Raw genomic sequence first — 111961 nt, forward strand, 5'->3', positions numbered from 1 at the left:
CGGAATCGCATTCGCCGCATCCCCCGACTCCACGTGCCCAAATACCAGCACCGTGCCCGTCCGCGGGTCGACCCGGCGCGACAACAGGGCGGGCAGCTGTGTGATCAACGCCCCGAGCGCATAGACAACGTCCGCTGAAAGCTGCGGGCGCGAGGTGTGCCCTCCAGGCCCGTTGACAGTAATGCGTAGCACATCCGACGCCGACGTGATGGCGCCCGTGCGCACACCGATTTGGCCCACGCGCAGTTTCGGCTCGGCGTGGAGGGCAAAAATGCTCGCGACGTCCTGCAGCGCACCCCACTCGATGACATCGAGTGCGCCGCCGTTCATGACTTCTTCCGCCGGCTGGAAGATGATGCGTACGCCGAGCGGCAGCTGGATCGTCGATAAGGCACACGCGAGTGCGAGCACCACCGTCGTGTGCACATCATGCCCGCACGCGTGGGACACCCCCGGGTGCTGCGATGCGAACGGCAGGCCGGTCTGTTCCGGCACTTTCAGGGCATCGATGTCGCCACGGAACGCGAGCCGCTTGCCGTCCTTCGGCCCCAAGTCAACGTAGAGCCCCGTGCCAGGAAAGAGAACTGGCTCCAGGCCGTACTCACGCAGTACGTTCGCGATGAACTCGGTGGTGGCAAACTCCTGGTTGGAAAGCTCAGGGAAAGAGTGGAAATGACGGCGCCACTCCACCATCGTCGAGTGGTGGTCCTGCACCCATTGGTCTACCGCGCGCGCAATTCCTCCGGCCGTCATTGTGTTGCTCACCCTTCACCCAGCATTTGTGCGCGTGGCTCCCACAGCGCCTTATTGTGGCACTGATTCTACGCCCACCTCCACCGATTCTTGCGACTGGTCGTGTTGCGCCTCCTGCTCCTCTCCCGCCGACAGTAGCTGCAGCGGCGAAACATCGAGCGCGGCGGCGATCCTGCAGATCGTCGAAAGCGTGGGATCAGCAGCCCTATTCCTGTTGTAGCTGTTGCGCTCCAAGTTGGAGAGCAGGGACCGCGAGATCCCCGCCCGCTCGGCCAGGTACGCCTGCGATAGCCCCTGCATGGTGCGCAGGGCGCGAATTCTCTCCCCTAATGCAAACGCGTAGCTGGCCCAGTATTGGTCCGAATCCATATCCGAGAACCGTGCGCCAAGACTTCCCTGAAAGAACACGTATACCCCCTCGTGTACGTAGCAAACTTCCAGCGATTATATCCGACGCACGGCGTTTTGACTAGAGGTCAATATTGCGTGGCCCGTAGAGCCTGTCCCCAGCGTCGCCGAGGCCCGGCACGATGTACGCATCCTCATTAAGACCTGGGTCAATAACGGCAGTGATCAGCCGCACCGACCCACCATGCTGCTTCAGCTTATCGACGCCCGGCTGCGCACTGACCATGCACACACAAGTAATGTCGTCTGCCCCGCGGCCCTCCAACAGTTCGATCGCGTGGATGAGGGAGCCCCCGGTGGCCAGCATTGGGTCGACCAGGAACACGGGCTGACCGGACAGGTCATCGGGTAACGCCTCGAGGTACGGAACCGGCTCGTGGGTTTTCTCGTCGCGCGCCATGCCAATGAAGCCGACCTGTGCGTCCGGGATCATGGACAGTGCGGGGTCAATCATGCCAAGGCCGGCGCGAATAATAGGAACGATGATTGGGGGCTTTTCCAAACGAACGCCGGTGGCGGTTGCTACCGGCGTCTTGGTTTCAAACGTTTCGGTTTTCAGGTCACGCGACGCTTCATAAATCAGCATCGCCCCCAGGTCAGCGAGTGCGGCACGAAATGCGGTGTTATCGCTTCGCTCGTCACGCATCAGTGTCAGACGGGAGGCTGCCAGGGGGTGGTCAACAACGGTAATTTCCATGATTCACATCGTAATTGAAATTCGTAGGGAACCGATGACTGACTCCGTGCGTCCAACTCATATGACTACTTTCGCTTTTGACCAATCAACTATCCATTCGCACGCTGATGCATTACGTGACGACGCGGCTGCGCTTCAGCCGCTGCCCAACGTTCCAGTGCCAAATGTGTGGCCACTCGCGGAGTTCAGCCAGGCGCTCTCACAAGCAGTAGAGCAGGAAAACGCGCGAAGTGAAGCACTCAGTGAGGAAGCAAGCCGCGTTGCGTTCGCGATGCTCAAGGCGGTGCAAGCAGCCATCAGTGTCGATGAGCGCTTCAGCCAGCGACTTCAGGCGGTGCTGTGATGGCTGCACTGGCTGCGGGTATTGACCCGATCGCGGCAGCGCAGCTCATTCTGCGACACGTTCCTGCCCCACTTCCCCAACTCCCGTTCCTTTCCACTCCCGATTTTTCTGCCATCGAGCCCCTGGCGGCATTCGTAGGGGCACACCCTGCGGGCCAAGTATTGCGCAACGCCGCCAACTTGCTGAGCAAAGATCGCGACACCATTGTCAAGGTGTTTGGCCAGGCGAGCAGCCTCGTGTTCTTTGCTGCTAAGGAACTGAGCAACATCGTGGTTGGCCTCATCAGAGACACCCAGCCGCTGATACCGTTACTGAGCAACCCCGCAACTGCGATCGGAGCGGGAATCAAGATCGCTGTCCAGGTCGGATGGGCGGTCACCCAGGCCGGGTTCACACTCAACGGACTGGCGAACGATCTCGCCCCGCTGGCCAAGCAGTTGGCGGGAATTGTCACCCACGCCGCGAACCAGCCTGCCATCGCCGCGTCTTCTCAGGCAAAAGCCGCCATGCATGAACTCGAGCGCCACATCACCGCACGCGATGTCACCCACCCGAAGCAGGAAGTCACGCAGCTTGCAGCGGTGCAGCAAGCAGGACCTCCGCCCGCTCGGGGAGGCTCGGCAGCAGGTGAAGCCGCGGTTGCGGCGGCGAAGCAGCAGCTCGGGACCAGGTACGCGTGGGGCGGTTCGGCACCGGGTGGGTTCGACTGCTCCGGGCTTACCAGCTGGGCGTATCGGCAAGCCGGTGTGGAGCTTCCACGCCTTGCCCAGGAGCAAAACATTGGGCAGCAGGTTCGCTACGAAGATCTGCAGCCGGGTGACCTCGCGGTGTGGGACGGGCACGTTGCGATGTACGCCGGTGACGGCATGCTCATCGAAGCCGGCGACCCGGTTCAGATGAATCCCGTGCGGACAGAAAACATGGGAATGGCGTTCAAAGGTTTCTGGCGCCCAACAGCGTGATAGATTTGCTGCATGATTACCCGTGCTATTTTGCCCGTCAAGCTTTCACTGACCGACGGCGATTTCTACACCCTGTGGGCGCCAACCTGGAAAGAGCACGGCTCCGAGTGGCAGGCCTTTTTCGGCGATGAAAACTCGGTGCTCGTGTTCGAATCTCCCGAGGCACTGCTCGCATACGTGAACAACACGCCGAAGCATGACCTGGCGGACCACCCGAAGTGGGAGCAGTTCTCCAGCCAGGGCGACGACCGCGTTGTACCGAATGACAAGCAGTACTTCGACATCATCGGCGCGCCTGAGTTGCTCGCTGGCCGCCCCAGCCACGAGAACGTGTCGCACCTGTCCCGCGTGCTGCAGATTTCGCGTTCCCTCGCAGAGGTCGCGGCAGCAGAGCCGGCGCTGATCTTCTTCGCCTCCCACTCGATTCTGAGCAACGTCAACCGCGGCTCGGACCACTACCAGGGCGAAAACGGCCTGGACGAGTGGTCAGGTGTCGGCCGCGTTGTGCTGGCGAACTGGGAAGACGTGGTCAAGTCCCTCGATGAGTCTGTTCGCGTCGTAAAAACGGATTCCATCGACGCCGCTGCTGTCAGCGCCGCTGCCGCCGCTATTGAGGCTGCGCAGAAGGCCCGCGAAGAAGCACAACAGCAGGCTGCAGAGAGCGAACGCGCGGATCAGGAAGCGCAAGACCCATACGATAACTCCGCGTGGGCACGCGCTGGCATCGACCCGGTGAAGGTCTCCATCCAGGGCAAGAGTGTGTACACGCTGCGCACCTACTTGGGTTCCAACCCGGTATTTTTGGGCAAGTATGGCGAGATCTTTACCTTCCCGTCCGCCAAGCACCTCGGCCGTTGGATCATCGAGAATGATGATCACGACCTGGCTGGCGTCGCGACCTGGTCGGACATCGTCACTCTTGCGAATGCCGGCGAGCTCGAGGTCACGGTCCACCCGGACAACTCCTACTCTTTCAACGGCATCGCGCAGGACATCAAGCGGGGCGTCGACAACGTCGATACCAAGCAGATGGCGAAGGCCTATGAACTGCTTGCCGATGCCGCCGACTGGGCCAAGGACGATTCGCTCAACTCCTTCCTCCTGGCAAACCCACGCATGCAGGACTACCTGGCGTACATGCTTGGCTCCACCGAGGCAGCCGGCTACGTCCCTTCAGCGCCGTTCACGGACAAGGCTGAGGCGTGGAACGAGATGGAGCTGCAGCTCATTAAGCGCTTCTCCAAGTTCTAGGCATTCCGTGGCCCACCGCAGGCACTGAAACAGGGGCACGTAAAATGTGCCAGCATGGACCAGGTCGATCCGTTAATCTCCGCTATCTATCGTTGGTTCGATGTCTCCGGCGTCTTACTGATGGGCATCATCGGTGGCACGATCGCACGCCACCGCGGCTACGACATCATCGGGTTTTTCTTCATCGCAATGCTCTCCGCCCTCGGCGGGGGCATGCTTCGCGACGTCCTCATCAACGAAGGCACCGTCGCAGCAATGAGCCAACCGGAATACCTCATCCTGGCGTTTACAGGCGCGGTCATCGCGCGGTTTACGTACTTCAAAGGACGCGCGTGGAGCGTGCTTGAAAGCCACGGCGACGCGTTCGTCTCCGCGCTGTGGGCAGCAACAGGGGCATCGAAAGCCCTGGCCTACGGCCTTCCGGTGCTTCCAGCAATCATGATGGGCGTGTTCACCGCGACGGGTGGCGGTATGATCCGCGACGTCGTCACTGGGCGGGAGCCAAGCGTTTTCGGTAACAACCAGCCGACCGTCATCCCCGCGGTGGCCTGCTCCGTGATCGTGCTGCTTGGCCACGCGACAGGTCACATGGCGATCGGGATGGTGCTTGGCCCGGTAGCCAGCTTCGCGCTGTTCCTGCTCGGCTACTACGGCAACTGGCGGGTCTCTACAAACTCGGAGTTCGCCCCAGTAAACCAGACCGCAGCGCACCTCGCTGATCTGGCGCGGAAGGCGGAGCGTCACTCACGCAACATTGCGCGGGAACTCGAGCCGACTCGGGTGCGCTCATGGCGCCACCGCCAGATGGAGAAAGCGCTCCAGCGCAGGATCGAAACCGAAGTCAAGCGTGGCAAAGGCCGTTCGGAGGCCGTCCACGATGCCGACGCATTCCTCCAGGAATTCACGTCCCAGTTCGAAGCGATCAACGTGGAGGAAGGCCAGGATGTGGCGGAGGAGGCGTCGACAAGCGAGTCGCTGCTCGATGGCATCGGGGTGGACCTCTCCGGCGACTCCTACGACGAAGAACAGCACCTGGACCAATCCGCGAGCAAGATGCTGGACATGATCCTGCAAGACGACAAACTCACCGACGAGCTCATCGAGCGGCTGGTGAAGCAATACGAGGCACGGAACCCTTAGAGAGCTGTGGTGCCGAAGGCCCACCCAGCGCCGAAAGTGATGGCAAGACCGAGTGCGCCACCGATGACCAGGCGCAGCACGGCGCGCGTCACGTTCGCGCCGCCGATGCGCGCGGAAACCGCGCCCGTCGCCGCCAGCGCCACGAGCGTCACGATGAACGTCGAGGCCACGCGCCACGAGTCCGGCGGGAGCAGTACCGCCGCGAGTGGCAGCAGCGCACCGAGGAAGAAGGAAAGGAACGACGCGATGGCGGCCGACCACGGGTTCGCGAGATCGTCCTCGTCGATGCCGTAGTGCATCTCTAAGTGGGCCTTGATGGGGTCATCGGCGGTGCGTTCCCGCGCCACCTTCAACGCAGTCTTCGCGCTCAGACCCGATGCGACGTAGCCGGCCACGAGGTGCTCGAATTCCTCGTGCGGGTCTTCCTTGTGCAGCTCGAGTTCGCGGCGATGAAGGCGTTTTCCATGTCCCGCTGGGAGGACACCGACACGTATTCGCCGAGCGCCATGGACACCGCGCCACCAATCAGCGCGGCGATGCCCGCCGTAGCGATCGCGGGAACGTTCGGCGTCGCGCCCGCCACACCGACGACCACCGCGGCCGTCGAGACGATGCCGTCATTCGCGCCGAGCACCGCTGCGCGCAGCTTATTCAGCCGCTCATTCATGCCTTCTACTGCAACCATGCGCTACATAGTGGCCTAAATTACATACCTGCGCAACGAAGCGCAGCCTCACCAATATCGCGGGTGACCTGGCGTACGATAGCCTGCGATGAACACTGCAAAACGGATCGCAAGCGCCGTGTGCGCACCCCTGTGCTTGGCCCTCGCCGCCCCTGTCGCACCGGCAGTCGCGGAGGACACGACGGCCACCACCACCGTTACGCCCCACCCCGGGTTCTACGACGACTACGGAAACTGGGTGCCACCGGTCCGGCTCCACGCCCCTGACACGGACAATTGCGAGCGATCCCTGTGGCCACCCGAGCCCGTGTCCACGTCCGAGACCAGAGAAACCGAAACCCTCCAGCCCCTCCCCGTGAGCTACCAGGGACCGTGCGGCGTCGAAGCGCCCGAGGGGTTCCACGTCGACGAGGGGGTGCTCGCGTCCGCGTGGCTCGTCGCTAACCTCGATACCGGGGACGTGATCGCGATGAAGGATCCGCACGGCAGGTACAGGCCGGCGTCGATTATTAAGGTGCTGCTCGCACTCGTGGCGATCGACGAGCTGCCCCGCGAGCAACGCGTTGTGGTCAGCGAGGAATCCGCCGGTCAGGAAGGCTCGGCCGTCGGCATCGGCGCAGGCGGCGAGTACAGCGTCGACGACCTCCTCCACGGCCTCCTCATGGCATCGGGTAACGACGCCGCCCACGCGCTCGCGCAAGCGCTCGGCGGTGACGACGCCACCCTAACGAAAATCAACGCCAAGGCCCGCGAGCTCGGCATGGACGACACCCGCGCAACCTCCTACTCCGGCCTGGACCGCGCCGGAATGTCTACCTCGGCGTGGGATATGGCGCTCGCCTACCGGGCCGCGTTTTCCAACCCGACGTTCGCCGAAATCGCAGACACCGCCTCCTACCCGTTCCCGGGCTACGGCGACATCCCCGGCTACGAGCTGTGGAACGACAACCAGCTCTACCTCAACGACCCCGACGGCATCGGTGGCAAAACCGGCTACACCGATGACGCGAACCACACCTTTGTCGGCGCCGTCAACCACGACGGCGTGCGGCTGGTCGCGGTGGTCCTGGACACGACGGTGGACAAGATGCGCGCGTGGCAGCAAGCGCAGGCACTCCTCCACGAGTCCTACGCCTACGCCTCCGGACACACCACCCACGTGGCGTCGCTGAACCCTGTCGCGGAAACGCCAACGACTATGCCGCAGCCAGCTGATGCTGGTGATCACAAACCTGGAAAAGCAAAAAGCCAGGGAGGAATCCCCTGGCTTTCCATCGCGCTCGTCGGCGGGGTGCTCGTGCTTGCCGCACTCGCCGTCGCGCTTAGTCTCGCGTCAGCAAAGAAACGATCCCGACGCCGATAGCGCCAATCGCCGCCCCAACGCCCAGCGCCTTGCCTGATGCAGAGGCGCTGTTCGCCGGGTCCTGGTACGCGCCCGCGCGCACGTTGATGATCGCGGACTCCGGGACCTCAACCGGCTCGAGCTCCAGCGACTCCTCTGTGGTTGCGGTCCAGGCAGAAACGTAGAGCACCACGCGCCAGATGAGGTAGAGCACCACCATCAGCGCAATCACCGGGCCAAAGATCGCGCCGGCCGGGTTGCCCGTCGCTGAACTCACGATCACCGTTGCGAACTGTTTCACCAGCTCGAACGCGACCGCGCCGAGCAGCGCGCCCTTCAAGCCGGACTTCACCGGCACCTTGGTGCGCGGCATGTAGGTGACCAGCCACCACATCACGAGGAAGTTCGCCAGCACACCGACCGCCAGGCCGACCGCCCACACCACGAGGCGGGCCCCCGGGAAGTCGCCGAGCCCGAAGTGCTCCATCGCCTGCGAAGTCCACGAGGAGGCACCGATGGCGGTCACACCGAACGCCACGATGAAGAGCAGAATCAAACCGATCAAGCCCAGCAGGTCCGCCATCTTCTTCACGACGAAGTTTCCACCATCATTTGCGTCAAGGTTCCACATCGCCGAAATGCCGACTCGCAGGTTGTTCATCCATCCCAAGCCGGACCAAAGTGTTGTGAGCAAACCGACGCCTGCGACGGCTCCGCGCTGGTCGATCGCTGCCTGCAGCAACTCGTTGACGGTATCGCCGAGTCCCCCTTCGAGGTTCTCAGTGATTTGGTCCTGCACCTGCTGCATAATGTCCGGGCGCCCGTTCAAAAACATACCGAGCGCCGCGAACAGCAACATCGCCAGCGGGAAGAGCGACAGTACCGAAAAGTACGTGATACCTGCCGAAAGCTGGTTGCCGCCCTGCGAGGAGAAACGCTCGTTCATCCGCATCAGGTGGCCAACCGCCGGAGCCTTCTTCGCAATCTCATCCGCGGCGCCTTCCGATTGCTGTTTCGTGGCGCGCTCAATGCCCTGCCGGTCGGTGTACTCCGTCTGTGGCGACGTCGAAGTGGCCATCACAGTCCCTTCCCTACTTCTGGTTTGTTACGTTAAGCACACCATCGTAGAGCAAAGGTCCACCATCTAGCCACCGAGTTCCACTGGGCAGCTATGCCCCGGCGAGGAAACCAACCTTCTCGTAGACGTCCTTGACCAACGGTGCCGCGATCTCTCGTGCGCGCTGCGCGCCGTCCGCGAGGATGCGTTCCAGCTGTGCGCGGTCGTTCATGAGTTCGTCGTAGCGGGCGCGAAGTGGCGTCGTAAAGGCCTCAAGCGCATCGGCCGTGTCCACCTTCAGTGCGCCGTAGCCCTTGCCCTCGTAGCTGGCCACCAGAGAGTCGATCGGGGTGCTGGTCAGCGCAGACTGGATCACCAGGAGGTTGGAGACACCTGGCTTGTTCTCCTTGTCGTAGGCGACGACGCCATCATCGTCCGTCACCGCCGAACGGATCCGCTTCGCGGACACCTTCGGATCATCCAGCAAGTTGATCAGACCCTTCGGGTTCTGCCCAGACTTGCTCATCTTCGACGTCGGATCCTGCAAGTCATAAATCTTTGCCGAGCCTTCCGGAATCAGCCCCTCCGGCACCACAAACGTGGAGCCGTAGCGGGAGTTGAAACGCTCAGCGAGCGTGCGGGTGAGCTCAAGGTGCTGACGCTGGTCCTCGCCAACGGGCACGAGTTGTGGCGAGTACAGCAAAATGTCGGCAGCCATCAGCACCGGGTAGGTGAACAGGCCGACCGAAGTGCGGTCCTGGCCCTGCTTCTGGCTCTTGTCCTTAAACTGCGTCATGCGGCTGGCCTCGCCGAAGCCGGTGAGGCACTGCAGCACCCAGGTCAGCTCCGTGTGCTCAGGCACATGCGACTGCACGAACAGAGTGGACTTCTCTGGGTCGATGCCGAGCGCGATCAGCTGCGCGCAGCCCGCGATGGTGCGCTCGCGCAGCTCCTTCGGGTCCTGGTCGACCGTAATGGCGTGCAGGTCCGGGATGAAATAAAACGCGTCGTACCCGTCTTGCAGGTCAATCCACTGCTTCAGCGCCCCAAGGTAGTTGCCGAGGTGGTAGGAATCTGCCGTGGGTTGAATGCCGGAAAGTACGCGCTGTTTTTCAGTCATGCCTACCTACTGTAGACCGGAACGTGCGCGTGCGGTACCTGCCCTATTCCGTGTCCGCTTCCTCGTCGGGCTTGGGGTCAGTTCGAGGGTCGGGGCGCCGGATACGTTTGATGCCGCGGTAGACCTGGCGCGCCCCCGGCACCATGCGCGCGCGGCGGTAGAAGTAAGAGGTCAGTGCATATTTCGGGTCGATTTCAGCAACACGTTCGTCGTCGTATTCGTACACCGGCAGCGACCACCCGCGCTTCAGCGAAACCAGGCGAATGCCCAGCACCAGCAGCACGGTGACAATGACGTTGATCCACTCCGGGACCCCCGCCATCATCATTAGCCACCACGCCACGGTGCCGATAACCGCCGCCGACGCGTAAAGCTCTTTGCGGAACACGAGCGGCACCCGGTCGGAGAGGACGTCGCGAATGATGCCACCCGACACACCTGTGCTGAGGGCCGCGACGCAGGCAATGATGAAGCCGTGGCCGTGCTCGATTGCGGTTTGGATGCCAACAACCACGAACGCGGCGAGCCCGATGGCGTCGGCAACTAAGAAGCCTCGACGCAGCTGGTACATCAGCCAACTAATGCGGACAGTCAGCACAGAGGCGACCACCACCAACAGCAGATACTCGGGCTTTTCCACCCACACCATCGGGTAAATCCCCAGCAGCAGGTTTCGCACCGTGCCACCGCCGAGCGCGGTCAACGCGCCAAGGGTAATGACCCCGAAGAGGTCCATGCGCATGCGCCCTGCGGACACAGCGGCGGTCATTGCCTCTGCGACGATGCCGATGATGAACAGCGCTGTGATGAGTTGATCAGTACTGACTGCATCCATATTAGATGTCGTACTCCACGATGAGCGGTGAGTGGTCCGACCAACGTTGCTCGACCGTCGGGGCCTTTTCCACCCAGCTGCGCTGCGCGCGCTCCAGCATGGACTTTGTTGCCGCCTGGTAGTCGATGCGCCAGCCTGCGTTGTTGTTAAAGGCCTGCCCGCGGTACGTCCACCAGGTGTACGGCGCGTCCTCCGGCTGCAGGTGCCGCGCGACGTCAAACCACTGCGGGTTGTCATTCGCTTGTCGACGCCCCTCCGACTGGTACTCCACCGCCCCAACCCACTGGCTTGTCTCCTTGTCTGCGAGGTCCTGGGCGGCGTCGTCCGGGAATGCGCCGAAGACGGAGTCCATGAACGCGCGCTCGTCGGGCAGGAAGCCGGACTTCTTCCGGTTCGTCTTCCAGTTCTTAAGGTCTTCGCGGCGGTGGCAGATGTTCCAGTCCCCGGCGATCACCATGTCGGGGTACTGCGCCGGTAGTTCTTCGAGCACCGGGCTGAATTGGTCGAAGAAGCGGTACTTCTCGTCCTGCTTGGCGGTCTCCGCGGCGCCCGACGGCAAATAGAGCGACGCTACCCGCACGCCACTTTCGAGCGTTGCCGCGATGAAACGGCCCGCGTCCTCGAAGCCCGGAATACCAACGCTTACCTCAGATAGGGGGGTTCGTGAGAGAATTCCCACACCCGCACGGCCTTTCGCGCCCGGAGTTTCCGCCGGGGCGACGGCAAGGTGCCACCCTTGCTCAAGCGCAGGGGCCAGCGCTTGCTCTGTTTGTTCCTGCGTTGCCCGCACTTCTTGCATCAACACGACGTCGACAGACGAGGCGTCGAGCCATGGGAGCATCCCGTGGTTGAGCTCATTGCGGACTTTGGTTGCCGCGCGGATTCCGTTGACGTTGACCGAAGCAATGCTTAAAACCATGCCCATGACCCTACCTTTCCCCGCTAATACAAGACACGCGGTATGTAAAAGCTGTACGCTGTGGGTTTAAGCAAAACATTTTGACGCGATACTTAAGGAGAACCATGGCTCAAATCATTTGGACACGCACCGATGAAGCGCCACTGCTGGCCACCTATTCCCTCAAGCCAATCGTTGAGGCATTCGCCGCTCAGGCGGGGCTCGATGTCACCACCGCTGACATCTCGCTTGCAGGCCGCATCATTGCGCAGTTCCCGGAGCGTCTCACCGACGAGCAGAAGATGGACGACGCGCTCGCGCAGCTCGGCCAGCTCGCCACTACCCCCGAAGCGAACATCATCAAGCTGCCGAACATTTCGGCTTCCCTGGTCCAGCTGAAGAAGGCCATCGCGGAGCTGCAGGCCGCAGGCTTCGACCTGCCGGAGTACCCAGACAATCCTTCGACGGACGAAGAGCGCGAAGTACAGAAGCGTTACGACGCCGTGAAGGGCTCCGCCGTCAACCCTGTCCTTCGCGAGGGCAACTCTGATCGCCGCGCACCGGAGGCCGTCAAGAACTTCACCAAGAAGCACCCACACTCGATGGGCGTGTGGTCGAAGGACTCCAAGACCAACGTCGCAACCATGGATGCTGGCGACTTCCGCCACAACGAGAAGTCCGTCATCATGCCGGCGGCTGACTCCCTGACCATCAAGCTGGTCGCCAACGATGGCACCGAAACCGTTTTGAAGGACTCCCTGGCCGTTGAAGCCGGCGAGGTCGTGGACGGCACCTACATGTCCGCCAAGGCACTCGACGCGTTCCTGCTCGACGCAGTCAAGCGCGCCAAGGAAGAGGGCGTGCTCTTCTCCGCTCACCTGAAGGCAACGATGATGAAGGTCTCCGACCCGATCATCTTCGGCCACGTCGTGCGCGCATACTTCAAGGACGTCTACGACAAGTACGGCGAGACCCTGCTGGCTGCTGGTCTGAACGGCGAGAACGGCCTGGGCGCGATCCTTGATGGCCTTGCTGGCGTCGATAATGGTGAGGAGATCCGCGCAGCGTTCGAGCAGGCGCTGAAGGACGGCCCGGCATTGGCGATGGTCAACTCCCACAAGGGCATCACCAACCTGCACGTGCCATCCGACGTCATTATCGACGCCTCGATGCCTGCGATGATCCGTACCTCGGGCCACATGTGGAACGCTGCCGACCAGGAGCAGGACACGCTGGCGACCATTCCGGATTCCTCCTACGCAGGTGTCTACCAGGCGGTTATCGACGACTGCCGTGAGAACGGCGCCTACGACCCAACCACCATGGGCACGGTGCCAAACGTTGGCCTGATGGCGAAGAAGGCTGAGGAGTACGGCTCCCACGACAAAACCTTCAAGATCCCTGCCGACGGCAAGGTCCAGGTTGTAAACAAGGCCGGCGACGTGCTCATCGAGCACGACGTCGAAGCCGGCGACATCTGGCGCGCATGCCAGACCAAGGACGCCCCGATCCAGGACTGGGTCAAGCTCGCGGTCAACCGCGCTCGCCTGTCGGGCATGAAGGCGATCTTCTGGTTGGACGAGGAGCGCGCACACGACCGCAACCTCATCTCCCTTGTTGAGAAATACTTGCAGGATCACGACACGGACGGCCTGGACATCTCGATCATGAACCCGGTTGAGGCCACGAAGGTCTCCGTTGAGCGTATCCGCCGCGGCGAGGACACCATCTCGGTGACCGGTAACGTCCTGCGTGACTACAACACCGACCTGTTCCCGATCCTGGAGCTGGGCACCTCCGCGAAGATGCTCTCCGTCGTTCCACTGATGGCTGGCGGCGGCCTCTTCGAGACCGGTGCTGGCGGCTCCGCACCGAAGCACGTGCAGCAGGTCCAGGAGGAGAACCACCTGCGTTGGGACTCCCTCGGCGAGTACCTCGCACTTGCTGAGTCCTTCCGCCACGAGAAGAACACTAAGGGCAACGAGAAGGCTGGCGTCCTCGGTGACGCACTGGACCGCGCAACGGAGACGCTGCTCAACGAGGGCAAGTCGCCGTCGCGCAAGGTGAACGAAATCGACGACCGCGGTTCCCACTTCTGGCTGGCACGCTACTGGGCTGAGGAGCTCGCCGCACAGTCGGAGGATGCGGACCTGGCGGCTACGTTCGCTCCGGTTGCTGCAGCGCTGGCAGAGAACGCAGCAACCATCGACGCAGAGCTGCTCGCGGTGCAAGGCTCCCCTGCCGATCTGGGCGGCTACTACTGGCCCGAGGAGGCCAAGGTCACTGCTGTCATGCGCCCGTCCGAAACCTTCAACAAGGTGATTGACGGCCTGAAGTAGTAAGCGCTCCGCTTTCCGACCCCGGTTGCTGCGTTTTCGCGGCGGCCGGGGTTTTGGTTTGCGGTTCTTGACCTGGCGCCCAGGATGGTAACCCCCACGTGGTAACCCAAGGACGGTAATCAGCCGAGTAACTGGGCCGACGGCGATCACCTCTACTCGGCTGATTACCATCCTCCGGTTACCATCCTTCGCGGTGCGTTGGGGCAGGCGTCGGGGAGCAAGGGTTCATGCGAGCGCAGCCCGGCGGCCAGCGATGGTGTCGCGGACCTCGCGGATGAACCCGTCGGGGTGCCGACGTAGGTACGAAGGCGAGTAGCGGAGGAAAACATAACCCCTGTTGGCAATCCGCTTCTGGCGCTCGAATTCTTCCTGTCGCGCACGTTCGGCGTCTGGCCCCTGGTATTTCACATCACCGTCGATCTCGATGAGCAGCCAGCCGTCGACGCACAGGTCCGCGTAGCGCCCCGCCACTTCGTACTGCGTAAACAACGGGCCGATCCCCGCCTGGATCAGCAGGGCGCGCGCGAAGGATTCGTAGGGCGAGTCCGAGTCGTCGACGCAGTGCCGGATGCACTCCCGAACCACCGCGATGCCCTTCAGTCTGCCCAGCTGCCGTGTTTCTTGCTCCAGAAGCGCACGCGTGAAACCCCTGCGCCGGAGGTAATCCGCAGCGACGAGCCCCTCGACGAAGCCGTGGTGGCGGGCGATGTCGGCAAGCGTTCGGAAACCAGTGGTGACGCGGTGTCCGTCGCGCAATGAGGTTTCGTCCTCGCGGAGCACCATGCGCCGAAACAGAATTCCTTTTCTGCCGCTGCGGGATGGCGAGCTGCCTCGGGAAAGCAGACACAGCTCGACTGGCTCTTCGGTTGTGCTGATCACCCACATGCCGTGCATGCGGGCAGCCGATCGACCGACGAGCACCGCTTCCCTACTCATCAGCGCAGCAGCTTCGACGCGCAGCCATTGCCGCTCGTGGTACTTCAGCTCTCTCCAGCAAGTTTCCGGAAAGATGATGCTCGTGTCGAGGATCCGGTGTGTCCCTCGGAGCCGACCAACGTCCTTATGCGAAAGCTTCCGCTTATCGACGATCCTCCGTCGCAACTCCCCCTTCCGCTCCTCCCACCGTTGCAGCACGATCGGATTTTCTCTGTCAATCCTCATACCTATTTTGACGTCGAAATCCCCGCTCGGGTTCCCTCTCAGACCGAAAGCTTACCCGACGTTACGCAACGCGAAGACTCACGAACGTACATCACCGTCACCATTGTCAACGTGGCTGAACCAGCAAGGTGACATGACCACCGCCCGGGTGATCCTAACGCTGGACGCTCATCACTTTTCTATTTTTATTCACGCATAATGGCTGGTAAACAGGCGTAGCTAGACAGCTTGGTTCACAGAAAACCTACCAAGCGTTACATTGTTGCTCATGACACAATACGACAACAGCAATACGAAAGACTGGTCCTTCAACACACGCTCTATCCACGCCGGACAGGCCGTGGACAGCGACTACGGGGCCCGTAACCAGCCTATTTACATGACCACCTCCTACGTGTTCGACAACGCTCAGCACGCAGCAGACCGCTTCAACCTCTCTAACCCAGGCCCGATCTACACTCGCCTGACCAACCCAACCCAGCAGGCGCTCGAAGACCGCATCGCGGACCTCGAGGGTGGCGTCGCAGCTACCGCATTCGCCTCCGGCATGGCTGCAGAGACCGCCGCCATCACGAACTTGGCGTCGGCAGGTGACCACATCGTTACTTCCCCACGTATCTACGGCGGCACCGAGACCCTCTTCCAGGTGACGCTGCCACGCCTCGGCATTGACGTCACGTTCGTGGACAACCCTGACGACCCAGCAAGCTGGCAGGCAGCAGTCCAGCCGAACACGAAGGCGTTCTACGGCGAAACCTTCGGCAACCCGATCGCCGACGTCCTCGACATCCCGGCCGTCGCGGAGGTCGCACACCGCAACCAGGTGCCACTGATTATTGACAACACGATGGCCACAGCCGCTCTGGTCCGCCCGCTTGAGCTTGGCGCAGACATCGTCGTCGCTTCGACCACGAAGTTCTACACCGGCAACGGCGCCGCCATCGGAGGCGTCCTCGTCGACGGCGGCAAGTTCGACTGGACCGTCGAGCGCGACGGCAAGCCGGTCTTCCCTTACTTCGTCACACCGGACCCGGCCTACCACGGCCTGAAGTACGCGGATCTCGGCGCACCGGCCTTCGCCCTCAAGGCCCGCGCGGGCATCCTGCGCGATACCGGTGCTGCACTCTCCCCGTTCAACGCGTGGGTCGCGCTGCAGGGCCTGGACACGCTGAGCCTGCGCGTGGAGCGCCACAACGAGAACGCTCTGAAGGTGGCGAAGTTCCTCAGCGAGCATGACAAGGTGGCGAAGGTGAACTTCGCTGGCCTCGAGTCCTCCCCGTACTACGCGGTCAAGGAGAAGCTCGGCCTGCGCTACACCGGCTCTGTCCTCTCCTTCGAGGTCGCAGGCGACAAGGACGACCACACGAATGCATGGAAGTTTATCGACGCCCTCAAGCTGCACTCCAACCTGGCAAACATCGGCGACGTGCGCTCCCTGGTGGTCCACCCGGCCACGACGACGCACTCCCAGTCGGATGCCGAAGGCTTGGCTCGCGCCGGTATCTCCCAGGCAACGATCCGCCTGAGCGTCGGCATCGAAGACGCCGACGACATTATCGCGGACCTCGAGCGCGGATTCGCAGCGATCTAACATGCCCAACCTGGCGCCTGAAGGCGAGCTGCAGATAGTCCCGATCGGCGACTACACCACAGAGGCGGGAGCCACCATCCGGGACGCCCACATCGCGTACCAGCGGTGGGGGCAGTTCCGGGGTGACCCGGAGGGCGAGAACAACATCCTTGTTGTTGAGCACGCCTTAACCGGGGACTCCAACGCCGCCGAGTGGTGGGGTGGGGCGATCGGCCCCGGCAAAGCACTCGACACCGACACGTGGTGCGTGATTTGCACCAACGTGCTCGGCTCGTGCTACGGATCGACCGGACCCGCAAGCACCCATCCTGACGGTGCCGCGTGGGGGTCTCGCTTCCCCGCGGTTTCCGTCCGCGACCAGGTGCACGCCGAGCGCGCCCTCCTTACCGAGCTTGGCGTCGGCCGCGTGCATGCCATCATGGGTGGATCCATGGGCGGGGCGCGCACCCTGGAGTGGACACTGCTCTACCCCGACGCTGTCGGCTACGCCTGCGTCATGGCGGTCTCCGCCCGGGCGAGCGCCTGGCAGATTGGTATCCAGGAAGCCCAGATCTACTCCATCGTGCGCGACCCGAACTGGCACGGCGGGGACTACTACTCCACCGGCGCCTCTCCCGACGAGGGGCTGGCTGCTGCCCGCCGCATCGCACACCTCACCTACCGCGGTGAGCTAGAAATCGACGAACGCTTCGGCACCACCGCCCAGGATGGCGAGAACCCGCTCGGTCCCTACCGCGAGCACGACCAGCGCTTCGCTGTGCAAAGCTACCTCGACTACCAGGGGAAAAAGCTCGTCGAACGTTTCGACGCCGGCGCCTACGTCACGCTTACCGAAGCCATGAACCGCCACGACATTGGTCGCGGCCGCGGTGGACTGAACAAGGCGCTGCACTCATCGACGGTGCCGACGATGATTGTGGGCGTCGATACGGATATTTTGTACCCTTACCACCAGCAGGAGCACATGTCCCGCAACCTCGGGAACCTGCTGGGGATGCACAAGCTTTCGTCTCCTGTCGGCCACGACGCGTTTTTGGTCGAGGCACGCCAGATGGACAACATCTTGCGCAACTTCATCGCGCTGACCAGCGCCTAAGACCTCTTAGGACCCCAGCGCATCCACCGACCAGGCCAGCCACACCATCGCGACGCCCAGGCCGGTGGAAAACGCGATATCGAACCGCTTCGAGCGCACCGCCAACAAGCCGATGACCTGCGAGTCGCAGGTCAGGCGCAGCAGTGCGCACCACAGCATGGTCGCCCCCAGTGCGAACGTGGCTCTCCGCCAGTGATCCGTGAGCGACCACACCCCAGCGGCGACAAACCCCAGGATGAACACGCACACCATCCCCAGCTGCACTTTCCGCGGCAGCGGCGAAGGCGGGTTCCCAATGTCATGAGGGTTGTCCAGCGACAACCCCTCTGCCGCATTAGGCAAGCTGCTCAGCCCGCTCCACGATGTTTCGGACCAGGAACGTGCGAGTCATCGGGCCGACGCCACCTGGGTTCGGTGAGACCCAGCCGGCCTTCTCCCACACATCAGGGTGCAGGTCGCCGACGGTTTTGCCGTCGACACGCGAGACGCCCACATCCAGCAGCGCGGCGCCTTCCTTAATCATGTCCGCGGTAATCATGTGCGGCTTGCCTGCCGCTGCGATGACCACGTCCGCCCGGCGCGTCTCCGCAGCCAGGTCCTTCGTGCCGGTGTGGCACAGCACGGTCGTGGCGTTGACGTTGCGCGAGGTCAGCATCAGCGAAATTGGGCGACCCACGGTCACTCCGCGGCCGATGACGCACACGATCGCACCGTTCAGATCCACGCCGAAGCGCTCCAGCAGCTTGATGGAGCCGTTCGGGGTACACGGCAGCGGCGCGGGCTCGTTGAGCACCAGTTTGCCCAGGTTGACCGGGTGCAGGCCGTCGGCGTCCTTGTCCGGGTCGATGAGTTCGAGAATGCGGTTCTCATCCAAGTGCTTCGGCAGCGGCAGCTGCACGATGTAGCCGGTGACGGCGTCGTCGTTGTTGAGTTCCTCGATGACTTCCTCAAGCGCCTCCTGCGTAATATCCCCCGGCAGCTCCTTCATGATGGAGGCGATGCCGAGCTCCTCGCAGTCGCGGTGCTTCATGCGCACGTAGTTCTGGCTCGCCGGATCGTCACCGACCAGCACGGTGGCCAGCCCTGGCGTGATGCCACGCTCCCGCAGGGAGGCGACTCGTGTTTTGAGATCTGCAAAGATCTCTTCGCGGTACAGTTTTCCGTCTAATTTAATCGCAGTCACGGTGACCATCCTAGACTGTAACCATGTGCGCTTTTCACGTTATCTTTGACAATCCCGTCATCCCAGGCAACACCGGCAACGCAATCCGGCTGTGCGCAAACACCGGCGCCGTGCTGCACCTGGTGGAGCCGCTCGGGTTCAACTTCGAAGACAAACACCTCAAGCGCGCAGGGCTGGACTACCACGACTTAGCGGACATCCAGATTCATCCAACTATCGACGCCTGCTTCGCCGCGATCCCGGATGCCCGTATCTTCGCGTTCACCACCCAGGCGACCGACTACTACCAGGACGTGGAGTACCGCGACGGCGACGCCCTCCTCTTCGGTACCGAGCCCACCGGGCTACCCGAAGCACACCGCAACCACCCACGCGTGACCAAGCAGCTCCGCATCCCGATGCTGCCGAGCCGCAGGTCAATGAACCTTTCCAACTCCGCTTCCGTCGCTGTCTTCGAGTCCTGGCGGCAGTTGGGATTCCCCGGCGGAGTCTAACTCTGACTCTGTAGTCATTGGGGGCAGCGTGCGGGTGCGCAGCGTGTCGACGAGCCAACGCCCCTCCCCCGCGCGCAAGTCCCGCGCCACCATTTTGACAGCGCCCGGGACCAGGTCAAAGCGCACATGCGCCAGGCCGAGCATGTGCTGCAGGGGACCTTGTTTGAAGGAAAGCTCCTGGATGTGTGTGTTTTCCACCATCTGGTACCGCTTGGACAGGCGACCGAACGTGACCACGGTGACCTCTGGGTACAGCGTGACTGTCTGCCTCCGCCAGTCAACCGGTGATACCCACCGCGCCACGCCCGGGGAACGCAGCTGCGCACGCGACATGTCGCGCATGGCTTCGCCGGACAGTGGCGCAATCGCGTCGATGACCCGCATGGCCTGCTCCAAAGTACCGACCGGCAGCAGCTTGGACGTACCGGTTGCCTTGTTACGCTCAGATCCGTACCCGGCCACAGTTACCGATACGGTCCACCACCCAAACGCGCGCCACAGGAGCGGTTGGCGAAGCTGTATCGCGTGAATGCGGTGCAGCGGGACCGCTTGGCGCCTGCGGTTCGCAAGCCCGTACGTCATGTTGATGACGGCCCCGTTGCTGCCGGAGGTGGCGTCGTCAAGCACGGAATTGAAGCGCCACGAGTGGTCGATGGTGCGCCAGATCTGTGGCACGAACCCGACGAGGATCGGTAGCGCCGCGGTGATCGAGAGGTCGGTGAAGAGCGGGACGGCGCTCGAAACGACAGTAATGATGGTGGAGAGCTGGAACGCCGCCGCCAGCAGCGAGCGGCCGATTGGGATGGGCGGCACCAGCGTATTTGCAGGGTCGGAGTCTTGTTCGGCGCGTGTCAACGCAGGTGCAGCTGCGCCGGGACGAGCCGCGATTGCCCGCAGAATCTCGGCGCGCAACTCGTCCGCTTCCGCCCGGGGCAGGTAGGCGATCTCGATGGCCGAATTGTTGCCGCCGGCCGCCTCAACGCGCACCGCCGCGAGCCCAAACAGACGCGGCGCGAACGGCTCAATGACGTCGACGGCCTGGATCCGGTCGTACCGCGCGGTGCGCACCGTGGTCGTGAGTACGCCTCGCTTCAGCTCAATGTCTTCGTCACCAACACGGAATCCGATCTTGGCCCACCACAGCTGCGAAATCACGAACACCACAAGCAGGCCAACGATGAACACGCCGACGGCCACGCCCACATCCATGATGCCGACGCCTTCGTCCTGCAACCAGTTCATCAGTGGCACGGTGAAGTTGAATACAGCGATCGTGAGCAGCGCAAGCAGCGTCGCCCACACGCGCAGCAACGGGGTCAGTCGGTGGACCCGCCGGTACTCAGGGGCCGCCGTCATAGGCCACTCATCTGTTCACGTGCTTTGACCACGAGCCGGTCACGCAGCGCATCGGCGTCCGCAGCGAGAAGGCCTGGCAACGTGGTCGCCGAACTGACCGATGCGGTACTCACCACCAGTTTCTTCAACCCAAGCACCCGCATCACTGGCCCCGTATTCACATCCACGAACTGGATTCGCCCGTAGGGGATGACTGTGAGCGTGTGCCACATTTTGCCCTGGCTTAAGATCAGCTCATTGTCCGTTTCCAGCCACGCCAGATTGCGCACCTGAAACGGGATGAGGAAATACTTCCAGATGAAGAACACTCCGCAGACAGCTGCACCCCACACCCACCAGCCACCGTACTTCCACTGTGCCCACAGCAGGCCACCGATCACGATCAGTGCCCACACCGTGTTGGTCACCAGCATGGGCACCATGTACTTCGGCGAGACGCGGTGCATCTGCTCGACCGATGCCGGCAGCGGTGGCCTCGCCAGTGTGTCAGTCTGCTGTTCCATAGGCACCACCCTAGCTACCTCACCGAAAATCACGTGAACCACGCGAGAGCCACTGGCCAACATCGATTTGCTCCAGGCGGTCCGCCACGACGCTGATCGCGCCTGACGCGTTTTGGACAATCCCGCGCACCACCAGCGCGTGCGCTGTGCGCGCCACTACGCGTTGCCGCTTCCACAGTCCCGGCGACACCATAATGTTCAGCAGCCCGGTTTCGTCCTCCATCCCAAGAAACGTCAGGCCAGATGCAGTTTGCGGCCGCTGCCTGTGTGTGACCACGCCTGCAACGCGCACACGTGTTCCGTCCTCTACGTTGCGCAGGTCCACCGCGCGCAGGATGCCCTCTCGCTGCAGGTGTTCGCGCAGCAGCTGCATCGGCTGCGTGTCGTGGGTGACGCCGGTCGCGGCAACATCGGCGGCAAGCAACTCGAATGCGGTCATCCCGGGCAACGCGGGGGCGTCGATACCCGAAAGCCCCGGCAACATGCCTTCGCGCTCCGTCGCTGCGATGCCTGCGGCCCACACCGCTTGTCGACGCTCCACTCCGAAACAGTCCAACGCACCCGCCTTCGCGAGCGCCTCGACGTGCTCCACGCTCAGCTCCGCCCGGCGCGCCAGGTCCGCGATGTCCGTAAACGGTGCGGCTTCCTCAATTCGAGCTGCGGCCTTCTCCCCGACCCCCTTCACCAGATTCAACCCGATCCGGATTGTGTCATTATCTATGCAGCGCGCCTGCACACCGGATCCATTCACGCTCACCGGCAGGACCGTAATGCCGTGACGGCGGGCGTCTTGAATCAGGGACTGGGGCGAGTAGAAGCCCATCGGCTGCGCCCGCAGCAGACCAACGCAGAACTGGGCCGGATAGTAGTACTTCATCCATGCGGAGAAGTACACAAGCGACGCAAACGATTGCGAGTGCGATTCCGGGAAACCGTAGGCAGCGAACGCAACAATCTTGTTCCAGAGCTTTTCCGCGACATCCGCCCCGATCCCGTTCGTCGTGTTGCAGCCCTCGAAGAACCGGGCTTTGAGCGCCGCCATTTTCGCCGGGGACCGCTTCGAGCCCATCGCGCGACGCAGTGCATCGGCCTCCCGGCCGCTAAAGCCCGCAGCGTCGACGGCGATCTGCATGAGCTGCTCCTGAAACAGCGGAATCCCCAACGTCTTCCCGAGGGACTTTTCCAGCACCGGGTGGTCATAGGCGACAGGTTCAAGGCCATCGCGGCGTCGTAAATAAGGGTGGACTGACCCGCCTTGAATTGGCCCAGGACGGATGAGAGCAACCTCAACCACGAGGTCGAAGAAGCACTGCGGTTTCAGCCGCGGCAGCGTCGAAAGCTGCGCACGCGACTCCACCTGGAACACCCCGACGGCGTCAGCACGGCACAGCATGTCGTAGACACCCTGGTCCGCAAGGTCGAGTTCCCACAGGCGTACCTCGGTGCCCGTCGTATCGCGTACGAGATCCACCATGTGGTGCAGGGCCTCCAACATGCCGAGCCCAAGCAGGTCGAACTTCACCAGCCCCGCAGAGGCGCAGTCGTCCTTGTCCCACTGCACCACCGAGCGCTGTTCCTTGCGCGCCCATTCAATGGGGACGACGTCCGCGATTGGCCGATCACAGATCACCATCCCGCCTGAGTGGATTCCGAGGTGGCGTGGCTGCCCAACGAACTCCTCCGCTAACTCGCTCACCTGCCCCGGTGGGTCACTGAGTCCTTTTGACCAGGCATCAGCAGCACCTTGCGGGTACCCGAGCGCGCGGGCAGCGTCGCGCACCGCGCCTTTCCTCCGGTACGTAATCACGTTTGCCACCTGGGCCGCGCGCTCACGGCCGTAGCGCTGGTAGGCGTACTGGATGACCTCTTCGCGCCTGCCGGACTCTATATCAATATCGATATCCGGCGGTCCGTCACGATCTGGCGACAAGAACCGCTCAAAGAGAAGTCCTGCGCTGATCGGCTCAGCATTCGTGATCCCGAGGGCGAAGCAGACCGCTGAGTTCGCCGCGGACCCTCGCCCCTGGCACAGGATGTTGTTGTGCCGACAAAAATCGACGAGATCGTACACGATCAGGAAGTAGCCGGGGAATTGTAGTTCCTCAATCACGCTCAGCTCGTACTCGATCTGCCGCAATGCCTGCTCACGGATAGTTTCCGGGCGCGTCGCGTACCGCACCTGCGCGCTGGCGTAGGTCAGCTCCCGCAAGTAGCTCATCTCATTGTGGCCCGCCGGAGTGGTGTAGTCCGGTAAGTTTGGCGCAACAAGGTCGAGCGTAAACGCGCACTGTTCAGCGAGCTCCACTGTGGTGGCCAGCATCGGCTCGCACCCTGGCAGCAACCGGGCCATCTGCCTCCCGCTGCGCAGCCAGTGCGCCCCCATCGGGTGCAGGTCAGCGGCGTTTTGTGGCAGAGCGCGACGCTGAGCAAGCGCATGTTTGGCCGCGGCGAGGCGTGCGTGGTTGCGCGTCGCGGCGGCAGGCCGGGTAGTGACGATAGCCGGAAGATGAACGAAGCTGTCTAATAAACGGTGATGATCGGCATCATCAGGCGCGAGGGAGACCACATATTCCCTCACCACATTTTCCGGCCCGAAACTCTCGCTCAAAGTATCGAACTTTGAGGCCCACTCCCACCCGCCGAGCGCCAAACAAGAGCTACCAAGCCACTCCCCGACCTGCCGCAGTGGCGGGTATGCGAGCTCACCCTTCTGCCCACCCTCCATATGCGCGTGCGACATCAGGCGAGACAGCCTCCGATACCCCTCCGCCCCGCGGGCCAAGACGGACAGCACCCCCTCCTTGAGCGTCAGCTCTGCACCAAACACGGTAGCTACTCCCGCCTCAGCTGCAGCTTCCGCAAACTTCACCGCACCATAGAATCCATCACGATCACACAGGCCAAGCGCCGACAACCCGAGAGCGCTGGCGCGCGCAACAAGCTGCTCAGGCTCACTCGCGCCGCCAAGGAAACTATAGGACGACACTGCATGCAACTCCGCAAACGGCACCCCACTATCCAGCGCGCGGACACCATTCGCCCCCGCCCCGCCTGCAGGCGCGAGCCGGTCCACGGGAACCACAGGCCCGACGTCCTCCCCGGACAATATCCGCTCCAACTTCGACCATGTCAGCGGAGCACCCCCATTGAATCGCATGTTCGACATTGTAAACATGTTCGAATCAGCGCGCAAGGAGAATTATATTCATCGTTTTTTGCCAGAGATAGACTAAGCGGTCCAATAGGTGCTAAGTTTTCAAACCATCACTGATACCCCAATGAAAAACATAAAGGAGACATCATGCGCCTCAACCGTGTGATTGCAACCATCGCAGCTTCGGCACTCGCAGCTACCGGCCTGGTAGCTTGCTCTGACAACTCCGCCGAAAAGTCCACCGACGCAGCCGGTGGCAGCGAGGACACCGTCGTTAAGATCGGCACCACCGACGCCGACCAGAAGGCATGGTCCGTCTTCGAAGACCTCGCAGCGGACAACGGCATCACCCTCGACATCGTGCAGTTCTCCGACTACGCACCGGTCAACGAGGCGCTTGCACAGGGCGAGATTGACCTGAACAAGTTCCAGCACATCCTCTACCTCGCAACCTACAACGAGGCTTCCGGCAACGACCTGAAGGTCCTGTCCACCACGGAGATTTACCCACTGGCACTGTTCTGGAAGGATCACGACTCCCTCGACGGCATCGAAGGCACCGAGGTCGCCATCCCGAACGATGACTCGAACCAGGGCCGCGCAATCAACGTCCTCGTCCAGGCTAACCTGGTCACCCTGAAGGACAGCGCCGACGCCCTGGCGCCGGCGCCAGCGGACATCGACGAAGCCGCGTCGAAGGTGAAGGTTGTTCCGGTCGACGCTTCCCAGACGACTTCCGCGTACAAGGAAGGCCGCCCAGCCATCATCAACAACTCCTGGCTGGAGCGCGCTGGCATCGAGCCGAAGCAGGCTATCTTCCAGGATGACCCAGCCTCCGAGCAGGGCGAGCCGTACATCAACGTCTTCGCAGCACGCGCTGAGGACCTGGACAACCCGACCTACAACCGCCTTGCAGAGCTGTGGAACTCCCCAGAGGTCGCAGCTGCTGTCCAGGAAGATTCCCGTGGCACCGCGGTCGCTGTTGAGCGCTCCCGCGATGACGCCAACGCCATCCTCGCACGTCTTCAGGAGAAGTAGTCCGTGACGAAAACCGGCACCCGGGTCGAGTTCCGGGACGTATCGAAAGTCTTTACAACAGGTGGGCGTGAGGTTGTGGCCGTCGACAATGTGTCGCTGACGGTCGAACCTGGCGAGATCCTCGGTGTGATCGGCTACTCCGGCGCTGGCAAGTCCACGCTGGTACGCCTGATCAACGGGCTCGACATGCCAACCAGCGGCGAGCTCCTTCTCGACGACACCAATATCGTCGGCAAGAGCGAGAAACGCCTGCGGCAAGTGCGCCGAAACGTTGGGATGATTTTCCAGCAGTTCAACCTCTTCTCGTCCCGCACTGCGGCGGGCAACATCGAGTACCCGCTGCAGCTTGCCGGTTTGGGCAAACAGGAGCGACAGGCACGCGTCAAGGAGCTCCTTGAGTTTGTTGGACTGTCAGATCGCGGCAAGAACTACCCTGAGCAGCTTTCAGGTGGTCAGAAGCAGCGCGTGGGCATCGCTCGTGCGCTCGCCACGAATCCATCGCTCTTGCTTGCCGACGAAGCCACCTCCGCCCTCGACCCCGAGACCACCCACGAGGTGCTCGAGTTGCTGCGTCGCGTCAACGCGGAGCTCGGCATCACGATCGTGGTGATCACCCACGAGATGGACGTCATCCGCGCGATCGCAGACAAGGTCGCCGTGATGGAGGCCGGCAAGGTCGTCGAGTATGGCTCCCTCTACGAGGTGTTCTCAGACCCGAAGACGAAGGTTGCACAGCGCTTCGTATCGACGTCACTTCGCAATACGCCAGACAAGCACGAGGAGATCGAGCTCCTCAACGCGGCACCCGGTCGCCTCTTCACCGTCGATCTGACGGAGCACTCGGGATTCTTCGGCGCAGCGGAGCAGGCACGCCAGCGCGGTGTGTCGATTCAGCCGGTACACGCAGGGATTACAACCCTGCAGGAGCACTCCTTCGGCAAGATGACGGTTCGCCTCAACGGTGATGACGCAGCGATTAACGAGTTCCTGCACACGCTGCAGGACACCACAGATATTCAGGAGATACGTCGATGAACAGTGCTGTCAACGAATTCATTCTGGCGCAGCCAAACTGGGAACGGCTCGGACCCACGTTTGTGGACGCCATCGGCGACACGCTCTGGATGGTGGGCATCACCCTGTTAGTCGGCGGCATCTGCGGCCTGATCCTCGGCGTGTTCTTGTACACCACCCGCCCGGGTGGCATCCTGAAGAACAGCGTCGTGTACTGGGTGATCAACTTCGCCGTGAACTTCTTCCGGCCGATCCCGTTCATCATCATGATCGCCATGCTCTACCCCATCACGTTATCGGTGGTGGGCACGACGATTGGCCGTGGCGCGGCCACGTTCGTGATGTGCTTCTCCGCGACCTTTACCGTGGCTCGTATCGTCGAGCAGAACCTGGTGTCCATTGACCCCGGCATGATTGAGGCGGCGCGTTCGATGGGCGCTGGCCCGTGGACGATCATCCGCACCGTCATCCTCCCGGAGGCGCTCGGCCCGCTGATTCTCGGCTACACGTTCATCTTCATCGCGGTGATCGATATGTCCGCGATGGCCGGCTACATCGGCGGTGGCGGCCTTGGTGACTTCGCCATCGTGTACGGCTACCGCCAGTTCGAGCCGCAGGTGACATGGGCGGCCGTGATCGTCATCGTCGTCATCGTGCAGCTCGCACAGTTCTTGGGCAACTGGCTGTCCAAGAAGGTGATGCGCCGCTAAGGTGTGACCAGTTGGTTAGGATGGGTGCCATGAAAATCGCAGCGTTTGATTTTGATGGCACCCTTCATCATCCTGAGGACACCGGCGAGCACGGCTTCGATCCGGCCGACATGGATGCGATCCAGGCCTGGTGCGACGCTGGCCACATCGCTATTTCCGCCACTGGTCGCTCGCGCACCGCGCTTGAGTTCGGGATGCGCCACTGCCCCATCCGCTTCGATTACCAGGTACTCTCCAACGGCGGCTCCGCAACCACCGGCGACAATGAGCGTCTGCTGTACTCACACCTCGTAGACCCAGCAATCGTTGAAAAGGTGGTCACGCACTTTGCTGATACAGAAGGCGTGGCGGTGTTCGGCACCACGATCGGCCACGTTGACGGTGAGTTCAGCAATAACACGCAGGCGCGCAGCAGCTTCACCGTCAATTTCGACGCAATGACGACCGCCGATATCCCCCACCACGAGTTCGCCGTCGTCCCCCTGTGGATCCCAGACAACGAAGCGCTGCGCGCCGAAGTCTACGAGTGGACGCGCGCGCTGCCGCATGTGTCGGTGGCTCAGAACCAGGATTTCATCGACATCATGGCGCCGGGCCGCACGAAGGGCGCTGGTATCCAGGACCTGCTGGAACTACTCGACGTCCCACGCGAAGACATCGAGCTGTACACCTTCGGCGATTCGTGGAACGACTTGTCCATGCACGAGATCGCGGATCACTCGCACAGCTTCCACCACTCACCCGCCGAAGTGCAGCAGCGCACCGACCACGTGATCAGACGGGTCGCTGACGTGCTGCCCAGCTACATGTAGGAGCGGCTGGCGACGACCCAGCCCTTGCCCGGCTTCGGGTCCTTCCCGCACGACGCCATCACGGCGTCAATATTGCGCTGCTCGAGTACCACTTCGTAGGCGGTATCGGTAGCGGTGTCGGTGATGGTGACGTGGGCGGAGGGGCCGTCGATACGCTCGGCGGTGACCTCAAGCTGTCCGTAGTGCACCTTCTGACCACGGGTGGCGAGCTGCGTTGCGATGTCGACCTCCGCCACCTGCCCGACCGAGCTGAATGTGCCGCGCCCTCGGTTGCCCGGCACGAAGTACTCGCCCTGCATCGCGGCGTCGAGCATGGCCTCTGTTGCCTCGATGTTCATCCGGCCGAAGCTGTACGCCCACGGCATGAGCATCATCGTCGCAGCGAAACGGTGCCCCTTGATGTGGGAGGTTTCCCACACCACGTCATTGCCGTGCCCAAACGGGTACTTCTCTACCAGCTCGTTGACGATGGGCCGCCCCTTGATAGCGCAGCACATGTCGCGCTTTCCGTGGGTGCAGACCAGGACGAGCGGCTTCGTGCGCGTCCGCGCATTGTTGCGACCCGGGCCAGATAGGTCGAGGTCGAGGATCTCCTCAGGGCGATCGATGTGCAGCACCTCGGTAGCTGCTTGATCGGCGAAGACCAAGTACACGTGGTGGTCTTCGATCTGGCGTCCTTCCCTCGTTGGGTGGCGAATCAGCAACAGCGTGGCGTTGTAGCGCTGCATGTGCGCCTTCAACTTTTGGGTCAGCTCATCCCCGAAGGTGTCGCCGTCGAGAACATCGTGGCTCCACTTATGCGGCCACTCAAACAAAACGTAGGTAGAGCCGGGTTTCGCGGTACCTGGCAGCGGCTCATTGTCCGTATCAGAACAGAGTTCGCGTGCATGGGCTGTAGTCATGGCAACCACTGTAGCGAAAATTTCCTGATTGATTAGGCATACCTAAACCGGAACGACTCGGGCAGTTAACATTTTGATAACCTTTTTGGTTTTTCACCGTTCTGCTTTGCTCTTCGAGAATCGTTCTGGCTACGGTAATTCTCGTGTTTCCTTTACCGAAGTTCGCCGTTGCAGCACTGACCCCGTGTGTTGCTGGCGCCGTGCTCGCCGGCTGCGTGGGCTCTCCTGCCCAGGAGCAGGGCGCGACCCGCGTCGGCTCGGTGCACGCCGCGCCTGCGTCGACGCAGCTTCGGCCACTCGGTACCGCGAACGCGAGCCCGAAAACCCAGCGGCCATCCGCACCTGCTCAGCTTGCCGTGGCCGGCGTGCGAGTGGGCACCCACGAAGGATTCGACCGCGTGGTTGTAGACCTCGTCGGCGATGGCGAGCCTGGCTGGTTCGTGGATTACACCTCAACCCCGATGCAGGAGATCACCGGCAAGCCGCTGAAGGTGACTGGCAACGCGTTCCTCAACATCAATATCGACGGCACTGTCTACCCCTACGAGCTGGGCCTGGACGCGGACCAGATCAAGGTGGAGACCCCGGCAGAGACCGGCAACATCATCGACGTCGTCAACGCCGGCACATACGAGGGCCGCAGCCGCGTAGTTGTCGGGCTGCGTTCTGACCTGCCGTATTCGGTGCAGGTGCTGGAGCATCCGCTGCGCCTGGTTGTTGACATCGTGCAGTCCTAAAACACCTAGTGGTAGAGCGCCTCGACGCTCCAGCGCTGCCGATACCACACCAACAGCCACCCGCGCTGCCCCGCCGTCGACGCCTGCTCCACCCCAAGCACCTGGAGACGCGCAAGCTTCATAGGGTGCGCACCCCACCACCCTTCATCGACGGGCCACGGGCCTGCCCACGCGGTGACGTCGTAGCAGCGCTTGCCCCACACCAACGTGGCGGGCTGGCCACTGAGCAGGACCTCTGCGTTGAGAAGCACCGGCCGACCGGCGCTATCCAGCAACTTTACCCGTGATGACGGGTGCTCGATCCCACCACCAAGCCTGGCTGGAAGTGGCGACGGGACAGCGCCGACGAACTTCCCACGGTCCTGTGGTGGCACCTCCCCGTAGGGCACAAGCCGGATACGCTCGGCCACGCCGCGCCCTCCGACCGCGACCGGCTGCAGCACCGCCTCCATCCCGAGCTGGGATTGCACTCGCTCGATCACGCGGCGCGCACCATCGTCTGATGCCCCGTCGGACCACAACTCCCCCACCACGTCAGGCTGCGCAAGCTCCAGCGGTTCGAGCAGCAACGAGGCGATCGGTCCGCTGCCTCCGTTGGTGAGCCATCCATCAAGTTGCCAGCGCACCCGGTCGGCGGTGCCGGCTTCCGTCAGTGCTTCCCGCGTGCGCCACACGCGTTCGACCCGGGCGCCGTCGCTCAGCTCGGCGGAGATCTTCAGCCTCAGGCAGTGCACCCCGGCCTCCTTGAGCCGCTGGTGCAGCCTGGCCGCGAGTACGCGGGCGGCGAACGCGGCGGCGTCGACGCGCTCGATTGGTTCTTCCGGAGTCATCTCCACCGCGAAGTCTTCCACGGGCAGTTCCGGGGCGACGCGCCGGTCCGGGGCTGCGCTGGCGATCCGGTGCAGGTGAATGCCCGCAACCCCGAAGCGCGTCATCACGGCTGAGGCAGGCAGCTGCGCAAGCTGCCCCAATGTCTGGATACCAAGTTGGCCCAGGGTACGGACAGTTTCCGGATCCGCTCCAAGCGCCGCCTCTGCCGTGAGCACCCGAAGTGGCTGCGCCGAGAGAAACTGCGCCGATCCCCCTTCGGCCACCACGTGCGAGCTCCGGGTGGCGATCACCGCGGTAGCGATCTCATCCGCCGCCCCTGCCATGACGTCGATGCCGTGGCGGGCGGCGGCGTCGATCAGCATCTCAAGCGCCGTGTCCTCGTTGCCGTGGAACTTCCCCGCCGTGGCGAGGTCCGCGACCACCAGGCCGGGGCGCAGCACCTCCACGGAGGCAGCTACGTCGTCCAGGGAGCCTGCGAGCGCGCTGAACGTGCGGCCGTCGCGCTCCGGGTTGTCCTCTACTACCGTCAGCTCCGGCGCGACGGCCTGCGCGTTACGTACCCGCATCCCACGGCGGACCCCGACGCGCCGCGCCTCCTGCGAACAGACCTTGATGCGATGCTGCACCGCGATCGCAATCGGTTCTTCCAGCGTGTCCTCGGCTTCGAGCTTGGCTGCCTGTACGGGCCAGTCCGGGAACCAAAGTGCAGCAACCCTCATGAGGGCACCGCCTTCAGGTGCGTGACACCGCCTGTCGCCACCCCAAGCGTCAGTAGTGCCGGTGGCCGCTTCCAGCCTTTCGCGTGCGCGGACACTTCAAGGTCAATACCCGCGATACGCCCACGGCCACGCCCGATACCGTGAAAGCGAGCAATGTCCGCGCTCATGCGCAGTGCGGGCGAAGGCACCGTCACGTTCACGCAGAGCATCGCTGCTTCCCCGGCGCGCACACGGGCAAGCAGCGGGCGGGCCTGTGCGGGCGTGAATTGGATTTCACCTCGGGTGTGCAGCACCACCACATCCAGCCCTTCGGCGAGTACACCGGCGGCATGCACTGCGTCCAGCCCTGGCTCCGGGACTGCGACTGTTCTGCGCAGCGCTTGTCCTGAAAGCTCCGCGTAGGACAGCTCCGGCCACCCCACCACGGCCGCGTAGCCGCCGGCTTCCGTGACCTGTCGTAGGATCTCCACAATGAGTGAGGGCGTGTCGCTCACTTGCGTGACCTGCCGCCTTGGCAAACCTCCGTTCGGAAGTACATTCGCCAACTCACCACCCAACGGAACAACACCTTCGCCCCCGATCTGCTCCTGCGCGGCACCACCATCAAGCTCGGCTAATTGCGCACGGAGCCGCGCAATCTGCTCAGCCTTGCTGGGCTGCTCACCACCGTCCGTAGCGAACTCGCGCGAGCGAATAGGTGTTCCATTCATGCCTGTTAGTATGCAACGCGTCCCCGACACGAGCAACAGCAAAGGTCGAACACTATTTCGAACCACGGTGGCGCGAAGCGAGTCTCAATGCGCTACGCTCTGCCCTATGTACTACGCAGACTTCCGCAACCGCGTCACCCCAATTCCCACGCCACCCGCTGTGCGGGCGGTGACCGCGGGGTGCGTAGCGGCGTCGATAAGCGTGATGGCTGCACCGCTGCCCGCAGCCGTGAAAGTCGGTGTTGCTCTCGCCGCGGTGTTCATCGCCCGCGCCACCACCCGGGCACACCCGTACCGCAAGGCCATGGCCGAGTTCGCTCGCAGCCGCAACGTCTCGCAGGTGCCGTCGCTGAGCATGGTGGTACCCCTGATGCTGTGGTGGTTGGCGATCATGCTGTGCCCGCTGATCGCGCCACTGCCCGGCTGGGGGCTGGCACTGCTTGCGGGCGGACTCTTTGTCGTGGCGTGGGTGCTCATGCCGCACGTCGACGGCACGCGACGCCTCGCATACGCACCCCCAGCACCCGCAGCGCCTACAACGAAGCGCTAGCGGTAGCGCTTCGGCACGTCAGCCGCCCCCAGGCTGAGCATAAGGCGGTTTGCCCAGTTAAAGAACGCCGCCGAATTAATCAGGTCGAGGATCTCAAGCTCCCCGCAGTCGGCCGCGCGAAGTGCCTCGACGTGCTGCTGCGAGAACGCAATCGGGGTGTGCGTGAGCGCCACGGCGGCGTCGCGCAGCGCGTTCCACAGCTCGGTGCCAAGGTCGGCGGTCACACCTTCGTCGAGGAGCCGGGAGACCGCCTCGGCGTCCCCGCCTTCCTGCTTCGCGCGCCCCTGGTGTACGGAGGCGCAGTACTCGCACCCGTTGAGCCGGGAGACCACGGTCGCGGCTAGTTCCCGCTCGGCACGACCCAGGCCGCCGTCGGTGTTGTAGAAAATATCCAGGTCAGTCAGGGTGCGCGCCTTGAGCACTGCCGGGTCGCGCGCGAGTAGCCGGAAGTACTCCATGTCGATTCGCTCGGGCTTGAGCAGCGCGTCGCGGTGTTCCTCGGTGAACTCCGATTTGTCCAGGCTGGGCACCCACGCGCGCCAGCCTAGGGAGTGCTCCATGAACTTTGTCGGCGCGACAACGTCGGGCAGCAGGGTGCGTGGCCCGGGTTCCCAACCGGGGTCAACCACGCCGTGTGCTCGCCCGCTTGTCGACGCTCGCTGGGCCCGCTGGGCCAGCTCGGCCCTCTGCGCCCCACCAGCGTCAACCCCGCCGAGCACCCGCACGCCGTGCACAACGCGCAGCTGGAAGGTCACGAACGCGATGAGCTGCGCTAACGTCACGATGCCGTTGTCGCTCCACCCGGCGGCCTGCAGGTGCCCGATCGCTGCGGCGGTGGAATCTTTCGGGTGGAAAACCAGCAGGTGTGCGAAGTCCAAAGCTGCGGCGAACTGCTCCGACGCCGCCCCGGCCACGTCACCGAACAGGACGAAGTCGCCGTGCCAGTACGGCCCCTCGGATGTGCCACGCGCGAGAGCGGCGTCGACGGCCTCGGCCAGGCCGGGATCTTCATCCTCGAGCAACTCCCGGTAGAACGCGCTCGCAGTTGGCAGTCCGGTGAGCCCGGCCACGAACGTGGCGACACCATAGCGCCAGGCCAGCGGCACGTCGCCCTCGTCGGCGGGTTCAAAGAGGGCCGTAAACGTGAGCTCTGCGTTCTCGACTGCCTCCGGGCGGCGCTGGCGAAGGCGCGCGAGTTCCGGGGAGGCGTCGGCAAGCATATTGATGATGTTAGACACTGAATTCTCCTAACTGTCGGGCACGGAAGCGCGCGCCCGGGATCGCATGGATCAGGTTCTTTGTCACTTCGTGGCGCGGCCACTGGAAGACGTCGTCGGTCGGGCCGTACTCCACCTGGGTACCGCGGCTGAGCACGCTGACCGTATCCGAGATCTGTCGCACCACCGCTAAATCGTGGGAAATAAATATATAGGTCAGGCCCAGCTCTTGCTGCAGGTCCTCCAACAGCCGGAGGATCTGCGCCTGCACCGTCACGTCGAGCGCGGAAACTGCCTCATCGAACACGACGAGCTCCGGCTCCACCACGAGCGCACGCGCAATGGCCACACGCTGTCGCTGTCCGCCGGACAGCTGCGCCGGGGTACGCCGCGCGAACTGCTGCGGGTCCAGTGCCACGCGCGCCAGCATCTCGTGCGCCTTCGCGCGCGCGTCGCGTTTCGACGCCCCCGTCAGGTTCCGAACCGGCTCGGCCACGATGGCCTCCACTGTCATTTTGGGGTTCAGGGAGGAAAACGGGTTCTGGTGCACCAACTGCACCGTGGAGCGGAGCTTCCTGCGAGTGGCGTCGTCGACGCCGGTCACGACGTTGCCGCCAATGGTGACGGTGCCACTCGTCGGGTCACGGAACAGTGAGATCGCCCGCCCGGTCGTGGTCTTCCCGGAGCCGGATTCGCCCACAATCGCGTGCGTGGCCCCTCGCGTCACCTCGAAGGTGACGTCGTTGACGGCCACGAAGTCCCCGTACTCTTGGCGCAGGTGATCCACACGCACCAGCACGTCACCGTCCGGCGCTGGCCGGTGGTAGGCGTTCGCAACGGCGAGCGAAGGGGCGTCGGCAAGCAGGCGCTGTGAGTACTCCTCTTGCGGGTCGGCGAGCACCTCCGCAGCGGGGCCTTTCTCCACGACGACGCCGCGCTGCATAATCACCACGTCATCGGCGCGGTCACCCGCCACCGCCAAGTCGTGCGTGATCAACACGATGCCGAGGTTGAGGCGCTCACGCATTTCGTCGAGCACGTCCAGCACTTTTTCCTGCACGGTCACGTCCAGCGCGGACGTCGGCTCGTCGGCAATCAGTACCTCCGGCTCGGGCGCGATGGCCGCCGCGATGAGCACGCGCTGCTTCATCCCGCCGGAGAGCTCGTGCGGGTACTGGTCGTGTCGGCGCTGCGGGTCGTCGATACCGACGGCTTCCATCAGCTCCAGCGCACGTGCGCGACGGGAGGCGGCGCTGCCGATGCCGTGGACCGCCATGGCTTCCTCGATCGAGGCCCCGACCGGCTTCAGCGGATTGAGCGAATTGTTCGGGTCTTGCGGCACCAAACCGATCTTTGTGCCGCGCAGCTGACGCCACTGCCGCGGAGACAGCTGCGTAATGTCCTTTCCCTGGAAATAGACCGCGCCGTCCAACATCCGAGCGGGCCCTCCCAGCAGGCCGAGCGTCGCCATCACCGAGGTGGTTTTGCCGGAGCCGGACTCCCCCACGATCGCGGTGAGCTTGCCTGGCGCAACGGAAAAGGACACGTCCTGCGCCGATGGCGATTGGTTGCCGTACGCGACGGTCAGTCCACGTACTTCAAGTAAAGGTTGCATGGGTTAGGCCTCCGTACGAATGAGTTGGGACAGGTGGTTCGCGCTCATCACGGTGGCGATGATCGCCACGCCGGGCAGGACGATGATCCACCAGGCGATGGCCATGAAGTCTCGGCCTTCGGCGATGATGAGGCCCCACTCCGGGGTCGGAGGCGGGGCGCCGTAGCCGAGGAATCCGAGGATGGAGAGCTGCAGGATTGCCGTGCCGAATTGCAGGGCCGCCAGCGCAATGACCGGGGTCAGTGAGTTCGGCAGGATGTGACGCACCAACGCCTGCGTCTTCGTCGCCCCAGAACCGTAGGCGGCCTCCACGAAGTCGGCGCGTGCAACCTGCATCACCTGCGAGCGGGCAAGGCGGGCGAACGTCGCCACCGTGGTCATACCGACGGCGAACGCGGCCTGCAGTGAGCCAAAGCCCAGCACAATGATGATGGACAAGGACAGTAGGATCCCGGGGATAGCGAGTAGGACGTCCACGAGCCGCATGAGCACGGTATCGACCTTGCCACGAAGCGCGCCCGCGAGCAGGCCGATCAGCGTACCGAGCACCAGCCCGACCGCCACCGCGATCACCGCGCCGAGCAGCGACTGCCGCGCACCGTAGACCACGCGAGAGAACACGTCGCGCCCTACGGCGTCGGTGCCGAAGAAGTGTTCCGCGCTCGGCGCGGCCAGGGCCACGTCGACGCCTTTATACGGGTCGTGCGTGGCGAATACGCCCGGCAGCAGGGCCCACGCGCACGCGATGAGCAGCACCAGCAGTGCGAGTACCGTGCCTGGGTGTTTCCAATTCGTTGTTCGCATGGTTGCTACTCCCGTCCCGTTTCGATTGCCCGCACGTCAATGGCGTCGGCGGACTGGCTGGCGTACTGCTTCGGTGTTGCGGCAAATGGCCCATCGGCGGTCCGCAGCCGCACGTCAAGCACCGGGTAGAGCAGGTCAATGATGAGGTTGATGGTCACGTACGCCACCGCCGCGATGAGCACGACGCCCAGCAGCACCGGGGTGTCACGGTTCGATACCGATGTGACCACCATGGAGCCCAACCCCGTGCGCCCGAAGACGGTTTCCGTCACCACGGCGCCGCCTACGAGCTCGCCGAAGAGTAGACCAGCCATGGTCAGCGCTGGGAGTAGCGCGTTTCGCAGCACGTCAGACCAGAAGATGCGGGTCTCGCTCGCGCCGCGCGCCCGCGCCACCTGCACGAATGGGCTGCGCTGTACCTCGTCAATGGAGCGGATCAGCACCTGCGCGAGCGGGGCCGCCATCGGGACGGACAATGTGAGCGTCGGCAGCACGAGCCCTTCGATTGGTCCGGGGGCGACCACGTTGATCCAGCCGAGCTCAAAGGACACTAGCTGCAGCAGCACAATCGCGATCCAGAATCCTGGCAACGACACCATCAGCGAGGGCACTGCGCGAAACAGCTCGCCGATGCGTCCGGCGCCCGGTAGTGTTGCGACGAATGCGGTGGCCAGCGCCACAATGATCGCGAGCCCGACCGAGGTTGCAGCCAGCGCCAGCGTGTGCGGTAGGGCGTCGGCGATGATCTGCCCCACCGGCGTACCTGTGCGCACCGAGTAGCCGAGGTTTCCGGTAAGCAGTCCCGTCAGCGTCGCCACGTATTGCGAGAGCAGCGGCTTATCGACGCCCATCTCCGAGCGGATCTCCTCTATCTCCGCTTGGCTGAGCCCCAGGGCAGGATCGGCGTAGCGTGCCATCACGCCGTCGGATGGCAGGGCTGAAAGCAGAAAGAATGCGACGGTGTAGGTCAGTAGCAGTACGATGAGCGCTTGGCCTACCCGTTTGACGATGTACGGCATGGCGTATCCTCTTCCTGGAGGTAGGCGCTGTACAGCGCAGGTCGTGCGACAGATTCCACGCTGAACCCGCACAGGCGCGGGCTCAGGGCGTAGACCTGTGGTTCTTCAAACAGTGGCAGCGTATAGGCCTGTTCGGTGACGTAGTCCTGGACGGCTTCGACCGCGCGGGCCCGGCCGGCGTCGTCGGGTGTGGAGACCACGGTCTGCAGTAGGTCTTCCAGGTGCTGGTCGATCACGTTGTCGTTTTCGTCCTGGTTGATGAAGGAGTCTCGGCGCTCGACCGCGTAGTGCGACTCGATGGCGTCGTAGTCCGCCCGGCCGACCATTGTGTGGTAGAGCTGCACCTTGTTTGGGTCCTTAGACGCTACGTTTTGCGTCGAGCGGTCACCGGAAAGTATGGACAGCTCAATGCCGATGTCGCGTAGGTCGGACTGCACCATCGTCATCGCCTCGCGGGCGCGCGGCTGGGTTTGGGCGTAGTTGACGGTCAGGTGCAGACGCTCCCCGTCTTTGATGCGGATGCCGTCGCCACCAACAACCCACCCGGCCTCATCAAGGAGCTGTCGGGCAAGCTCTGGGTCGTATGCGTAGGCGTCGCCCTGGTTTTTGTAGCCCAGGCCGGTGGCGGCCACGCTCAAGGTCGCCAGCGGGTAGGAATCAGAGAACAGGATGCGCAGCAACTCTTCGCGGTTTACGCTGTGCGTAATCGCACGGCGTACCCGGATGTCCTGCAGGTACGGGTGCTGCGGGCGCATCGCGAGCTGGTTGTTCATTGCGTTGGTGCCGCGGGAAACGATCTGCACGCCACGGTCTTGAAGGTGGCGCTCGGCGGACGCAGTCACGTCGCGTACGATGTCCGCCTGCCCAGATATGACCGCGCCCGTGCGCATCGCTTCTTCGGCAGCAAGCCGGTACGTCACGCTGTCCAGCCGAGCGCGGCCCTGATGTTCGAGGATGGGTGGCGCCCAGTCGTAGTCCTCGCGCGCCCGCAGTTCGATGGAGGTGCCCAGCTCCTCGCCTGCGACGACAAACGGGCCGGATCCGATGACGTTGTGGGCGCTTCCCGGCCCGAAGTACTCGTTGTCGAGCGCCAAGGTGGCGTCGGAAAGCAGCCCGGCGTTGTACACGGATACCGCCTGCGCGAACCCCGGTGAGGGTGCGGTGAAGTGGAAGCGCACCGTGTCCTCGTCGATGACCTCGCCGTAGTCGTAGTTCGAGATCTGCTCGGAGGCGTTCAGCAGCCGCTCCTTGTCGCCTTTGCCGTAAAGGTCGAAGTTGGCGACGACGTTTTCCGCGGTCAGCGGCGAGCCGTCGGAGTAGGTGACGTCGGTGCGGATGTCGAAGGTGTACACCGTCGCGTCCTCGTTGATTTCCGGCAGCTTCGTGGCGATCCACGGGTGCAGCTCGAGTGTCTCTGGGTCCTGATAGAGCAGTCTGTCTGTTATTTGATTCACGACGCCACCGTTCGGGTAGAACCCTGCCGCTGGCGGATACAGCGAGGTAAACCAGTTCGGCTCAAGGTACGTGATTGCCTGCATGTCCTCGCCCTGCTCTGTTTGCCCTGCACATGCGGTGCATAACCCGAGTAGCGTGGTAGCCGCAAGCAGCGCTCCGGCCTGCGTTCGACGTTTGTGGTTCACTGTTCTCCCTTCGATGAGCGATAAGGCTAACACAGATTAGACGGAGCGGTCTCGAGCGTCTAGACTAAGCAGTCTAAACGGTCGCTGTCGCAACAGGAAGGAACACACAGTGCAGCCAGCAATCGCCATCGTCGGCGCAGGTCCACGCGGCATTTCCATCATTGAACGCATCGCCGCCGCGCTCAACGAATCTAATTCCACCCAACCACTGACAATCCACCTCATCGACGACGCCCAGCACGGCGCCGGACGCGTCTGGGACACCGCACAAACCCACACCCTGTGCATGAACACGCTCGCCGGCGCGGTCACTCTCTTCACAGAACCCGGCTCGACCGTCACCGCCCCCGTACTCGAGGGGCCCACCATGTACGAGTGGATCCAACTCCTGCGCGGCGAGCGCGACGCCGTGTCCGCCATCAAGCAATCACTGTTCGACGCCCACCCAACCCCCGACCACGTCACCGCCGACTTCGGCGCGGAGCTGGCTGCCACCCGCCCGGAATCCAACCCCTCACGCGCGCTGTACGGCGAATACCTCCACTGGGTCCTCACAGTCGCGTTGGCGCAGCTCCCTCAGCACGTGACCGTCACCAACCACCACTCCCGCGCGCAGCAGATCACCGCCGACGACCAGCGCGACACCATCACGCTTGAGGACGGCACAACCGTCCACGCCGACGCCACCGTGCTCGCCACCGGCTGGGTCGTCCCCGAGCACCCAGTGGCCTTCCGCGGGCACTGGATCCAACCCGGCAACCCGGTGGAACAGGACGTCGATACGCTTGTTGCTGGCGAAACCGCAATCGTGCGCGGGCTCGGCATGGGCTTCTTCGACCTCATGGCGCTGAGCACCATCAACCGTGACGGCCGCTTCGTGCCCGCCGACACCCGCTCCGAGCTGCGCTACGAACCCAGCGGCGCCGAACCACACCTCGTGGTCACCTCTGGGCGCGGCTACCCCTACCTGCCAAAATCCGAGTACCACTCGCTGCCACCGAAGGCGGACCTCTCTCGGCTGCGCGCCGCGATCGAAAAGCACAGCGACGCCACCACGCTCAGCTTCGGCGAACAGCTCTGGCCTGCCCTCATCCGCGACTGCTACGCCGCCTACTACACCACCCTCGCGCGCGTACGCCCCGACGCCCTGTGCATCCCACTAGCGGACATCATCTCGCGCATCGACGCTGCACCACTCGCCGACGCCGCCACCCGCACCAGCCTCCTGCCCTGCGCCCGCGTACTCAACGACACCCTTGCCGACGCCACCACCGCCCCCTTCGACATCTCCTACTGGATTGACCCCCTCGCCGGGTACGAAGGCCTCGACGCCGAGAGCCTGAACTGCGTCATCGCCGACGCGCTGGCCCGCGACATCGCCGAGGCCATCGCCGCCCTCGACTCCCCCATCAAATCCGCCCTGTGGGTGATCTCCGCAGGCCGCAAACCAACCGCCATCGCCGTCGAGAACGGCCGCGGCACCCCGGAGGACCAGCACGGCGCGCTCTCCGACTACATGGCATTCGGCCAGATGGTCGGCTCCGGCCCGCCGCTCTTCCGCTCCCGCGAACTCCTCGCACTTATCGACGCCGGCCTCGTCACCCTGCTCGGCCCAACCCCAACCGTCACGCAATCGGGCACAACCTTCACGGCCACCAGCGCCGAGCGCACCATCACCGCGAACACCCTCGCAGACGCTTTCCTGCCGTCCCCCAACATCACCCGCGCAGCCGACCCGCTCACCGCATCGCTGCTGGAAAGCGATCGCATCCGCCCATTCGCACCCTTCGGCACGCCCACCGGCTCCCCCGAAACCGACGCGGATACCCGCCGCACCATCCACCCCGACGGCACCCTGGACCCGCGCCTGCACATCGCAGGCATCCCCACCGGCACACAGTGGGCAGACACCACCATCTCCCCAATGCCCGGCACCGACCCGCGCATGCTGCAGGAAACAGACAAGACCGCACGGTCGCTACTGCGGCAGGTACGTGTACGCTAGCCCAGGTCGCGCGCAACCGCCCACCGGGTCAACTGGTGGCGGTTCGAGGTCTGCGTCTTCCGCAAAATACTCGACGCATGCGTCTCCACCGTCTTCACGGAAATGAATAGGCGCTGCGCGATCTCCTTGTACGTGTAGCCCCGCGCCAGCAGACGCAGCACCTCGAGTTCGCGCCTGGTCAGCGAGTCCACCGCCGGGTCGTCCTCCTCGACGACAGGCCTGCTCGCAAACGCATCAAGCACGAACCCCGCCAACCGCGGCGAGAAGTACGCATCCCCGCCGCGTACCCGCTCGATCGCCTCCGCGAGCTCCGCGCCCGCGATGTTCTTGGTCACGTACCCGCGGGCGCCCGCGCGGATCAGGGCAATGACGTCCTCGGCGGCGTCAGACACGCTGAGCACCAAGTACGCCGGGCCGGGTGCGCGCTTCAGCACTGCGAGGCCGCCGCCGTCGGGCATGTGGACGTCGAGAAGCACGACGTCGGGCTGTGTCTGCTCGATTCCCCGCACCGCCTCGGCGACCGTCCCGGCCTCACCGACGATCTCCACCGCCTGCTGCAGCTCGGCCTTCACCCCAGCGCGGAACACGGAGTGGTCATCCACTAGAAACACGCGAGTCATAGGTCCAACGCTAGTTCAATCTCAGTGCCACTGCGTTCCGACGTCACCACGTGTACCTCTCCCCCAACGCGCTCCACGCGGCCCACGATGGAGTCCCGCAGACCGTGCCGGTCCGTCGGCACCGCCTCGGGGTCGAATCCGCTGCCACGATCGCGCACGAACACGGTGAGCCTGCCAGCGAGGTGCTCCGCGTAGACATCGACCGTGTCCACGCCGGCGTGCTTGGTCGCGTTGACCATCGCCTCCCTCGCCGCGAGCACGACCGCCTCTGCGCGCTCGTCGAAGGGAATGTCCTCGCCCACCGTGACGGGTTGAATCACGACCCCGTAGGCGTCCTCCACCTCGCCTGCAGCCTTGCGCAACGCGGCGAAGGTGGTGGTGTGGTTGGACACGGTGTCGTCGAATAGCCAGGCGCGAAGCTCACGCTCCTGGCCACGGGCAAGCCGAACCACCTCGTCCGGGTCACCGGCCTGCCGCTGGATGAGCGCCAGCGTCTGCAGCACCGAATCATGCAAACGAGACGCGATCTCCGCACGCTGGTCCGCCACCGCCTTCTGCTCACGCTCCGCGACGAGCGAGTTCGCCAGCTTCGTGATCAGCGGCACCACCAGCACCGCCACCCCCAGCACCGTCACCAGCACAGAAACCACCATCCCGGCGACCCCACTGCTTTCCCCCATGAGTGCGAGCGCCAGCACCCCGCCCATCACCAGCAGCGCACCCAGCGCCATCGCCGCCATGTTCTTCCACGAAGACGTACCACGGTCGTAGGCCTGCAGCGCGATGACCGCACCCACAATGAGCACGCCAACCACGAACAGCGCGGCGGATCCAACGCCCGAGGAACCCTGTAAGGACAGCAGCGCGCCCACAAACCCGACCAGCACGAGAGAAACATCCAGCGCACCAGGACGCTGCCGGGGCTCGACGCTCTCGGCAACTGGGGTGAACATCCACAAGCCCGAGTACAGCAACGCCCCCAGCCCACCGGCGAAGCTTGCGACAACAAAAAACAGCCGCACCCACCTCACGTCCACTCCGAGGTGGCCAGCTACACCAGAGGCCACACCCGCAATGACACGGCGGGAAGGGTCCCGGGTCAGCCGGGGATACAACGCAGACATGCACTCATCTTTACACGCACAGTTCCTCGGGCACATCGGGGTAAACCCTGAGATCAAAAATCAGGGTCGTTCCCGATACCGCCCGCGGACCCACCACGGGACAATAAAGACATGGAAACAAACACACTGAAGCGCATGTGGGAGACTCGCCCGCCCCGCATCCCAAAGGACCAGGGCGGCAAAGCGGTCATCGGTGGCGTCTGCGAAGGTATCGGCGCCCGCTACCAAATTGACCCAACGCTTGTCCGCGTCATCTTCGTAGCACTTGCACTCATATTTGGTGGTGGCCTCTTCCTCTACCTGCTGTGCTGGATCAACATGCCACGCTTCGGCATGACCCGCAGCCCGTGGAACGCAATCACCACGCCGAAAGAACAGCTCACCGAGCCAGAGAAGAAAGACCGCAGCACCGGTTGGTGGCTGCTGCTCGGCCTAGTGGTCTTCTTCCCATCAGTCTCAGCGGCAGGCGATGTCAACGGGGTACTCGTTACGTTCGTGTTGTTCGCGCTCGGGTGGTACCTCGCCCACCAACGCCAGCCGGAGCCGCCGACAGGGTTGCTGGTGGTGAAACCGGAGGAGGCGTCGACAAGCGAAGGCCCCACCGTGGATACCTCACATTTGACCGTGCCCGAGGGCTACGAGCATCCCGGCACACCCCCCGCGTGGGACCCACTCGGCGCGGCACCCGGGCTGTGGCACCTGCCCGAGCCAACCGAGCCAGCGCCGGAGCAGCCGAAGAAAAAGACACGCCTGTGGCTATGGCTGCCCCTGGCTGTCATCCTCTTCTGCCTCCTGTTCATCACCGGTATTGCCGGCCCCCGGTTCGATAGCAAGGTGGACAGCCGAATTGGCGAAATACATCACACATTCGAGGACGCGAATTCAATCCCTGACTTCAGCAACCTCGTTGGAGAAACCACCATCGACCTGTCGAACCTCGCGCCACTCGACGAACCCAAGACCATCAACATCAGCAACGGCGTCGGCGAAATCAACATCATCCTGCCCAACAACGTGCCTGTCGACGTCCACTGCGAAGCAACCGTCGGCGAAACTACCTGCCCCCAGGGCAAGCAAAACGCGGACAAGGACGGCGAGCTCCTCACGATCAACGTGAAGCAGCGCGTCGGGTCCGTGTCCGCGTACTTTGCCGAATAAGTCGGCGTATTACTCCCACTCGATGGTGGCTGGCGGCTTGGACGTCACATCCAGCACCACGCGGTTGACGTCCGGTACCTCGTTGGTGATGCGGGTCGAGATGACCTCGAGCGTCTCGTATGGGATGCGGACCCAGTCCGCGGTCATCGCGTCCTCAGACGCGACCGGGCGCAGCACGATCGGGTGGCCGTAGGTGCGGCCGTCGCCCTGCACGCCCACCGAGCGGACGTCGGCAAGCAGCACGACCGGGCACTGCCAAATCTGCTCATCCAGGCCAGCCTTGGTCAGCTCCTCGCGAGCAATCGCATCCGCGGCGCGCAGGGTCTCCAGGCGTTCCTCGGTGACCTCACCAATGATGCGGATACCCAGACCAGGGCCCGGGAACGGCTGACGGTTCACGATCACCTCAGGCAAGCCAAGTTCGCGACCGACCGCGCGGACCTCGTCCTTAAACAGCAGGCGCAGCGGCTCGACCAGCTCGAACTCAACGTCATCCGGCAGGCCGCCGACGTTGTGGTGGCTCTTGATGTTGGCGGTACCAGTACCACCACCCGACTCGACGACATCCGGGTACAGCGTGCCCTGCACCAGGTAATCAACCTTGTGGTCCGACAACACATCAGCCACAGCACGCTCGAAGGAGCGGATGAACTCCGCACCGATCGCCTTGCGCTTCGCCTCCGGCTCAGTCACACCGGCCAGCTTGTCCAAGAATGCCTTGCGCTCGTCGACAGTCACGAGCTTCGCGCCGGTCGCGGCGACGAAGTCCTTCTCCACCTGCTCGCGCTCACCCTGGCGCAGCAGACCATGGTCCACGAACACACAGGTCAGACGGTCGCCGATCGCGCGCTGCACCAGCGCCGCAGCAACAGCCGAGTCCACACCACCGGACAGGCCACAGATGGCGTAGCCGTCGCCCACCTGGGTGCGAACCTGCTCAATGAGCTGCTCCGCGATATTCGACGCCGTCCAATTCTGCTCTAGACCAGCAATCTCAGTGAGGAAGCGCGTCAGCACTTCCTGGCCGTGCGGCGAGTGCATGACCTCCGGGTGGTACTGCACACCAGCAAACTTGCGCTCCACGTCCTCGAACGCAGCGACCGGCGCACCCTTCGAAGACGCAGTGACCTCGAAGCCCTCCGGAGCCTTCGTCACCGAATCACCGTGGCTCATCCACACCTTGTGCTCCTCCGGCAAACCGGCGTGCAGCACGCCGCCCGCGACCGACATCTCCGTGCGGCCGTACTCGCGTGCGCCGGTCTGCTCAACCTTGCCCCCGAGCGCGCGCGTCATCACCTGGAAGCCGTAGCAAATGCCGAAGATCGGGATCCCCAGCTCGAAAATCTCGGGGTCCAGCTGCGGGGCGCCATCCTCATACACGGACGACGGGCCGCCGGACAGGACAAGCGCCAGCGGCTGCTTCTCCTTCACCTCCGCGGCAGAGATCGTGGACGGAACGACTTCGGAGAACACGTGCGCCTCACGCACACGACGTGCAATGAGCTGCGCGTACTGCGCACCAAAGTCAACAACAAGAACAGGGCGAGTTTGAGCAGTAGTCACGCACCAAATCTTAACCTACGCAGCACCCAATGTGTACGTGAGCCCGATGACAGAGTCCTGCACACCAAAACCCTTTAAAACAACAAAGACACCACCTGCCAGGCAGGTGGTGTCTTCAGCGTTATGGCGTTACAACAGACTACTTCAGTAGTGCGCGCAGGTTCTCCAGCGCGTCGTGCACCCCGTCGATCGCCGGGTCGGAGCCCAGCTTCTGCGAGGAAGCATGCAGGCGCTCGATGGAGTTATCCGCAGCCTGGATAGCGCGGTGCACCTGAGCAACAAGTGGCTCGATGTTCTCACCGAATGGTTCCTGCGCCGTCGTCTGCGACCAGCGGCGAATCATCTCGAGCGGCATCTTCGTCAGCTCGGAAATCGAGTTCACCTTCAGGTCTACGCGGTTCGCCAAGGAGGAGTGCAGGAAGACCGCGTCGTCCATCTGCTTCACGTCTACTTCGAGAGCGTCGAACAGCATGGACAACACCTCACGACGGTTCTCCTCAAGGGAGAAGATCGCGGTCTGCGCCGTATGCAAACGAGCCAGCGCAATCGCCATACGCGCGGACGCTGCCTTCTTCGCCAACTCACCAGCGACCTCGTTAAGCGACTGCGCGTTCTCGTCGATGATGCCACGCATCGTGGCCCACACCTGCAGCGGTGCAAGCAGCAGCGTACGAGCAGCGCCCTCCGCCATGACGTTTTCCATCTCGCCCTTCACGCTGTTCGTGACAGCGTTTTCTTCCACCAGAGTCTGGCTGGCCTTTGCCAGTTCTTCAGCGGCTTCCTTAATAGACGACTGGATTTCCATAAAGCGGTCCAGCTCGCGGTAGAGGTGCTTGGTGGCCTCGTACACCTCGCCGGTGCCCTCCGGAAGGTCGAAGCCTGCTTCCTCACGCGCCAGCACCTCGGCCGGCAGTGCTTCGGCGACGAAGGCGTCGTAATCAGGCACAAGCTCCTGCAGCTTGGCCAAGCCAAGCTCTGCGCGGCGACGACGGCCAACACCCTCATGGCGCGCCTTCCACTCAACGTCGTTCACCGCCTGGTACACGTCGCCGACAACCTTGAACAACTCGGTCATCGGACGGGTACGCACAGAGAGGTAATCGCCGTTTGGCAGAGGCGTCACGGTAGCAAACACGTCGTACGCGGAACCACTCTTTGCGCGGTTGCGAACATAGCCTGCGAACGGTCGGCCATCCTCAATGACGTCCCACATCAGCTTGAATGCGCCACCAGGCATCTCAATATGGCGAATGAGATTGTGTGGCTTCCCGATCATCTCGACTTCGGGATACTGCGCGTAGTGAATAAAGACCTCATTGACATGGGTCATAATGCCCTTGCTGTCCGTCACCGAGAAGAAGATGTGATCAACATCAACCTCATGGTGTGGGCCGTCTGGGGCATCTCGTTTAATAACTACTTCGTAGGCCATATTCGATATACTAGGTCAATCTGTTTACGGGCGGACGATCACGTCGACCTTTTGGAACGACTTGAGATCAGTGTACCCACATTTCGCCATAATACGACGCAAACCACCCACTAAATTTGTTCCGGCAGCAGAATCGCTCGATGGGCCGAACAAAATCTCAGTCAACGGACAGCGATCACCCAGACCCCAGTTAGCAACCTCCCCGCGCGGGAAGCGCGGGTGCGCGGAGGCGGGCTCCCAGTACGCGCCACCAGCAGCGGCCTCGTCCGCCTTCGCGAACAGATCGCCTACCATGACGGCATCAGCACCCATGGCGAGTGCCAGCGCGATGTCCCCGGCGTTCGACGGTGCCGAGTCCGCGATGACGTGAACATAGCGGCCACCAGTCTCGTCCAAGTAGTCGCGACGAGCTGCGGCCACATCAGCAATCGCAGTTGCGAGTGGGACATCCAGGGCCAAGCCGGAGGAGGACCGTCCCGACCCGACAATCACACCGGCTGCGCCAGCGCGCATCAGGTGCGTGGCCGTCGTGTAGTCGAACACACCGCCTGCGATAACCGGGACATCAAGGGATCCGATGAACTCCTTCAGGTTCAGCGGTTCCCCGCCGGGCTGCACGTGCTCCGCGGAAATCAACGTCCCCTGCACGAACAAGATCTCCGCGCCGGCCTTGATGACTGCGGGGGCAAGCTCGCGCACGTTCTGCGGGCTCACGCGCACAGCGACGGTCGCGCCGGACGCGCGGACCTGCGCAATGCGCTCACTCAACACATCCAGGTTGATTGGCGCCTGGTGGAGCTTCTGCAGCGTCGCCGTCGCCTTGGCAATCTTGCTAGGAATCTCGTGGTAGCTCTCCGGCTCGAGATCCTTGGCATTTGGCGCCTGGTCACAAACTTCGTTGATCGCCTCTTCGAAGTTCGCGTGGCGGCCCAAAATACCCTCGGCATTGAGCACTGCCAGGCCACCCTGCTTACCCATCTCGATGGCGAACTCAGGGCTCGCCAGGGCGTCGGTCGGGTGGGACACAAGCGGCATGTCAAACGTGTAGGCGTCGATATGCCACTCGGTGCTGACGTCCTTCGACGAGCGGGTGCGGCGCGTCGGCGTCAGGGTCAAGTCGTCAAGATCGTAGGCCTTGCGGGCCTCGCGCCCGATGCCAATTTCTACATATTCACGCATGTCAGGTTCTCTCCTTCAGGAGCTATTCAGAAAGGATTAGTTTTTGTAGTTCGGCGCTGCAACCGTCTGCGTGATGTCATGTGGGTGCGATTCGCGCAAGCCAGCCGTCGTGATCTGGACAAACTGCTTCGTCTGCAGCTCAGCGATCGAGGCAGAACCGGTGTAGCCCATTGCGGCGCGCAGACCACCAACGATCTGGTGGGTGATGGCGTCGATATCCCCGCGGAACGGAACGCGGCCCTCGATGCCTTCCGGAACCAGCTTGTCCTCGCTCGTAACGTCGGCCTGGAAGTAACGGTCCTTAGAGAAGGAACGCTTCTCGCCGGTCAGACCACGGCCCTGCATCGCGCCCATCGAGCCCATGCCGCGGTAGCGCTTGTACTGCTTGCCACCGACGACCACAACGTCTCCGGGAGCCTCAGTGGTGCCCGCGAGCATGGAGCCGAGCATGACGGTCGATGCGCCAGCCGCGAGCGCCTTTGCGACATCGCCCGAAAACTGCATGCCACCGTCTGCGATAATCGGCACCCCAGCCTTGTGAGCAGGCACGGAGGCCTCCAGGATGGAAGTAATCTGTGGAGCACCAACACCAGCCACAACGCGCGTGGTGCAGATGGAGCCTGGCCCGATGCCGACCTTGATCGCGTCTGCACCGGCATCAATCATGGCCTGCGCGGCTTCCCGCGTCGCCAGGTTGCCACCAATAACGTCGACGCGGTCGCCGAAGTCCTTCTTCACACGGGAGACCATCTCGAGCACGCGGTTATTATGTGCGTGCGCGGAGTCGACGACGAGGGCGTCGACACCCGCCTCAACGAGCAGCGCGGCGCGCTCATAGGACTCCTCGCCAGTGCCGATGCCCGCAGCGACGAGCAAGCGGCCGTTCGAGTCCTTCGAAGCGTTCGGGTACTGCTCACTCTTCACGAAGTCTTTCACCGTGATCAGGCCAACCAGCTTGCCGGCCTTATCCACGATCGGTAGCTTCTCCACCTTGTTCGCCGAGAGCAACGCGAGCGCCTCCTGCTTATCGACGCCCTCATCCGCAACGACCAACGGCATCGGCGTCATGACCTCCGCGACCTTGCGGTCAAAGTCTGGCTCAAAACGCATATCGCGGTTCGTGATGATGCCAACCAGGCGCTCGTCTGCGTCAATCACAGGCAGCCCCGAAATGTGGAAGCGGCCGCACAGCGCGTCAACGTCACGAATGCTCATGTCCGGGGTGGCGGTGACCGGGTTGGTCACCATGCCGGACTCGGAACGCTTCACGATGTCCACCTGCTCCGCTTGGTCCTGCGCGCTCAGGTTGCGGTGCAGCACGCCAATGCCGCCCTGGCGTGCCATCGCGATCGCCATCCGCGACTCCGTGACCGTATCCATCGCAGCAGAAGCGACCGGAATGCCCAGCTTGATGTTGCGGCTGAACTGCGAGCTCGTGCTCACTTCGGCCGGCACGATGTGTGACTCGGCCGGCAGCAGCAGCACATCGTCAAAGGTCAAGCCCCGCAGTGCAATCTTGTGCGGGTCATCCCCACCTGTAAGAACTCGCTCGTTTGCCATTGACAACTTCTCCTTCCGCGCGCGGTGTACCCGACATTGGTTTTCAGCCATGATATAACGTCGCGCGACAGGACACACAGACACATCGAAAAATCCCAACGCACACGGCTAATTGGCCTTGCCACTCCCCACACAATAGGCTGGTCAGTGTGAATTACGACGACATGATGCCACTCGACCCGTTCGCGAACGACCCGAACGATCCGGCATCGTTCATCGAGGACGACGAACTGCCGGAACCCTTAAGCAGCGAGGAGCGACAGGCGATCATTCACGATCTGGCCCACGTCCGCGACGCACAACGAATCTTGCGTCCCCGCGGCATCCTCGGAATCTTTTTCATGTGCGAAGACTGCGAGCAAACGCACTACTACGACTGGGACATCATGGAGCAAAACATGATCTCCACGCTGAATCACGCGCTCCCGCCCGTCCACGAGCCGAGCGCCAGCCCAGACGTGAACGCCTACGTGACGTGGGACTACGCGCTGGGCTACATGGACGGCATCGAGTCCGCCGGCCGCTAGCGCTGCGGCGCGGCCGACGACGGCGCCTCTGCCGGTTTGGGGGAAGTAATCACGGTCGGTGATTCCGGCGTTGCGTCCTTGGTAGCCGGTGTCGTCGGGTGAGACTGGCTTGGCTCCGCGCTCGCCGTCGGCTGCGGGGAGGAATGCTGCTCGACGGCAGACTGCTCCGTCACCACATGCGTCACCGTCACAGGCTCACGCGGTTCAGGTGTCACCGTGACGGTCACCGTCCGCGTCACCGTGACCTCTGGAATTGTCGACGCCACCGCAGGCTCAGACCCCTGCGCCTTCTTCACGTCCATCGTGTTCAGCAGCGCCTTGGCCTGCAGCACGAGTGAGCGCACAGCGTCCTCGTTGCCTTCGTCACTCGCGACTTCCATTTCGTCGAGCGTGCTCGCCAGCTCCATCACCGACGCCCGCTCCCCGAACACGGTTGAGGCTACTGGCCACAACGGGGAATCGGGCGTCGCGTTGTACAGCACCGCACCGCTCCCCGCGACGAGGGCGGTGGCTGCTGCCGCGCCCACAAGCCCGCTGAGCCATGGGTTCATCTGCTTTCGCGCAGGCTTCGCCACAGGCGCTATGTAAGGAGGTACCGGCATCGGACGTTCGACGTCCTCGCGCAGCGCGGACATCAGCCCCAACAGCTGGTCGGTACCATCGTTTGGGGCTTCTCCACGTGACACTTGGGTCAACACGACGTCGTCCGCCAACAGCTCATCAAACTGCGGGATGCGGTGTGCATCACGTGTCATTTCGCAGATTCCTCCTCTTCAAGGGCCTCACGCAAACGAGCCAGGGCACGGTGCTGTGCGACACGAACCGACCCAGCTGTCCCACCAACAATCTCTGCTGTTTCTTCCGCCGAAAGGCCAACAAACACGCGCAGAATGATAATATTTCGCGCTTTCTCACTGAGTACATCGAGCAGCTCGCGCATTTTGTTACTCGCGTCGATATCCAGCGCATACCCTTCAGGATCGGCCTCGTGTGATACACCGTCGGGGATGTCCTCGGTGGGCAGCATACGGTCACGCGCGTAGCTGCGGTGCGCGTCCGTCACCTTGTTGAAGGCGATGCCGTACACGAATGCCATGAACGGTTTCCCCTGGTCTTTGTAGCTTCCAAGCGCGTTGACCACAGCGAAACATACGTCTTGGGTGACGTCTTCTGGCGTCGGAGTGCGCCCACCACCAATGCGGGCGCGCGCGTAGCGCAGTACAAGCGGGTAAATGAGCGCCACAATGCGCTGTGTTGCCCGGTCATCCCCAGACTGCGCTGCGGGCAACAACTGCGCAAGCTGCGCGTTGACATCATCAGAACTTCCACCGCTCATACGCGACGCCCGCCTCCTTTCCCGTATCGCTCAAGGGTACAGCGATGAGCATGCCATTCCCAAAGCTGGCCCCTTCACGCACGCAAAAGCCCGGACGGCTCAAGTCCGCCCGGGCCCACCACGTTACAAACGCTGGTTAGTGCGTGTGACCGTGTGCGTGTTCCTCAGTTTCCTCCGGCTTGTTCACCACAGATACCTCCGTGGTCAGCACCATGCGGGCAACCGAGCAAGCGTTAACAACAGCAGAGTGCGTTACCTTCACAGGGTCAATGATTCCCTGCTCAATCAGGTTGCCGTACTCCAGCGTTGCGGCGTTGAAGCCCTCATCGTTGGCCATGTCGGCGATCTTTGACACAACAACGGAGCCGTCCAGCCCAGCGTTATCCGCAATCCAGAACGCCGGCTTCACGAGTGCGCGGGCCACTGCCAGCACACCGGTCTTCTGCTCATCTTCGAAGGACTCCGCAAAGGTCTCCAGCTCGCGTGCGATCTGGACCAGCGCAGAACCGCCACCGGCGATGATGCCTTCTTCAACAGCCGCGCGGGCAGCGTTGATGGCGTCCTCGACGCGCAGCTTGCGCTCGTTCACCTCGGTCTCGGTCGCGGCACCGACGCGGATGACGGCAACGCCACCCGACAGCTTCGCCAGGCGCTCCTCCATCTTCTCCTTGTCCCAGGTGGAGTCCGTCGCCTCGATGTCGCGGCGGATCTGGTTGCGGCGCTCCTCGACGTCCTCGGCGGAACCGGCGCCGTCGACAAGCACGGTGTCGTCCTTGGTCACGGTGACGCGGCGCACCGAGCCGAGGTCGTCCAGCGTGGCGTCCTTGAGAGCCATGCCGACCTCGGGATCAATGACGGTCGCGTTGGTCACCACAGCCAGATCGTCCATGAACGCCTTACGACGCTCGCCGAAGTACGGCGACTTCACAGCGACAACCTTCAGGGACTTGCGCAGCGTATTCACCACGAGTGTCTGCAGCGGCTCACCGTCGACGTCTTCGGCGATGATCAGCAGCGGGACGGAAGCCTCCGCAACCTTTTCCAGCAGCGGCAGAAAGTCCGGCAGCGAAGAAATCTTGTTGCGGACCAGCAGCACGCGGGCATTTTCCAGCACCGCCTGGCCGGCGTCGGGGTCCGTCATAAAGTACGGCGACAGGAAGCCCTTGTCGAAGGACACGCCCTCAGTGACGTCGACGAACGAGTCGATCGTCTGGGACTCTTCGACAGTGACGACGCCGTCCTTACCGACCTTGTCCATCGCACCGGCAACCATCTCGCCGACCTCAGAGTCGCGGGAGGAGACTGTGGCGACGTTGGCGATCTCGGCGGAGGAAGAAACCTCCGTCGCGCGCGACTTCAGCTCCTCGATAACTTTCTCTGCCGCAGCCTGGATACCCTTGTTGAGCTGGATCGGGTTCGCGCCAGCGGCCACGTTGCGCAGCCCCTCAGTGACCAGCGCTTGCGCGAGCAACGTCGCGGTCGTGGTGCCGTCGCCGGCGATATCGTTCGTCTTCACTGCGACGGACTTCACCAGCTGCGCACCGAGGTTCTCGAACGGCTCCTCGAGGTCGATGTCGCGGGCGATCGTCACACCGTCGTTCGTGACGGTCGGGCCGCCCCACGACTTCGAAAGCACAACGTTGCGGCCGCGTGGGCCAAGGGTGACCTTGACGGTATCCGCCAGGGTGTCAACACCCTTCTTGATGCCTTCGCGGGCCTCCTGATGAAATGCAATAAGTTTTGCCATTGGTGGCTACGCCCCCTTCAATTACTTTTCGACGACGGCCAGCAGGTCGCGAGCGGAAAGCAGCAGGTACTCCTCACCGTTGTACTTCAGCTCGGTGCCGCCGTACTTGGAGAAGATGACGGTGTCGCCCTCGTTGACGTCGACAGCAATGCGCTTGCCCTGCTCATCCAAGCGGCCAGGACCAACAGCAATAACAACTGCCTCCTGCGGCTTCTCAGCAGCAGAATCAGGGATAACCAGGCCGGATGCCGTGGTGGTCTCCGCCTCAGCGATCTGTACCAAAACCTTGTCTTCCAGTGGCTTGATGTTGACGTTTGCCATGATCTGAACGCCTTCCTTCAATGTTGTATCTATCAGTTCAGTAGTTTGAGGTTATTTGAAGGCCCAGCCGTCGTCGCGGGTGTACAACTGCGCTCTCCACAACCTTGTTAGCACTCTACCCCTGCGAGTGCTAACACTCAACATTGTGACGGTTCTCACCAATACTTACTGGTGAACGAGTGGAATCTCCACTTCCAACGACGTATCCGTCGCAACGGACAGCTCCGAAGGCTGCGCCCCTTCATGGATGAGCTGGCCTGCCAACGCGGCAATCATCACACCGTTGTCGGTGCACAGCCCGAAGCGCGGCACGCGCAGCTCCACCCCGGCCTTTACACAACGCTCCTGAGCAAGTGCGCGCAGGCGGCTGTTCGCCGCCACCCCGCCGCCAAGCAGGAGCGTTTTTGCGCCCGTCTCCTCCAGCGCCAACAGCGCCTTGCGGACGAGCACATCACACACCGCTTCCTGGAACGACGCGCACACGTCCTCCACGTTAACCACCCAGCCTTCGCGCTCCGCTTTTTCCACGTAGCGCGCCACGGCAGTCTTCAAACCGGAGAACGAGAAATCGAAACGGTGCTCGCCCCGCAAATCGTCGGCCCTACTCAACGCGCGCGGGAACGGGATCGCATCCGGGTTGCCCTTCGCGGCCAGGCGGTCAATAACCGGACCGCCCGGGTAGCCAAGTCCAAGCAGACGCGAGACTTTGTCGTAGGCCTCGCCGGCGGCGTCATCAAGGGTAGAGCCCAACTCGCGCATCGGTTTGCCGACGGCCTCAACCTCCAACAACTGCGTATGCCCACCAGAAACCAGCAGTGCCACCGAATGCGGAAGCCGCTCCTGCCCCTCCAGGTTCGCCACCGCAACGTGACCACCCAAGTGGTTCACGGCGTAAAACGGCACGCCCCACGCTGCCGCATACGCCTTCGCCGCGGACGCCCCAACCAGCAGCGCACCCGCCAGGCCCGGCCCGATCGTTGCCGCGACAACATCCGGGGCGTCAATACCGGCCTCCTCCAGGGCTGCCGCCATGACCTGCGGCATCGCCTCAAGGTGGGCACGCGACGCGATCTCAGGCACCACGCCACCAAAGCGGGCGTGCTGCTCCATCGAAGACGCCACCTGGTTCGCAAGGATCTCCATGGTGCCGTCGGAGTGGACGTCGACAATTCCGACGGCCGTCTCATCACATGAGGACTCAATCCCGGCAACAATCATGCCTGCTCCCTTTCACTCTTGCGTGGGCGCATCATCGTATACGCGTCCGCACCAGAAGGTTGATAATAGTTCTTGCGCGTGCCAACCACGGAAAAGCCGTAGCGTTTATACATGCCGAGCGCCGCGACGTTGTCGGTGCGCACCTCGAGGAACATCGGGCCGTCGACAAGGTCAGCGGTGTGGACGAGCTGATCCATCAACTCCCCGCCCACGCCACGACGCTGCGCGCCAGGCGCCACCCCGATGGTGTGGATTTCGAACTCAGGCTCGTTGCGGGGGCCGAGCATCGCAAGGCCCGCGTAGCCCAACAACGCGCCCTCATCATCAAAGGCCCCGATGTAGAACGTGTACGGCTGCGCGAACTGCGTCAGCAGCACCTCGCGCGACCACGGGGTTTCATCGGAGAAAAGCACCGCCTCCAACGCTGCGACAGCGTCCGCATCGCTGGGCGTCAGCTCCCGGATATTCACAGTGCAACATCCGGCAGCGCAGCAGAGCGCGGGCGCGGCTTGGGAGGGACTGCGTCCGGGCGGCGCAGGTACAAGGGCGTAAGCGGCCCAGGCGCAACGGACGTATCGCAGGCAGCCAGCAAACCGTGCACGCCCGGCGCGAGATCACGTACCTCGCCAGCGGCGACCTTCACAGTCTCACGCAGCGCTTCAGGAACGACGAGGAGGTCCACCTCGGCGCCCTCGACATCGATCGCACTGGCGGCGCTGACGTGCGGCCCGTCGACGCGCCTACCGTCACGGTACAGGCTCCAGTACACCTCGCGGCGGCGCGCGTCGGTGACCACAAGCACGCTTTTCCCCTCAGTGCCCCCGGCTTCCGCGGCCTCCGCGGCAATGGCGTCGTGGGTGCACACGCCATAGACCGGCACTCCCAACGCCTGCCCAAACGCGGACGCGGTGGCCATGCCTACGCGCAGCCCCGTAAACGGGCCTGGCCCCACGCCAACAACAATGGCGTCGAGCGCACCGTACGTGCAGCCCGCTTCCGCCAGTAGTTCGTTGACAGTGGGGACCAAAAGTTCGTTATGGGAGCGGGTCCTGATTACCCGCTGTGCATCCACGCGGCGCGACTGCTGATCGCCCACGCCGACAACCAGGTCGTGCGTGGCGGTATCGAGCGCCAGCGTCAGCATTAAGCCGCTACTCCCATGACCCAGCCGTTACCGTCCTTGTGGAAAGGCAGCGGCGTGTTCATCGGGAACATCTCCGACTGCGGGATGGAGCAGATGTTCACCTTGGAAAGCTCCACCTTGTCCAGGTCGATCTCCGCGTTCTGGTCCTCGTCGAACAGCAGCATGTAGCCCCAGTCGCCGGAGAAATCAAAGCGGTCCTGGTCAAGGTTCAGCGCCTGCAGCTTGCTCAGCAGCAGCTGGTCCGGCTCGTTCGGGCACAGCGTGGTGAACCCGATGTAGTCCTTGTCGTAGACGCGAGTCAGGTCAATGAGCTGGCCCGCAACGGCTTCACCACCAGGCTTGACCTCTTCAAGGGAGCGGGAAAGAGAATTCGTTGGCGTCGCAGCCGCCATTGGGGACGGCTTGGTCAGCGGGATGAAAATGAGAGCAACGAGCACAATCACCCACAGTGCACACGCAATAGCGACCCAACCACGGCTAGTATTGTTCAGCTTCAGCATGGCCTACAGCCTACATCTTCCTATTCTGTATGCACCCACCGCCATGTAATGATGCGGCCCTCGCTGTCTTCGTCTTGCTCCACGAGCGTGGTGCGATCAATCGTGACCAAGAGGTACTCGTTTGCGATGTGACCTGCAAGATCACCGCCCCATTCGGCCACCACGACGCTGCGGTCCAGCTCCGATTCGAGGTCCAGCGCGTCGAGCTCGCCCAGGGGGTCGCCCGATCCGCCCTCCCCCAACAGGCGGTAAGCATCGACATGAATTAACGACGCCCCCTCCGCCTCCTTCGCGCGGTGCTCCCTGGCGATGGTGAAGGTTGGGCTCGTGACACGTCCCTTGACCTGCATCCCTTCGGCAATACCCTGCGTCAGGGTGGTCTTCCCGGCGCCGAGCGGGCCGTCGAGAATTACCACGTCTCCGGCGCGCAGCGCCTCCCCCAGCTCACGCCCCAACACCTGCGTTTCCTCGCGCGTCTCGCATACACGCCTGCCACCGTACTCCCGCACTGTCCGTCCTTTCGGTGCACACAGCACCTCGTAGTGAATGGTGTTCGCTCGCAGCGCGAACTCGTCCGCGCTCACGCCGCCGACACCGAAAAGTACCGCTTCATCGCCCGGCGCGACGCCAGCTTCGTTTGCCCCCAGCCACACCACGATCTGGTCCATACACACCCGACCCACTTGGGGGTAGCGCGCACCGTTGATGGTGACGTCCATCCGGTCCTGCCAAATGCGCATCACACCGTCCGCGTAGCCGGCGGGCACCACGGCGGTAAACCCGTCCTCGGGCGCAGTCCACGTTCCCGAATAACTCACCGGCTCCCCCGCGCGGATCGGTTTGACCGCGGTCACTGTTGCGACCCAGCTCATCGCAGGTCGCAGCCCGTTATCGGTGCCGTCGATTGCCTCCAGTCCGTACAGACCAATCCCAGGGCGGATCTGTTCAAAGCGCGCGTCGTCCCTCGTCCACGTCGCTGGTGAGTTCGCCACGTGGTTCACCAAGTCTTCCAGACCCGCCTGGTGCGCCTGGTGGAGCGCCTCCCGGAACGTCGCCAACTGCCGGTCCGTGTACGGGTCCGCTGGGTTATCCGCGCACGCAAAATGGCTCATCAGCCCAGCCACGCGGAGCTGACCGGCGCGTTGCGCCTCAGCGGCCATCGCGAACAGCTCCGGCCACTGCTCCTCATCCACACCTGAGCGGTTCATCCCCGTGTCGATCATCAGGTGCACGGTGGGGGCGAAGTGGGCGTCGATAAGCGCGCGCAGGTGCGCAAGGCTCGGCACACCCATCTCGATGCCCTCCACTAGCTCCTCCCCCGGAGCCCACAGCCACGCCATCACGGGTTTCGACGTCAGCTTCGCCACATCGACCGCCTCCGCGATCGTGGCGCAGCCGAACGCATCAGCACCATTCGCGTCCATGACGGGGACGCACTTCGCCGCGCCGTGGTTATACGCATCCGCCTTCACCACACACATCAAGCGCGCGCCACCAGCCTGACGACGCAACTGCCTCGTGTTGTGGGCAATCGCCGCCAGGTCAATGCGAAGTTTCAAAGCGTTCATGGGCATCTATTGAACAACGATCACAACAAATGTGCCACGCCAACGACGCCCAGCAGCACTGATACCGCCCACGTCGCAGTCAGACCAACCGTATCCGGGTGTGAGCGCGCCCACGCGAAACCGCGCCCCGCCAAAGAGTCCGGCTTCGCCCGCACCCAACCGACCAGCAGGGCACACAACGTTGGGAGGGACAACGCGACCGTCGCATAGAGCACCAAAAAGCTGTACTTCGTCGCGGTATCAATCCCCGTCGCAGACAACACCGCAAGCCCGCCGAAGAACGGCACCGACGTCGCCGACTGCACGACCCCCAGCACAAAGCCCGTCAGCACCGTCAACGCATTAGGCGCGCGCAGCGGACGCATCACCCGCTCAACCAGCGCGTGGTTGTCTCCCCCGCGAAGCGCCAGCGCCGCAGTCAGTAAACCAGTAGCGATGAGAAGCCACCCGAAAATAGGGCCTTCGACAAACCTTTGCACAACCGGACCCAGCCCATCGAAGACGAACAGCATCACCGCTGCAAGACTCGCGACCCCAAGCCAATCGCCCGCAATGAGCAGCGCCGTGATCTTCGCGTACTGCCGCTGCGCCTGGGAGGCAACCACCCCGACTGCCACGATGACCCCGATCAACAGCACGTTGATGGAATCAATGAACGCAAAGGACAACGCTGCAAGCATGTACCGCTCCTTCCGCGTGGCTTCATCGGGCTCTGTATCTGCCCTATCTCGATCTGGCCCCTAACCCTAAACCACGAAAACGCAGAAGCGCTATTTCCGTACTGCAGAATTCAAGTAGGGTAGGTTGCGTGTCTGCGAATTTGAAGAAGCTAGCTGAACTGTCCAAGCGAGGCCCCCACAAGGTGCTGGAAGGCGACCTCGGTTACACCGGTTTGCCAGGCAAGGTCTATACACCTGCCGAAGGCAAGAACCTTCCCGCCGTCGCCTTTGGCCACGACTGGCGCCAGAGTGTCGACGACTACCACGCAACGCTGCGCCACCTGGCCAGTTGGGGGATTGCTGTCGCCGCCCCGGATACTGAAAAAGGGTGGCGGCCCGACCACGCTGGCTTCGCTGCAGATTTAGAGACAGCCCTGCAGATCCTGACCGGTGTGCGCCTGGGCAACGGCAAAATTAGCATCCACCCACAGCGTCTTGGTGTTGTCGGCCACGGCATGGGCGGCGGCGCAGCCGTACTCACCGCAGTAGACAATCCGAAGGTGCAGGCAGTCGCCGCTATTTATCCGGCGAACGTGGCACCCTCCGCAGTAGAGGCGGCTCGCCGCGCGCTTCGCCCAGGCCTCATCATCGGGCCCGGCGAAGACGGCGACTCGCTGTTTGACCCGGGTAACCCCGCCAAGCTTGCATACAACTGGGCTGGCGAGGTGGCCTACCGCAGCATCAAGAAAGGCGAGCAGCAAAGCTTCTCGGAGGACACACTGACCAAACGTCTGCTCGGCCTGGGCAAATCAAGCGCCTCGCTGCAGACCACGGTGCGTGGCCTGCTCACCGGGTTCCTCCTCCACCAGCTCGCTGGCGAGAAGAAGTACGCTGCCTACTCCTCCCCGGATGCCACGGGGAAGAACGTGACGTCCTACACCGGTGAAGACCTCGCCGAACTGGCGGGGCTTACCAAGGACGACAGCCTCTTCTCATTCTTCTAGCACCCCGGGCTGGTCGGCGCGCCTCGCATCCGCTGGGGCGCTGGCGGATTCTGGACGCGCCTCGGTACGGATCGAAGCAATACCGCCTTGGACCGGCCGGCGAATCGGGAACAGCCGCTCACCGCCCTGCGGGATGACCACCGGTTGGCGCTTATAGCCCAGCGCGGCAGCACGTCGCTGTTCGGTCAGCATCATCTCCATTTGGCGATGGTGCTCCGCAATCATCTTTTCAAAGTTCTCCATCCGCATTGCGGTTCGTTGCCGATACTGCGCTGCAAACCTTGAAAAATCCATTTACCATTCCCCCAATTTCTTGACGCCCCAAGCATCAGTCGAGCGGGTGTCCTCTGACTGCTGCTCAGTGTGTTGTTCTGATGACGCCTCCGCTGCGGCCGGTGCCGTCATCGCTTGCTTTTCTGCCGGTACTGGTGGCTGCTCCACCTGACCAAGTTGTTCTGGCGGCACGAACACCCCGTTCGCATCCACCTTCGGAGCAGGCGCAGGCTCGGGCACAGGCGCCGGCTCAGGTGCAGGCTCAGGTGCCGGAGCGGGTTCGGCGACATCACACGCCGCCCCTACGGTCTCCGTCGCACACTGCCATGCCGCATCGATGTTTGCGGCGAACACGTTGATGCTCTCGATGACCACGGCCGCACCCGTTTGCGCGAACGTTCCCGTAAAGCACTGCGCCTGGCTCGGCGCAAACGCTGCTGCTACATCGCGAGTCATGGCCTCGATTGGTGCGTTGACGTGCACGTCAACATCGAAGTTAAACGCTACGTTCAGTCCTGCCGCGCCTGCCAGTGCTGCTGATGCGGACTGCGTACCAGCGTTCCCCAAGGAGATGAGACGCTCGCACGGCTGAGGCGGCGTCGGCGGTGCGGGTGCTGGTTCCGGCGCGGCGGGTGGCGCGGAGACACCCGCGCCGGCAGTCGCAGCACTCGCCGCCGCGGCCGACGCTGCAGCGGCCGCAGTACCAACCGGCTTCCCTCCTGGCGGCAGGCTACAAGGCTGCTGTGCTTCTTCCACGCAGACCGCAATTGCGTCGAGGCACTCCGAAACTGCCACGTTGCATTCCTTCGCCGTCTGGCTCGCCTGCCGCATCGCCTCCACCACGACCTGTACCAAAGGCCGGATCAGGGTTGCGATCCCCAGCTTCGCCAACATCTCTAGGTGGGAATGCGCCAGGATGACGAACTGTTCCACGGCCAGATTCGATGTCTTCTTCACGTCGTCGATCGTGCAGCAGCACGACGTGATGGAGCTGCCTAATTCGTTGAGGCGAGCAAAATGGCGTTTCTCTGTATCTGCAGAGCACCGCTCCCGCGGCCCCACGCCGATCTGCTCAAACCACTCACGGCTACCCGGTGTGTCCCGGCACGGCGACTTCAACGAGAATCTGTAGCCCACGGCATCACAATTGAACGCGCTCAGCGAAGCACCAACTTGGCGGAACCCGCCCAAGTCCTGGCAGCGCGTCGCTTGCAGTTCCCGAATGACTTCCCTCGCCAGCGCTTGCAGCTCGTCGCGCTCGGGCCCTTCCAGCCCTGGGGCCGCCGCAACGGACTGCGAGAACCGCTGCACCCCCTGCTCTACAACATCGCTGGTTACCATGCGGACCCCGCCCTCGAGATGCCGTCGGTGGCGTCTTCATCAGCGCCCTGGACTTCCTGGGCAAGGCTGCGGATCCCCTCCCACTGCTGCGCTCTCTCCTCCAGCAGCCGGAGCGAGTCCGCATAAACTTCTTGTACCGCCGTAGTGATGCGTTGGCCTTGCTCAGCAAAACCGTCACCGAAATCGTCAGCACCCAGGTCGGGCTGCTGGCGGGCGAAGTCCGTGGCGGTGTCTTCGTAGGCGGAGATGGCGTCGGCAAAATACGACCGCACCGCGTCGACGTCAAGGTTGACGCCACTGTTGATTACAGTGTCCAAGATTTCCCCCAAATTCCACGTCGACCAATAGTCGACAGCTCTAACAGGTTCTCCTAGTTAGACTCCCCCAACGGCCCCGCGGTTCCCCGCGAGGCCAAAATTTCTTACCAACGGACTCTACACTGCCGCGACGACAGCCGCGAGGCGACCCGCCACCTTTCTCGCCTGCTCTTCCTCGGCAGCCTCCACCATCACGCGGAACAGCTCCTCCGTGCCCGAAGGACGCAGCAGGACGCGACCCGAGTGCCCAAGTTCCTCTTCAGCCTCAGCGATCGCATCAAGCACTTCCTGCGAATTCATGATCTTCGACTTCTCCGACACCGGAACGTTGATGAGCACCTGCGGAAGCACCTGCATCACCTGCGCGAGCTCCTTGAGGCTCTTGCCCGTTTCTGCCATCTGCTCCATTAGCAGCAGCGCGGACAGCGTGCCATCGCCGGTGGTCGCGTGCTCCGGCACCACGATGTGGCCGGACTGCTCGCCGCCAAGGGAGAAGTCCCCACGGTTGAGCTCCTCAAGAACGTAACGGTCACCCACCGCGGTCTGCTTCAGCGCAATGCCTTCGCGTTCCATCGCGAGCGTCAGGCCGAGGTTACTCATCACGGTGGCAACGAGCGTGTTGTCGCGCAGGTTATTCTCCGCCTTCATACCACAGGCAAGGATGGCCATAATCTGGTCGCCGTCAACGATGTTGCCCTCGGCGTCAACGGCGAGGCAGCGGTCCGCGTCGCCGTCGTGGGCGACCCCAAGGTCCGCGCCGTACTCGACGACGGCCGCCTGGACCTTGTCCATGTGCGTGGAACCGGAGCCGTCGTTAATGTTAAACGCGTTCGGCTCGTTGTAGATGGCGACGACCTCTGCGCCGGCAGCCTCATATGCTTTCGGGGCAACCTCAGACGCAGCACCGTTCGCGCAGTCCACGACCACCTTGATGCCCTTCAGGCTGGTGCCCATCGACTCTTTTAAGTGCGCCAGGTAACGGTCCTGGGCGTCAGGGGCCTCCTCGATCACGCGGCCGATGCGGGTGCCGGTTGGGCCACCGTCTTCCAACGTGTCGAGGGCGCGCTCGATTTCGTCCTCCACCTCGTCAGGCAACTTGCGGCCACCAGCAGAGAAGAACTTGATGCCGTTGTCAGGCATAGGGTTGTGGGACGCGGAAATCATCACGCCGATATCCGCACCGTAGTCATCAGTGAGAAATGCCAAGCCCGGGGTGGGGATCACTCCGACGCGCAGGACATCCACACCTTTCGACGCCATGCCCGCAGCCATCGCAGCAGCCAGCATCTCACCGGACACGCGCGGGTCGCGGCCAATCAGCGCCGTAGGGCGACGCTTTGAAGCCCCGCGATCCTTCGTCAGTACGGTCGCGGCGGCCGCACCAAGCTTCAGCGCCAGCGACGCCGTCAAACGCTCATTCGCGAGACCACGGACACCATCAGTTCCAAACAATCGAGTCATGCTGTTTATTATGCACTACCGACTGCTATACAAAAACAACAACCGCCCACCCGGCGAGTGCCAGGGGGCGGTTGGTGATACAACCAGCGTAGTGATTAACGCTTGGAGTACTGCGGTGCACGACGGGCCTTGTGCAGACCAGCCTTCTTACGCTCGACCGCACGAGCGTCACGGGTAAGCAGACCAGCCTTCTTCAGGGTTGGGCGCTCAGCCGGGTTGTAGATGTTCAGCGCACGAGCAATCGCCAGACGCAGCGCACCGGACTGACCGGTTGGGCCGCCGCCCTTGACGTTTGCCTTGATGTCGAACTGGCCCTCGCGCTCAAGCAGGGTCAGCGGCAGCAGGATGTCCTGCTGGTGCAGCTTGTTCGGGAAGTAGTCCTCGAACTCGCGGCCGTTGACCGTGATCTTGCCTTCGCCCTCAACGACGGTCACGCGAGCAATAGCGCGCTTACGACGACCAACAGTCTGGATTGGGCCCTCGTGCAGCGGTGCAACCTCAACGGCGTCCTGGGTCTCCTCGACCTCTGGAGCAATAGCGTCACCGATGGTGTAGTTGAACTCTTCCGTCGCCGCGGTTGCCGCGTCGATGTCGGTCTCAGCTGCGATGTTGTTCTGATCAGCCATTACTGTGCCACCTGCTTAAACTCGTAGGTTTCCGGCTTCTGAGCCTCGTATGGGTGCTCGGAGCCGACGAAGACGTGAAGCTTCTTGATGGACTCGCGGGAAAGCTTGTTGTGCGGCATCATGCCCTTGACAGCTTCCTCGATAACGCGGTCCGGGCGCTCGTCGAGCGCACGACCAAGCGTCATAGTCGTCAAACCACCCGGGTAGCCGGAGTGGCGGTAGCGCATCTCGCGATCGCGCTTGTTCGAGGAGATGTGGACCTTCTCGGCGTTGATCACGATGATGTGATCGCCGGTGTCAACGTTCGGTGCGAACTGTGGCTTGTGCTTGCCGCGCAGGATATCCGCTGCAGTCGACGCAAGCTTGCCCAAGACCACGTCCGTGGCGTCGATGACGTACCACTTACGGGTAATGTCACCGCTCTTTGGGTGGTAAGTAGACATGCATGACTCCTTCAAGTCTGTCTAGTTGGCTGCCGGCCATAACGTATAAAACTGTGCGCTGTATCCTGCTCAGACGGCGGCCGGTGGAGACCCGACAAGCAGCACGGCACACAAGCTGCAAACTTTACAGCACAAAGCACGGAACAGCAAGACGCTCCCCCTGGCGCCTTGCTGTTCAGCGGCTGCTATGTGTTGTTACCCCCAGCTGTTTGCCGCGGCGTTGTTCACTGCCAGCATGGTCGAGTTGCCGTCTTCCACGGTGCTCGCGATCTGGTTCAGGATGGTGTTGAGGTCCTCAGCGGCCTGGTCCCACTTCGCCTGGTGGGCCTGGTAGGCGGATGCTGCGGTACCTTCCCAGGTCTGCGCCATCGGCTGGATGATCTGCTTCAGCTCGTTGAGCTGGCTGGTGATACGCGTGGCAGACGAGCGCATGTCTTCAGCTGCGTTAGCGATCTGGGCGAAGTCGTACTTGATTTGCATGATGGATATGTCCCCTTACGTTTCGGAAGATGGTCGTTGCGTCGGATTAGAGCGCCAAGCCTGCTGAGCCAGACAGCGAGCGGAAATTGTCGGTGTTCGTCGCGTCGGTGCTCTCGTAGTTCTTGGCGTTGTCGCGGATGTTGTTCGCGATGTCACGCAGGGCCTCAGAGAGGCGACGCTGCGCGTCGTCGTAGCGGACCATCAAGTCATCGAAGCTGCGCTGCGCGTTGCCCACCCAGTAGCTGCGCGTGGACTCCGCGACCTGCTGCACGCGATCGATCTCTCGGTTGACGTTTGCGTTGGTGTCATCTGCCCGGTCGGCAGTTGCGCGCATGACGTCGGCTTCTGTTCTGAACTGTTCCATGTTCAATCCCCCTACTAGGTACTGTGTCTTGGTTGTAACGACAGCGTTCCAAGCTGTTCATATAGTTGGACGCACGTAACTGCGTTTCGGTTCCCTCGATGTTGAAGAAACTTTTCTTCCCGCCCTCCCACCACGTGTAAGCTGCGCGTTCGCCTCATCCCTCCCCCGTCGGCGGCGTGAACTCCGCGGTGTCGAAGGCCATCTGGCACGTCGCTTGCTGTACTCGGCTGGGTGTCTGCCGCGTTTGGCACGCCACGAAGAGTTGGCAGGAGTCGTGCGCCCAGGTGCGCCACAGCGTCTCGGCGCCACCTGGGGCAGTCTCGCGGTAGGTCACGGCGTGCAGATTGTGCTCCACAAGTGTGAGCTCAGGGTCACGCTCGATACCGCTGAGCAACTGGGATACGAACTGCTCGGGCGGCAGCGTGTAACGGTTCTCGGCCGAGATCAGCACGCGCATGTCAGGGTCAGCGCCAGTGGCCATCCACCCTTGCTCGTGCTGCGCGAGCTGAAACCCGGGCGGCAGCTCAATCGCCAGGCCGTCCTGCGCAAGCCGCACGGCGGTCGGCTCGCTCGCCGCAGAAGGAGCAGGACTTGTCGACGCCCGCGACGCCGTCGGCTGACTGTGCAGCACGGTCGCAGTAGCCGACGTCGCCCCTGTCGGCAGCGCCGTGGTGGGCGAAGAGGGCGTCGATAAGAAGCGAAAGAGCACAAAGCCGCAGATAGCTGCCACAACGACCACAGCGGCGCCGAGGGTGATGAACGGCCACCATGCGCGGCGCGGCGCAAGGTCTTCGGCGGTGATGGCGGGGTGCTCCTCGGTCGGCGGGTCGACCTCAACCTCGAGGCGCTCAGCGGCGATGGTGACGTCGTAGCCGCTCATGGCCTGCTCGAACTGGTCAAGGTCCTCGGGGTTGGCGGCGATCTGAATCACGGCGCCGCCCGGGTCGGGCCCGAACAGACCACGCACGTACTGCGCGACTTCCCGCGGGCTGGGCCCATCGAAGCGGTGCACGTTGGCGGCGCCGGTGAACACGGTGTTCGTGGGCGTCATCGTGATGCGAAGATCGGGTTTCATAGTGTGGCTCCTTCGGAGTAGGGTGCGGCGACTTGGACCAAACCACGGGCCTCACCCGATTGGACGAGCAGGCCTCGGCCGGGTGGTTGCGGGGCTGGGCGCACCCCAAAGAGCGCACCTTCGTCCCTGGTGCCGTCGAGGATGACGACGTCCGGCAGCAGGTCTTTCAACGAAGACAAGAAACTGCCGAACATGGCACGCGATACGCCGCCGAACTTTCGGGCAGCCACCACGTGCAGACCAATATCGCGGGCGTGCGGGAACAAAGTGGCCAGCTCACGCAAGGTGTCCTCCGGAACCAACTCGAGATCATCGACAACGAGGTAGAGCTCCGGACCCTCCCACCAAGAACGCTGCGCGAGCTGCTGCGGGGTCACATCCGCGCCGGGCAGCCTGCCGCGCAGCGTGGTGGTCAGCGCACTGACTGCCTCATCGACGGCGCTGGTAGAGGCGGCGTAGGCCGCCACCATGTCCGGGTTCGCCCGGCCCAGGTGTGTGCGGCGCACGTCCAGAATCACCATGCGGGCCTGCTCACGTCCCATGGCCTCAATCGCGGTGATGGCCGAGGCAATCGCGGTGGACTTACCAGCAGCGCTCGCACCGATGACGAGCATGTGGCCAGACTCGCTCCACAACGGCGCAAGACGTGGCCCGCCAACACCGAGCGGCAGACGTTGGCCTCCCGGCGTGAGCAACTCCGCCACCTCCACGTGGCTTGGCAACACCCGCAGGCGCGGCACCGGCGGCTGGGACTGCGTCGCAGTGCGCACATGTGCCACGTCCTGCGCGGAAGTATGCGCAACCAGCATGAACGACCCTTCCTCAGTGATGCCACGACCGGGAAGCGCCGGCAGCTTCGCCTGCACCTTTCTATCGATGACCGAATCCATCGGCTCGGTAAGGTGCAGCTCAATCCTGGTGCCGATCACGTCGCGCACGTTCGCGCGGATCGCGTTCCAGCGCTGCGTAGTCACTACCAAGTGGATGCCGACGGCCGGCCCCTCCGCAGCGAGGCGCGTCAGCGGCTCGCGCAGGTCCTCCGTCTTCGCATCCGGCGCGAGCAACGTGTGCCAGCCGTCCACGATCAGCACGGTGTGGCGGTTTGTGCGCCGCTGCTGGTCGTCGAGCACCTCCACTAGCTCGTCGACGACGCGGCGCACCCGCTCCTCATCCGTGCGCTGTGCGACACCCGCCACATGCGGTAGCTCTGCAAGATCGCTGAAGTTGCCGGAGCCGGCGTCGATAATGTAAAAGCACAGCTCGTCGGTGGTGTGTCGCAACGCGAGCGACGCCACCATCGTGCGCACCGCCATCGACTTCCCCGTCTGAGGCCCGCCCGCGAGCGCCACGTGGCCACCCGCCACCGACAAGTCCAGCACGAGCGGAACCTGACGCTGCTTGATTGGCTCGTCAATCACCCCGATGATCGCCTGCAGCTTCGGCATCGACTCACTACCGCCGTAGACCTGCGAAAGCTCAATCTGTGCTGGCAGCGGCGGCAACCACACCTGGTGCGCCCGCATGCCCAGGACGTCCGCGACCTCCCTCGACTTTTCGACGACCGCCTCCAGCAACGTCGTCGTCGCATCAGTATCGACGCCCACATGTTCCTCCGCGTCCTCCACCGGCGGCGGCTCCCACCCGTGGAACAGGCGAACCGCCGCGGCCGCCTCCCGCCTGGTAACGCCGCGGGCGCGTTCCAAGGGGCCCGACACATACGCTGCACGGAAGCGCTGCAGCTCACCGGAACCCGTGGACAAGAAACCCGCCCCTGGTTCGCTGGGTAGCTCGTAGGCGTCCGGCACGCCGAGCACCTGCCGCGACTCGGCCGCTGAGAAGGTCTTGAGACCGATACGGTAGGAAAGGTGCGAGTCCAGCCCGCGCAGCTTGCCCTCCTCCAAGCGCTGGGAGGCGAGCAGCAGGTGCACGCCCAACGAGCGGCCAAGTCGGCCGACGGCCACGAACAGGTCAGCGAAGTGCGGGTGTTGGCTGAGCAACTCAGAAAACTCGTCCAAGATGATGACCAGCGCCGGAAGCGGTGCAAGGTCTTCGCCCGCGAGCCGGGCCGCGGTGTAGTCGGTGATGTTGGCGAAATTACCGGCCTTGCGCAGCAGCTCTTGACGCCGGTTCATCTCACCAGAGATGGCGTCGTACATGCGCTCAACCAGGATGGACTCGTCCTCCAGGTTAGTAATCACCGCCGAAGTGTGTGGCAGGGACTCGCAACCGAGGAACGTCGCGCCGCCCTTGAAGTCGACGAGCACGAGGTTGAGCTCCTCCGGCGAATGCGTGGCGGCGAGCGCCACCACGAGCGTCCTGAGCAATTCCGATTTGCCGGAGCCCGTCGCGCCGATGCACAGCCCGTGCGGGCCCATCCCGCCCTGGGCGGACTCCTTCAGGTCCAGGTAGAGGGCCTGGCCCTGGGCAGTCGACCCGATCGGGACCATGAGGCGTTGGCGGGTGCCTTCGCGCCCGGTCCACATGGTGTGCTCGTCCAGCTCGGCGATGTCGTTGATGCCAAGCATCGGGAGCAGCTTGCCACCGTGGGAGGCGCTTTCGGCGCTGAGCAGCTCCGGGCGACGGTAGAACGCCAGCTGGCGCGCGATCAGCTTCGCCTCCGCAGCGCCAATCTTGTCAGGCCTGCCCAGAAACTCCAGGCCCATCCCGGTCAGCGCGTGGAGCTCCTCGTCGCAGACAAGGTGGAACGCCTCCTCGTCCACCAGCCAGTCCGGGTCCGGGTGGATGACCAGCACGCACACGTTCTCGCTGCTGGTGGCGCTGGTGCTGAAGGAGATCACGGAGGGGTGCGTGGTGGCGTCGAGAAGAATGAGCTGGAATTGTGCTGCCTCCGGCGTTGCGGAGTGTGGCAGCCATTTCACCCACGCGAACTCTGCTGGCGCCTGGGCGAAGTCGATGCCGACGAGTTCCGGGCCGTGGAAGAACGCCAGCTGCGCGACAATCGAGCGCGCCACCTCCGCCGCACGCGGCCCCACCAGCGTGATCACTGGAAACGCGTTGAGCGCCACCACGATCGGCATCTCTTGGACTGTGTTGACCGCGGCGACCGTCCTGCGCAGGCTCACCGCGCACACCGGGTCGAGATCTTCGGGCGAGCCTGGGTCGTCAACCTCGATCGGGGTGTGCAGCGCGACCGCCCCGACGCCGATCCGCACCTGCAGCGCGTATGGGGAGGCAGCGTGCTGCTCCCAGACGCGCTCTGCAGGCACCGCAGTGAGCAGGGCGTTTGGTGCCGGGTGGAGGTATTCGGCGTGCTCGCGTTGGATTTCGGCGTTGCTGCGCGCCCGGTGAGCGAGGGCGTCCAGGTGCCGCAGGTAGACCCGGCGCGTCTCGTCGATGTCGCCTTGGCGTTCCTGTGGCGAAAACATGGTGACCATGCCGAAGAGCATCATGACCGGGAAGATGAGCATCATTGGGCTCACGGTGCGCCCGGACATCACCATCAGTGCCATCACCGCCCCGATGGCAACCACCATGACTACCGGCAGCAACACTTTCAGCAGCGGCATCGGCTGGTCCTTGTGTGCTTGCGGTACTGCTTCGGCGCGTAGTTGGCCGGTCCGCAGTGGTGGCGGCGGCGCGAGTGTGTGCGCCGTCGATGGTGTCACGACTGGTTCGTGGTCAAGACCTAGCATGCTTTCCCCCTCATGCGTTCCCCGGTTGCACATTCCCCCTCGCGCAACTTCTGCATGCATTCTAGGCGATGGTGCGCTACATTGTTCAAGTTAAGCGCCAAGTCGCGCATTTGTATGTTTTCCGGGGGGATTCATCGTGGCAGTTTCTGCAACGCATCACATCGTGCACGTCACCATTCGTATCGACGTCGCTTCGCTTCACCGCGATATCGACCTCAGCTTGCCGACGTCCTCGTCGCTCCAGGAACTGATACCCGAGATCGCGCGCTTTGTGGAGCTGCCGCAGCTGCACCGCCCGTGGGAGTTCACCAACGTGGCCGGTATCCCGCTCGATGGGCATGCGCCGCTATACCAGCTCAAGATGAGAAACGGTGCGACTGTGGTGATGCGCCCTCAGGAGCAGCCGACGCCTCCCGTGATCCGTGACGCAGCCCATTCGCTGAGCGCGGCCGCGGCCTCTGCTCGCGACGTGCGTGGGCTGCACATTGGTGCGACGGTGCTGGGCCTGCTGTGTATTGCGGCGGTGGCCGGCACGGTCGGCGGCTGGGCGTTCGGCGCGGGCCTGGCGGCTGCGACGGCGCTGGTGCTATCGCTCGCGGCGCGAAGCAGCGCGGTTTACGTGGCGTTTCTCGGCGCCGCCATGTTTGGGGTCGGCACTTGGGTAGCGGGTCCTCCTGCGAGCTGGGATGCAACGAGCGATACCGCGATCGGGATGCTCGCGGCGGCAATCACTGCCGTGGCCTGCGTGGTCGTAGGAGTGATGCTCAGGCTGTGCGGCCCAGCCGTTGCAACGTTCGCGGTGGTGTGCGCGCTGCAGCTGGCCGCAGCTTCGCTCGGCGCTTGGCTGCCGCAGCACCACGCGGGGGCGGCGGTGGTCGTACTGCTCGGGCTGCTGTTGGTCATGCTCACCCCGCACATCGCGACGGCCGCAGCGGGACTCAAGGTGCCGCGCATCCCCACCGCCGGCGAGGATTTTGACCGCTCGGATGTGTACCAGAGTGACGTCGATACGCGCAGCCAGACTGCGCTGACGGTGGCAGCAGCGATCGCGTGCGCCGTGACCACCTGCTGCCTGCCGGCGCTCTACGGCATCGCCACGATGGACGCCGCGCTGGGCTGGCGCGTGGCGCTCGCCGGTTGTGTGGCAGGTGCGCTGCTCATCCACGCGGTGCGCCACCACTACCCCACCCCTCGCATCGCGCTGACAGCGCTGGCGCTCGGCGGGCTCGGTGCCGTGGTGCTCGCCACCGTTGTCGAGCCCAGCCCTCACCCCGCATTTCTCGTTGCCGCGGGGGCCGTCGCTGTTGCGTGCGCCACCGCCGTCATCTGGTCCCGCCACGTGCCCGACCTCGAGCCCACCACGGTGGTGTGGTTCGAGCGCGCCGAGGCCGCCGCTCTCATCGCCGTCATTCCGCTCGCGGTGCACCTGACAGGGCTCTTCGACCTCATCAGGGGACTGTAAAATTATGCCCCCTCTTGCTTCTCGACGCCTCTTCGCTACCCTCTGCGTCCCGCTCGCCGTTGGTGCGGCCCTGCCCATCGTGGCTCCGGCTCCGACTGTGAAGGCCCAGGACTACGCCTGCGCCCGCCCCGCCCACCTCCAACCAGACCGTGCCACACAGCCGGAACCAGACCCCTCCATCCTCGCCGCGCGCCGCCACGCAAGCGGGCGCGGCGTACGCGTCGCCGTCATCGACACGGGCATCGCACGACACCCGCAGCTGCCGCCTGTCACGCCCGGCCGGGACTTCGTCACACCCGACGACCCCGCCCCATTTCTCGACTGCGACAGCCACGGCACCGTCGTCGCCGGCATCATCGCCGGACGCGACCTCGGCATCGCACCCGCAGCGCACCTGATCTCCATTCGGCAGACCTCCGCGCATTACCGTGAAGAACACGCTTCTGGGTCCCTCGCCACGCTCAGCCAAGCCATCCACAACGCCCTCGACGAACACGCACGCGTCATCAACATCTCCGTCGTCTCCTGCATGCCGCCCTACCTCGCAGCAAGTCTCGACACCAGAGAACTCGACGCCGCACTCCACCGCGCCGAAACCTCCGGCGCCGTCATCGTCGCCGCCGCCGGAAACGCCACCAACGAATGCGCCGACGGCTTCACCGTCTTCCCCGCCCACATGCCCACCGTCCTCGCCATCGGCGCTCGCGACGACGCCCACACCGTCGCCGACTACTCCATCCCATCCCCCAAGCCCCCGCTGTCCGCCCGCGGCACCACGCCCATCGTCCTCGCTTCCGACGGCGCAGGGTTTGCCACCGGCGTCGCCGGCGAGCTACAGCCCGACGGCACACCAACCATCCAACCCTACGTAGGCACCAGCTTCGCCGCTCCCATCGTCAGCGGCGCCATCGCCCTCCTCCTCGAGCGCTACCCGCACCTCTCACCGAAACAAGTCCGCGACATCGTCTACGCCGCAGCCGAACCACACGGCGGGGCGCTGCGCCCAGAAGACATCGTCACCCAACTACCACCCACACCACCCCGCACGGCGACCGTCACCGCCATCGACGCACCACTGCCCACCACCTCACCTGCAGCCCGGCGCGCCGGGCTGGCACTCGGCGGGCTCTTGGCGCTCATCGCGCTGACAATCGTGGCACGCTCCCTGCGCGGGGACCGGAAACCCTAGGACGTCACTGGCCGCAGCGCGACAGCCCGCTCGAGCGGAGCACCTGCTGGAAGCAGCGACACGATCTGCCACGGTGCGCTCTCTATATGGCGCACACCGATGAGGTCCAGCGTGGCCTGCCCTGCCACCTCATGGCGAGTGCCCTCCGGGGAGACCACGAGTAGCCCCTGGCCGGTATCCACGCCGACGGCACCCTCGCGCAGTCCAGCAAAGTGGGTCGCGGTGCCGGTTCCCGCCAAGGCGATTGCGCCCTCCAGCGCGTCGCCCGAGGCCTTCGGCCAGGTGGCAGCGCCTCGTTCACCGTTCACGCATACTGTGTCCTGCGCTGGCTGCACCCAGCGCGGTGCCTCGTGGGGGATGCGTAGGTCGAGTGGTGGCTGCGCGTCCGGGTAATGCGCGATGTCTGCGCGGTTGACGCTGCGGGAGGCAGCGCCGGCGTCGAGAAGCACTTGTGCCACAGTGTCCGAAACTTGTTGCACACCGCCGTGCTCGGTGAGCACCCAGGCACCTTCCGGCGTGCGCAGTACTTCCGGAAGGCGCACCGGCAGCGCAAACGCAGAGCCCTCGCGCAGGGCGCCGAGCACCGCGGTCGGCGGCGACCAACGGGGCGTCGTGGAGTCGATGCCTAGTGCGCGGCGCATGATGCGCCCCTCCGGAGTCGTGGATGGCGGCAACTGCCTACGGCCGTGCGCGTCGACGACCCACTCCCGGTGATCCGCCACCGCCAGCACCGCCGTGCCCTGCGACAATGGCACCGACGCCTGACCCGCGACCACCACCACCTTGTCCTCGGCGTGGCACGCTGACCAGGCGTGCTCCTCCGTAGCTTCCGGCGCGAACATGCCTGGCGCCGCCACGATGCCGACGGGCAGCCCGCGCGGCACCGTCGCCAGGTAGTCCCCGCCGGCGCGGGCAGGCTCAGCGGCTTCCCCCGCAATGAGGCGCGCCGACGTCAGGTTCGTCACCGGGTGCAGGGCGCCGTCGACGCGCACGTAGAGGCCACCGTCGGTAGCGCGCACGATGGGGGCTTCGCCGGGGTGCGGGTTCGGGCTCATCCAGGCGAACAGCCCCATCACCGCGGCGATCAGCACGACGCCGACCGCCCCAAAGATCCCGGCGCGCCGTCGCGCCGCCAGCGGGTCGTGAATCATCCTGATGTCACCGTAGATGAGGCCGTGCTCCACACGGCGCTGCATAAACCTGTGTCCCGACACCTGCGGGCGCGTGGTTGGCAACAAGCGTTGCTGCATATGTTCCCCCGATGTTGTATCCCCCGATAACTAATAACGCTGACTTACACTACCAAAGCTGTAGCGGTTCCGAACCGTGCTTGACGGCATCAGCCTGCATCTTCGCAAGCTCGGCGCGCGTGAATGCGTCGTTGACGGCGAAGATCGCTGTGTCGCCCTTCATATACACCGGGGTCAGCGCGCTATTGGCCATACCGTTGTTCAAATTCACGTACGGCAGCTGCTGCGCCCAGAATACCGGCGGCGATGCGATATAGAACTTGATGTTCAGCCGTTCAACGGCCCGGTCCACTGCGTTCTTCGCCGTCGCGTCGCCGAGCACACCGCGCCCGAGCATCTCTACGTCAAACAAGGCGGTTGCAGTGTCCTCGCCGCGTGATCTCGCTGGCCACTGGTAGTGCCGGGAGAGCGTCGGCACGCCGGTGTAGGCATACAGCCACGAATGCCCGTCCGCGGGCTCACCGTAGGTAACGCCTTCCCACGCCGCAGGCTGCGTCGCGAGCCAGTCGAACGCCGCCACGTCATCGTTATTCACCATCCGACCACTAATACGCGGTGCAGTGTAGATATCCTCCGCGGCCTGCGCTGCGCTCGCGTGCACAGCCGTCGAGGTACTCGCAGCAACCACGATCGCCACAAGCACCGCCCCAATTGTCGACGCCCCCTTCGCAACCACCGTGCCCGCACGCGCAGCGACCGGCGCTAGTGTCAGCATGCGGATCATCACGGCCAATCCAATTGCGGCCGACGCGATCACACACATCACCACCGGCAGCACCAGGCGGTGCGCCGTGTTGTAATGCAGCCCCGCAATGAGCGACGGCACCACGTCCAGCACCGGCGGAAGCGGCGCAGCCGCCTGCACCACCGTGGTGAGTGAAAGGGCATAGAACACCACCGGCCACACCTGACCACGCCACACCACGAGCGCCACCGCCCCCACAAGCGCGAGCCACAGCATCACCGTCGGGTTGTAGTTCGGGAAGTATTCAGTGACGTGGCGCGTATCCATCGTGATAGCGAGCGCCCACGGGTTTTGCACTGTGCCGTCCTCCGGGGTGGACCACCCCGCAACCTCCTGCGCCTGCTCCGAACCCGCAAACACCTGTGGCAGGAACAGCACCGCAGCAGCAAGCGCCGGGGCCGCCAACCACACCGTGTCGACGAGGCGGGAACGGACGGGGCGAAGCAGCGTCGACAAGCACCAGGCGAAGACCACTGCGAGCGCAATCGTCGTCACTGGCGACGGGTGCACCGCCACCACCCCAAAGAACCCGAGCGCCGCCGCGAAGGCCGCGTTGTGGCGCCGCGGGACCTCCAGGAACTGCCAAATCACAATGCCCGTCAGCGCGACCGCCATCATGTACGGCCACATGCCAACGTAATCCGACACCCACATCAGCTGCGGCGCCCCGTACACAAGAAGCGGCGCACACCCCGCCGCGATCTGGGCCGTCAGCCCCCGCGAGCGCAGAAACCCAAACACTAAACACGCCACGGACAGACACGCCGCCACCGAGGGCACCATCGTCTGCGCCACGTTCAACGCGGGAATCGGCGCCATCCCAGCAGTCTCTGCAAAGAGCGCCACCCCCGCGTGGTAGCCCGAAGGGTACAACAGCGAGCTGTGCGTCTCCTGGTACAACAGCTCCCCCATCCGAGTCGGCGACGCTATCCTCTCATCCATGATGAAGCGCACAGTGTTGGCGTGCCACTGGGAATCCCAGCCTTGCACAATGTTGGCCAACCCCAGCGGTGTCTCCGCAAGCCAGCGCAAGCGATCACGAATCAGCATCGACGAACCCGCAACCACACCAAGCAGCGGCAACACCCACACCGGGTCAGCCACGCTGCCTTCACGCCGCTGCTGCGGGCTTCCCGGCAGCAGCGCCCGCCTCCACGACAGCTCCCCGGCGCCGGTCCAGCGATCGCGGGCGCGCCGTGCGAACGCGTAGCGCCAGCCAGCGGCGCACAGCACCGCAAAGATCACGCTCACCGAGAACGTCCACGGCGAAAACTTCGCCGACGTCAACCCCCACGACCACGCGCTGAGCCCAATGATGCCGAAGCTCACGGGTATCGACGCCACCACCGACGCCGGCACCCGCATACCGGAAACAACGTTGACCACGAATCCGGGCAGCACAAACACAAGTACGGCTGCAATAAACATCCCGGCAGTGACCACGCGTACTCCTTCGCGACCTGAAACGTTACAACTGGTGAAATCTTATCGCTTTGGGCAATCAGAGCGAACGTCGATCACGCGTAGTGGCAGCGCGGGCAGCCCACTCCTGCTCAGGGGGGTACACAACATGGTCGAAGGTCAATCCCTTCGCGGGCGCGAGAGGCACCTCGGCACGCCGCTCTGTAGCGTCCAGCAGCCCTGTCGCCCACACCAGGTCACGCTTGCCCTGCCCGACCGTCAGACACGTCGCAGTCAGCGCGCGCACCATGTTCCAGCAGAACGCGTCGGCACTGATGTGCGCCTCGTACAGCTGCGGCTCCGCATCAGTGGAGGCGTCCACCCAACGGAAGCTGTGCACGTCACGGATCGTCGTCGCGTGCGGGCGCGGCTTACAGAACGCCGCAAAATCATGCAGCCCGAGCAGCACGTCCGCGGTCTGCTGCATCAGGTCCACATCAACTGGCCTGGCCCACACTGCGGTGTCACGCGTACGAGTCGGCAGCGCCCCAGCAGGGCTGGTAGTCACGCGGTAAATATAGTGGCGCGCCAAGGCGGAGAAGCGAGCGTCAAAGTCAGGGGAAACCTCGCGTACAGCGTGGACCCGGATATCCTCAGGCAGCAGCTTCGCCAGGCGCCGCACCAAACGCGCCGGGTCACCGTCCAGCGAACGCTGCTGCAACGACACCGGGTCTATATCCGCGTGGGCAACCTGACCGCGAGCGTGCACCCCCGCATCAGTGCGGCCGGCGACCGTCAGCGAAACAGGGTGGCGTAACACGAGTTCGAGCGCATCCTCCACGGTCCCCTGAACGGTTCGCAGGTTGTCTTTCTGCCGGGCCCAGCCGTGGAAGTCGGTGCCGTCGTAGGCGATGTCGAAACGCAGACGCATCGTGTTCATTCGTATCAGGCTAGCAAACAGCGTGCGTGCCGCTGGAATGAGAAAACCCCACGCCACCGTGCAGGTGGGACGCGGGGTTTCGCGTGAGCAAGCCGGAACAGCTCACTCAGGGGGGAGGGTTAGTCCTCCTTGGCAGCCTTCGCCTCGGCTGGCTCCAGAACCAGGGAAACCTGGGTCATTGGAGCGTTGTCGCCGGAGCGAGGTGCAACCTTGATCAGGCGGGTGTAGCCACCGTCACGGTTCTCGAACTTCGGTGCAAGCTCGTTGAACAGGTATGCAACGATCTGCTTGTTCGGAAGCTTCGCAGCGACAGCGCGGCGTTCCTGCAGGGAACCACCTTTCGCCTTGGTGATCAGCTTCTCTGCGTATGGGCGAAGTGCTTTCGCCTTTGCATCGGTCGTCGTGATGGCGCCGTGCTCGAACAGGGACTGCGCCAGGTTAGACAGAATGTGCTTCTGGTGGGCGGCGGACCCTCCGAGACGGGCACCCTTCTTCGGGGTAGGCATTTTCGTACTCCTCGTATGGGGTTGTGAGCGCGTGCTCTTGGTTTACTCGGTTTCTTCCGCGGTGTCGTCGATGTAGTCACCAGTCTCGGCGTCGTAGCCTTCGATCTGGGTCGGGTCGAAATCTTCCGGAGCGTCCTTCAGCGTCAGGCTCATGGAGGCGAGCTTGATCTTGACCTCGTTGATGGACTTCTCGCCAAAGTTGCGGATATCCATCAGGTCGGTCTCAGAGCATTCAGCCAGCTGGCCGACGGTGTTGATACCCTCACGCTTCAAGCAGTTGTAGGACCGGACGGAGAAGTTGAGATCCTCAATCGGCAGGTTGTAGGCCGCGATGTACTCCGTCTCCTGTGGGGACGGGCCAATTTCGATGCCTTCTGCTGCCGTATTCAGCTCACGTGCCAGGCCGAACAGCTCCACCAGGGTGGAACCAGCCGACGCCAGGGCGTCGCGAGCGGACATGGAGTTCTTCGTCTCCACATCGATGATCAGCTTGTCGAAGTCGGTGCGCTGCTCGACACGGGTTGCCTCAACCTTGTAGGCAACACGGGTCACTGGGGAGTAGATCTGGTCGACCGGAATACGGCCGGCTTCCCCACCAGAGTTCGGCATCGCTGGGACGTAGCCACGGCCACGCTCCACGACAAGCTCCATCTCAAGGCGTGCCTGCTCATTGAGCGAAGCAATGTGGAGATCCGGGTTGTGGATCTCAACATCAGCTGGCGTCTCAATGTCGCCAGCGGTAACGACGCCCGGACCTTCAACGGACAGGTACATCACGACTGGCTCGTCGGACTCCGACGACAGCACGATGTCCTTGATGTTGAGGATGATCTCGGAAACGTTTTCCTTCACACCGTTGATGGTGGTGAACTCGTGGAGCACACCATCAATCTTGATCGAGGTAACCGCTGCGCCCGGGATGGACGACAGCAGCGTACGACGCAGGGAGTTACCCAGCGTGTAACCAAAACCTGGCTCGAGTGGCTCGATGACGAACTTCGAGCGGTTGGTATCGATATACTCCTCGGTCAGCTGTGGACGCTGTGAGATGAGCATGAACTTCTCCTTTTCCGGCTACCACTATATGAAGCCGCGAGAATATGGACTTTCGGAAAGAATTCGCACCACTTGTCGACATCGACGCAGTGCGGGGTGAAGTAAGCGGGCTTACTTCGAGTAGAGCTCGACGATGAGCTGCTCCTGCAGCGGCACCTCGATCTGAGCGCGCTCCGGCAACTGGTGCACGAGAATGCGCAGGGTATCCGGAACGACCTGGAGCCATGCCGGAACAACAGCGTCCAACAGGTTGTCCTGGGCCTCTTCGAACCAGAGCATCTTGCGGGACTTGTCACGAACATCGATGATGTCGTACTGCGTGACCTTGTAAGAAGGAACGTCGATACGCTTGCCGTTCACGGTGAAGTGACCGTGGGACACAAGCTGACGTGCCTGGCGGCGCGTGCGCGCCAGACCTGCACGGTACACAACGTTGTCCAGACGGGACTCAAGCAGGATCAGCAGGTTGTCGCCGGTCTTACCTGGGAGGCGGTTGGCCTCCTCGTAGTAGCGACGGAACTGCTTCTCCATCACTCCGTAGGTGAAGCGAGCCTTCTGCTTCTCCTGGAGCTGGAGCAGGTACTCAGATTCCTTGATGCGAGCGCGGCCAGCCTGCCCCGGAGGGTATGGGCGACGCTCGAAGGACATGTCACCGCCGACGAGATCGACGCGGAGGCGACGGGACTTACGGGTAGCAGGGCCGGTATAACGAGCCATGATGTATTACCTCTTTTCCTTTCTGCCTTAAACGCGACGACGCTTCGCCGGACGGCAGCCGTTGAACGGCTGTGGGGTCACGTCAGAGATCGAGGACACCTCCAGGCCAGCAGCCTGGAGCGAACGGATTGCGGTCTCACGGCCGGAGCCTGGACCCTTGACGAAAACGTCAACCTTCTTCATACCGTGGTCCATCGCCTTGCGAGCAGCGTTCTCAGCTGCCATCTGAGCAGCGAACGGCGTGGACTTGCGGGACCCCTTGAAGCCAACGTGGCCGGAGGAAGCCCAGGAGATCACAGCACCGGTCTGATCGGTGATCGAGACGATGGTGTTGTTGAAGGTCGACTTGATGTATGCGTGGCCAGCTGCCACGTTCTTCTTTACGATGCGACGGCCACCACGGCGCGCACCGGAACGAGTCTTAGGAGGCATGGATTACTTCTTCTTTCCTGCGATGGTCTTCTTCGGGCCCTTACGAGTACGAGCGTTCGTCTTGGTGCGCTGCCCACGAACAGGCAGGCCACGACGGTGACGAAGGCCCTGGTAGGAGCCGATTTCAATCTTGCGGCGAATGTCTGCCTGCACCTCACGACGCAGGTCGCCCTCTACGGTGTAGGAGGACTCGATTGCGTCACGCAGTGCGGACAGCTGATCGTCGCTCAGGTTGTCCGTACGCAGGTCTGGAGAAATGCCCGTCTTCTCGAGCAGCTCCTTGGCGCGGGTAGCGCCGATGCCATAAATGTAAGTAAGTGCGATCTCCATGCGCTTATTGCGCGGAAGATCAACACCAGCTAGACGTGCCATGTGGAACGTACCTTTCGGGTTGTTACGGCGGTTTTCTCCCTATCCGCCCACGCCAACCGACTCTTTATCCGGACCGTACCGGAGGATGGGTCGTGATACACGTGGCTTTGGCCACCGTAGCCAAAGGTAAGCGACGCGCAGCATCGCCACGCGTCTGGGTAAGGAGGCTTCAAACGAAATTACTTGTAGCGGTACGTAATACGCCCACGGTCCAGGTCGTATGGAGACAGCTCCACGATGACCCGGTCTTCCGGAAGGATGCGGATGTAGTGCTGGCGCATCTTGCCACTGATGTGGGCAAGAACCTCATGTCCGTTGTCGAGCTCGACACGGAACATAGCATTCTTCAAAGGTTCGACAATGCGACCCTCTACCTCAATGGCGCCTTCTTTTGCCATACACTCCACTTCCTATAGCCCACGGAACACGGTGATAGTGATACACAGTGTTTCCGCTGGTAGCTGACGTAAAACGTACTTGTACTACGTGGTGCATAAACACCAGTGGTCAACTATATCCCTTCACCAGCACAAACACAAGCCCACCTGGGATGGCTGGGTCCGCAGGTGGGCGTCGAAAAGTGTGGGACTGCTAGTAAACGAAGACCTTGTCCCCGATCGCGAGATCCTGGAAGTAACGCTGGGCGTCCGCGCGGTACATGCGCACACAACCGTGCGAGAGGATCGACGGGTCACCCTGGTGGAACGCAATACCGTTATTGGTGAAGTACGTCGCGTACGGCATCGGCGCATTGCCGAACTCCCACGAAATCTCGTCCTTCACCTTGCGGTTGACGTAGAAGGTTCCGCTCGGCGTTTCCAGGCCTGGTCGGCCCGGGCCGATGAGGTCGGCCGTGTAGTACACCTGGCCGTTGTTCTGCAGCCAGGAACGGCGACCGCCGGTGTCCACGCAGACCTTCGCATCCTTCGGGCACGGGCCGTAGTTGAATGCGGGCTGCGCCGGAGGGGCCAGAGGAGCAACCGGTTTCGGCGCCGGCGGCTTCGGGGTTTTCTCCGCGATCAGGCCCGGGTAGAAGCGCTCGACGGTTGCGTCGATGCTAGCCTTTGCCTGGGCCGGCAGGTCCTTATTAATTGCTGCCAGGCCGTCGGCCTGTGCGCGCAGCGAGTTACGAGTCTGCCACGCGCGCTCCCGCGCATCCGGTGTACTCGAGCCGATACTGGAAAGCTGGGACTGCGTTTGCTCAAGCAGCGCACCCAACCCGCCGTTCGAGGACATCGCTGGCATTTGCTGCGCCTCGGCCATCGCTGGCTGGGCAAACAAGGAGGCTGCAACACCGATTCCAACGCTGAGGCCGGTAAGTTTGCGGCTCAGTTGGGACGGCTTCGCATGTCGTGGTTGATAACGCATGTCGGCAGTATATCCTACTTCGCTTCGCGGACCGTGAGGATGCGCGGCCCGTCGACTGTTGCGGCAACCGTGTGCTCCCAGTGAGAGGCGGGCGCGCCGTCAATCGAAACGACCGTCCAATCATCGCCGAGCACTTCCGTATCGATCTCCCCACCCAGGATGAGCATCGGCTCAATGGCCAGCACCGACCCCTCCTGAATGACAGGCCCCCGGCCCGGCTTACCCTCGTTGGCAAGGAATGGGTCCTCGTGCATCGTCCGGCCGATGCCGTGCCCGCCGTACCCATCGACAATGCCGAGCTCTACCCCAAACTTCTGCTCCGCTTTGTACGTCGCGCGCTCAAGCGCATGCGACACGTCAGTCAGACGGTTGCCCGGCACCATCGCCTTCAGCCCTTCATGCAGGACCCATTCGGTTGCCTGGTTCAGCTGTTCGACGTCCTTTTCGAGCTCACCCACACCGAACGTCCACGCAGAGTCCCCTACCCAGCCGTTCAAGGTGGCGCCGCAGTCGATGGAAACCAAGTCCCCTTCCCGCAGCACGGTCTCCTTGTTTGGGATTCCGTGCACGACAACCTCATTGACCGAGGCGCAAATAGACCCCGGGAACCCTTGGTACCCCAGGAACGTCGGCGTTGCACCGTGGTCGCGAATCACGGTCTCAGCAACCTTGTCCAGGTCGAGCGTTGACTTGCCCGGGGCGGCCGCCGCACGTACCTCCTGCAAGGCGCGTCCGACGATCCGGCCCGCTTGTTCCATCGCGTCAAGTTGTTCGGGCGTCTTGGCTGCGATCTTGCGCTTTCGGAACCCCATGCTTGCTTCCTTCCTTTTGGTAATGCGTGAAAAAGCCGGTAGGCACTCGTCGAGTCCCTACCGGTCCTTGCGCCTACGTCGGCGTCTATGTGAGTTACTTCTTCAGCTGCGCCATCGCGCGCTCGTTGATCTCGTCAACGTCTCCGACCGCGTCGATAGAAATGATCTCGTCACCGTAGTGGTCAATCAGTGGCGCGGTCTCGTCACGGTAGACCTTGAGGCGAGTGCGGATCGTTTCCGCGTTGTCGTCCGCGCGACCACGGGCCAGCATGCGCTCGACGACCACGTCTTCGTCGACAACGAAGTTGAGCACACCATCGAGCTTCAGGCCCCGCTTGGCCAGAAGTTCTTTCAAGATCTCTGCCTGCTCAACGGTGCGGGGGAACCCGTCGAGAAGAAAGCCGTGCGCGGCGTCTTCCTGGTTGAGGCGGTCCTCCACCATGCGTGCGGTGACGTCGGTCGGGACCAGCTTGCCGGCATCGATGTAGCTTTTCGCTTCGACGCCAAGCGGGGTGCCCTGTCCGATGTTCGCACGGAACAGGTCGCCAGTGGAGATATGCGGAACGCCGAGCTTCTCGGAGAGAATCGCTGCCTGAGTGCCTTTGCCAGCGCCGGGAGGGCCAAGTAGTACAAGTCGCATTATCGCAACAGTCCTTCGTAGTTGGATTGGAGAAGTTGGGATTCAATTTGCTTGACCGTAGTCAATGCTACGGACACCATAATCAGAATAGCCGTACCACCGAACGCGCTCATGCCACCGCGGCCAGCGCCTCCAATACCGGCGTCGAGCGCCAGGTTCGGCAGAATCGCGATGAGTGCAAGGTAGAGGGCACCAACGAACAGGAGACGGTTCATCACGAACGAAAGGTACTCGGCGGTTGGGCGACCCGGACGAATACCCGGGATGAAGCCGCCGTACTTCTTCATGTTCTCTGCCTGGTCGACCGGGTCGTACTGGATAGAGACGTAGAAGTAGGAGAAGAAGATGATCATGGCGAAGTACGCCAGGATGTACTGCCAGGAGCCCGGGTTCTGCAGCCACGCCATGACATTGTTCATCCACCAGTTGTCCGGCGGGGTCTGATTGTTCATGGTGACGATCTGCGTGATCAGCACCGGAACGTACATCAGCGAGGAAGCGAAGATCACAGGAATAACGCCGGCCTGGTTGACCTTCAGCGGCAGGTACGTGGAGGAGCCACCGTACTGACGACGCCCAACCATGCGCTTCGCGTACTGCACAGGAATGCGGCGCTGGCCCTGCTCGATAAAGATGATGCCCACGACCAACGCGATGATCGCCGCAACGACCATAGCGAAGGTGACCGCACCGGAGTTCTTCAGGATGTAGGCACCCTCGGACGGAAGCTTCGTCGCAATACCCGCGAAGATCAGCAGGGACATGCCGTTACCCACGCCCTTTTCGGTGATGATCTCACCGAGCCACATGATCAGGACCGCACCCGACGTCATGACAATGATCATCATGATGAGGGTCCAAATGTTGCGATCCTCAACCAGGACCGGAGTGCCCTGGCCGAGCAGCTGCTCGCGGTCCGCCAGCGCGACGATACCCGCAGACTGCAGCAGCGCCAGCGCCACCGTGAGGTAGCGCGTGTACTGCGTCATCTTGGCCTGGCCGGATTGCCCTTCCTTTTTCAGTTCCTCGAACTTCGGAATCACGACAGTGAGCAGCTGCACGATGATCGACGCCGTAATGTACGGCATGATGCCGATCGCGAAGATAGACAGCTGCAGCAGCGCGCCACCGGAGAACAGCCCGATGATGGAGAACATCGTCGCATTATCCCCGTCTGCAACTTCCTGCAGGCGGGAGTTAATCAACGCGTAGTCAACACCGGGCGTCGGAATCTGGGCACCAATACGGTACAGAATCATCAGCGCAAGGGTGATCAGAATCTTCTTCCGAAGATCCGGGTCCTTGAACGCCTGAACAATAGCGGACACAAAGCCTCCTGGCCCCTGCAGCACTCACGCAGGAGATAGTGGACAGTACGGTTGCCAAAAGTGCACGTTGCAGCCACCGCAGCGGTTGCACGAGACACTCCAGACAGGATTGACCCCACTACCCTACCAGCACGCAGCGCAAAGTCCCGATTCGAGGAGCGTTTCATCGAACGTTTCAAACTTTCGATTGAAATTCATTACACTAACAAATAGGTAATTGGTATTACATTTATTCACGACTTTTCTGTAGAAAATCTTCGCATTCGAAGGGACAGCGATGAGCACAGCACCAACAACGCCGACGGCGGCGACCCCCGTCAGTCGGCGTAAGTTCCTCCAATGGTCAGGCCTCGTGGGTGGCGCAGCAGTGGCCACAACCGCCGCCTCCGGCACGCTGCTTCGGGGTACCCCGGGCGTCGGCGTCGCTGAGGCCGCGGAAGGCTCCAGCACCGACCCGAAGTTTGTCTGGTCGGCCTGCACCGTCAACTGCGGCTCACGCTGCCCATTGCGCCTGCAGGTCGAGGACGGGCGCGTCACCCGCGTCCTCCCCGACGACGGTGGCGACAACTCCATAGGCTCGCAGCAGATCCGCGCGTGCGTACGTGGTCGCTCGATCCGCCACCGGATCTACAACCCGGACCGCCTCAAGACCCCACTGAAGCGCAAGCCCGGTACAAAGCGCGGCGACGGCGAGTGGATCGAGATTTCCTGGGAGCAGGCGCTCGACGAAATCGCCGACCAGATGAAAGGCATCCTGGACAAGTACGGCAACGAGTCGATTTACCTCGCCTACGGTACAGGCACCATCGGCGGCACCGTGGCCCGCTCGTGGCCACCCGCTGAAACCCCCTTCGCACGCTTTATGAACCTCATCGGCGGCTACCTGAACCACTACGCCGATTACTCCACCGCGCAGATTACGGCGGCCTACCCATACCACTACGGCGCGTGGGTCACATCAAATTCCTTCGATGACGTGAAGAACTCGAAACTTCAGGTCATGTTCGGCAATAACCCGCTGGAGACCCGCATGTCAGGCGGCGGCGAAACCTTCGTCACCCAGCAGACGAAGCGCAAGTACGGTGTGAAGACCATCGTGATCGACCCGCGCTACTCCGAGACCGCCGTCGGACTTGGCGACGAATGGGTTCCCATCCGCCCCGGCACCGACGCAGCACTCGTGGCTGGTATCGCGCATGTTTTGCTCTCCGAAAACCTCCACGACCAGGCGTTCTTGGACAAATATTGTGTCGGCTTCGACGAGGATCACATGCCGAACGGCGCGCCGAAGAACGGCTCGTATCGTTCCTACATCGAGGGCAAGGGTCCTGATGGCGTCGAGAAGACTCCTGAGTGGGCAGCCCGCGTCTGTGGCGTGCCCGCGCAGAAGATTCGCCAGCTTGCCCGCGAGATGGGCACCGCGAAACCGACCGCGATCACCCAGGGCTGGGGCCCACAGCGCCACGCAAACGGCGAAAACCAATCGCGGGCAGTGTTTACACTGGCGGCGCTGCTCGGGCAGATCGGCATCCCGGGCGGCGGCACCGGCGCGCGCGAGGGCTCAGCCAGCCTGCCAATGACGTACCCCTTCAACACCCAGTACGAAAACCCGGTGGAAACCTCAATTTCCGTCGCAATGTGGCCACAAGCCGTCGACCACGGCCCCGAGATGACCAAGACGAAAGATGGTGTGCGCGGCAAGGACAAACTGGACGTCCCCATCAAGATGATCTGGCAGTACGCCGGCAACACCAACACCAACCAGCACGGTGACCTCAACCGCACCGTCGAGCTGCTTCGCGACGACTCCAAAGCCGAGCTCATCGTCGTCAGCGACATCCAGATGACCGTGTCCGCACGCTACGCCGACTACGTCCTGCCGGACTGCTCCACCGCAGAACAGGCCGACATTATCCAGCAGGGCTCGGCAGGCAACCTGGAGTACACCATCCTGGCCTCCGACGCCATCAAGCCGCTCTACGACTGCCGCCCGATTTACGACGTCATCGCCGACCTCGCTGAGCGCTTCGGCGTTCGCGACAAGTTCACTGAGGGCCGCACGCAGGAGGAGTGGCTGCGCTACACCCTCGACGAATCCCGCAAGGAAATCCCGGAGCTGCCGTCCTTTGAGGAGCTCAAGAAGATGGGTGTGTGGCGTCGAGAAGGCGAAACCACCGTCGCGCTGAAGGAGTTCCGCGAGGACCCCGAGGCCAACCCGCTGGAAACCCCAAGCGGCAAGATCGAAATCTTCTCCTCCGAGCTCTACGAAATGTCGAAGGAATGGGAGTTCGACACGAACGTCGCCGGCGACAAGCTGACGCCGCTGCCTGAGCACGTCGCCACGTGGGAGGGCGCCGAGGAAGCCTCAGAGAATAAGGAGTACCCACTGCAGGTCATCGGCCACCACACCAAGGGCCGCACCCACTCCTCCTACGCCAACGTCGACTGGCTACGCGACGACGCCCACCCGCAAGTCCTGTGGATCAACCCAATCGACGCCAAGGAACGCGGCATCAAGAACGACGACCCCGTCTACGCCTACAACAAGCGTGGCCGGATACGCTCCATCGCCCGCGTCACCCCGCGCATCGCACCGGGCGTCATCTCGGTGCCGCAGGGCTCCTGGTTCAACCCGAAGGACGGCGGCGTGGACGTAGGGGCGTCCGTCAATACGCTCACTAGCTGGCACCCTTCCCCTCTTGCCAAGGGCAACGCGCAGCACACCGCGCTGTGCCAAGTCGAAAAAGCGAAATAAGAACACCAAGGAGTGAAACAACAACATGGCTAAGAACAACGACAAGCCAAGCAAGCGCCTTGGTTTCTTCTTCGACCAAACCCTGTGCAACGGCTGCAAGGCGTGCCAGATCGCCTGCAAGGACAAGCACGACACACCTCTCGGGGTGAACTGGCGCCGTGTCGTCGAATACTCCGGCGGCGATTGGAACCGCAACGCCGACGGCGAGCTGACCACAAACACGTTCACCTACTACACGTCGGTGTCCTGCAACCACTGCGACAACCCGATCTGCACCAAGGTCTGCCCGACGACCGCAATGCACGTCGGTGAGGACGGCGTAGTCTCCGTCGACCCTCGCAAGTGCGTCGGCTGCCGCTACTGCGAATGGGCGTGCCCCTACTCCGCCCCGCAGTTCAACCCCGAAAAGGGCGTCATGACGAAGTGCGACCTGTGCGCCGACTACCGCGCAGAGGGCAAAGACCCCGCCTGCGTGGCGGCCTGCCCGTCGCGTGCGCTCGACTGGGGCCCCATCGACGAACTGCGTAAGAAACACGGCGACGTCGCTGGCATCGCCCCACTGCCTGACCCAACGTTTACCGAACCACGTCTGACCATCAAGCCGCACAAGGACGCAAAACGCTGGGACGCGTCGGACGCCGGCGAGATCATGAACCCGAAAGAGGTCTAACTCATGAATATGCACGAATGGCCCTTGACGTTCTTCACCACGTTCGGGCAGATGGCTGTCGGTGCGTTCTTCGTCCTGGGTGTGATCACCATGGTCGGGCGCACCCGCTACTCCGCCAACGCAATCGACCGCATTTGTGTGCCGGCACTCTACGCCATCGGCCCAATCATGATCGCCGGGTTCTGCCTCGCGTTCTTCCACCTCGGCAACCCAATCAACGCGCTGAACGTGATGCGCAACATCGGGTCCTCCGGCCTTACCCAGGAGCTGGTCGGCGGCTGCATCTTCGCGGCGCTCGGGTTCCTCTTCGCGGCGTGCCAGTACTTTGACTGGGGTTCCGTTGGCACACGCACTGCAATCGCCGTCGTGACTGCGATCGCGGGCATCGGGTTCATCGCCACCATGGCGCGCCTCTATATGTTGCCCACGATTCCCTCGTGGAACCACTGGACCACCCCGGCAGCGTTCTACCTCTCCGCAGCGGTAACAGGCCTGCTCGCGATTGCGGTCGCGCTCACCGCCTACAACTGGCTCGAGGACTCCGTGTTGATCAAGAAGCTCATCCCCTCGGCGCGCAACGAGGACCAGACCGAGGCCCAGAAGGAAGAGGTCTGGGACCTGATCCACGCCTCGCTGCGCTGGATCGGCATCGCGCTGACCGTCGTCGTGCCGCTGATCTTCATCGTGATGATCTTCAACTACAGCCGCCCAGCGGGCCCCAACCCGGCGCAGTTCGAGTTCAACATGACCGCGTTCATTATCCGCATTGTGCTGCTGCTCATCGGTGCGTTCATCGTCGGTCTTATCCTGGCGTTCGGCGGCCGCACTCGCCGCCCGACCACGAGCGCGATGCTGTGGATCACAATCGCATACATCCTGGTAGTCATCGCGGAGCTGCTCGGCCGCTTCATGTTCTACGGCGCAGTCGACCGGATCGGAATCTAATGGATACAGAGTTGCTTGAGCGCTGCCACATCGCAGCCGACATCGTAGGCCAACTCTTCCTCGACGAGCCCCAAGGCCCGCTTCTCGACGCCCTCTCCGACCCCTCCTTCCTGCAGTCATGGCCGCTCGAGGACGCCGCCTCGCAGCAGGCCATCGCAGCACTGCTCAAGGCTGAACGGGACACCGCCGAGGCACTCCAACGCGATCACCTCTACCTCTTCATCGGTGTAAGCGCCCCACTGGCCCAACCGTACGAGTCCCCGTACTTCTCCAAAGACGGCCTTGTCATGGACGACGACACCGCCGCAGTCGCAGCCTTCTACCACCAGATCGGTTTCGCCCCCGGCATGGACCACTTGCCGCCGGACCACATCGGCCTAGAGTTCCGCTGCATCAGCCACCTGAGCGCCCTCGCGCTCAACGCCGCCCGTGAAGAAGATCGCAGCGCTGCACTGGAAGCACTACGAACCTTCACCGCCGAGCACCCCGCCCGATTCGCCGAGCAGCTGCTTGGCGGCGTCGAAAAGCATGCAAACACTGCGATCTACCGGGCACTTCCCGGACTGGCGCGGGGTGTGCTGAACACCGTCACGTCCTTATAGCGCACACACAAAAGCTCCCCATCCCGTCCGTGACGAGTGGGGAGCTTTGCTAAGCGCTGTGGCGCGAAGATGAAGGCTTATGCCTGCGTGGTGGAACCACCAGCAGCCTCGATCTTCTCAACCGCAGACTTGGAGAACTTGGTAGCGGTGACGTCCAACTTGACGTTGATGTCGCCGTTGCCCAGCACCTTGACCGGCTGATTCTTGCGAACCAAGCCAGCCGCGACGATGTCGTCGATGGTGATGGTGCCGCCGTTCGGGAACGCCTCTGCGAGCGCCTGAACGTTGACTACCTGGTACTCCACGCGGTTCGGGTTCTTGAAGCCCTTGAGCTTCGGCAGACGCATGTGAAGTGGCATCTGGCCACCCTCAAATGCTGCGGAAACCTGCTTGCGAGCCTTGGTGCCCTTGGTACCACGGCCAGCGGTCTTGCCGCCCTTGCCTGCTTCACCGCGACCTACGCGGAACTTTGGTTTGTTAGCGCCCTTTGCTGGGCGCAGATCATGGAGCTTGATAATTTCAGCCATGTTGTTCTACTCCCCTGCAACTTCTTCGACGGTAACGAGGTGGCGAACCTTCAGGATCTGTCCACGGGTTGCGGCGTTGTCCTTCTTGATAACGGACTGGCCGATCTTACGCAGACCGAGTGCCTCGAGGTTCTGACGGGTCAGCGGCTTCTCGCCAACCTTGCCGTGGTGCAATGTGATCTTCAAAGCCATTGTTCTTACGCCTCCTGTCCTGCGCGTGCGCGCAGCATGCGAGCAGGTGCGACATCCTCGAGGTCCTTGCCACGCTTAGCAGCAACTTCCTCAGGGCGTACAAGCTGCTTGAGACCAGCAACCGTTGCCTGAACAACGTTCAGAGCGTTGTCAGAACCGATCGACTTAGCAAGGATGTCCTGGACACCAGCGCACTCAAGCACCGGGCGGACTGCGCCACCGGCGATCACACCGGTACCTGGAGCAGCCGGGCGCAGCATAACAATGCCAGCAGCCTCTTCAGCCTGGACTGGGTGGGGAATGGTGCCACCGATCATTGGGACGCGGAAGAAGTTCTTACGCGCTTCTTCTGCACCCTTCTGGATAGCGGCAGGAACTTCCTTTGCCTTGCCGTAGCCAACGCCGACCATGCCCTTGCCGTCACCAACGACGACGAGAGCGGTGAAGGACATGTTGCGTCCGCCCTTCACGGTCTTTGCGACACGGTTGATGGTGATGACGCGCTCAATGTACTTGTCGCGGTCATCGTTCTGGTTGCGACGGTCATCGCGACGGCCACGGCCACCGCGGTTGTTGCGCTCATTCTTCTTGTTCTGGTTGTCGGCGGAGCGTCCGCCGTCACGCCGTTCACGTTCGGCCATTACGCGATCCTTCCGTTGATGGTGATGATTGCGGTGGTCATTAGAACTTCAGACCACCTTCACGAGCGGCCTCAGCAAGAGCTGCGACACGGCCGTGGTACTTGTAACCTGCGCGGTCGAAGACGATAGCTTCGACGCCTGCAGCCTTGGCGCGCTCAGCGATCAGCTGGCCAACCTTGGCTGCCTTTGCCTTCTTGTCACCCTCCAGTGCGCGCACGTCAGCCTCGATGGAGGATGCTGCTGCGAGCGTGTGGCCAGCGAGATCGTCGATCACCTGGACGTGGATGTGACGGGAAGAGCGGTGCACAACGAGACGCGGAGTCTCTGGGGTGCCGCGCAGCGTCTTGCGGATACGGAAGTGGCGACGTGCACGAGCCTCGCGGCGGCGGGAGGAAATATCCTTGCCGACCGGAGTGCGCTTGGTGTTCTCTGCAGAATTGCTCATGATTACTTACCCGTCTTTCCGACCTTGCGGCGAACCTGCTCACCCTCGTAGCGGATGCCCTTACCCTTGTATGGGTCATCCTTACGGAGGCGGCGGATGTTAGCCGCAATCTGGCCAACCTGCTGCTTGTCAATGCCCTCGATGGAGAACTTAGTGTTGCCATCGACTGCGAAGCTGATCCCTTCCGGAGCCTCAATGAGGACCGGGTGGGAGTAGCCGAGCGAGAACTCGAGGTCCTTACCCTTGGCCTGGACACGGTAGCCGACACCGAAGATCTCCATGTTGATCTTGTAGCCCTCGGTCACGCCAACAACAAGGTTGTTGATCATGGAGCGGGACAGACCGTGCAGCGCACGGTGCTGACGGTGATCGTCCGGGCGGGAGACGACAATCTCGTTGTCCTCAACCGCGGCGGTGATTGGCGCAGGCACCTCGAAGTTCAGGGAACCCTTTGGACCCTTGACCTCTACAACCTGACCGTTAACGTTTACTTCGACACCATTCGGGATGGCGATGGGTGCATTACCTACACGCGACATAGTCTTTTCAACCTCCCTTTACCAGACGTAGGCGAGAACTTCTCCGCCTACACCCTTCTCCTGGGCCTGACGGTCGGTGAGGAGACCATGGGACGTGGAGATGATCGCCACACCCAGACCACCCAGCACCTGCGGCAGGTCGTTGGACTTTGCGTACACGCGCAGACCAGGCTTGGACACGCGACGCAGGCCAGCGATGGCAGCCTCACGGGTCGGGCCGTACTTGAGGTCCAGGGTCAGCTGCTTGCCAACCTTGGCGTCCTCAACCTTGTAATCAGCAATGTAGCCTTCCTGCTTCAGGATCTCAGCGATGTTCGCCTTGATCTTGGAGGAAGGCATTGTCACGCTCTCGTGCTGTGCGTGCGAAGCGTTGCGCACGCGAGACAGCATGTCTGCGATTGGATCAGTCATCGTCATAAGATGTGACCGTTTACCTTTCTCGTTGCGGTTCCCTACCCACCTGACCAGCAAGACTGTGTCGTGCCAGGTCGCGTTTTCCGCATGATCTGTCGGGGGCTACTTCACGCTCCCCACGCTCAATAACGCGGGGCGCTCGCCGCCTCCCTTGCACGCGGTCCGCCTCTCGGCGGGGGGCCTGCAACAAAGTTGGATGTACAATGTTCTTTCGGATTTTGCGCGCAGACAACCATCTGTGCACAAGTCCGTTTGGCTACACTACACCTTTTGCCCGCAGGAAACAATTCGCGTTCGCCGTTGCGCCTCCGCGTATAGGTCGTATAGTCGGCATCATGAAGCACCTCGATCCGCTTTTCGACGCCCTCTCCGCCACCCGCCCGCAGCGTGAGGAGCTGTACCGCTGGTTCCACCAGCACGCGGAACTGTCGATGCAGGAGTTCGAGACCACGCAGCGCATCATGCAGGAGCTCGAGGCTGCGAGCATCCCGTTCACCCAGCTGGGCGACACGGGCGTCGTCGCCACCATCGAGAACGGGCCCGGCCCCGTGGTCGCGCTGCGTGGCGACACCGACGGCCTACCCGTCAAGGAGGACTCCGGCAAGGAATACGCCTGCACTCGAACGCAAGTGGATGCGGCGACTGGACAGGAGGTTCCCGTCTCCCACGCGTGCGGTCACGATTTCCACATCTGCTCAGTGCTCGCTGCTCTCGACGCATTCAATAACTGCAGAGACGCCTGGTCCGGCACGCTGGTGGGCGTGTTCCAGCCTGGCGAAGAAACCGCCTCCGGCGCACGCTCCATGGTCGAGCACGGCATCGCTGAGGCGATCCCTCACCCCGACGTGTACTTGGGCCAGCACGTGCTCGGCACCTTGCCACTGGGCCATGTCGGTACCCGGCCCGGTCCCGTGCTTTCCCAGGCATTCTCGGTCAAGGTCACGGTGCATGGGGTAGGTTCGCATGGCTCCATGCCTGAGATGGGCGTTGACGCGGTCTTGTTGGCGTCGACAATTGTGACGAGGCTCCACACTGTAGTCTCGCGTGAGGTCGCGGCCTCCGAGACCGCGGTGCTGACGGTCGGGGCAATCCACTCAGGCGCGAAGTCCAACGTCATCCCGGACAGCGCGGAGCTGCTCATCAATACCCGCGCTTATTCGGAGACGACAAGCGCGCATCTGAAGTCGGCCATCGAACGCATCGTGCGCGCTGAGTGCGAAGCGGCGCGCAGCCCACAAGCACCCGAGTTCGAGTACTACGACACTTACCCGCTCACCAACAACGATGAAGCGGCAACGCAGCTGGTACGCAACGCCTTCGACGCCCAATTCGGCGACGAGGCTGGGACGCTGGCGCAGGTCCCTGCCAGCGAGGACTTCTCAATCATCCCGGACGCACTCGGCGTGCCGTACACCTTCTGGGGCCTCGGGGGATTTGCCAGTTACCCGCATGCACCGGGGAACCACTCCGCAGCATTCGCACCGGACCTGCAGCCGACACTCGACCGCAGCGCCGAGGCCATGGTTACCGCAGCGAGCGCGTGGCTCACCAACGGGAACGGCGACTAGAGTGGCACTCATGGCAAAAGACGAAGGTTTACAGTCCACACACGAATGGCTCCACGAGGTTTCTCGCGAGCTCGGCGTCTCCCCTGAGCTCACCCGTTCCCTCGTGGGCGACATCTTAAAGATGACGGCGGACGTGGCGCACAACGGCCCGTCGCGCCCGGCGGCTCCCACGACCGCGTTCGTCGTTGGCGTCGCTACCGGTACCGCGCTGAAGGGCGAGGACGCAGCGGACGCAGCAACAGCCCGCGAGGCACTCACGAAGGTGGCGAACCTCCTGGAGACGTATGAGCAGGATTAATCGACGCTTCGCCGTCACTAAAGTTACCCGCACCGACAGCGGCTTCGCGCGCGATACCCGCGCCGACACCGTCACCGTGGAAGAGCCGTTGGCCATCCGCGCTACCGGCGACACGCTCACGACCACCATGCGAACTCCCGGACACGATATTGAGCTCGCACACGGCTGGATGTACGCCGAGGGCCTCATCCGCTCAGCCGAGGACGTGCGTTCCGCCCGTTACTGCGCGGGCGCAGTGGGTCCGAACGGTGAAAACACGTACAACACGCTCGACATCGATCTGTCCGCGAGCGCGGCGCCGGCAGCACCACAGTTCATTCGTTTAACGACGACCACGAGCGCCTGCGGAGTCTGCGGCACCCAATCGATCGACGACATCCTGCACAAAACGCCGAACCCGATTACACCGGTGGCCCTCGATCCTGACCTCGTGATGCGCCTTCCTGAAGCATTGGCTGCAGGGCAGAAGCAGTTCCGAAAAACCGGCGGCATCCACGCGGCAGGCGCGTTCACCTTCGACGGCGAGCTCGTCGTCATCCGCGAGGATATCGGCCGACACAACGCGACCGACAAGGTGATCGGCCACCTCCTCCTCGAGGGGCTGCTGCCAGCCAGCGACCTCATCCTGGTCGTCAGCTCCCGCGCCTCCTTCGAGCTCGTACAGAAGGCCGCGATGGCCGGTTTCCCGGCGATGGTTGCGGTCTCGGCGGCGTCCTCACTCGCCGTCGAGCTGGCCCGCGAAACAAAAATGGCGCTCGCCGGCTTTGTGCGCGGCGAGCGCTTCAACCTGTACTCCGGGGAGCTAGCAGACTAGTCCTTGTACACGGTCTTCGTCTTGTTCAACCAAGCGTAGACGCCGCCGATGCACAGGCCACCACCGATGAAGTTGCCGATCCACACAGCAACCCAGTTGCTGATAATCGCCGTCGCAGTGAAACCCTCAGGCAGGGTGCTGGACAGGAACGCCAGGGAGAACAGCGAGAAGTTCGCGATCACGTGCTCGAGGCCGAGACCGACAAAGATGGCGATCAGCGGCAGGATGACGACGAACTTGGAGATGAACTCCTTCGCCAGCAACGCACCAACGATTGCCATGTTGACGATGAAGTTCGCGAAGATCGCCTCAAGCAATGCGCCGAAGAACGGCTTCGCCAGCTTGCCCTCAACCAGGGTCACAATCAAGTGACTGTTATCCATCGAGCCGAACTTAGCCGACTGGCTCATCACAGCCGCGAAGATGATCGCACCGACCAGGTTCGCCACCGTCACCACGACGACCAACCAAATGCCCTTACCCCAGCTGAACACCTTGTCTGTCGCCGCCCAGGAAGCGAACATCATGTCGCCCGTTGCAAGCTCCGCGTTCAGGATGACGATCGCGAACAGGCCCAGACCGAACAGCAAGGCGAACACAACCGAGCCGAGCCCCGGCGCATATTCATTGACCGCATTTCCCGCCACCGCGGCGAACGCCGTACCAGCAGTCAGGTAAATGCCTGCGAAAATCGCGCGAACGAAAAACCGTGGCATCTCGTTATCGAGAAGCTGTTCTTTCTTCTTGGCCCCTGCGTGGACCATCTCTTGTAAAGCCATCGCGGCCTCCTCAAAATCACCTGAAAGATTGTTACAAGAAGTCAGTCTATCCAACGTTTCCCAAAAGCAGTACACGCGTACTTTTCGGGTGTGCTCTGTAGGTTCCCCCGAAAGACGTACGCCCCCGCAACCCGGTTGGAGTCGCAGGGGGCTTCGTCGAAAAGCAGCGGGTGTTACGCGCGCTGCATCTTGCCGTCCTTGTCAGCGAACGGGAAGCCAAGGTGGCGCAGGAGTGCGCGGCCCTCGTCGTCGTTCGTTGCAGTGGTGACGACGGTGATGTCCATACCGCGGACGCGATCGATCTTGTCGATGTCGATTTCGTAGAACATCGTCTGCTCAGTCAGGCCGAAGGTGTAGTTACCCGCACCGTCGAACTGCTTGTCGCTGAGGCCACGGAAGTCACGGATACGTGGCAGCGCAACCGTCAGCAGGCGGTCCAGGAACTCCCACATGCGGTCGCCGCGGAGGGTAACCTTCGCGCCGATTGGCATGCCTTCACGGAGCTTGAAGTTTGCGATGGACTTCTTTGCGCGGCGAAGCTGTGGCTTCTGACCGGTGATCGCAGCGAGGTCCTCAAGGGCGCCGTTGATGACCTTGGAGTCACGTGCGGCGTCACCAACACCCATGTTGACAACAATCTTGGTCAGACCAGGGATCTGCATGACGTTGTCGTACTTGAACTCGTCGTTGAGCTTGGTACGGATGTCCTCTTTGTACTGGGTCTTCAGACGAGGAGTGTAGTTCTCAGCCATGCTTAGATGTCCTTCCCGTTCGACTTTGCAACGCGGACCTTCTTGCCGTTTTCGTCGAAACGGTAGCCCACGCGCGTCGGCTTGCCGTCGGAGTCCAGGACCATCACGTTCGAAACGTGGATTGGGGCTTCCTGGGTAACGATGCCGCCGGACTCTGCGCCGCGCTCGTTGTAGGAGTTCGCGACGTGCTTCTTCATGCGGTTCACGCCTTCAACGAGAACACGCTGACGCTTCGGGTATGCCTCGATGACCTTGCCCTGCGCGCCCTTATCCTTGCCAGAGATGACCTGGACCATATCGCCCTTTTTGATTTTCATCCCTAGATCACCTCCGGTGCGAGAGAAACGATCTTCATGAACTTCTTGTCGCGCAGCTCGCGAGCAACTGGGCCGAAGATACGGGTGCCGCGTGGCTCGGTGTCGTTCTTGATCAGCACTGCAGCGTTCTCGTCGAACGAGATGTAGGAGCCGTCCGGACGACGGGTCTCCTTCTTCGCGCGGACGATGACAGCCTTAACGACTTCGCCTTCCTTGACGTTGCCACCTGGGGCAGCTTCCTTCACAGTGGCGACGATCGTATCGCCGATACCGGCGAAGCGCCGAACGGATCCGCCGAGGACACGGATGCACAAGATTTCACGTGCACCAGTGTTGTCGGCGACCTTCAGGCGCGATTCCTTCTGAATCACTATTGGTCTCCTGACCTGGGTCGATGTGCGTTAGATTTCCGTCCTATACGCACGTGGTCAATGTCTTCGATGTCTTTTCACTTGTCGACGGCACCTTCGGCACCGCAGACGCATTTGCTCAGCTCGGAAACGCGCAGAGTAAACACGCAGCAAAGGACAACTGGAACAGTAAAGCACGGAACGTTCGCTCCCGCAAACCGCGAGTTTTGATTATGTTGATTCGTGCCCGATTACGACCTTTGGTATGGTCATACCTATGAACTTCGATGGCACACTTGCGGATTCAATCGGCTTCAAGTCGTACCTCTACACCTACGAACTCCCCAAGTTCGCGGTACGCTCCATGCTCGCCGGCATGTTTTTAACAATCATGACGGCGTTCGCCACCGTCGCCTCCACCCAAGTAGAAAGCAACGCCCCCGGCTACGGCCGCTTCGTGTTCGCAGCCATCTTCTGCCTGTCCCTCTACGTCATCGTGGTCCTGGGCGCGGAGCTCGCCACCGGCAACATGATGTTCATGACCTACGGCAGCGCCTCCGGGCGCCTCCCCTGGCTCAAGGGCTTCATGATGGTCACCACCTGCACCATCTTCAACCTGCTCGGCGTCCTCATTACCGCGGTGTTCCTGGTCCACGCCACCGCATTCCAGCCGATTGGGATGGACAGCTTCCTCGCCGCGACGGTCGAGACCAAGCTGGCTAAGCCAGACAGCTTGCTGCTCATGGAAGGCATCTTCGCCAACATCGTGGTGAATATCGGCGTACTGCTCGCCATCCAAGCCGGCAAGGACTTCACCGCGAAGTTCCTCGCCATCATGCTGATCGTCCCCGCATTCGCCGCAATGGGTTACGAGCACTCCATCGCCAGCTTCGTCGTCTTCTCCCTCGCCGGCTACGGCATCGGCGCCGAGCACTTCGCCGGGTTCACGCTGACGAACGGCCTGATGAACTGGTTCATCGTGTGGGTCGGGAACTATATCGGCGGCGGCCTCATCATGGGCGGCGTCTACGCCTGGCTGAACAAGGGTGGCACCCCGGCAACGCCGCTGGCTGCGCGCCGCTAGTCAAACAAGCACAAAGAAAACGCCCCTTTCCGAGTTGGGAAGGGGGCGTTTGTTATTGCCAGTTTTTATTTAGCCTCTTCGGCTACCTTTTTCGGCTCCACGAAGAAGAGGACGTCGCCAAACTTCGTGTCTGCAGGAAGGCTTCTCGACGCCCCAATCTCCCCTACCCGCTTCGTATTCGACACCACAACGGGTGTTGTTACCTCGTAGCCCGCGTCGCGGATGGCGTCAATGTCGAACGTTGCCAATAGCTGGCCTGCCTCCACGACGTCGCCCTTCTTCACGTGCGCGGTAAAGTGCTCGCCCTTCAGGTTCACGGTGTCGAAGCCGATGTGCATGAGGATTTCGACGTTCTTGCCGTCGGTCCCCTTAGTGCGGATCGCGTAGGCGTGGCCGGACGGGAATGTGACCGCGACGGTGCCGGCGACGGGCGCGCGCAGCTCCCCAACGGTCGGGACGATAGCGACGCCGTTCCCCAGCTTGCCCTGAGCAAACATCGGGTCGCTGACGCTGGAAAGCGGAACAGCGTTGCCCTCCAGTGGCGCCACGACGTGGAGCGCCTCGTCGGAGGCCTCAAGCAGCGCCTGCTCGGTGGCAGCGTCCGCAGCCGGGTTCTCGGTGGCATCCGGGTCGATGGTGCCTTGTTTGCTCACCAGGTAGCGCCCGTACCCGTAGGCCGCCACGAAGGCAATCACGAACGTAATGACACCGAGGATCAGGAAGGTCACCATGTCGTTCGCGCGGATGGAGACCACGCCAATGAAGCCCGCTGCACCAAGCGCAACTGCCTTGACGTCGAAAAGCGCGATCAGCATGGCGCCAATACCGGCCGCACCGAGGCCGATAAAGAACGGCCAACGGAGGCGCAGGTTCACGCCAAAGATTGCGGGCTCCGTGATACCAAATACGGCCGAAATACCCGAAGAACCGGCGAGGCCTTTCAGCTTCGCGTTGCGCGCCAGGAAGTACACAGCCAGGGCGACAGCACCCTGTGCAATGTTCGCCATGGAGGCCGTCGGGAAGATGAAGGAGCCGCCCTGGTTAAACAGCTCAAGCTCGATTGGCGGGAAGGACTGGTGCAGGCCAGTAATCACGATCGGCGAGTAGACAAGACCGAAGAGTAGGCCACCGATAGGGCCGCCGAAGTCGTACATGCTGGACAAGCCGACAATCAGCAGGTCGCCGAGCCAGCGAACAAACGGACCAACGGCGATGAATGTGATGAAGCCCGTAATCAGCAAGGTTGCCAGCGGAGTAATCAGGAAGTCCGCCGTGCCCTTCAGCCGCTTGTGGAACCACTTTTCGATCGTTGCCAGGATCCAGGCGACCGCCAGCACCGGCAACACCGCGCCCTGGTAGCCCGCCTGCGCGACCGGCAAGCCAAACAAGTCCCAGAACGGCATCGTTCCGTCTGCCACGGAGTTTGCTACGTCGTAGCCGTTGACCAGCGCCGGGTGCACCATCGCCATACCCATGCCGGCACCAAGGTACTCGTTGCCGCCGAAGCGTTTCGTGGCGGAGAACCCAACGAGCACCGGCAGGAACGCGAACGGCGCGGAAGCCAACACGTTGATGATTTCGGTGAGACCCTGGATTTGCGGGAACATGCCCACCAGAGAGTTGTCGCCGAACAGCCCCTCTGCCGTCAGGACGTTGTTGAGCGCCATCAGCAGACCGCCGCCGACCAGGATCGGGATCAGCGGCACGAAAATGTCAGAGAAAACCTTGATGAAGCGGGTAAACCAGTTGCCCTGGTTCGCCGCAACTTCCTTGAGGTCGTCCGTGGAGACCGCGATGTTCTTGCTGGTCATTCCGTCGAGCTGGTCGAAGACGATGTCCACATCGCCGGGGCCGACGATGATCTGGAACATGCCGCCAGTAGCAAATGTCCCTTTCAGGTCAGGGTCATTCTCCAGCGCGTCCTGGGCAACCTTGTCGATGTCCTTGAGCACGAAACGCAGTCGCGTCGCGCAGTGGGCGACGCCAACGATGTTGTCCTCGCCCCCTACCCCGGCGAGGACCCGCCGGGCTACTTCTTTGTGGTCCATGTGGGAATCCTTTCTCTTCCCACACATTCAAACATAAAACTAGCCTTTATCCTGCCCGTTTGCGCCTGTTTACCCCCGGTTGTGGCGGACTTCACGCCACGCAACGCCATCCGGGCTGAACACCGCCGAGGAGAACGCCACTTCCCCGTCGCCAGCGACAACCTCGAGCGCCGCTCCGTCAGCGCACACCACGAGCTCGCCCTGCGCGCATTCGGCGCTGCGCTCGTCACCACCGACCGTCACGCTCAGCGTTCCACGCCCAGCCTCGCCTGGACGCCACGCCAAGCGGGCACCAACGCCGCCGGCCTCATCGACCAGGTCGGCCCCCCATGGCTGCTCACCCAGCACCGCACGATGCACGACTATCCCCGCGGGATCGGTTGGGAGGAGCAGCTCGGTGCGAAGCTGGCCGTCGACAAGCTGAAGCCTGCGAGGCAACGTCAGCTGGTGCACCCAGCCCTCCGCTTCGAGCGTGGGCGTGTCGTCGCGGGCGGGCAGGCCCATCCAGCCGAGCAGCAGCGCATCTCCCTCGCCTTCGGCGACCATCTGCGGCGCGTAAAACTGATGCCCGAAATCGAGCTGGCGGAACTGCGACTCCACGTGGAAACGCAGGCCATCAAGCGAGCCGACGACGTAGCCGCACTCGTCCGAACCGGGGTACTGCGGGCACAGCACCAACACCTCGCGCCACTGCCCCGTCGCGCGGTCTCGCATCCGCAGCAGGTTCGGACACTCCCACATGTAAGCCGCCTCGACGCGCGGGTCCAGCCCCTCGAACTGCAGTGGCCCCACAAACGACCAATCCAGCAGGTCCTGCGACTCGTAGACCACCACCGCGCCGCGTTCCTCCTCGCGCTGTGCGCCGAGCACCATCCGCCAGGAGCCATCCTCGTTCTGGGTGACGTGCGGGTCGCGGTAGTGGGCGGTGAAGCCTTCGGCAGGACCATCAATCAGCGGATTCTCCGGCGCCCGGTGGTACACCCCACCCATCGGCCCCCCGAGGTCCTCAACGCGCACCAGGTTCTGCGTGGCCAGGCGACGCCCATCCTCCTTTACATTGCCGGTGTAAAACAGCATGACCTCGCCGTCGTGCACCACGGAGGAGCCGGAATAGCAGCCGTGCTTGTCGTACGGAAAATCCGGGTACAGCGCGTCCGGGAGGTGGCGCCACCGACCCAGGCCCTCCTCACCCCCAATAGTGGTGACGGCGTGACCCCACCCGGTGCGCTTCGCAGCGTGCGGAAAGCACGGGTCATGCTGGTAAAACACGTGGAGTTGGTCGCCGATGAGCGTGACACCATTCGGGTCGTTGAGGCGCCCTTGCGGCGGGGACAGGTGAAATGTTGGCCGGTACGTCATGCGCCTTAGTCTACGGTGGAACCATGATCACTGTGTACGGCGAAGCCCTCGTTGACCTTGTCCCCCAGGACCCTTCCCCGCTCGCGCCGCTGGTGCCCGCGCTCGGTGGCGGCCCGTTCAATGTAGCCCGTGCGCTGGGCAGACTCGGCGCAGACGTCTCCTTCCAGTCACGGTTGTCTCGCGACAATTTCGGGGAGGCACTCGCCCAATCGCTTCTCCACGCCCACGTGGACCTCACCAACTGCGGCCGCGGCGACGAGCCCACCACCCTGGCTGTCACCGCCCTGGCGGAGAACGGCTCGGCAACGTACACGTTCTATGTCGACGGCACTGCCGACCGCTTCGCACAGCCGGTCCCGGTGCAGGAGGGCTACGCGGTGTTCGGGACCCTGTCCCTGGCGCTGGAACCGGCGTCGCTGCGCTACGCGGAGGCCGCGTCGCAGTCTGCGAAGCACGGCGCGATCGTCTGCCTGGACCCGAATATCCGCCCGGCGTTCGCCTCCGAGAAGCACCGCCTGTTCCTGCGGGGGCTGCTCGATTCCGTAACGGTGCTCAAACTCTCCGACGAGGAAGTCGAGTTTCTCGGTGACACCTCCCACGTGCCAGTCGTGGTGACCACGCTCGGTGCGGACGGCCTGCGGGTCTGTGCGCCGTTCGGCACGGTCACGGTCCCCTCACCGAAGGTCACGGTCGCGGACACGATTGGTGCTGGCGACACCGTCATGGCCGCGCTGGTCCACCAGTTCGACGCCCGCGGCCTGGACCGCAACGCCCTGCTTGCCCTCGGCGAGGAGGAGTGGCGCGAGATCCTCAGCTTCGCCACCCGGGCGGCCGCGATCACGGTGTCTCGCACTGGCGCCGATACCCCCTTCGCCCACGAGCTGGACTAAGAAGCGGCGTTCGCCGGCTCCCACCCAAGCGCCGGTGCGACGTGCTCTGCGAACCCGCGCAGGATCTGCATGCACACGTCCACCCCGGCCTGGTTCGGCACCGTGAGCATCAGCGTGTCAGCCGCTTGGATGGCAGGGTCGTTGCCAAGCTCCTCAATGAGCTGGTCGGCCTCTGCGGCGTACGTCTTGCCAAACGTTGTGTACACACCACGCTCGATCTGGCCGATCTGCTCCTCCGTATCCAGCAAGCCGAACAGCCGCTCGGTGTCCTCGTCTACGATCGGGAAAATAGAGCGCGACACCGAAATGCGCGGCTCCCAGTCGTGGCCCGCGGCCGCCCACGCCTCGCGGTAGTGCTGGATCTGTTCCGCCTGCAGCTCGCCGAGGCTGCGCCCGTCCGCTTCCGAAATCAACGTGGAGCTCATCAAGTTCACGCCGTTGCGTGCTGCTTGCTCCGCGCTGGCGAAGGTGCCTGCGCCCCACCACACCCTGCGCGCAGCGCCCTCGGAGTGCGGCAGTACCGCAAGCGGGCTGGCTGGCGGGTACATCTGCGGGTACTGCTCCTCAAGGGACGCCGCGAGCGCCATCGGATCTCCGCGCAGTGCGGAGATGAAGCGCTGGAAGTGCGTGCGCGCCAGGTCGGAGCCGTTTGCCGCCTCCGACTCGTAGCCGAAGGCGCGCCAGCCGCGGTCGGCTGGTTCCGGTGACCCACGGGAGACTCCGAAGGCGAGGCGGCCGTCGCTGAGTAAATCGAGGGCCGCGACATCCTCCGCGAGCTGCAGCGGGTTGGTGTAGCGCATATCGACGACGCCGGTACCCACCTCAATGTGGCTGGTCACTGACGCCATCGCCCCCAGCAGCGCGATCGGCGACGCGAATTGCGGCGCAAAGTGATGCACGCGCACGTATGCGCCGTTGACACCGATCGCGTCCGCCTGGCGGGCAAGCTCCACGGTGTCCTGCAGCGCCTGGCGCGCGGTCATCCCCTGGCGGCCCGGCGGGGCGTAGTGGCCGAATGAAAGGAACCCAAATTTCTTCATGCGGCCACTCTAGCGCGCTACTCCACCGTGACGGACTTCGCCAGGTTGCGTGGTTGGTCCACGTTCAGGCCACGTGCTTGCGCGACGGTGCAGGCGAAGATCTGCAGCGGGATCGTCGACAAGAGGGGCTGCATGAGCCCTGCCGACTGCGGGATGCGGATGACGTGGTTGGCGAAGCGGTTCACGTCCTCGTCGCCTTCCTCCGCGATCACGATGGTGACGGCGCCACGCGCACGAACCTCCTGAATGTTGGAGACAACCTTGGCGTGCAGGTTGTGACGCGAACGCTTCGACGGCACGATGACGAACACCGGCTGCCCCTCCTCAACCAGGGCGATCGGGCCGTGCTTCAGCTCGCCTGCGGCGAAGCCCTCCGAGTGCAGGTAGGCGACCTCCTTGAGCTTCAGCGCGCCCTCGAGCGCGACCGGGAAGCCCACGTGCCGGCCGAGGAAGAGTACCGACTTCGCATCGGCGAGCTCGCGGCCAAGTTCCTGGATTTCCGCCTCGTTGTCCAGAATGTGCTGGATCTTCTCCGGCATCTCCTCGAGCTCGCCGATGATCGTCTGGATCTCGTCGGCGAACTTGTTGCCACGCACCTGCGCCAAGTACAGCGCCAGCAGGTACGACGCCACGATCTGAGAAATAAACGCCTTCGTCGACGCCACTGCGATCTCTGGGCCGGCGTAGGTGTACAGGGAGGCGTCGGCCTCGCGCGGGATGGAGGAGCCCACGGTGTTGCAGATCGCGATGACGTTGGCGCCCTGCTCGCGCGCGTGACGCACCGCCATGAGGGTGTCCATGGTTTCGCCGGACTGCGAAATAGCCACGACCAGGGTATTCGGGGTGACAATTGGGTCGCGGTAGCGGAACTCGTGCGCCAGCTCGACTTCCGTCGGGATGCGGCACCAGTGCTCAATCGCGTACTTCGCCACGTGCCCCGCGTATGCCGCAGTGCCGCACGCCACGATGATGATCTTGTCGACGCTGCGCAGCACCGACTCGTCGATCCGCAGCTCGTCGAGCGTGAGCTTGCCTTCTGCGTCAAAGCGACCGTAGAGGGTGTCGCGCACGGCCGCCGGCTGGTCGTGGATTTCTTTCGCCATGAAGGAATCGAACCCGCCCTTTTCTGCGGCGGTGACGTCCCACTCGACGCGGAACTCTTTGCCTGCGGCGCGGTTGCCTTCGAAGTCGATGATCTCGTAGTTGTCAGCCGTCAGGGTGACGATCTGCCCATTGTCCATCTCCACCGCGTCACGGGTGAACTCGATGAAGCCGGAGACGTCAGAGCTGAGGAAGTTCTCACCCTCGCCCAGGCCGATGACCAGCGGCGAGTTCCAACGCGCCGCGACGATACGGTCCGGGAATGCCTGCTCGATGGCCAGTAGGGTGAACGCGCCCTCGAGTCGCAGGGCGGTCAGGCGCATCGCCTCGGTGAGGTCCTTGTTCGCCTCGGTGTTGAAGATGTCCAGTAGCAGCGTGGCTGCCACCTCGGTGTCCGTTTCGGAGCGGAAGGTGTAGCCTTTCTCGCTCAGCTCGGCGCGAAGCGCTGCGAAGTTCTCGATGATGCCGTTGTGTACCACGGCCAGCGCGCCGTCGCCGACGACGTGGGGGTGGGCGTTGGCGTCGGTAGGCCCACCGTGGGTGGCCCACCGGGTGTGCCCAATGCCCAGGTTGGAGGGTGCAAGTGGCGCCTCGGCGATAGCCTGCTCAAGGTCCGCGACCTTGCCGGCTTTCTTCCTACACGCGATGGTATCGCCCTGCAGGACTGCCGCCCCGGCGGAGTCATAGCCACGGTATTCGAGCCTGCGAAGCCCATCAATGATGACAGTGAGGGCGTCGTGCTCCTTCGCACGCTCGCCACCTATGTATCCAACGATTCCACACATGTGGCGAATTTTACACGCGGGGTATGCCCTGAAAAAGTGACGGCGTCGTCCCCTACCCGAGCTCCCCAGTGAGCTTTCCGTGAAATTCCGTTGCGCTCGGGTTCATGCCGACAAAGCGCACGTGCTTGCCGCGCTCTGCGTACTTTTGCTCAATACTGTCGAGCGCCGCCACCGTCGACGCGTCCCAAATATGCGCGCGGTGCAAGTCCACGACGACCTCTTCCGGGTCCTCCGAGTACATAAACAAAGTGGTCAGGTCATTCGAGGAAGCGAACAGCAGTTGGCCGGAGACTACGTAGTGCGCTTCGCCGTCGATGACTTCGCGGGTCACCTCAACCAGGTGGGCGACGTTTCGCACGAAGATGACGGACGCCACCAACACACCCACCACGACACCGATGGCCAGGTTGTTCGTCGCCAGCACCACCGCCACCGTGATGAGCATAATCACGGTTTCCGACACCGGCAGCTTGCGCAGCGTGCTTGGCATCACCGAGTGCCAATCGAACGTGCCCACCGACACCATCACCATCACGGCGACCAGCGCTGCCATCGGAATCATGGCGACGTACTCGCCGAACGCAAGCATCAGAATGAGCAGGAACGCGCCCGCCAAAAATGTGGAGATGCGGGTCCGCGCCCCGGAGACCTTCACGTTGATCATGGACTGCCCGATCATGGCGCAGCCGCCCATCCCGCCGAACAGGCCGGTAGCGATGTTGGCGACGCCCTGCCCCCAGCTCTCGCGGGTCTTGTTGGAGTGCGTGTCCGTGACTTCGTCGATAAGCTTCGCAGTCATCAGCGACTCCATCAGGCCGACGAGCGCCACGCCGAGCGAGTACGGCGCGATGATCCGAAGCGTCTCCCAGGTCAGTGGCACGTGCGGGATGAAAAATTCGGGCAGGCTGCTCGGCAGCTCGCCGCGATCCCCGACCGTCGGCACAGGTGCCTTGACCGCAACTGCGATGAGCGTCACCACGACGATTGCGACGAGCGGCGCCGGGACTGCCTGCGTAAACTTCGGCATGACCACCATGATCACGATGGCCAGCGCCAGCAGTGGGTACACCGCCCAGTGGTGACCGAAAATTTCGGGCAGCTGCGCCACAAAAATAAGGATCGCTAGCGCGTTCACGAAGCCGATCATCACGCTACGCGGCAAGAAGCGCATCAGCGTTGCGACGCCACCAACGGCGAGCAGGATCTGGAACACCCCGGCGAGCATGATGGCCGCCACCATGTAGTCGTAGCCGTAATCGCGGACCAGTGGTGCAATCACCAGGGCGACCGCACCGGTGGCGGCCGCGATCATGGCGGGGCGCCCGCCCGTAATCGCAATCACCATCGCCATGATGAAGGAGGAATACAGCCCGATCTTCGGGTCAACGCCTGCGATGATGGAGAAGCTGATCGCCTCCGGGATCAGCGCCAGCGCCACAACTAGCCCGGCGAGGATCTCCTTCGTCAGGATGCGTGGTGTCTTCAGCGCCGTCGCCACCGAGGGTTCCGGCTCGTAACGGCGCGTGTTTTCCGTGGTCAGCACGGTGGCTGCCATATGTGTCACTCCAAACGTTGATGTTATTCGTAGCGCAGGGCTTCGATCGGATTCATTCTCGAGGCGCGGTTGGCCGGGTAGTAGCCGAAGAACAGGCCAATCAGGAGCGCGAACACCAGTGAGAGTAGCACTGCCGTGATCGGCGGCAGCACAAAGGCGTTAAGCAGCAGCGCACCCAGCATGCCGAAACCCGCCCCCACGACCACGCCGAACACGCCGCCGATCAGGCAGACAATCATCGCTTCGGTGACGAACTGGGTGCGGATCATCCGGCGCGTCGCACCCAACGCCATACGCACACCGATCTCGCGGGTGCGTTCCGTCACGGTAATCAGCATGATGTTCATCACACCGATGCCACCGACCAGCAGCGAGATCCCCCCAATTGCGGAAACGACCACGCTCATGGTCGTGAGCATCTGGTTGAGCTGATCGATGTCACGCTTCGTGTCGGCAACTTTTGCCCGGAATTCGGAGTCATCCGCGTAGGCCCGGTCCGCCCACGCCTGGACGTCCTTCGCCACCTGATCTGTGTCCGCCCCTTCGGCGACCCGCACGCTCACCATGCTCACGCCAGGCACCGGTGTGCGCACCATGTCCGGCTGGACCGTGTACGGCACCGCCATCATCGCCTGCGAAAAATCCCCCACCAGCATGCCCTTTTTCTCAAAGTGCCCATACGCGCCAACCACCTGCACAGACGCGTATTGCCCGCCGATGTCCAGCTCAACCTCTTGGCCCACCGCCGACTCCGGATCGTTATTGAACAGCTGCTCCACCACCTCCGGCGAAACTACCGCCACGGGACGGTTCGCTTCAATATCGTCCTTGGTGAGGAAACGCCCGGCGGTCAGCGGCAGGTTCTGCATTTCCAGCTGGTCAGCGTTGACAAAACTCACCATCGTGGTGCCGTGCGCCAGCCCGCGCGTGGTCTGGGCTTGGGTACTGTCCAGCTCGAACGCAATTCCCTTCGCCTGCGTACCGAGTTCCGCGCGCAGGTCCTCGATCATGTCGGGGGTGAGTTTGGAGGCGTCGTCAATCTCTTGGAACATGTAGCGGGCGGCCTCGCTGTCGTCCTCCTGGCGGGGTTTTACCTCGAGGTGGACGTCGTGAATGCCGAACTGCTCCAGGCTGTCCAGCGTCTGCTTCTGCATCGCTTTGCCCAGCGTCATGATCGCGATCACCGACGCGATGCCGATGATCACGCCGAGCAGCGTCAACGCCGAGCGCATCTTGTTCGCCCGCAGGCTCACCGTGGCGAGCCTGACGGATTCGCGCGGGTTCACTCCTGCTCCTCAACCAAGGTCACGGTGGCACCGACGCGCTCACGGTACTCGGCCGGCTTGTTCAGCACCCTCGTCCCCTTTTCGACGCCCTCTACGACCACATCCGAATCTGATACCAGACCAACCTTGACCGGTGTCTTCACAACCTCGAACTTGTCCCCGTCATCCTTCGGGCGCAGCGTGTACACCGAGTAACTGCCGTTCTCGTCCACGACCGCCTCGCGTGGCACGGCGAGCGCACCCTTCGCGGACTCCGTCGTGATCTGTGCCTTCGCCGTGCCGCCGATCTTCAGCCCCTCGGTATCCCCCAGGACTTCAATCTCTACGGGGAACTCCGGGCGCGCAGCCTGCGCCGACGCGCCCTCCGCCGCAGCTTGCGGTTCCGCGACCGAAGAAACATCCAGTACGCGGCCCTTAAACTTCTTCGCGCCGGTGCCAGGTGTGGTGAACGTGACCGCATCGCCCGGCTTCATCTTCGCCGAGTCCAGTTCCTTCACGTTCGCGCGCAGCACCAGCCGGTTCGGGTCCGCCACAGAGAGCAGATAGCCCGCCGGAGCCTGCCCCTGCTTCACCGCGACCTCGGCTACCACGCCACCGAGCGGGGCACGCACCTGGCCCGACGCCACGTCGACCTCAAGCTGCGCGATCGACTGTCCAGCCGCTGCCTGCGCTGCCTGCACCCCGCGCTGCGCCTGCTGCACCGCCGCCGCCTGGGAATCGAGCTGCTGCTGGGCGGCGAGTTTCGCCACCTCAAGTCCGACCGCTGCCTCCGCCTTCGCATCAAACGCCTGGGCAACCGCGCGCTGCTTCGCCGCAAGGTCCGCGTCAGTGTCGTTGAGTGCGGCGTCGTACGCCTTTTGTGCCGCGGACAGGCTGTGCTTTGCGCCGCGGTAGCGTTCGTCGGCTTCCAGCTTGCTCAGCAGCGGCTGCACAGCGTCGTCTTTTGCCATCCCCGATTGGTAAATGCCATGGTTGCCGCGCACCGACTCCAGCGCCGCCGTCAACGCATCACGGCGCGCCGAGTCCACGCCCTGCGCCTGCGTGAGCAGCGTGCTGTCCAGTCCCGCCGCCACGGCCTTCTTGCGTTGCTCAAAGACCGCGGTAGCTTCCTGCAGCTGGCCATCAGCCTGTCGAAATGCCGCCTCCGCCTGCGTCACCTGCGGGTTGAGGCCACGCTGCATCGCATCGTTGGACTGCTGGTATGCCTGCTGCGCCTGCTCGAGCTGGTTTTGCGCCGCGACGTCTGCCGAGATCTGCTGTGCGCGCTGCGTATCAATCTCACGCTGGACTCCCGACGTATCCAGAACGGCGACGACCTGGCCGGCCTCGACGCGCTGCCCCACCTTCACGTTCAGGGCTGTGACCGGGCCGGTCAGGTGCGTCGTCAACGCCGTGACCGAGGCCGCCTCCACCGTCGCGGTAACCGGCACCTTGGCTGCAACATCGCGTGGCGCAAGCTCCGTCGTGTCGGCCGCCATCACCGGCTGGCCGCCCCCGAACCCGCACGCAGTGGTAGAGACAAGAAGACAAACCCCGAGCCCCACGGTTGCGAGGGCTCGGGAAACGACATGATTCGTTCGGCGCAGTCCTTTATTCATAACGGTAAGGATAGCCGATGTTTCGTATCAATCAGAAGTTTTACGGATATAAAACTCCGGGTGATCCGCGCGCAGCAACGTGTTGCCTGTCAGGCCACACCACGCGCGAATATCGATGTCGATTGTCTCGTTCGTGGACCGCAAATGCAGCACTTCCCCCTCCTTGATCTGGTCACGGAATAAGAGGAAGAGGCGCACCAGGACATCACCGCACGCGATGTCCTGGGCGTCCCAGTAGTGATCCTCATGCATTGCGACGCGCCATCACGTTGTCGCGGGCCTGCACGATGAGCGCGAGCTGCTGCTCCGCCAAGTTCGCGGCCACGATCGGGTTATCGGCGAACGTCGCGAAGCCGCAGTCGGTGGAGAAGACCACCCGGTCAGCCCCGAAGGTGTCCAGGGCACGCTCGATGCGTTCCTCCACAGCCTCGACCGGCTCCAACTCTTGGAGCTTCTGGTTCAGCACGCCAACGCAAATACGTTGGTCGTCGCGGATTCCCTCTAGAGCGCGGATGTCGCCGGCCCGCGGCGTTGCTAGCTCCATGGAGAGCATGCCGACGTTCAGCGAGGCGAACAGCTCCACGAACGGCGCGTAATCACCCGTCAGAGCCGCCGACTCGTCCGTGGTCCAGTTCCCGCGGCACACATGCAGCGCCAACCGGTCCTTCGGCAGCCCCGCGGTGAGCTCATCGAGCAACGACTTCGCGAACTCCAGCTCCTCGTCTACCGTGCCTTCCAGGCCGTCGAGCGCACCGCACATGAACGTACGTCCACCCCCACCTGCCTGCCCATACACGACCTCGGTCAGCACCGGCTCGTCGATCTGCACCAGCGCCGTGCCCTTCGCCAACAGCTCGTGAAGCTCCTCGCGCAGCACCCGGACAATGTCCTTCGACATCTCCTCGCGGTTCTCGTACGCGCGGTCGGAGACGCACTCCATCCACATCGTGCGAGTCAACAGATACGGCCCCGGCAAGCACACCTTCACCGGACGGTCAGTGACCTGCTGCACGAACTCAACCTCGTGCGCAACCAGCGGCTTATCGCGACCAAGCGGACCGAATACCGCAGGGTGTCGCACCTCGCCTGCTGGGACATCCAACGCGCGAAGCTCCCGCTCGAACTCCTCAGGGTCATCTACATACGGCAGCAGGTCCGTAATCGGGATGAGCTGGCAGTTCTGCAGGCGCCCCGCGACAAAGCTCGAGTAGTTGTCGCGCCGCATCTCACCATCAGTAACGACGTCGACCCCGGCCCGCTCCTGCGCCGCCAGGACCAGCCGCACAGCATCGTCCGCTGTCGCCTGGAACGTGTCCTCCTCCATGCGCTCCTCCAGGTGGCGGTGCAGCGCATCCAGCAGCCACGGCGAGCGTGGCCAGGAGCCCATCGTCAACACCGACCCAGCCGGTATCTCCGGCGCTGGCGCAGGCTCAGGTAAGACCTTCGCAATCGTCGGCTCCACAACCTCCTGCGTGACCGGCATCTGTGGCCGCTTACGCGGACCCTTCTTTTTCTTCGGACGCACAGCCTCCGGCGCAGCGGGAATGTCTGCGACCTCCACAGGTTTCGAGAACGCCCCCTTCGACACGAGGAACCGCCACCGTTTATGATCCGGCTCCTCCACCACGTTGACCAGGTCATTGCCAGTCAAGTTACACCAGGAAGGCAGATCGACCTTCACTGTGGAGTCGTAGGAAACAATCTCCAACAGCTGCCCCGCCTCAAGCGGATCAATGTTCTTTCGAATCAACAACAACAACCCGTTGCCACAGTCCAAATCGCCGCCATCAAAGCTGGCGTCGGGAGCGTACGGGTGCAGGTTCTCAGTCTTCGACATTGGTGCCCTAGTAGGAAACGCTCGGGGTGCCGTCCGCTAGGAACTCAACCAGCTTCGCGCCGCCGACGATGGTGGCGCCGTCGATAAGATCTTCTTCCCCAAAACCGCGCTTCTTGGCACACGGTGCACACACGTACAGCTTGCCCTCGGCAGCAACGAAATTCTCGATGAGCTCCTTGATCGGCGCGAAGCCTTCCTCGTGAACGTCGTCTGCGTAGCCCTTCACCGCAAGGCGAGCGCCCTCGGACGACAGAAACACCATCGTGTCCTGCGCAGAACCGACGGCAGCATTCGCGACGACGAAGCCGAGCGTGGCCATGTCCTCGTTGTCCTTTGCGTGCGCAATGGTGACACAAAACTTACCGGTACCCATCAAAAACTCCTTAACAGTTGAAAATTGAAGTCTGTGGTGATTGTACCGAAACGACAACAGCACCACCCCCAAGCCTTGAAACTCGGGGGGTGGTGCTGCGTCTATTGAAAGCGATGCCTACCGCAAAGGGTTAGCGTGCCTTCTCAATGATCTCCACGAGACGGAAGTGCTTGTCCTTGGACAGCGGACGCGTCTCCTGAATGCGGACGAGGTCGCCGACACCGGCGGTGTTCTCCTCGTCGTGTGCCTTCACGCGCTTCGTCGTACGGACGATCTTGCCGTACAGGGCGTGGGACTTGCGGTCCTCGACCTCGACGACGATGGTCTTGTCCATCTTGTCGGAGACGACGTAGCCGCGGCGGTTCTTCTGAACGCGCTTTTCAGTGGTCTGTTCGTTCACGTTTGCCTCACTCATGATTAAGCCTCAGCTCCCGGAACAACGGACAGGCCGAGCTCGCGCTCGCGCAGCACGGTGTACATACGTGCAATGTCGCGCTTCACGATGGAGATGCGGCGGTTGTTGGTCAGCTGGCCGGTAGCAAGCTGGAAGCGCAGGTTAAACAGCTCTTCCTTTGCCTCGGACAGGCGAGCGCGCAGCTCTTCGTCGTTGAGCTCGCGGAACTCGGATGCGGGGGTACCGTTAGCCATTAGAACTGGTCCTCCTTCTTGATGATGCGAACCTTGCAAGGAAGCTTCGCGCCTGCGCGGCGCAGTGCCTCGATCGCGGTTGCGTCGTTCGGGTAGGACATCTCGAAGAGAATACGTCCTGGCTTTACGTTAGCGACCCACTTCTCG

At 63.0% G+C, this 111961-nt stretch carries 112 protein-coding genes and 2 pseudogenes (2 of these 114 cut by a window edge); 30 read left to right on the top strand and 84 right to left on the bottom strand.

Translation table 11 applies throughout. The features are described from left to right. The 3 genes from BJP07_RS09975 to upp form a co-directional block, all read right to left on the bottom strand. Positions 1-753 carry the 5' portion of an amidohydrolase gene (locus BJP07_RS09975; protein WP_071567319.1) on the bottom strand. It extends 426 nt beyond the left edge of the window, so only the first 753 of its 1179 coding nucleotides appear in the window; it begins with the start codon at positions 751-753; its stop codon lies off the left edge, out of view. Between the two features lie 51 nt (positions 754-804). Further along, positions 805-1122 (bottom strand): helix-turn-helix domain-containing protein, encoded by a 318-nt coding sequence (locus tag BJP07_RS09980; RefSeq protein WP_083584217.1) that lies wholly within the window; start codon positions 1120-1122, stop codon positions 805-807. 100 nt (positions 1123-1222) lie between these two features. Beyond that, positions 1223-1858, bottom strand: coding sequence for a uracil phosphoribosyltransferase (gene upp, locus BJP07_RS09985; protein WP_070477655.1), 636 nt, complete (start codon positions 1856-1858; stop codon positions 1223-1225). Here upp and BJP07_RS09990 point away from each other — a divergent pair. The 4 genes from BJP07_RS09990 to BJP07_RS10005 are packed head-to-tail and all read left to right on the top strand — an operon-like array spanning position 1857 to position 5554. Next, complete coding sequence (locus tag BJP07_RS09990; RefSeq protein WP_071567321.1) at positions 1857-2201, top strand: hypothetical protein; 345 nt, start codon at positions 1857-1859, stop codon at positions 2199-2201. The genes upp and BJP07_RS09990 overlap by 2 nt on opposite strands. After that, on the top strand, positions 2201-3163 hold the full coding sequence (locus BJP07_RS09995; RefSeq protein WP_083584201.1) for a C40 family peptidase: 963 nt from the start codon (positions 2201-2203) through the stop codon (positions 3161-3163). Before BJP07_RS09990 ends, BJP07_RS09995 begins: the two co-directional genes overlap by 1 nt. A 12-nt stretch (positions 3164-3175) precedes the next feature. Then, positions 3176-4414, top strand: coding sequence for a hypothetical protein (locus BJP07_RS10000; protein ID WP_071567322.1), 1239 nt, complete (start codon positions 3176-3178; stop codon positions 4412-4414). A 54-nt stretch (positions 4415-4468) separates the two neighbouring features. Continuing rightward, a complete protein-coding gene (locus BJP07_RS10005; RefSeq protein ID WP_071567323.1) occupies positions 4469-5554 on the top strand; it encodes a trimeric intracellular cation channel family protein in 1086 nt (361 codons plus the stop codon). Here the strand turns inward: BJP07_RS10005 and BJP07_RS10010 are convergent. After that, positions 5551-6239 (bottom strand): annotated as a pseudogene (locus BJP07_RS10010) (VIT family protein). The gene BJP07_RS10005 and the pseudogene BJP07_RS10010 sit on opposite strands and share 4 nt — an antisense overlap. 88 nt (positions 6240-6327) lie before the next feature. Here BJP07_RS10010 and BJP07_RS10015 point away from each other — a divergent pair. Further along, a complete protein-coding gene (locus BJP07_RS10015; protein WP_083584202.1) occupies positions 6328-7602 on the top strand; it encodes a D-alanyl-D-alanine carboxypeptidase family protein in 1275 nt (424 codons plus the stop codon). Here the strand turns inward: BJP07_RS10015 and BJP07_RS10020 are convergent. From BJP07_RS10020 to BJP07_RS10035, 4 genes are all read right to left on the bottom strand, one after another. After that, a complete protein-coding gene (locus BJP07_RS10020; RefSeq protein ID WP_071567324.1) occupies positions 7562-8659 on the bottom strand; it encodes a YhjD/YihY/BrkB family envelope integrity protein in 1098 nt (365 codons plus the stop codon). The genes BJP07_RS10015 and BJP07_RS10020 overlap by 41 nt on opposite strands. Positions 8660-8750: 91 nt before the next feature. Beyond that, positions 8751-9758, bottom strand: coding sequence for a tryptophan--tRNA ligase (trpS, locus tag BJP07_RS10025; RefSeq protein ID WP_071567325.1), 1008 nt, complete (start codon positions 9756-9758; stop codon positions 8751-8753). 43 nt (positions 9759-9801) lie between these two features. After that, entirely contained in the window at positions 9802-10593 is a 792-nt protein-coding gene (locus BJP07_RS10030; RefSeq protein ID WP_071567326.1) for a trimeric intracellular cation channel family protein, read from the bottom strand. 1 nt (position 10594) lies between these two features. Beyond that, a complete protein-coding gene (locus BJP07_RS10035; RefSeq protein WP_071567447.1) occupies positions 10595-11512 on the bottom strand; it encodes an exodeoxyribonuclease III in 918 nt (305 codons plus the stop codon). A 104-nt stretch (positions 11513-11616) separates the two neighbouring features. Between BJP07_RS10035 and BJP07_RS10040 the strand changes: the two genes are divergently transcribed. Next, on the top strand, positions 11617-13830 hold the full coding sequence (locus BJP07_RS10040) for an NADP-dependent isocitrate dehydrogenase (protein WP_071567327.1): 2214 nt from the start codon (positions 11617-11619) through the stop codon (positions 13828-13830). A 225-nt stretch (positions 13831-14055) separates the two neighbouring features. Here the strand turns inward: BJP07_RS10040 and BJP07_RS10045 are convergent, their stop codons facing one another. Then, positions 14056-14964: a hypothetical protein gene (locus BJP07_RS10045; protein WP_177222557.1), complete on the bottom strand. Its 909-nt coding sequence runs from the start codon at positions 14962-14964 to the stop codon at positions 14056-14058. 295 nt (positions 14965-15259) lie between these two features. On the opposite strand from BJP07_RS10045, the gene BJP07_RS10050 reads away from it, so the two are divergent. Together BJP07_RS10050 and BJP07_RS10055 are read left to right on the top strand one after the other, a co-directional pair. Continuing rightward, positions 15260-16582: an O-acetylhomoserine/O-acetylserine sulfhydrylase gene (locus tag BJP07_RS10050; RefSeq protein ID WP_071567328.1), complete on the top strand. Its 1323-nt coding sequence runs from the start codon at positions 15260-15262 to the stop codon at positions 16580-16582. Position 16583: 1 nt separating this feature from the next. Further along, positions 16584-17678 carry a homoserine O-acetyltransferase gene (locus BJP07_RS10055; RefSeq protein ID WP_071567329.1) on the top strand — a complete coding sequence of 365 codons (1095 nt, stop codon included), beginning with the start codon at positions 16584-16586 and terminating at the stop codon, positions 17676-17678. A gap of 6 nt (positions 17679-17684) precedes the next feature. Here BJP07_RS10055 and BJP07_RS10060 read toward each other — a convergent pair whose 3' ends face one another. Next, the gene (locus tag BJP07_RS10060) at positions 17685-18020 is read right to left on the bottom strand and encodes a DUF3017 domain-containing protein (protein WP_255365980.1); all 336 of its coding nucleotides are present in this window, start codon (positions 18018-18020) and stop codon (positions 17685-17687) included. Beyond that, on the bottom strand, positions 18013-18861 hold the full coding sequence (locus BJP07_RS10065; RefSeq protein WP_218160243.1) for a bifunctional methylenetetrahydrofolate dehydrogenase/methenyltetrahydrofolate cyclohydrolase: 849 nt from the start codon (positions 18859-18861) through the stop codon (positions 18013-18015). The genes BJP07_RS10060 and BJP07_RS10065 overlap by 8 nt, the downstream gene beginning before the upstream one ends. A gap of 23 nt (positions 18862-18884) precedes the next feature. Here BJP07_RS10065 and BJP07_RS10070 point away from each other — a divergent pair, with 23 nt between their 5' ends. Then, positions 18885-19355, top strand: a complete 471-nt coding sequence (locus BJP07_RS10070; RefSeq protein ID WP_071567332.1) for a tRNA (cytidine(34)-2'-O)-methyltransferase — start codon at positions 18885-18887, stop codon at positions 19353-19355. Here BJP07_RS10070 and BJP07_RS10075 read toward each other — a convergent pair. Genes BJP07_RS10075 through BJP07_RS10085 form a run of 3 tightly spaced genes read right to left on the bottom strand, consistent with a single transcriptional unit; the run spans position 19278 to position 24371 of the window. Next, a complete protein-coding gene (locus tag BJP07_RS10075) occupies positions 19278-20711 on the bottom strand; it encodes a PH domain-containing protein (RefSeq protein ID WP_071567333.1) in 1434 nt (477 codons plus the stop codon). The two genes, BJP07_RS10070 and BJP07_RS10075, sit on opposite strands and share 78 nt — an antisense overlap. Continuing rightward, positions 20708-21214 (bottom strand): PH domain-containing protein, encoded by a 507-nt coding sequence (locus BJP07_RS10080; RefSeq protein WP_255365981.1) that lies wholly within the window; start codon positions 21212-21214, stop codon positions 20708-20710. The genes BJP07_RS10075 and BJP07_RS10080 overlap by 4 nt, the downstream gene beginning before the upstream one ends. 19 nt (positions 21215-21233) lie before the next feature. Then, the gene (locus tag BJP07_RS10085) at positions 21234-24371 is read right to left on the bottom strand and encodes an error-prone DNA polymerase (protein ID WP_071567450.1); all 3138 of its coding nucleotides are present in this window, start codon (positions 24369-24371) and stop codon (positions 21234-21236) included. Positions 24372-24515: 144 nt separating this feature from the next. On the opposite strand from BJP07_RS10085, the gene BJP07_RS10090 reads away from it, so the two are divergent. From BJP07_RS10090 to BJP07_RS10105, 4 genes are read left to right on the top strand one after another with little or no spacing between them, the layout of a single operon-like run. Next, positions 24516-25406, top strand: a complete 891-nt coding sequence (locus BJP07_RS10090) for a MetQ/NlpA family ABC transporter substrate-binding protein (RefSeq protein WP_071567334.1) — start codon at positions 24516-24518, stop codon at positions 25404-25406. 3 nt (positions 25407-25409) lie between these two features. Further along, positions 25410-26441, top strand: a complete 1032-nt coding sequence (locus BJP07_RS10095; RefSeq protein ID WP_071567335.1) for a methionine ABC transporter ATP-binding protein — start codon at positions 25410-25412, stop codon at positions 26439-26441. Next, a complete protein-coding gene (locus BJP07_RS10100; RefSeq protein WP_071567336.1) occupies positions 26438-27130 on the top strand; it encodes a methionine ABC transporter permease in 693 nt (230 codons plus the stop codon). The genes BJP07_RS10095 and BJP07_RS10100 overlap by 4 nt, the downstream gene beginning before the upstream one ends. 29 nt (positions 27131-27159) lie before the next feature. Further along, positions 27160-27942 (top strand): HAD family hydrolase, encoded by a 783-nt coding sequence (locus BJP07_RS10105; protein WP_083584219.1) that lies wholly within the window; start codon positions 27160-27162, stop codon positions 27940-27942. On the opposite strand, the gene BJP07_RS10110 is transcribed toward BJP07_RS10105, so the two are convergent. Further along, a complete protein-coding gene (locus tag BJP07_RS10110; protein ID WP_071567338.1) occupies positions 27933-28844 on the bottom strand; it encodes a sucrase ferredoxin in 912 nt (303 codons plus the stop codon). The two genes, BJP07_RS10105 and BJP07_RS10110, sit on opposite strands and share 10 nt — an antisense overlap. A 143-nt stretch (positions 28845-28987) precedes the next feature. Between BJP07_RS10110 and BJP07_RS10115 the strand changes: the two genes are divergently transcribed. After that, the gene (locus BJP07_RS10115; RefSeq protein WP_255365982.1) at positions 28988-29581 is read left to right on the top strand and encodes a hypothetical protein; all 594 of its coding nucleotides are present in this window, start codon (positions 28988-28990) and stop codon (positions 29579-29581) included. Positions 29582-29586: 5 nt separating this feature from the next. Here the strand turns inward: BJP07_RS10115 and BJP07_RS10120 are convergent, their stop codons facing one another. After that, positions 29587-31131 carry a DNA polymerase Y family protein gene (locus tag BJP07_RS10120; protein WP_071567339.1) on the bottom strand — a complete coding sequence of 515 codons (1545 nt, stop codon included), beginning with the start codon at positions 31129-31131 and terminating at the stop codon, positions 29587-29589. Next, positions 31128-31841 carry a hypothetical protein gene (locus BJP07_RS10125; RefSeq protein WP_143111776.1) on the bottom strand — a complete coding sequence of 238 codons (714 nt, stop codon included), beginning with the start codon at positions 31839-31841 and terminating at the stop codon, positions 31128-31130. The genes BJP07_RS10120 and BJP07_RS10125 overlap by 4 nt, the downstream gene beginning before the upstream one ends. A 106-nt stretch (positions 31842-31947) precedes the next feature. Between BJP07_RS10125 and BJP07_RS10130 the strand changes: the two genes are divergently transcribed. Beyond that, positions 31948-32391: a hypothetical protein gene (locus tag BJP07_RS10130; protein WP_071567340.1), complete on the top strand. Its 444-nt coding sequence runs from the start codon at positions 31948-31950 to the stop codon at positions 32389-32391. Here BJP07_RS10130 and BJP07_RS10135 read toward each other — a convergent pair. From BJP07_RS10135 to BJP07_RS10155, 5 genes are read right to left on the bottom strand one after another with little or no spacing between them, the layout of a single operon-like run. Further along, complete coding sequence (locus tag BJP07_RS10135) at positions 32388-33629, bottom strand: alkylhydroperoxidase domain protein (RefSeq protein ID WP_071567341.1); 1242 nt, start codon at positions 33627-33629, stop codon at positions 32388-32390. The genes BJP07_RS10130 and BJP07_RS10135 overlap by 4 nt on opposite strands. Beyond that, the gene (locus BJP07_RS10140; protein ID WP_071567342.1) at positions 33622-35223 is read right to left on the bottom strand and encodes an ABC transporter ATP-binding protein; all 1602 of its coding nucleotides are present in this window, start codon (positions 35221-35223) and stop codon (positions 33622-33624) included. Before BJP07_RS10140 ends, BJP07_RS10135 begins: the two co-directional genes overlap by 8 nt. Positions 35224-35226: 3 nt before the next feature. Next, positions 35227-36027, bottom strand: coding sequence for an ABC transporter permease (locus BJP07_RS10145; RefSeq protein ID WP_071567343.1), 801 nt, complete (start codon positions 36025-36027; stop codon positions 35227-35229). A 5-nt stretch (positions 36028-36032) separates the two neighbouring features. Further along, positions 36033-37046: an ABC transporter permease gene (locus BJP07_RS10150; RefSeq protein WP_083584204.1), complete on the bottom strand. Its 1014-nt coding sequence runs from the start codon at positions 37044-37046 to the stop codon at positions 36033-36035. After that, on the bottom strand, positions 37022-38686 hold the full coding sequence (locus BJP07_RS10155) for a TIGR04028 family ABC transporter substrate-binding protein (RefSeq protein ID WP_255365983.1): 1665 nt from the start codon (positions 38684-38686) through the stop codon (positions 37022-37024). Before BJP07_RS10155 ends, BJP07_RS10150 begins: the two co-directional genes overlap by 25 nt. 109 nt (positions 38687-38795) lie before the next feature. Between BJP07_RS10155 and BJP07_RS10160 the strand changes: the two genes are divergently transcribed. Next, positions 38796-40691, top strand: a complete 1896-nt coding sequence (locus BJP07_RS10160; protein ID WP_071567344.1) for an FAD/NAD(P)-binding domain-containing protein — start codon at positions 38796-38798, stop codon at positions 40689-40691. On the opposite strand, the gene BJP07_RS10165 is transcribed toward BJP07_RS10160, so the two are convergent. Both BJP07_RS10165 and BJP07_RS10170 read right to left on the bottom strand, forming a co-directional pair. Continuing rightward, positions 40688-41311 (bottom strand): response regulator transcription factor, encoded by a 624-nt coding sequence (locus BJP07_RS10165; RefSeq protein ID WP_071567345.1) that lies wholly within the window; start codon positions 41309-41311, stop codon positions 40688-40690. The two genes, BJP07_RS10160 and BJP07_RS10165, sit on opposite strands and share 4 nt — an antisense overlap. After that, positions 41308-42435 (bottom strand): PspC domain-containing protein, encoded by a 1128-nt coding sequence (locus BJP07_RS10170; RefSeq protein WP_071567346.1) that lies wholly within the window; start codon positions 42433-42435, stop codon positions 41308-41310. Before BJP07_RS10170 ends, BJP07_RS10165 begins: the two co-directional genes overlap by 4 nt. Positions 42436-42546: 111 nt before the next feature. On the opposite strand from BJP07_RS10170, the gene BJP07_RS10175 reads away from it, so the two are divergent. Next, entirely contained in the window at positions 42547-43593 is a 1047-nt protein-coding gene (locus tag BJP07_RS10175; RefSeq protein ID WP_071567347.1) for a PspC domain-containing protein, read from the top strand. A gap of 9 nt (positions 43594-43602) precedes the next feature. On the opposite strand, the gene guaA is transcribed toward BJP07_RS10175, so the two are convergent. The 4 genes from guaA to guaB form a co-directional block, all read right to left on the bottom strand. Continuing rightward, entirely contained in the window at positions 43603-45156 is a 1554-nt protein-coding gene (guaA, locus tag BJP07_RS10180; RefSeq protein ID WP_083584206.1) for a glutamine-hydrolyzing GMP synthase, read from the bottom strand. Between the two features lie 139 nt (positions 45157-45295). After that, a complete protein-coding gene (locus tag BJP07_RS10185) occupies positions 45296-46588 on the bottom strand; it encodes a PAS domain-containing protein (protein ID WP_071567349.1) in 1293 nt (430 codons plus the stop codon). 24 nt (positions 46589-46612) lie between these two features. After that, complete coding sequence (locus BJP07_RS10190; RefSeq protein ID WP_071567350.1) at positions 46613-47767, bottom strand: GuaB3 family IMP dehydrogenase-related protein; 1155 nt, start codon at positions 47765-47767, stop codon at positions 46613-46615. Positions 47768-47803: 36 nt separating this feature from the next. Beyond that, positions 47804-49327: an IMP dehydrogenase gene (guaB, locus tag BJP07_RS10195; protein ID WP_071567351.1), complete on the bottom strand. Its 1524-nt coding sequence runs from the start codon at positions 49325-49327 to the stop codon at positions 47804-47806. Between the two features lie 140 nt (positions 49328-49467). Between guaB and BJP07_RS10200 the strand changes: the two genes are divergently transcribed. Then, positions 49468-49854: a DUF5319 domain-containing protein gene (locus tag BJP07_RS10200; protein WP_218160245.1), complete on the top strand. Its 387-nt coding sequence runs from the start codon at positions 49468-49470 to the stop codon at positions 49852-49854. Here BJP07_RS10200 and BJP07_RS10205 read toward each other — a convergent pair. From BJP07_RS10205 to BJP07_RS10250, 10 genes are all read right to left on the bottom strand, one after another. Next, the gene (locus BJP07_RS10205; RefSeq protein WP_071567352.1) at positions 49851-50609 is read right to left on the bottom strand and encodes a hypothetical protein; all 759 of its coding nucleotides are present in this window, start codon (positions 50607-50609) and stop codon (positions 49851-49853) included. The genes BJP07_RS10200 and BJP07_RS10205 overlap by 4 nt on opposite strands. Continuing rightward, positions 50606-51190, bottom strand: a complete 585-nt coding sequence (locus BJP07_RS10210; protein WP_071567353.1) for a sigma-70 family RNA polymerase sigma factor — start codon at positions 51188-51190, stop codon at positions 50606-50608. The genes BJP07_RS10205 and BJP07_RS10210 overlap by 4 nt, the downstream gene beginning before the upstream one ends. Positions 51191-51326: 136 nt before the next feature. After that, entirely contained in the window at positions 51327-52937 is a 1611-nt protein-coding gene (gene groL, locus BJP07_RS10215; protein ID WP_071567354.1) for a chaperonin GroEL, read from the bottom strand. 21 nt (positions 52938-52958) lie between these two features. Further along, positions 52959-53258 (bottom strand): co-chaperone GroES, encoded by a 300-nt coding sequence (gene groES / locus BJP07_RS10220; protein WP_070363040.1) that lies wholly within the window; start codon positions 53256-53258, stop codon positions 52959-52961. Between the two features lie 165 nt (positions 53259-53423). Beyond that, entirely contained in the window at positions 53424-54476 is a 1053-nt protein-coding gene (gene tsaD, locus BJP07_RS10225; RefSeq protein ID WP_071567355.1) for a tRNA (adenosine(37)-N6)-threonylcarbamoyltransferase complex transferase subunit TsaD, read from the bottom strand. Further along, complete coding sequence (gene rimI / locus BJP07_RS10230; protein WP_071567356.1) at positions 54473-54946, bottom strand: ribosomal protein S18-alanine N-acetyltransferase; 474 nt, start codon at positions 54944-54946, stop codon at positions 54473-54475. The genes tsaD and rimI overlap by 4 nt, the downstream gene beginning before the upstream one ends. After that, positions 54943-55620 (bottom strand): tRNA (adenosine(37)-N6)-threonylcarbamoyltransferase complex dimerization subunit type 1 TsaB, encoded by a 678-nt coding sequence (tsaB, locus tag BJP07_RS10235; RefSeq protein WP_071567357.1) that lies wholly within the window; start codon positions 55618-55620, stop codon positions 54943-54945. The genes rimI and tsaB overlap by 4 nt, the downstream gene beginning before the upstream one ends. Then, complete coding sequence (locus BJP07_RS10240; protein WP_070363044.1) at positions 55620-56120, bottom strand: hypothetical protein; 501 nt, start codon at positions 56118-56120, stop codon at positions 55620-55622. Before BJP07_RS10240 ends, tsaB begins: the two co-directional genes overlap by 1 nt. A 20-nt stretch (positions 56121-56140) precedes the next feature. Then, positions 56141-57688, bottom strand: a complete 1548-nt coding sequence (alr, locus tag BJP07_RS10245) for an alanine racemase (RefSeq protein ID WP_083584207.1) — start codon at positions 57686-57688, stop codon at positions 56141-56143. A gap of 20 nt (positions 57689-57708) precedes the next feature. Further along, complete coding sequence (locus BJP07_RS10250) at positions 57709-58368, bottom strand: GAP family protein (RefSeq protein ID WP_071567359.1); 660 nt, start codon at positions 58366-58368, stop codon at positions 57709-57711. A 128-nt stretch (positions 58369-58496) separates the two neighbouring features. On the opposite strand from BJP07_RS10250, the gene BJP07_RS10255 reads away from it, so the two are divergent. After that, positions 58497-59351, top strand: a complete 855-nt coding sequence (locus BJP07_RS10255) for a dienelactone hydrolase family protein (protein WP_071567360.1) — start codon at positions 58497-58499, stop codon at positions 59349-59351. Here the strand turns inward: BJP07_RS10255 and BJP07_RS11095 are convergent. From BJP07_RS11095 to eccCa, 10 genes are all read right to left on the bottom strand, one after another. After that, complete coding sequence (locus tag BJP07_RS11095; RefSeq protein WP_071567361.1) at positions 59340-59645, bottom strand: hypothetical protein; 306 nt, start codon at positions 59643-59645, stop codon at positions 59340-59342. The genes BJP07_RS10255 and BJP07_RS11095 overlap by 12 nt on opposite strands. Next, the gene (locus BJP07_RS10265) at positions 59646-60965 is read right to left on the bottom strand and encodes a hypothetical protein (RefSeq protein ID WP_071567362.1); all 1320 of its coding nucleotides are present in this window, start codon (positions 60963-60965) and stop codon (positions 59646-59648) included. Continuing rightward, complete coding sequence (locus BJP07_RS10270; RefSeq protein ID WP_143111777.1) at positions 60959-61282, bottom strand: hypothetical protein; 324 nt, start codon at positions 61280-61282, stop codon at positions 60959-60961. The genes BJP07_RS10265 and BJP07_RS10270 overlap by 7 nt, the downstream gene beginning before the upstream one ends. Before the next feature lie 117 nt (positions 61283-61399). Beyond that, positions 61400-62743 (bottom strand): phosphoglucosamine mutase, encoded by a 1344-nt coding sequence (glmM, locus tag BJP07_RS10275; protein ID WP_071567364.1) that lies wholly within the window; start codon positions 62741-62743, stop codon positions 61400-61402. A 95-nt stretch (positions 62744-62838) separates the two neighbouring features. Next, positions 62839-63369 carry a 30S ribosomal protein S9 gene (gene rpsI / locus BJP07_RS10280; protein WP_071567365.1) on the bottom strand — a complete coding sequence of 177 codons (531 nt, stop codon included), beginning with the start codon at positions 63367-63369 and terminating at the stop codon, positions 62839-62841. Then, positions 63369-63812, bottom strand: a complete 444-nt coding sequence (gene rplM, locus BJP07_RS10285; protein WP_071567366.1) for a 50S ribosomal protein L13 — start codon at positions 63810-63812, stop codon at positions 63369-63371. The genes rpsI and rplM overlap by 1 nt, the downstream gene beginning before the upstream one ends. A 195-nt stretch (positions 63813-64007) precedes the next feature. Continuing rightward, on the bottom strand, positions 64008-64292 hold the full coding sequence (locus tag BJP07_RS10290) for a WXG100 family type VII secretion target (RefSeq protein ID WP_070477587.1): 285 nt from the start codon (positions 64290-64292) through the stop codon (positions 64008-64010). A 46-nt stretch (positions 64293-64338) separates the two neighbouring features. Further along, entirely contained in the window at positions 64339-64656 is a 318-nt protein-coding gene (locus BJP07_RS10295; RefSeq protein WP_071567367.1) for a WXG100 family type VII secretion target, read from the bottom strand. Positions 64657-64810: 154 nt separating this feature from the next. Beyond that, positions 64811-65731 carry a type VII secretion-associated protein gene (locus BJP07_RS10300; RefSeq protein ID WP_071567368.1) on the bottom strand — a complete coding sequence of 307 codons (921 nt, stop codon included), beginning with the start codon at positions 65729-65731 and terminating at the stop codon, positions 64811-64813. Beyond that, positions 65728-69384, bottom strand: a complete 3657-nt coding sequence (gene eccCa / locus BJP07_RS10305) for a type VII secretion protein EccCa (RefSeq protein ID WP_071567369.1) — start codon at positions 69382-69384, stop codon at positions 65728-65730. Before eccCa ends, BJP07_RS10300 begins: the two co-directional genes overlap by 4 nt. Positions 69385-69520: 136 nt before the next feature. Here eccCa and eccD point away from each other — a divergent pair, with 136 nt between their 5' ends. Both eccD and BJP07_RS10315 read left to right on the top strand, forming a co-directional pair. Further along, positions 69521-70846 (top strand): type VII secretion integral membrane protein EccD, encoded by a 1326-nt coding sequence (gene eccD, locus BJP07_RS10310; RefSeq protein WP_177222559.1) that lies wholly within the window; start codon positions 69521-69523, stop codon positions 70844-70846. 4 nt (positions 70847-70850) lie between these two features. Further along, positions 70851-72035: a S8 family serine peptidase gene (locus BJP07_RS10315; protein WP_071567371.1), complete on the top strand. Its 1185-nt coding sequence runs from the start codon at positions 70851-70853 to the stop codon at positions 72033-72035. Here BJP07_RS10315 and eccB read toward each other — a convergent pair. From eccB to secY, 13 genes and pseudogenes are all read right to left on the bottom strand, one after another. Next, a complete protein-coding gene (eccB, locus tag BJP07_RS10320; RefSeq protein WP_071567372.1) occupies positions 72032-73285 on the bottom strand; it encodes a type VII secretion protein EccB in 1254 nt (417 codons plus the stop codon). The genes BJP07_RS10315 and eccB overlap by 4 nt on opposite strands. Before the next feature lie 49 nt (positions 73286-73334). After that, the gene (locus BJP07_RS10325; protein WP_255365984.1) at positions 73335-75473 is read right to left on the bottom strand and encodes a DUF6541 family protein; all 2139 of its coding nucleotides are present in this window, start codon (positions 75471-75473) and stop codon (positions 73335-73337) included. A gap of 58 nt (positions 75474-75531) precedes the next feature. Then, positions 75532-76371 (bottom strand): tRNA pseudouridine(38-40) synthase TruA, encoded by an 840-nt coding sequence (gene truA, locus BJP07_RS10330; protein ID WP_071567373.1) that lies wholly within the window; start codon positions 76369-76371, stop codon positions 75532-75534. Positions 76372-76523: 152 nt separating this feature from the next. After that, a pseudogene (gene rplQ, locus BJP07_RS10335) lies at positions 76524-76877 on the bottom strand (50S ribosomal protein L17); the annotation flags it as partial. A gap of 42 nt (positions 76878-76919) precedes the next feature. Further along, positions 76920-77933: a DNA-directed RNA polymerase subunit alpha gene (locus BJP07_RS10340; protein ID WP_071567374.1), complete on the bottom strand. Its 1014-nt coding sequence runs from the start codon at positions 77931-77933 to the stop codon at positions 76920-76922. A gap of 111 nt (positions 77934-78044) precedes the next feature. Further along, positions 78045-78650, bottom strand: coding sequence for a 30S ribosomal protein S4 (gene rpsD / locus BJP07_RS10345; protein ID WP_070363063.1), 606 nt, complete (start codon positions 78648-78650; stop codon positions 78045-78047). A gap of 27 nt (positions 78651-78677) precedes the next feature. Continuing rightward, a complete protein-coding gene (gene rpsK, locus BJP07_RS10350) occupies positions 78678-79082 on the bottom strand; it encodes a 30S ribosomal protein S11 (protein WP_070363064.1) in 405 nt (134 codons plus the stop codon). Positions 79083-79085: 3 nt separating this feature from the next. Then, positions 79086-79454: a 30S ribosomal protein S13 gene (gene rpsM, locus BJP07_RS10355; RefSeq protein ID WP_070477572.1), complete on the bottom strand. Its 369-nt coding sequence runs from the start codon at positions 79452-79454 to the stop codon at positions 79086-79088. Between the two features lie 179 nt (positions 79455-79633). After that, complete coding sequence (gene infA, locus BJP07_RS10360) at positions 79634-79852, bottom strand: translation initiation factor IF-1 (RefSeq protein ID WP_018017508.1); 219 nt, start codon at positions 79850-79852, stop codon at positions 79634-79636. Between the two features lie 193 nt (positions 79853-80045). After that, the gene (locus BJP07_RS10365; RefSeq protein WP_071567375.1) at positions 80046-80822 is read right to left on the bottom strand and encodes a L,D-transpeptidase; all 777 of its coding nucleotides are present in this window, start codon (positions 80820-80822) and stop codon (positions 80046-80048) included. Between the two features lie 14 nt (positions 80823-80836). Beyond that, positions 80837-81634, bottom strand: a complete 798-nt coding sequence (gene map, locus BJP07_RS10370; protein WP_071567376.1) for a type I methionyl aminopeptidase — start codon at positions 81632-81634, stop codon at positions 80837-80839. A 94-nt stretch (positions 81635-81728) separates the two neighbouring features. Continuing rightward, positions 81729-82274 carry an adenylate kinase gene (locus BJP07_RS10375; protein ID WP_071567377.1) on the bottom strand — a complete coding sequence of 182 codons (546 nt, stop codon included), beginning with the start codon at positions 82272-82274 and terminating at the stop codon, positions 81729-81731. Next, positions 82274-83602, bottom strand: coding sequence for a preprotein translocase subunit SecY (gene secY / locus BJP07_RS10380; protein ID WP_071567378.1), 1329 nt, complete (start codon positions 83600-83602; stop codon positions 82274-82276). The genes BJP07_RS10375 and secY overlap by 1 nt, the downstream gene beginning before the upstream one ends. A 277-nt stretch (positions 83603-83879) precedes the next feature. On the opposite strand from secY, the gene BJP07_RS10385 reads away from it, so the two are divergent. Genes BJP07_RS10385 through BJP07_RS10400 form a run of 4 tightly spaced genes read left to right on the top strand, consistent with a single transcriptional unit; the run spans position 83880 to position 88574 of the window. Beyond that, a complete protein-coding gene (locus tag BJP07_RS10385) occupies positions 83880-86357 on the top strand; it encodes a DMSO/selenate family reductase complex A subunit (RefSeq protein ID WP_071567379.1) in 2478 nt (825 codons plus the stop codon). 25 nt (positions 86358-86382) lie between these two features. Beyond that, a complete protein-coding gene (locus BJP07_RS10390) occupies positions 86383-87027 on the top strand; it encodes a DMSO/selenate family reductase complex B subunit (protein ID WP_071567380.1) in 645 nt (214 codons plus the stop codon). A 3-nt stretch (positions 87028-87030) separates the two neighbouring features. Then, entirely contained in the window at positions 87031-87972 is a 942-nt protein-coding gene (locus BJP07_RS10395) for a DmsC/YnfH family molybdoenzyme membrane anchor subunit (protein ID WP_071567381.1), read from the top strand. Next, complete coding sequence (locus BJP07_RS10400) at positions 87972-88574, top strand: molecular chaperone (RefSeq protein WP_071567382.1); 603 nt, start codon at positions 87972-87974, stop codon at positions 88572-88574. Before BJP07_RS10395 ends, BJP07_RS10400 begins: the two co-directional genes overlap by 1 nt. A gap of 77 nt (positions 88575-88651) precedes the next feature. Here BJP07_RS10400 and rplO read toward each other — a convergent pair whose 3' ends face one another. Genes rplO through rpsH form a run of 6 tightly spaced genes read right to left on the bottom strand, consistent with a single transcriptional unit; the run spans position 88652 to position 91335 of the window. Further along, entirely contained in the window at positions 88652-89101 is a 450-nt protein-coding gene (gene rplO, locus BJP07_RS10405) for a 50S ribosomal protein L15 (RefSeq protein ID WP_083428509.1), read from the bottom strand. 6 nt (positions 89102-89107) lie between these two features. Next, entirely contained in the window at positions 89108-89293 is a 186-nt protein-coding gene (rpmD, locus tag BJP07_RS10885) for a 50S ribosomal protein L30 (protein ID WP_083584211.1), read from the bottom strand. A 5-nt stretch (positions 89294-89298) separates the two neighbouring features. Then, the gene (gene rpsE / locus BJP07_RS10410) at positions 89299-89934 is read right to left on the bottom strand and encodes a 30S ribosomal protein S5 (protein ID WP_070363075.1); all 636 of its coding nucleotides are present in this window, start codon (positions 89932-89934) and stop codon (positions 89299-89301) included. A gap of 40 nt (positions 89935-89974) precedes the next feature. Further along, positions 89975-90379, bottom strand: coding sequence for a 50S ribosomal protein L18 (rplR, locus tag BJP07_RS10415; protein ID WP_071567383.1), 405 nt, complete (start codon positions 90377-90379; stop codon positions 89975-89977). A 2-nt stretch (positions 90380-90381) separates the two neighbouring features. Further along, on the bottom strand, positions 90382-90918 hold the full coding sequence (gene rplF, locus BJP07_RS10420; RefSeq protein ID WP_071567384.1) for a 50S ribosomal protein L6: 537 nt from the start codon (positions 90916-90918) through the stop codon (positions 90382-90384). Positions 90919-90936: 18 nt separating this feature from the next. Further along, on the bottom strand, positions 90937-91335 hold the full coding sequence (rpsH, locus tag BJP07_RS10425) for a 30S ribosomal protein S8 (RefSeq protein WP_071567385.1): 399 nt from the start codon (positions 91333-91335) through the stop codon (positions 90937-90939). A gap of 332 nt (positions 91336-91667) precedes the next feature. Here rpsH and BJP07_RS10430 point away from each other — a divergent pair, with 332 nt between their 5' ends. The 3 genes from BJP07_RS10430 to fdhD are packed head-to-tail and all read left to right on the top strand — an operon-like array spanning position 91668 to position 94012. Beyond that, complete coding sequence (locus BJP07_RS10430; protein ID WP_071567386.1) at positions 91668-92900, top strand: amidohydrolase; 1233 nt, start codon at positions 91668-91670, stop codon at positions 92898-92900. Between the two features lie 10 nt (positions 92901-92910). Then, a complete protein-coding gene (locus tag BJP07_RS10435; protein WP_071567456.1) occupies positions 92911-93198 on the top strand; it encodes a DUF6457 domain-containing protein in 288 nt (95 codons plus the stop codon). Then, positions 93185-94012 carry a formate dehydrogenase accessory sulfurtransferase FdhD gene (gene fdhD, locus BJP07_RS10440; protein WP_071567387.1) on the top strand — a complete coding sequence of 276 codons (828 nt, stop codon included), beginning with the start codon at positions 93185-93187 and terminating at the stop codon, positions 94010-94012. The genes BJP07_RS10435 and fdhD overlap by 14 nt, the downstream gene beginning before the upstream one ends. Here fdhD and BJP07_RS10445 read toward each other — a convergent pair. From BJP07_RS10445 to rplN, 4 genes are all read right to left on the bottom strand, one after another. Next, entirely contained in the window at positions 94009-94791 is a 783-nt protein-coding gene (locus BJP07_RS10445) for a formate/nitrite transporter family protein (protein WP_071567388.1), read from the bottom strand. The genes fdhD and BJP07_RS10445 overlap by 4 nt on opposite strands. Positions 94792-94964: 173 nt before the next feature. Beyond that, entirely contained in the window at positions 94965-95543 is a 579-nt protein-coding gene (gene rplE / locus BJP07_RS10450; protein WP_070363081.1) for a 50S ribosomal protein L5, read from the bottom strand. 2 nt (positions 95544-95545) lie between these two features. Further along, on the bottom strand, positions 95546-95860 hold the full coding sequence (gene rplX, locus BJP07_RS10455) for a 50S ribosomal protein L24 (RefSeq protein WP_070363082.1): 315 nt from the start codon (positions 95858-95860) through the stop codon (positions 95546-95548). 2 nt (positions 95861-95862) lie between these two features. After that, positions 95863-96231: a 50S ribosomal protein L14 gene (gene rplN / locus BJP07_RS10460; protein WP_071567389.1), complete on the bottom strand. Its 369-nt coding sequence runs from the start codon at positions 96229-96231 to the stop codon at positions 95863-95865. A gap of 256 nt (positions 96232-96487) precedes the next feature. Here rplN and BJP07_RS10465 point away from each other — a divergent pair, with 256 nt between their 5' ends. Next, positions 96488-97294, top strand: a complete 807-nt coding sequence (locus BJP07_RS10465; protein WP_071567390.1) for a formate/nitrite transporter family protein — start codon at positions 96488-96490, stop codon at positions 97292-97294. Positions 97295-97359: 65 nt separating this feature from the next. Here BJP07_RS10465 and BJP07_RS10470 read toward each other — a convergent pair whose 3' ends face one another. Together BJP07_RS10470 and BJP07_RS10475 are read right to left on the bottom strand one after the other, a co-directional pair. Next, positions 97360-99342: a sucrose-specific PTS transporter subunit IIBC gene (locus BJP07_RS10470; RefSeq protein ID WP_071567391.1), complete on the bottom strand. Its 1983-nt coding sequence runs from the start codon at positions 99340-99342 to the stop codon at positions 97360-97362. A 69-nt stretch (positions 99343-99411) separates the two neighbouring features. Continuing rightward, positions 99412-100701 carry a glycoside hydrolase family 32 protein gene (locus BJP07_RS10475; protein WP_071567457.1) on the bottom strand — a complete coding sequence of 430 codons (1290 nt, stop codon included), beginning with the start codon at positions 100699-100701 and terminating at the stop codon, positions 99412-99414. Positions 100702-100724: 23 nt separating this feature from the next. Between BJP07_RS10475 and BJP07_RS10480 the strand changes: the two genes are divergently transcribed. Continuing rightward, on the top strand, positions 100725-101591 hold the full coding sequence (locus BJP07_RS10480) for a carbohydrate kinase (RefSeq protein WP_083584213.1): 867 nt from the start codon (positions 100725-100727) through the stop codon (positions 101589-101591). Here BJP07_RS10480 and BJP07_RS10485 read toward each other — a convergent pair. The 11 genes from BJP07_RS10485 to rplP form a co-directional block, all read right to left on the bottom strand. Further along, positions 101588-102631 carry an LLM class flavin-dependent oxidoreductase gene (locus BJP07_RS10485; RefSeq protein ID WP_071567393.1) on the bottom strand — a complete coding sequence of 348 codons (1044 nt, stop codon included), beginning with the start codon at positions 102629-102631 and terminating at the stop codon, positions 101588-101590. The two genes, BJP07_RS10480 and BJP07_RS10485, sit on opposite strands and share 4 nt — an antisense overlap. Positions 102632-102648: 17 nt before the next feature. Continuing rightward, positions 102649-104517, bottom strand: a complete 1869-nt coding sequence (glmS, locus tag BJP07_RS10490) for a glutamine--fructose-6-phosphate transaminase (isomerizing) (RefSeq protein ID WP_071567394.1) — start codon at positions 104515-104517, stop codon at positions 102649-102651. A 52-nt stretch (positions 104518-104569) separates the two neighbouring features. After that, positions 104570-106072, bottom strand: coding sequence for a SulP family inorganic anion transporter (locus BJP07_RS10495; RefSeq protein WP_071567395.1), 1503 nt, complete (start codon positions 106070-106072; stop codon positions 104570-104572). Between the two features lie 23 nt (positions 106073-106095). Next, positions 106096-107358: an ABC transporter permease gene (locus BJP07_RS10500; RefSeq protein ID WP_071567396.1), complete on the bottom strand. Its 1263-nt coding sequence runs from the start codon at positions 107356-107358 to the stop codon at positions 106096-106098. After that, on the bottom strand, positions 107355-108956 hold the full coding sequence (locus tag BJP07_RS10505; RefSeq protein ID WP_071567397.1) for an efflux RND transporter periplasmic adaptor subunit: 1602 nt from the start codon (positions 108954-108956) through the stop codon (positions 107355-107357). Before BJP07_RS10505 ends, BJP07_RS10500 begins: the two co-directional genes overlap by 4 nt. 27 nt (positions 108957-108983) lie before the next feature. After that, positions 108984-109208, bottom strand: coding sequence for a hypothetical protein (locus BJP07_RS10510; protein WP_071567398.1), 225 nt, complete (start codon positions 109206-109208; stop codon positions 108984-108986). Further along, complete coding sequence (locus BJP07_RS10515; RefSeq protein ID WP_071567399.1) at positions 109201-110793, bottom strand: sulfurtransferase TusA family protein; 1593 nt, start codon at positions 110791-110793, stop codon at positions 109201-109203. Before BJP07_RS10515 ends, BJP07_RS10510 begins: the two co-directional genes overlap by 8 nt. 7 nt (positions 110794-110800) lie before the next feature. Continuing rightward, positions 110801-111166, bottom strand: coding sequence for a DsrE family protein (locus BJP07_RS10520; RefSeq protein WP_071567400.1), 366 nt, complete (start codon positions 111164-111166; stop codon positions 110801-110803). A 130-nt stretch (positions 111167-111296) separates the two neighbouring features. Then, the gene (gene rpsQ / locus BJP07_RS10525; RefSeq protein ID WP_071567401.1) at positions 111297-111581 is read right to left on the bottom strand and encodes a 30S ribosomal protein S17; all 285 of its coding nucleotides are present in this window, start codon (positions 111579-111581) and stop codon (positions 111297-111299) included. Positions 111582-111583: 2 nt separating this feature from the next. Further along, positions 111584-111814, bottom strand: coding sequence for a 50S ribosomal protein L29 (gene rpmC, locus BJP07_RS10530; RefSeq protein ID WP_071567402.1), 231 nt, complete (start codon positions 111812-111814; stop codon positions 111584-111586). Beyond that, positions 111814-111961: the 3' portion of a 50S ribosomal protein L16 gene (gene rplP / locus BJP07_RS10535; RefSeq protein WP_070363099.1), read on the bottom strand. Its footprint extends 269 nt past the window's final position; the window shows 148 of its 417 coding nt (coding positions 270-417); its start codon lies off the right edge, out of view; the stop codon is at positions 111814-111816. The genes rpmC and rplP overlap by 1 nt, the downstream gene beginning before the upstream one ends.

This window comes from Corynebacterium sp. NML130628, from assembly GCF_001875665.1.
GTDB lineage: Bacteria > Actinomycetota > Actinomycetes > Mycobacteriales > Mycobacteriaceae > Corynebacterium.

Bases quoted from the DNA above. Each gene is read 5' to 3' on its own strand.
- BJP07_RS10475 (WP_071567457.1), bottom strand. From the start codon at position 100,701: ATGACGTACCGGCCAACATTTCACCTGTCCCCGCCGCAAGGGCGCCTC.
- BJP07_RS10445 (WP_071567388.1), bottom strand. From the start codon at position 94,791: ATGGCTTTACAAGAGATGGTCCACGCAGGGGCCAAGAAGAAAGAACAG.
- rplO (WP_083428509.1), bottom strand. From the start codon at position 89,101: ATGGCTGAAATTATCAAGCTCCATGATCTGCGCCCAGCAAAGGGCGCT.
- BJP07_RS10495 (WP_071567395.1), bottom strand. From the start codon at position 106,072: ATGGCAGCCACCGTGCTGACCACGGAAAACACGCGCCGTTACGAGCCG.
- rpsD (WP_070363063.1), bottom strand. From the start codon at position 78,650: ATGGCTCGTTATACCGGCCCTGCTACCCGTAAGTCCCGTCGCCTCCGC.
- rplE (WP_070363081.1), bottom strand. From the start codon at position 95,543: ATGGCTGAGAACTACACTCCTCGTCTGAAGACCCAGTACAAAGAGGAC.
- BJP07_RS10290 (WP_070477587.1), bottom strand. From the start codon at position 64,292: ATGCAAATCAAGTACGACTTCGCCCAGATCGCTAACGCAGCTGAAGAC.
- infA (WP_018017508.1), bottom strand. From the start codon at position 79,852: ATGGCAAAAGAAGGCGCCATTGAGGTAGAGGGTCGCATTGTCGAACCT.
- BJP07_RS10505 (WP_071567397.1), bottom strand. From the start codon at position 108,956: ATGAATAAAGGACTGCGCCGAACGAATCATGTCGTTTCCCGAGCCCTC.
- BJP07_RS10515 (WP_071567399.1), bottom strand. From the start codon at position 110,793: ATGTCGAAGACTGAGAACCTGCACCCGTACGCTCCCGACGCCAGCTTT.
- BJP07_RS10075 (WP_071567333.1), bottom strand. From the start codon at position 20,711: ATGACGGCGGCCCCTGAGTACCGGCGGGTCCACCGACTGACCCCGTTG.
- BJP07_RS10165 (WP_071567345.1), bottom strand. From the start codon at position 41,311: ATGACTCGCGTGTTTCTAGTGGATGACCACTCCGTGTTCCGCGCTGGG.
- BJP07_RS10100 (WP_071567336.1), top strand. From the start codon at position 26,438: ATGAACAGTGCTGTCAACGAATTCATTCTGGCGCAGCCAAACTGGGAA.
- BJP07_RS10070 (WP_071567332.1), top strand. From the start codon at position 18,885: ATGTGCGCTTTTCACGTTATCTTTGACAATCCCGTCATCCCAGGCAAC.
- BJP07_RS09980 (WP_083584217.1), bottom strand. From the start codon at position 1,122: ATGGATTCGGACCAATACTGGGCCAGCTACGCGTTTGCATTAGGGGAG.
- BJP07_RS10090 (WP_071567334.1), top strand. From the start codon at position 24,516: ATGCGCCTCAACCGTGTGATTGCAACCATCGCAGCTTCGGCACTCGCA.
- BJP07_RS10145 (WP_071567343.1), bottom strand. From the start codon at position 36,027: ATGCGAACAACGAATTGGAAACACCCAGGCACGGTACTCGCACTGCTG.
- BJP07_RS10210 (WP_071567353.1), bottom strand. From the start codon at position 51,190: ATGAGCGGTGGAAGTTCTGATGATGTCAACGCGCAGCTTGCGCAGTTG.
- BJP07_RS10295 (WP_071567367.1), bottom strand. From the start codon at position 64,656: ATGGAACAGTTCAGAACAGAAGCCGACGTCATGCGCGCAACTGCCGAC.
- BJP07_RS10300 (WP_071567368.1), bottom strand. From the start codon at position 65,731: ATGAAACCCGATCTTCGCATCACGATGACGCCCACGAACACCGTGTTC.
- eccB (WP_071567372.1), bottom strand. From the start codon at position 73,285: ATGCAGCAACGCTTGTTGCCAACCACGCGCCCGCAGGTGTCGGGACAC.
- BJP07_RS10030 (WP_071567326.1), bottom strand. From the start codon at position 10,593: ATGGATGCAGTCAGTACTGATCAACTCATCACAGCGCTGTTCATCATC.
- truA (WP_071567373.1), bottom strand. From the start codon at position 76,371: ATGAACACGATGCGTCTGCGTTTCGACATCGCCTACGACGGCACCGAC.
- BJP07_RS10190 (WP_071567350.1), bottom strand. From the start codon at position 47,767: ATGCGTGAATATGTAGAAATTGGCATCGGGCGCGAGGCCCGCAAGGCC.
- BJP07_RS10250 (WP_071567359.1), bottom strand. From the start codon at position 58,368: ATGCTTGCAGCGTTGTCCTTTGCGTTCATTGATTCCATCAACGTGCTG.
- BJP07_RS10005 (WP_071567323.1), top strand. From the start codon at position 4,469: ATGGACCAGGTCGATCCGTTAATCTCCGCTATCTATCGTTGGTTCGAT.
- upp (WP_070477655.1), bottom strand. From the start codon at position 1,858: ATGGAAATTACCGTTGTTGACCACCCCCTGGCAGCCTCCCGTCTGACA.
- trpS (WP_071567325.1), bottom strand. From the start codon at position 9,758: ATGACTGAAAAACAGCGCGTACTTTCCGGCATTCAACCCACGGCAGAT.
- guaB (WP_071567351.1), bottom strand. From the start codon at position 49,327: ATGGCAAACGAGCGAGTTCTTACAGGTGGGGATGACCCGCACAAGATT.
- BJP07_RS10185 (WP_071567349.1), bottom strand. From the start codon at position 46,588: ATGGCCTACGAAGTAGTTATTAAACGAGATGCCCCAGACGGCCCACAC.
- BJP07_RS10020 (WP_071567324.1), bottom strand. From the start codon at position 8,659: ATGGCCACTTCGACGTCGCCACAGACGGAGTACACCGACCGGCAGGGC.
- BJP07_RS10140 (WP_071567342.1), bottom strand. From the start codon at position 35,223: ATGCAACCTTTACTTGAAGTACGTGGACTGACCGTCGCGTACGGCAAC.
- tsaD (WP_071567355.1), bottom strand. From the start codon at position 54,476: ATGATTGTTGCCGGGATTGAGTCCTCATGTGATGAGACGGCCGTCGGA.
- rpsE (WP_070363075.1), bottom strand. From the start codon at position 89,934: ATGGCCGAACGTGAACGGCGTGACGGCGGACGCTCCGCCGACAACCAG.
- BJP07_RS10085 (WP_071567450.1), bottom strand. From the start codon at position 24,371: ATGCGATTCAATGGGGGTGCTCCGCTGACATGGTCGAAGTTGGAGCGG.
- rpsM (WP_070477572.1), bottom strand. From the start codon at position 79,454: ATGGCACGTCTAGCTGGTGTTGATCTTCCGCGCAATAAGCGCATGGAG.
- BJP07_RS10130 (WP_071567340.1), top strand. From the start codon at position 31,948: ATGTACTACGCAGACTTCCGCAACCGCGTCACCCCAATTCCCACGCCA.
- BJP07_RS10395 (WP_071567381.1), top strand. From the start codon at position 87,031: ATGAATATGCACGAATGGCCCTTGACGTTCTTCACCACGTTCGGGCAG.
- BJP07_RS10170 (WP_071567346.1), bottom strand. From the start codon at position 42,435: ATGTCTGCGTTGTATCCCCGGCTGACCCGGGACCCTTCCCGCCGTGTC.
- BJP07_RS09990 (WP_071567321.1), top strand. From the start codon at position 1,857: ATGATTCACATCGTAATTGAAATTCGTAGGGAACCGATGACTGACTCC.
- BJP07_RS10110 (WP_071567338.1), bottom strand. From the start codon at position 28,844: ATGACTACAGCCCATGCACGCGAACTCTGTTCTGATACGGACAATGAG.
- BJP07_RS10375 (WP_071567377.1), bottom strand. From the start codon at position 82,274: ATGCGACTTGTACTACTTGGCCCTCCCGGCGCTGGCAAAGGCACTCAG.
- rplF (WP_071567384.1), bottom strand. From the start codon at position 90,918: ATGTCGCGTGTAGGTAATGCACCCATCGCCATCCCGAATGGTGTCGAA.
- rpsK (WP_070363064.1), bottom strand. From the start codon at position 79,082: ATGCCTCCTAAGACTCGTTCCGGTGCGCGCCGTGGTGGCCGTCGCATC.
- BJP07_RS10000 (WP_071567322.1), top strand. From the start codon at position 3,176: ATGATTACCCGTGCTATTTTGCCCGTCAAGCTTTCACTGACCGACGGC.
- rpmD (WP_083584211.1), bottom strand. From the start codon at position 89,293: ATGGCTTTGAAGATCACATTGCACCACGGCAAGGTTGGCGAGAAGCCG.
- BJP07_RS10150 (WP_083584204.1), bottom strand. From the start codon at position 37,046: ATGCCGTACATCGTCAAACGGGTAGGCCAAGCGCTCATCGTACTGCTA.
- tsaB (WP_071567357.1), bottom strand. From the start codon at position 55,620: ATGCTGACGCTGGCGCTCGATACCGCCACGCACGACCTGGTTGTCGGC.
- BJP07_RS10510 (WP_071567398.1), bottom strand. From the start codon at position 109,208: ATGCATGAGGATCACTACTGGGACGCCCAGGACATCGCGTGCGGTGAT.
- map (WP_071567376.1), bottom strand. From the start codon at position 81,634: ATGGGGTTCCGAAAGCGCAAGATCGCAGCCAAGACGCCCGAACAACTT.
- BJP07_RS10315 (WP_071567371.1), top strand. From the start codon at position 70,851: ATGCCCCCTCTTGCTTCTCGACGCCTCTTCGCTACCCTCTGCGTCCCG.
- rplR (WP_071567383.1), bottom strand. From the start codon at position 90,379: ATGAGCAATTCTGCAGAGAACACCAAGCGCACTCCGGTCGGCAAGGAT.
- glmS (WP_071567394.1), bottom strand. From the start codon at position 104,517: ATGTGTGGAATCGTTGGATACATAGGTGGCGAGCGTGCGAAGGAGCAC.
- glmM (WP_071567364.1), bottom strand. From the start codon at position 62,743: ATGACTCGATTGTTTGGAACTGATGGTGTCCGTGGTCTCGCGAATGAG.
- BJP07_RS10470 (WP_071567391.1), bottom strand. From the start codon at position 99,342: ATGGACCACAAAGAAGTAGCCCGGCGGGTCCTCGCCGGGGTAGGGGGC.
- rpsH (WP_071567385.1), bottom strand. From the start codon at position 91,335: ATGACGATGACTGATCCAATCGCAGACATGCTGTCTCGCGTGCGCAAC.
- BJP07_RS09995 (WP_083584201.1), top strand. From the start codon at position 2,201: ATGGCTGCACTGGCTGCGGGTATTGACCCGATCGCGGCAGCGCAGCTC.
- BJP07_RS10120 (WP_071567339.1), bottom strand. From the start codon at position 31,131: ATGAGGGTTGCTGCACTTTGGTTCCCGGACTGGCCCGTACAGGCAGCC.
- alr (WP_083584207.1), bottom strand. From the start codon at position 57,688: ATGAACGCTTTGAAACTTCGCATTGACCTGGCGGCGATTGCCCACAAC.
- BJP07_RS10125 (WP_143111776.1), bottom strand. From the start codon at position 31,841: ATGAATGGAACACCTATTCGCTCGCGCGAGTTCGCTACGGACGGTGGT.
- rpmC (WP_071567402.1), bottom strand. From the start codon at position 111,814: ATGGCTAACGGTACCCCCGCATCCGAGTTCCGCGAGCTCAACGACGAA.
- BJP07_RS10080 (WP_255365981.1), bottom strand. From the start codon at position 21,214: ATGGAACAGCAGACTGACACACTGGCGAGGCCACCGCTGCCGGCATCG.
- BJP07_RS10465 (WP_071567390.1), top strand. From the start codon at position 96,488: ATGAACTTCGATGGCACACTTGCGGATTCAATCGGCTTCAAGTCGTAC.
- BJP07_RS10435 (WP_071567456.1), top strand. From the start codon at position 92,911: ATGGCAAAAGACGAAGGTTTACAGTCCACACACGAATGGCTCCACGAG.
- BJP07_RS10240 (WP_070363044.1), bottom strand. From the start codon at position 56,120: ATGCTGAAGCTGAACAATACTAGCCGTGGTTGGGTCGCTATTGCGTGT.
- rpsQ (WP_071567401.1), bottom strand. From the start codon at position 111,581: ATGAGTGAGGCAAACGTGAACGAACAGACCACTGAAAAGCGCGTTCAG.
- BJP07_RS11095 (WP_071567361.1), bottom strand. From the start codon at position 59,645: ATGGATTTTTCAAGGTTTGCAGCGCAGTATCGGCAACGAACCGCAATG.
- BJP07_RS10390 (WP_071567380.1), top strand. From the start codon at position 86,383: ATGGCTAAGAACAACGACAAGCCAAGCAAGCGCCTTGGTTTCTTCTTC.
- BJP07_RS10265 (WP_071567362.1), bottom strand. From the start codon at position 60,965: ATGGTAACCAGCGATGTTGTAGAGCAGGGGGTGCAGCGGTTCTCGCAG.
- BJP07_RS10105 (WP_083584219.1), top strand. From the start codon at position 27,160: ATGAAAATCGCAGCGTTTGATTTTGATGGCACCCTTCATCATCCTGAG.
- BJP07_RS10485 (WP_071567393.1), bottom strand. From the start codon at position 102,631: ATGAAGAAATTTGGGTTCCTTTCATTCGGCCACTACGCCCCGCCGGGC.
- rpsI (WP_071567365.1), bottom strand. From the start codon at position 63,369: ATGGCTGATCAGAACAACATCGCAGCTGAGACCGACATCGACGCGGCA.
- BJP07_RS10175 (WP_071567347.1), top strand. From the start codon at position 42,547: ATGGAAACAAACACACTGAAGCGCATGTGGGAGACTCGCCCGCCCCGC.
- BJP07_RS10015 (WP_083584202.1), top strand. From the start codon at position 6,328: ATGAACACTGCAAAACGGATCGCAAGCGCCGTGTGCGCACCCCTGTGC.
- fdhD (WP_071567387.1), top strand. From the start codon at position 93,185: ATGAGCAGGATTAATCGACGCTTCGCCGTCACTAAAGTTACCCGCACC.
- BJP07_RS10520 (WP_071567400.1), bottom strand. From the start codon at position 111,166: ATGGGTACCGGTAAGTTTTGTGTCACCATTGCGCACGCAAAGGACAAC.
- BJP07_RS10400 (WP_071567382.1), top strand. From the start codon at position 87,972: ATGGATACAGAGTTGCTTGAGCGCTGCCACATCGCAGCCGACATCGTA.
- BJP07_RS10035 (WP_071567447.1), bottom strand. From the start codon at position 11,512: ATGGTTTTAAGCATTGCTTCGGTCAACGTCAACGGAATCCGCGCGGCA.
- BJP07_RS10385 (WP_071567379.1), top strand. From the start codon at position 83,880: ATGAGCACAGCACCAACAACGCCGACGGCGGCGACCCCCGTCAGTCGG.
- rplX (WP_070363082.1), bottom strand. From the start codon at position 95,860: ATGAAAATCAAAAAGGGCGATATGGTCCAGGTCATCTCTGGCAAGGAT.
- groES (WP_070363040.1), bottom strand. From the start codon at position 53,258: ATGGCAAACGTCAACATCAAGCCACTGGAAGACAAGGTTTTGGTACAG.
- eccCa (WP_071567369.1), bottom strand. From the start codon at position 69,384: ATGCTAGGTCTTGACCACGAACCAGTCGTGACACCATCGACGGCGCAC.
- BJP07_RS10055 (WP_071567329.1), top strand. From the start codon at position 16,584: ATGCCCAACCTGGCGCCTGAAGGCGAGCTGCAGATAGTCCCGATCGGC.
- BJP07_RS10040 (WP_071567327.1), top strand. From the start codon at position 11,617: ATGGCTCAAATCATTTGGACACGCACCGATGAAGCGCCACTGCTGGCC.
- BJP07_RS10205 (WP_071567352.1), bottom strand. From the start codon at position 50,609: ATGACACGTGATGCACACCGCATCCCGCAGTTTGATGAGCTGTTGGCG.
- BJP07_RS10430 (WP_071567386.1), top strand. From the start codon at position 91,668: ATGAAGCACCTCGATCCGCTTTTCGACGCCCTCTCCGCCACCCGCCCG.
- groL (WP_071567354.1), bottom strand. From the start codon at position 52,937: ATGGCAAAACTTATTGCATTTCATCAGGAGGCCCGCGAAGGCATCAAG.
- rplM (WP_071567366.1), bottom strand. From the start codon at position 63,812: ATGTCTACTTACCACCCAAAGAGCGGTGACATTACCCGTAAGTGGTAC.
- BJP07_RS10050 (WP_071567328.1), top strand. From the start codon at position 15,260: ATGACACAATACGACAACAGCAATACGAAAGACTGGTCCTTCAACACA.
- BJP07_RS10480 (WP_083584213.1), top strand. From the start codon at position 100,725: ATGATCACTGTGTACGGCGAAGCCCTCGTTGACCTTGTCCCCCAGGAC.
- BJP07_RS10365 (WP_071567375.1), bottom strand. From the start codon at position 80,822: ATGCGTTATCAACCACGACATGCGAAGCCGTCCCAACTGAGCCGCAAA.
- BJP07_RS10340 (WP_071567374.1), bottom strand. From the start codon at position 77,933: ATGCTCATCTCACAGCGTCCACAGCTGACCGAGGAGTATATCGATACC.